Here is an 87316-nt window from a genome sequence, read left to right as displayed (position 1 = left end):
GCCGGCCCGGCCGCCCCGGCGGCCCCCGGCCCGGCATTGCCGAGCAGGAAGATTTCAGTTCATGTCCGGCAGGTCGAGCCAGCGGAACCAGCCGCGGTGCAGGACCAGCCAGGCGATCAGCCCGTAGCCGGCCTGTCCGGGGGTGCCGCCGTTGGCAGCGAGGTCGGTGCGCCACTGCTCATGGTTCAGCAGCGGCGTCAGGGTATCGACATAGACATGCTTGCGCCGCGTCGTGACATCCCCGAAAGCAGCGGAGAGATCCGCCAGCTTCCGGTTGCGCTCCGCATCGAGGCCCGGGGGAGGACCTACGACCAGGACCTTGATGCTCATCTGGGCAGCGCCGTCGAGGATGTTGGCCAGGTTCAGCCGACTGCGTGCCGTCGAGAGTTCCAGATCAAGGTCGCGGTCCGAAAGGCCGATGACCAGGCGGTTCTCGCAGCTCTCATCGAACCTGCGGCCGGCCTCCATCAGCCAGCGGTTTGCCAGTGCTTCGGTGCCTTCGCCGGGAGCAGCAAGGCTGTACGCCTCGAGCTGTGCGGTTTCCGGCGTCGTACGGGCGAGCACACGGCCCAGCCAGCCCAGCGCGCGGGGATCACCGTGTCCGGCGAGCAGTTCGTCACCGACCGCAGCGAGCCTGATTCTGCGTTGTTCCACGAGTTGCCTTTTCCATTTGACGGGATATCCAGAGAAAGGATTGCGTTAAAAGCCGGGTGGGGCACCACCGGTGCCCCACCCAAACCTAGCCTACTATCGGCGTTCGAAGGCCTTCTTGACCAGGATGTCCTGCTCAACTGCGTGGCGCTTGGCCGAGCCGGTTGCGGTCGATGCTGACGCCGGACGGGAAGCCAGCCGCAGCGGCCGGTCCAGTTCCTGCGGCAGGTTCAGACCGATAAACGGCCACGGACCCTGGTTGGCGGGCTCGTCCTGCGCCCACACAATCTCGGCATTCGGGTACTTCGCCACGGCTTCCTTGATCTCGTTGACCGGCAGCGGGTAAAGCTGCTCGACGCGGATGATCGCCGTCTTCTCGTCATTGGTCTTCTGGCGGTTGGCCAGCAGATCGTAGTAGAGACGGCCGGAGACCAGGAGCACCTTGTCGACGGCGTTCGCATCCAGTTCGGCATGCTCGCCGATGACCGGCTGGAAGGAACCCTGGGTGAACTCCTCCACCGAAGTCGCGGCGGCCTTCAGGCGCAGCAGCTGCTTCGGAGTGAAGATCACCAGCGGCTTGCGCGGCCGGCTGTACGCCTGGCGGCGCAGCAGGTGGAAGTGCGAGGCACCGGTGGTCGGGTTCGCCACGATCATGTTGTCCTCGGCACACAGCTGCAGGAAGCGCTCGATCCTGGCCGAAGAGTGGTCCGGGCCCTGGCCCTCATAGCCGTGCGGCAGCATCATGACGAGCGAGGAGCGCTGGCCCCACTTCTGCTCGGCCGAGGAAATGAACTCGTCAATGATGGTCTGCGCGCCGTTGACGAAGTCGCCGAACTGCGCTTCCCACAGGACGAGGGCATCGGGGCGTTCCACTGAGTAGCCGTATTCGAAGCCGAGGGCTGCGAATTCGGAAAGCAGGGAGTCGTAGATCCACAGCTTGGCCTGGTTCGGGTCCAGTTCTCCCAGCGGCATCCACTCGGCGCCGGTTGCCCGGTCGTGGAAGACAGCGTGGCGCTGGGTAAACGTGCCGCGGCGGGAGTCCTGTCCGGCCAGGCGGACGGGAACACCTTCCATCAGCAGCGAACCGAAGGCCGCAATTTCCGCGAAGCCCCAGTCGATGTTGCCCTCGCGGGACATCTGCTCGCGCTTTTCCAGCAGTGACTTCAGCTTCGGATGCACGGTGAAGCCCTCAGGGACCGCCACGTGCGCCTTGCCGATGTGCGCGAGGGTGTCCGCGGAGATCGCCGTGGTGGACGGCGCGACGACGGTGGAGCCTTCCTGCTGGGCAGCAGGGCGTTCCAGGTCGGAGACAGCCTCGGAATCCTTGGTGATGACCGGGATCGGCGAGGTCTGGGCGGCGTGCGTCTCGGCGAAGACCCGCTCCAGGCGGCTCTGGTAGTCGCGCAGCGCCTGCTCCGCTTCTTCCTGGCTGATGTCGCCGCGTCCAATCAGGGACTCGGTGTACAGCTTGCGCACGGAACGCTTCGCTTCGATCAGCGAGTACATCATCGGCTGCGTCATCGAGGGATCGTCGCCCTCATTGTGTCCGCGGCGGCGGTAGCAGACCATGTCGATGACGACGTCCTTGTTGAACCGCTGGCGGTAGTCGAAGGCCAGCTGGGCCATCCGGACAACCTGCTCCGGATCGTCGCCGTTCACGTGGAAGATCGGTGCCTGGACCATCTTGGCAACGTCCGTCGCGTAAACGGAGGAGCGTGAGGACGTCGGGGCGGTGGTGAAGCCGACCTGGTTGTTCACGATCACGTGGATGGTGCCGCCGGTGCGGTAGCCGCGCAGCTGGGAGAGGTTGAGCGTCTCCGCCACCACGCCCTGTCCGGCGAAGGCAGCATCACCGTGGATGAGGATCGGCAGGACGGGGAATTCATCCCCGCGGTCCAGCCGGTCCTGCTTGGCGCGGACGATTCCTTCGAGGACCGAGTCGCCGGCCTCGAGGTGCGACGGGTTGGCAGCCAGGTAGACCTTCGTCTGGTTGCCGTTGTCCGACGTGAACGTTCCCTCGGTGCCGAGGTGGTACTTCACGTCGCCGGAGCCCTGGACGGAGCGCGGATCCTGGGTGCCCTCGAATTCGCGGAAGACCTGGGCATAGGTCTTGCCGGCGATGTTGGTCAGCACGTTCAGGCGGCCGCGGTGGGCCATGCCGATTCCGACTTCTTCCATGCCTTCGTCTGCGGCACCGGAAATGATCGCGTCCAGCAGCGGAATCAGCGATTCGCCGCCTTCGAGGGAGAAGCGCTTCTGGCCGACGAACTTGGTCTGCAGGAACGTCTCGAACGCTTCAGCAGCGTTGAGCTTGCTGAGGATGCGCAGCTGCTCTTCGCGGGAAGGCTTGCTGTAGGGAGCCTCAAGGCGGTCCTGGAACCAGTTGCGCTCTTCCGGATCCTGGATGTGCATGTACTCGATGCCTGCCGTGCGGCAGTAGGCATCCCGCAGGACACCGAGGATCTTGCGCAGCTTCAGCATCGGCTTGCCGCCGAATCCGCCGGTGGGCCATTCGCGGTCCAGGTCCCAGAGGGTCAGGCCGTGGTTGAGGATGTCCAGGTCAGCGTGGCGGCGCTGGACGTACTCGAGCGGGTTGGTGTCCGCCATCAGGTGGCCGCGCACGCGGTAGGCGTGGATCAGCTGCTGGATGCGGGCAACCTTGTTGACCTGCTCATCCGGGTTGACCTGGATGTCGGGGCTCCAGCGAACCGGCTCGTACGGGATGCGCAGGGACTCGAAGACGTCGTCGTAGAAGTTCTGCTCGCCCAGCAGCAGCTGGTGGACGATGCGCAGGAACTCGCCGCTGCCGGCTCCCTGGATGACGCGGTGGTCATAGGTGGAGGTCAGCGTGATGACCTTTGAAATAGCGTTGCGGGCGAGGATCTTCTCATTCGCGCCCTGGAACTCCGCCGGGTACTCAAGGGCACCTGCACCGATGATGCAGGCCTGGCCCTTGGAGAGGCGGGGAACGGAATGAACCGTCCCGATGCCGCCCGGGTTTGTCAGGGAGATGGTCGTCCCCTTGTAATCGTCGGCGGTGAGCTTGCCGGCGCGCGTGCGCTTCACCAGGTCTTCGTAGGCGTGCCAGAACTCCGAGAAGTTCAGTGTCTCGGCCTTCTTGATGTTCGGGACCACCAGCAGGCGGGTGCCGTCCGGCTTCGGCATGTCGACGGCGAGGCCGAAGTTGATGTGCGCGGGCTGGACAGCAACGGGCTTGCCGTCCACCTCGTCGTAGTACACGTTCTGGGACGGGAACTGGGCCGCGGCACGGATGATGGCGTAACCGAGCAGGTGCGTGAAGGAGACCTTGCCGCCGCGGGCACGTTCCAGGTGGCTGTTGATGACAATGCGGTTGTCGATCAGCAGCTTGGCCGGTACGGCACGCACGGTGGTGGCTGTGGGGACACTCAGGCTGAGGTCCATGTTCGTGGCGATGGCCTTGGCCGGACCGCGCAGGACAGTAACGGTGTCCTCTTCGGTCTGGGTGCTGGGCTTCGTCTTGGGGAGCTGCGCCGGGATGGGGGCGGGCTTGGCGGCTGCTTCGGCAGACTTGGGCTCGTCCTGGGGAGCCGAGGCTTCCTTGGCTACGGGCGGCTTGCCGGACTGCTGCGTGGCTGCCGGCGATTCACCTGAGGCCTTGGGGGCCTGTGCCTCTGTCTGGACGACAGGAAGCTGGCGCGTTGCCGGATTCGTACCGAGTTCGCTGGGCGGGGTCGAGCCGTTGCCTGAGGCAGATCCGCCCTCAGCCTGCTTCCCGTCCTCCGTCTTGAAGGAGTCGAAAATGCTCCACCACTTCTTGTCGACCGAGTTCCTGTCCTTGAGGAACTGCTCGTACAATTCGTCGACAAGCCATTCGTTCCCGCCGAATTCCTCCGGCAGGCGGTGGTTGGGTTGGTCTGGCACTAGTTATACGCCTCTTCCATGAGTTGCCGTTTGCCCTGATGGCACCATGATCTGAGCGTTTCCGCCTCAAGACTTGCTGGTGCGGCCCGGTGCGCAGTGACCGAGACTTGGTTGCAAGTCTAGTTACAGATCGACGCAAGTGGCCAATCTCGGCGGCGTGTGGATGTGTGATGCATCACATCCACTGGTGGTGCAGCTGACGCGGCACGCGCTCCGCAGGTACCCCGGTGCCTCCGAAAGTGGATCTGGTGCCTGGAAGCGGAAGCTGTAAACTGGAAGGTCTATGGACAGCAACTCTAGGCGCCGGCCTGCCTCCACAGCTGCGGTTACCGCAGTTCGGATGCACAGAGCCGGCAACGCCCGCACACGATCCCCGCATTCTCCGGCCGCCTCATCGGAGCCTTCCAGTACGGCATCAGCCGACCATCCTCCGTCCGGCGGTTATCCGCCACAGTGCTCCGCGGAAGCCCAGTCACCAAGCTGCAAAGCGGGGGTGGCTTCCTAAATGGAGTGGTTATTCCTCCTTGCCGGCCTGCTGCTGATCTGCGGCACCGGCTTTTTCGTCGCCGTCGAGTTTTCCCTCGTGGCCCTCGACCAGCCCACTGTCAGGCGGGCAGTCGCCGACGGTGACACCGGTGCGGAGCCGCTGCTGCGCTGCCTGACCACACTTTCCACCCAGCTCTCAAGCTGCCAGCTTGGCATTACCCTGACGACGCTGCTCACCGGTTTTGTGATGGAGCCGTCCGTGGGACGGCTTCTCCAGGGGCCGCTCGCTGCCCTGGGCCTTCCGCCGGCGGCTGCACTGTCTGTTTCGGTGATTGCTGCCATGGTGCTGGCGACGCTGCTGTCGATGCTGCTGGGTGAACTGATTCCCAAGAACATGTCCATTGCCCTGCCGTTCAAGGTGGGGCGGGTGCTGGCACGGCCGCAGCTTGCTTTTACCTTTGTCTTTAAGCCGGCAATCCTGGTACTCAACGGCTTCTCCAACAAGGTCCTGAACCTGTTCGGCCTCGAAGCCAAGGAAGAGGTATCGGGGGCACGGACGCCGGCGGAGCTCTCCTCGATGGTCCGGCGTTCGGCTCAAATGGGAACCCTCGACCAGGGGACGGCCAACTTCCTGGCCCGCACCCTGTCCTTCTCCGAACGTACCGCCGCCGATGTGATGACTCCGCGCATCCGCCTGGAAACGATTGATTCAGAGCAGCCCGTTGCTGATGTGATCGAAGCGGCGCGCCGCACCGGGTATTCACGCTTTCCTATCCTGGGGGATTCACCGGATGACATCCGCGGCGTGGTGCACGTGAAGAAAGCGGTGGCGGTTCCCCGCCACAAGCGCTCGGAGCTTCCCGCCGCGGCCATCATGAGCGAGGTCCTGCGGGTGCCCGAGACGGTGCACCTGGACTCGCTGCTTTCCGAACTGCGCAGTGCCAACCTGCAGCTGGCTGTCGTGCTCGATGAGTACGGCGGAACCGCGGGTGTGGCAACGCTGGAGGACCTGGTCGAGGAAATCGTCGGAGAGGTCTCCGACGAGCATGACAAGCTGAAGCCCGGCGTACTGCAGAGTGCCTCCGGTTACTGGTATTTCCCGGGCATCATGCGCCCTGACGAGGTCTCGGAGCTCATTCCTTCGCTGGATGTTCCTGACGAGGCCGGGTACGAGACGGTGGGCGGCTACATCATGGCCGGTCTGGGGCGGATCGCCGAACCCGGCGATACCGTGCCTGTTCCGGGCGGGCTGCTGGAAGTCGAGCGGATGGACGGGCGGCGCATCGACCGTGTCTGCTTCATTCCTTCGCCGGAAGAAGACGAGGATGAAGGCCGCCCGGTCCACGGTGCGACGGCGGTTCCGGCACGCAGGGAAGGTGCCCGATGAACGATCTCGCAGGCATTTTCTGGCTCGTCATCCTGCTGCTGGGCAACGCGTTCTTCGTTGGCGCCGAGTTTGCGGTCATGTCGGCCCGCCGCAGCCAGATTGAACCGCTGGCCGAAGCCGGATCAAAACGGGCCAAGACCACGCTGTGGGCCATGGAGCACGTCTCCCTGATGCTCGCATGCGCCCAGCTGGGCATCACGGTGTGCTCCCTGCTGATCCTCTACGTCGCCGAACCGGCCATCCACCACCTGATGGCGGTGCCGCTGGAGGCTGTGGGCGTTCCGGTGGAAGTGGCCGACCTGGCCGGCTTCCTGGTGGCGCTGCTGTTCGTGACGTTCCTGCACGTGACCATTGGCGAGATGGTTCCGAAGAACATCTCAGTCTCCGTGGCCGACCGCGCCGCCCTGGCCCTGGCTCCGCCGCTGGTGATGGTCTCACGGGCGGTGCGTCCGGTGACTGCCAGCCTGAACTGGGTTGCCAACCACGCGCTGCGCCTGGTGGGCGTCACCCCCAAAGACGAGGTCACGTCCTCCTTCACCCTGCAGGAAGTGCAGTCGATCGTCCAGGAGTCCACCCGCCACGGGCTCGTGGCCGATGATTCCGGCGTGATCTCCGGGGCCCTGGAATTCTCCGGCCAGACCGCGGGTGAAGTAATGGTTCCGCTGGACGGCCTGGTCACGCTGCGCACCGACTGTACTCCGGCGGAGTTTGAAAAGGCGGTGGGCCGGACCGGTTTCTCCCGGTTCGTGCTGATGGACGACGCCGGGAACTTCACGGGGTACATGCACCTGAAGGACGTCATGGCCATCCCCGAGGAGGCTTACGAGCGCCCGATTACCGAGAACAAGGTCCGGACGCTGGCGAACCTCCGCCTGGACGACGGGATCGAGGATGCGCTTGCCGTCATGCAGCGCACCGGGTCGCATGTGGCCCGGGTCCTGGGGACGGACGGGCAGACGAAGGGTGTCCTCTTCCTCGAGGACATCATTGAACAGCTGGTCGGGGAGATCCGTGACGCCACGCAGGCGCAGGGCTCCCGCCGAACAGGGGAGAGCTTCAGCGGCTGACCCGAACTCAGATGCGAATGATTCGCGTTTGCGTTATGCTGGCAGCCTCCGGTATTCCCGGAGGCTGCACCATTACCTGAAACGGGGATACTGACTCTATGCGCCGCCTGCCCTTCCGCGTGGCCGGAACCATCGCCGCCACAGCCCTTGCGCTGTCAGCCTGCTCATCGGGTGACGGAGGGGGCCAGGACACCGACGAGGGAACTATCCGGGTGGTCGCGTCCACCAATGTCTACGGGAACATCCTGGAGTCGGTGGGCGGGAAATACGTCAGCGTTGAATCGATCATCAACCGCCCGTCCCAGGATCCCCACTCCTACGAGGCAACGGCACGGGACAAGCTCGCTGTATCCGGGGCAGGACTCATCGTCCTGAACGGCGGCGGATATGACAGCTTCATGGAAGTCCTCGTCGAGGACGAGGGCGTGCCTTCCGAGGACGTCCTGAACGCCGTCGAGATTTCCGGCCTGGAAGACGGCTCAGACCACACGCACGGCTCGGAGAACGCCGAAACCGGCTCCGGGTCCGCGGACGCGCATGACGGACACTCCCACGGCGGATTCAACGAACATGTCTGGTACGACCCGTCGGCAATGGCCCTGCTGGCAGAGGCGGCAGCCGAGCGGCTCGCCGAACTCGACCCGGCGAACGAAGCGGCTTTCCGCGGCAACGCGGCGGCGTTCAGCGACGGCATCGCGGAACTGGAAACACGCGTGGAAGCCCTCCGTGCCCCGGGCGGGGACCGGGACGTTGCCATGACCGAGCCGGTGCCCGAGTACCTGCTCGAAGACGCCGGACTGCACAACGTCACACCCGCGGATTTCACCGAAGCCGTGGAGGAAGGCTCCGATGTGCCTCCGGCAGTCCTGAAACAGATGCAGGACCTCGTGGCCTCCGGGGACATTGCGTTCCTGGCCTATAACGACCAGACATCCACGTCGCAGACGGAAGCCGTCCGCGCTGCGGCAGAAGACGCCGGCGTGCCCGTTCTCGATTTCTCCGAGACCCTGCCTGAGGGGCAGGACTATCTTGGCTGGATGAACTCGAACGTCGATGCACTTGAGGGCGTCCTGAAGTGACCCGCGCCGTCGTGCAGCTGCGGGGTGCCTCCATGGCCTTCGGCAGCCGCACGCTGTGGGAAGGCCTGGACCTGGACATCAACGCCGGAGAATTCTTGGCCGTCCTTGGCCCCAACGGCACCGGCAAGACCACGTTGCTGAAGGTGCTCCTCGGGTTGCAGCCGCTCAGTGCGGGGACTGTGAGGATTAACGGCCGGAAGGTCGAACGGGGAAGCAAGGACATCGGCTACATTCCGCAGCAGAAGTCCTTTGCTGCCGGCACGCCGCTGCGCGGCCGGGACCTGGTGGGAATGGGGGTCGACGGCGACAGATGGGGCGTGCGCCTGCGCCGCGCCCCGGTGCGCCGGCGGGTGGACGAACTCCTGGCCCAGGTAGGTGCCGGCAGCTATGCCGACCAGCCCGTGGGCATGCTGTCCGGCGGAGAATTGCAGCGCCTGCGCGCGGCACAGGCACTGGCTACGGACCCCGACCTGCTGCTCTGCGACGAGCCGCTGCTGTCCCTGGACCTCCACCACCAGCAGGCCATCAGCGCCCTCATCGATGCGCGCTGCCATGTCCACGACTCCGCCGTCGTCTTCGTGACGCACGAAATCAATCCGATCATCGACTACGTGGACCGGGTCCTGTACCTGGCGGGCGGTTCCTTCCGCACCGGAACCCCGGATGAAGTACTGCGCTCGGACGTGCTCTCGGATATGTACGGTTCCCATGTGGAGGTGCTGCGCAGCCACGGCCGGATCGTGGTGCTGGGCGTCCCGGACGCCACCACGCACCACCACGGCGACCCCGAAGGCGACCATGGACCTTTCTGACTTTTTCTCCACCGTTTTCGACTTCCGTGACTACGGGCAGCTGCTGCCGCTGGTATCCAACTCGCTGTGGGCTGCCGCCATCCTGGGCCTGGTCGGGGGAATGATCGGCGTCTTCGTGATGATGCGGGACCTGGCGTTCGCCGTCCACGGCATCGCCGAGCTGTCTTTTGCCGGAGCGGCGCTGGCACTGCTGCTGGGCGTCAACGTTGTCCTCGGATCGCTGGTCGGCTCCATCGCCGCAGCCCTGCTGCTGGCGCTGCTGGGGCTGCGGGCCCGGGACCGGAACTCCATCACCGGCGTCATCATGCCCTTTGGGCTGGGCCTGGGCATCCTGTTCCTGGCCCTGTATGAGGGCCGCTCAGCCAACAAGTTCGGCCTGCTGACCGGACAGATCGTCGCCGTGGACAGCGTCCAGCTGAACCTGCTGGCGATCTGCGCCGCCGTCGTCATTGTTGGCCTCCTGGTGGTGTGGCGGCCGCTGACGTTCGCCAGTGCCGATCCGGAACTCGCCGAGGCCCGCGGTGTCCCGGTGGGCGCGCTCTCGATCGTGTTTATGTTCCTGCTCGGCCTGTCCGTGGCGCTGTCGATCCAGGTGGTCGGTGCCCTGCTGGTGCTCTCGCTGCTGATCACCCCGGCGGCGGCAGCCCTGCTGGTGACATCTTCGCCGCGGCTGGTGGTGGCACTGAGCGTGATCTTTGCACTGGTTTCCGCGGTGGGCGGGATCCTGCTGGCGCTGGGCGGCCGGATTCCGATCAGCCCCTACGTCACCACGATTTCCTTCGCGATCTACCTGGTCTGCCGGGTCATCATGCAGGTCCGCGGCCGCAGCAGGCGCCTGCAGGCCAGCCCTGCCGCGTAGCGGAGGAACCCGTTACGCCTTAGCGGGAACAGTCGGGGCAGAGCCCAAAGACCTCAACGGTATGGGCAACGTCGGTGAAGCCGTGCTCCTTGCCGAGACGCGCTGCCCAGTTCTCCACTGCAGGAGCTTCCACTTCCACAGCCTTCCCGCACTTGCGGCACACCAGGTGGTGGTGATGGTGCGCAGCTTCGCACCGACGGTACAGGGCCTCGCCGTCGGCACCGCGGAGCACATCGACCTGTTCTTCATCCGCCAGGGACTGCAGGATCCGGTAGGTGGTGGCCAGTGAAACCTGCTCGCCGCGGTCCTGCAGTAGGCGGTGCAGTTCCTGCGTGCTGACGAAGTCGTCCAGGGAGTCCAGCGTCCGTCCCACGGCGAGGCGCTGCCGCGTAACCCGGGGCTCGGCCGGCCGCCGCGGAGGGGAGGGCTGCGCTGGCATGGAATCTCCTGCTCTGGTGGGTAAGTCGGACCTTCCCCAGATTATCAGCGCCATTGCCGCTTCGCTCCGGCTTCGTCCCGGCCGCTGCCGGAACCCGGCGGAGTATCGTGACCCTATGAAAATGACCAAGTACTCCCATTCCTGTGTCCGTTTCGAAAAAGAAGGCACCGTGCTGGTGCTGGATCCCGGCACCTTTTCAGAGGTGGATCAAGCCCTGGAGAGTGCTGATGCCATCCTGGTGACGCATGAACATGCGGACCACATCGACCGGGAGCGGGTGCTGCCCATCCTCGCAGCGGCCCCGAACCTCCACCTGTATGCACCGCCGGTGCTGGCCGGTTCCCTGCGGGCAGACGCAGCTGAGGACGTCCGAACCCGCATTCACGACGTCGAGCCCGGCACAGCTTTCACCATTGGCCCGATAGCCGTGCGTTCGTTCGGATTCCAGCATGCCCTGATTCATCCGCTGGTGCCCATGGTGGAAAACGTGGCGTATCTGATCGAGGACGGCATTTACCATCCCGGGGATTCCTTTACGGTCCCGCACGGACTGAAGGCCCGTACCCTGCTGGTGCCAATCCACGCCCCCTGGTCCAAGGTCGGCGAGGTGATCGATTTCGTCATTGCCTGCGGCGCAGAGACCGCTTACCCCATCCACGACGCGCTGCTGAACGGGAACGGACGCGGCGTGGTGGAGAAGCACCTGGAACGCTTCGGCCCCATGTACGGCACGCAGTACGTCAGCCTCGCAGCCGGAGAATCGGTGGACGTATGACGGAGGTGCTGATCAGCCCGCAAGAATTGTCAGACGTGCTCGAAAGCGGCGCACCGGTTCGGCTGCTGGACGTGCGCTGGGAGCTCGGCCGCACGGACGGCTACCTGCGCTACGCGGCCGGGCATCTCCCCGGGGCCGTCTACGTTGACCTGGACACCGAACTCTCCTCGCCTCCCGGACCCGGCGGCCGGCACCCGCTGCCCTCACCGTCGGTCTTTGCCGCGATGGCCAAGTGGTGGGGGATCAACGACGGCGACCTCGTGGTGGCGTATGACGCTTCCGGAGGCAGCGCCGCCGCCCGCGCCTGGTGGCTGCTGCGCCATGCCGGTTATCCGCACGCAAGGCTGCTGGACGGCGGCCTGCAGGCCTGGGCGGACGCCGGGGGAGAGCTGGTGAAGGGTCCCGTGACCCCGGAGCCCGGGAACGTCACCCTTTCCTGGGACCATATGCCCACAGCGGACATGGAGCGGGCCGGTGAAATCGCGTCGGTGGGCGTGCTGATCGATGCCCGTGCCCCCGAACGCTACCGCGGCGAGAGCGAGCCGATCGATCCCCGGGCGGGACACATTCCCGGTGCCGTCAACATCCCGGCCGCCGGCAACCTGGATCCGCGGGGCCGGTTCGCCGATCCTTCCGTCCTGCGCGGGCGATTTGAAGCTGCCGGAGTGGACGGCTCCAAACCCGTGGCAACCTACTGCGGCTCCGGCGTCTTCGCTGCGGCGGAGGTAGCCGCGCTTGCAGTGGCAGGCTTCGAGGCAGCCCTGTATCCCGGCTCATGGTCTGAATGGTCGTCCACCCCCGGCCGGCCGGTGGCGACCGGGGCTGAGGACGGGTAGCGTCAGAGCCATGTTTACCGGCCGTCCCGTTCCCCCGCCGCTGCCCGTGCAGCGCTCCGGCGGGCTGGTCCGGAAGTCACCTCAAGGAGAACGCATGAGCACACTATTCACCCGGATCATCGAGGGTGAGATCCCCGGCCGCTTCGTCTGGAAGGACGACGACGTGGTCGCGTTCCTCAGCATCGGCCCCCTCGCTGACGGCCACACCCTGGTGGTTCCGCGCCGGGAAGTGGACAAGTGGACGGACGCTCCCGCGGACCTGCTCGCCAGGCTGACGGCTGTGGCCCAGGAGATTGGCAAGGTCCAGGTGGAAGCCTTCGGCGCGGAACGTGCGGGCCTGACCATCGCCGGCTTCGAAATCGACCACCTGCACCTTCACGTCTGGCCGGCCAACTCGCTGGCGGATTTCGACTTCAGCCGGGCAGAAACCAATCCGGACCAGGACCGCATGGCTGCCAACGCGGAGAAGATCCGCGAGGGCCTGCGGGCCGCGGGCCACGGCCGGTTCGTCCCCGAGGCCTAGCGGGCATCCCGAAGGCCTAGGCCGGAGCCAAAGCCTGGTTCAGGGCGGTCCGGATCCGTTTCTCCGAAACGGACCGGGCCGTTCCCAGTTCCTGGGCAAAGAACGAAATCCTCAATTCTTCGATCATCCAGCGGACCTCCGCCAGTGCCGGGGGAGTGCCGCGCCCGGGCGCCAGGGCCGCTACGGCGTCGTCGTAATCGTCTTCGAGCCCCTGCACCACTGCCATATTCAGCGAATCCCGCTGGACATTCGTGGGCAGTTTTTCCAGCCGGCGCTCGATGCCCGCCAGGTACCGCGGAAGCTGGGCGAGCTGGGCATAACCGGTCCGGGCCACAAAGCCGGGATAGACCAATTGCTCCAGCTGGGCGCGGACATCATTCAGCGCCGAAATCAGCGCCAGTGAGGTGGTGCCCTTGAGCTGTTTCTGGATCCGGCGGGTAGCCGAGAGGACCTTCTCCACGATTGCGGTCACGGTGAAGACGGTGTCGATCAGTTCCGCCCGGACCTTCTCATAGAGCGCATCGAACTCTTCCCGGGACCAGGGCAGGTCCTCCGGCGTGAGCTTGTCAATCGCGGCCAAGGTGCAGTCCTGGATCAGAGCCGCCACCGAGCCGTGCGGGTTTTGGCTGAAGGTCAGCTTTTCCGCGTTGCTGAGGTGTTCAAGCACGTACTTGGCGGGACTGGGGACACGCAGGGCCAGCAGACGGATGACTCCGCCGCGCATCGCTGCGGCCTGTTCCGCTGCGCTTTGGTAAACACGCAGGCCGGCGGTGGTGCCTTCGTCGACGAGGGCGGGGTAGCCGGTGACGGTGTGGCCGGCCACCAGGGTGGCGACCTGCCGCTGGATCGTGCCGACGCTCCACTCAGTGAGGCCGGTTTCCTCCCGGAACGACGGCGTGACCTGCCCGTTCGATGCGGCATTCGGTCCCGCGGCGCGTGCAGGGCTGCCCTTGGCTTTCGGCGCCGGTTTTACCGTTCCCGGCGTTGCCCCGAGGGATTCGGCTATTGCCCGCCGGGTGGCAGGAGCCAGGGATTCCTGCAAAACGGCAAGATCCTTGCCTTCGTCCAGGACCCGGCCGGAGGAATCCACCACGGAAAAGCGCATGCGCAGGTGTTCCGGGATGGCGTCCCAGTTCCAGGAACCGGGCGGGATGATGTGTCCCTTGAGCCGGCGCAGGGCCAGTTCAAGCGACGGTTCCAGGGGATCCGACGCCGGGTCGAAGTCCGCTGCCAGGGCCGCTGCGGCAGCCCGGGCCACATCCGGGGCGGGGATGAAGTTCTTCCGTATGGACTTCGGCAGGGACTTGATCAGCGCCGTGATCAGTTCGGCCCGCAGACCGGGGATCTGCCAGCGGAACGGTTCCGGGTCCAGCTGGTTCAGGAACAGCACCGGGACCTCGACCGTCACGCCGTCGTTGGCACCCGGAACTCCGGGGGTGAACTCGTAGGAGAGCGGCAGGTCGAAGTCCGCGTAGCGGAAGGTCTTCGGGAACTCGGCTTCGTCCAGGCCGGCGGCGTCGTCGGTGCGCAGCGCGTCCGGATCGAAGTCCAGCAGCGCCGGATTCTCATGCCGGGCGTGCTTCCACCACTTGTCGAAGTGCCGTTCGGAGACCACCTCGGAACCGATGCGCTCGTCGTAGAACTCGAAGAGCGTCTCGTCATCCACCCGCAGGCCGCGGCGGCGGACCCGGGTCTCCAGTTCTTCGACTTCGGCGAGCAGGGCCTGGTTGCGGTGGAAAAACTTGTGGTGCGTTCGCCAGTCACCCTCCACCAGGGCATGCCGGATGAACATTTCGCGGGAGAGCACCGGATCGATGCGTCCGTAGTTCACGCTGCGGCGTGGAATCACCGGCACACCGTAGAGCGTGACCTTCTCATAGGCCATGACTGAGCCGTTGCGCTTGGACCAGTGCGGCTCGCTATAGGTGCGCTTGATGAGGTGCGGGGCCACTTCCTCCACCCACAGCGGATCAAACTTGGCGGCGATCCGGGCCCAGAGCCGGGAGGTTTCCACCAGCTCGGCGGCCATGACCCAGTCGGGGGACTTCTTGAACAGGGCTGATCCGGGGAAGACAGCGAACCGGGTACCCCGCGCACCGGCATACTCGCGCTTGCGCTGGTCGTAGAGGCCGATGTGGCTCAGCAGTCCGGCGAGCAGGGAAATGTGGACGTCTTTTTCTTTCCCGACCGGATCCACATCGCCGGGAGCAAGCGTGATCCCCAGCGGCTTGGCCAGCTGCCGCAGCTGGGCGAAGAGGTCCTGCCATTCCCGGATGCGCAGGAAGTTCAGGAACTCGTTTTTGCACAGCTTGCGGAACTGGGAGGAGGAGAGTTCCTTCTGCTTTTCCTGGACGTAGCGCCAGAGATTCAGGAAACCGGTGAAGTCCGAGTTCTCATCGATAAAGCGCTTGTGCAGTTCCGCGGCCTTCTGGGCCCGGGCGGGATCGTCCTTGGACGGCCGTTCACGCGGGTCCTGGATGGTCAGTGCCGCAGCCAGGACCATCACTTCGCGGACGCAGCCGCGCTGCCCGGCCTCCACGATCATGCGGCCCAGGCGCGGGTCGACGGGGAGCTGGGCCAGTTTGCGCCCGACGACGGTGATCCCGCCCTTGGGCTGCAGGGCACCGAGCTCGCGCAGCAGCAGCGCGCCGTCGTTCACGGCTTTGGCATCCGGCGGCTGGACGAACGGGAAGTCTGCAACGTCCTTGGGCCCCTCGGCCACACCCATGGCGGCCATCTGCAGGATGACGGCGGCAAGATTGGTGCGAAGGATCTCGGGGTCGGTGAATTCCGGCCGGGCGTCAAAGTCCTCTTCGGAATAGAGACGGATGGCGATGCCGTCCGAGACGCGCCCGCAGCGGCCCGAGCGCTGGTTCGCCGAAGCCTGGGAGATGCGCTCGATGGGCAGGCGCTGGACCTTGGTGCGGTGCGAGTAGCGTGAAATGCGGGCGGTGCCGGTGTCGATCACGTATTTGATGCCGGGGACCGTCAGCGAGGTCTCCGCAACGTTCGTGGCCAGGACTATGCGGCGCTGCTTGCCGGGGGAGAACACCCGGTGCTGTTCCGCCAGGGAGAGCCGGGCATAGAGCGGCAGGATTTCCGCGTTGGCGAGACGGGGGTTGCGGGTGACCGTTCCGCGCAGCGCGTCGGCGGCGTCCCGGATTTCCCGTTCGCCGGAGAAGAAGATGAGGATGTCCCCGGGGGCCTCACGGGAGAGTTCGTCAACGGCGTCGCAGACGGCGTCCAGCGGATCGCGGTCTTCTTCGAGTTCGTCCTCGTCGTCCGCTGCTCCGAGGGCGGGCTGGTTCAGCGGGCGGTAGCGGATCTCCACCGGGAAGGTCCGGCCGGATACTTCGATGATGGGGGCCGGTGTTCCGTCCGGGGACGCGAAGTGCTGGGCGAACCGTTCGGGATCGATGGTGGCGGAGGTAATGATGATCTTCAGGTCCGGGCGCTCGGGCAGCAGGCGCTTGAGGTAACCGAGGATGAAGTCGATGTTGAGGCTGCGCTCGTGCGCCTCGTCAATGATGATGGTGCTGTACTTCTTGAGCTTGCGGTCGTGCTGGATTTCCGCGAGGAGGATGCCGTCGGTCATCAGCTTGACCTTGGTATCCCGGCTGGTCTCCCCGGTGAACCTCACCTGGAAGCCCACTTCGGCGCCGATTTCTACGTCGAGCTCCTCAGCGATCCGTTCCGCGACAGTGCGGGCTGCGAGGCGCCGGGGCTGCGTGTGGCCGATCAGGCCCTTCTCCGCCAGGCCCAGTTCCAGGCACATCTTCGGAATCTGGGTGGTTTTTCCCGAGCCTGTGGCACCGGCGATCACGGTAACCTGGTTCGCCGCAACGGCGGCCATGATGTCATCCCGGCGCTCCGAGACTGGAAGCTGCGGGGGATAGGAAATTGTCAGTGCCATAGTTGGCACCAGTCTAGTGCGTGGGTGGAAGCGACTGCTTGCGGTGAACGGCGGGGCCGGGCTGCGAAGCGGGTGGAACCAGAGCCTCCTGCGCGTGAGGGAGGGCCCCGGCGGCGCGGGCAAGCAGCCCGGAGGCAGCGCGCGCCCGCTCCCGCATCTCCTCCGGAGCCAGGATTTCGAACTCCACTCCCATGCCTGCCATTCGAACCAGCGGCTGGTCCAGCGAGTCCCAGCCGCTGCGCAGCACGGTGTGTCCGGGGCCGTCGGCCTCCAGCACGGCAACCTCGGCGGGAACCTGTTCCGCCACCGACGCAAGCGGAGCCGCAATGCGGATCACGACGTCGTACTGGTAGGGGCTGCGGGTAATGGCAGACTGCACGTAAGCGGCGAGGTCCTTGGCGGGCAGGGGGCGGGGAGTGAAGCGCTCGCGGAGCACCGGCACCGACTGGCAGCGGTCCACCCGGAAGGTCCGCCAGTCATGGCGTTCGGTGCACCATGCCACCAGGTACCAGCGCCGTCCGGTGCTGACCAGCTTGTAGGGCTCCACGATGCGCCGTCCCTCAGCCGATTCGAGTGCCTGATACCGGAACGCCGCCGTGCGCCGCTCCGAGATCGCCGTCGAAAAGGCGGTCAGGATCTCCGGGTTCACTGCGGAGGCTGCCGCCGACGGACCGGCCAAAACACTCACCGACTGGCGCAGGGCGGAGAACTTGGGCCGCAGCCTGCCGGGGAGGACCTGTTCAAGCTTCACCAGGGCACGGATGGATGCTTCGCCAATGCCGGACACGGGTCCGGAAGCCACAGCGGTCAGGCCCAGGGCGACGGCGAGCGCTTCCTCGTCGTCGAGCAGCAGGGGAGGGAGCTGGGCTCCGGCGCCGAGCTGGTAGCCTCCGGCGATCCCGGGGGACGCTGAGATCGGATAACCGAGGCTGCGGAGCTTGCCGATGTCCCTCCGCACTGTGCGTTCCGTAACGGACATTCGATCGGCCAGAGCCGCGCCGGTCCATTCACGGCGCAGCTGCAGCAGGGAGAGCAGATGCAGCAGCCTTGCGGATGTCTCGAGCATGTTCCCAAAGCTACTCCGGGATGCGGACAGAAGCTGTCCTGGATGAAAACTAGTCTGGGTGCACTGACCTGACGAACCAGGACTCACCCAGCCGGGAGGAGCAGCCATGAGAGAGCACACCGAGACCCGTGGGACCTTCGGAAGGGGGATGGGCGGACGCACCGATGGCCACACTCGTCCTCCACATCCACAGGGAACTGATCCACCACCTGGCCGAAGTGGCCCTGCTGCGGGACCTGTATGCGCACCGGGGCCGGAACCCTGCGGCAGGGAGCGTGCAGGATGCTGCGGCCAGGGAAGGCGCCGGCGCCTAGTGCCGGGTCCAGCGGCGGGGCTGGTAGCGCTGGTCCAGGGACAGATCCCGGGGACCGGGCACATCCCAGAGGGCGTTGCCGTGCCACGGGCGGCCTGAGGACGCCGGCGGGAGATGACCACGGCCGTCAGTGTGGATGCCCCTCACCACGGCGGTGATGCTGAAGATGAGAAGCGCTATGACAGCTCCGGCCAGAAAGATTTCCATACCTCAAGGTTCATCCTGGCAGGGAGCAAAAATAAGTGGCAGAAACGACCATCACCGATAAGAAACTGCCATACTCGGGCCATGCTGAGATCTGTGGCAGCGATAGCTTTGGACAACGTGGGCTCCTTTGAACTGGGAATCCTTTCCGAAGTCTTTGGCCTTGACCGCTCGGGCCGCGGCACCGGGGTTCCGCGTTTCGATTTCCGGCTGGCCACGGACGTTCCCGGAGAAGTCCGGACATCATCGGGATACTCCATCAGGGTGGAAGCCGGGCTCGATGCCGTCCGGGACGCGGACCTGGTGGTGATGGCGCCTTTTGGCCGCTGGACACCTGAGCCGACGCCGGCGCCTGAACCGGTGCTCCAGGTACTGCGGGATGCCTGCGACCGCGGAGCATGGGTGCTCTCGGTCTGTACCGGTGCCTTTGCGCTCGCGGAAGCAGGGCTCCTGAACGGGAAGAAGGCAACCACGCACTGGCTGAACTCCCGCCAGCTTGCATCCCTTTATCCGCTGGTGGAGGTGGATGAGGACGTCCTGTACGTCCAGGCGGGAAACGTCGTCACCAGTGCGGGGACAGCAGCCGGTATCGACGCGGCGCTGCATCTGGTCCGGCTGGAGCTTGGAGCGAAGGCCGCCACGGCCATCGCCCGGGACATGGTGGTGCCGCCGCACCGCGATGGCGGACAGGCCCAGTACATTGACCGGCCGGTCTCCTCCAACGGCGTCGGCACCCTCGAAGGCCTCCTGGCCTGGATTGCCGCACACCTGGAACAGGAGCACTCGGTGACGGCGCTCGCCGCCAGGGAGCACATGTCCCCGCGCACCTTCGCGCGGCGGTTCAGATCGGAAACCGGCACGACCCCCGGCACCTGGATCAGTGCCCAGCGCGTCCAGCGCGCACAGGAACTGCTGGAAGACTCCGAACTGACCATCGAGGAGGTGGCCAGGGCGGCCGGGTTTGGGCAGGCAGTTCTGCTGAGGCACCATTTCAACCGCGAAGTCGGTATCAGCCCGGGTGCCTACCGGCGCGTCTTTCGTGGACGGGCTGACCGGCTGGGAAAGAGCAGCGGGAGCCGCTACGCCCTCCACCCGGCGCAGCCCGAATCCCGCGCGCAGTCCGCGCCTCGCACACAGCCCGCGCCTCGCACACAGCCCGCGTCTCGCACACAGCCCGCACCGCACTCGCAGGCCTCACGGTCCTAGGAGGCGTCCCGGGACCGTCCGGAAAACCGGCGGCTTTCAGCCTGTGGGTTGAACGATCCTCTCCCTACGGATGAAATCCGGGGGCCTGCGGAGTTTCCCGGGCGGCTGCGACCGCATGTGCTGGTAGTTTCCAAGGCATCTGCCGGAGCGCAGAGAGTGGCAGGCACACTGCCCCTCTCTGCCCGGACCGAACACGCAGCTGGCCCCACCCGGCAGCGCGCAACCGCAATGGAGTGTCTGCATGGGTGTCGTCCGACGCATAGTTTTCCCTGTCCTGTGGCTGGTGGTCTTCGCCGTTATTGCCGCAGCCCTGTTCAAGCTTGCCTTCCTCGACGGGATGCGTGCCGAAGCCCAGCCGCAGGTTCCCTCGGCCCAGCTGCAGACAGCAACTGTCCTGGCCGAACGTGCCGCAATCACGAATACCGTCGAGCTCCAAGGCTCCGTTGCCGCGGATCCCGTCATCCCGGTCCGCAGTACGGCCGACGGCGTGGTCGTCTTCCTCGACGCCGAAGCCGGCCGGCAGGTGGTGAAGGGCGAACGGTTGTTCCAGGTACGAAAGCCCCTGGAGGACCAGCCCGCTGCACCTCCCGCGTCCGACAGCGACGAACCCGTTGCTCCGCCGGCACCGCTCTACACTTTCGTGGACGTCATTGCACCGGCGGACGGGACCCTGAGCAGCTTCACCGTGCTCCTGAACCAGCAGGTCGCCGTCGGAACCGATATCGGCGCTATCGATCCGGGAACCTTCTCCGTGCAGGGCACCCTGAGCACTGACCAGCAGTTCCGGATCATGGACCGGCCAAACACCGCCGAGGTAACCATCAACGGCGGCCCGGCACCCTTCGCCTGCAGCGACGTCACCATGGGACGGACACCTCCTGCCGCCGAGGGCATCTCCACCCAGGCCCAGGCCCCCGGGGCCGGCTTCGGCCCGCCGGCTTCTCCGGAGGCGGGATCCGTGAGCTGCGCCGTGCCTGAAGGGGTGGCAGTGTTCGCAGGACTGGGCGCCTCCATTGCCATCACCGCCGGCCAGTCGCTCGACGCCGTCACCGTGCCCACCACCGCGGTCCAGGGACTGGTGCAAAACGGCATCGTCTGGGTCGTGGGCGAAGCGGGAAGCAGCGAAGAACGGCCCGTGGTCCTCGGCCTGACCGACGGCCAGGTTGTGGAAATCACCGAGGGCCTGAGCGAGGGCGAGGAAGTGCTGCTCTTCGTTCCCGGTGCCGAAGCACCCATGAACGAGGCAGGAATCATGTACGGTCCCGGAGTGATGGGCGGATGACCGGGGTTCCAGCCACACTCCTGGAAGCACCCGCCGGCACCGAAACCGGGCCGCTGGCCAGGTTGGAAGGTGTCACGCGCAGCGTTGCCCTGCCGGACGGAGAAAAGCTCACCATCCTGGACGGCGTCGACCTGCAGATCCACCCGGGCGAGCATATTTCGGTGGTGGGGCGCTCGGGATCGGGGAAATCAACCCTCCTGAACATCCTGGGGATGCTGGACCTTCCCACCTCCGGACGGATGGAGTTTGACGGTGTGCCGGTCGAATCCATGAGCGGCAATGCCAGGGCAGTTCGGCGTGGAAACGCCGTCGGCTTCATCTTTCAGCAGTTCAACCTCCTGCCCGAACGCACGGCACTGGAAAATGTCATGACGCCGTTGCTTTACGCCCGCGGCCGGACGTTCTGGCAGCGGGAACGGATAGCGGCCGGCATGCTGGAGCGGGTAGGCCTGGGGTCCCGGCTGCGGGACAAGCCGCAGAAGCTCTCCGGCGGAGAGCAGCAGCGGGTGGCTATCGCCCGGGCGCTGGTCCGCAGTCCGCGGCTGATCCTGGCAGACGAACCGACCGGTGCGCTGGACGTTGCCACCGGAGCGTCCGTGATGGCCCTGCTTTCGGACGTTGTGGCCGAATCAGGTGCTTCCCTGGTGACGATTACCCACGATCCGAACGTGGCCGCGCTGGCTGACCGGCACTACCTCCTTGACGCCGGACGCCTGCGCGCCGGGGAAGGGACCGAATCATGAGCCTGTCCGGAATGACCGCGGCGCTGGTGGAGGCCTGGACAGAGCTGCGGATCCACAAGGCACGGGTCCTGCTTGCCCTGGTTGGCGTAGCCCTGTCAGTGGCAGCGCTGACCGCCGTCGTCGCCCTGGCGGACATGGCCCGGGCGGCAATGGCCCAGGGCTCCGAAGCGCAAAGCGGCAGGCCGGCCACGCTGAGTGTCTCCGCGTATCCCAATGACGGGTCCCCGGCAGATGTCATGGCCCTCCGGGACGCCTATGACGCCACCGTGGAACGGTACGCCGTCAGCCACGCTTCGCTGTACCTGCCAACGGTCCTGCCGTTCCAGTTCCCCGACGGCGTTGCCCAGACCGAGACCGTGGTGGTGGACGCGGACTTCGGCACCATGCGCCGCGTCAACCTTTCCTCCGGTTCCTGGTTCACCGAGGCAGACTCCTCCCGGCTGGCTCCTGCCGTGATCATCAACGAAGCGTTCCACGCCCGGCTGGGCTATCCGGACCTTGCCGCCGATCCCGTGGTGGAGATTTGGAACGGAAAGCCGGTCAATGCGGTGATCACCGGCGTCCGGGTGAATTCGTGGGATGAGGAGCCTGCGGCGGCGTACATGCTGACCGATGCCTATGACCGGCTCGGGGCAGCGGAAAGCCTGATGGGCGCTGTGCCGATGCTGGAACTCTGGGTTCCGGAGGAGATCGCCGAGCCGCTGCAGCACGCCATCACGGCAGACCTGACGGCGCAGTTCCCGGGCATGCAGCCCAACGTGTACCGCAGCGACTATGCCGCCTGGGGCGATCCGTACGCCGTCATGACGCTGGTGGTAGGCGGCATAGCCGGCATGGTGATGCTTCTCGGGGCCGTGGGCCTGCTGAATATCTCCATGGTGACCGTCAGGCACAGGGTCCGGGAGATCGGCATCCGGCGCAGCTTCGGCGCCACCTCCGGCAGGATCTTCTTTGGCGTCCTGCTTGAGTCCGTGGTCGCAACGTTTGCGGCAGGTGTCGTCGGCGTGATGGCTGCCGTCGCGGTCGTTAAGCTTCCGATCGTGCAGGAGCAGATTGCGTTCGGAGTAACGGAGCTGCCCCCGTTCCCGGTCACGGCAGCGATTCTGGGGCTGGCGGCGGCTACCGCTGTCGGGACCCTGGCCGGCCTAATTCCCGCGCTGGTGGCGGTGCGGGTGAAGGTCATCGACGCCATCAGGTACTAGGAGTACCCGCGGAAACAAAAACCCCCGCTGCCGGTATGGCAGCGGGGGTTTTCCCTGCAATTTACGTGCCCTCGATAGGATTCGAACCTACGGCCTGTTGCTCCGGAGGCAACCGCTCTATCCCCTGAGCTACGAGGGCGGGACACCGGCGAACCGGTACGTCCTGCAGGGACTAAAGAAGCTTAGCAGGTTCTTGGCGGTGCCCGGAAACCGTTTCCTGATTCCCCGCCCGGACAGCTAATAGCCGAGGAAGGGGTCGGTGTGCACGCGGCGGACGCCGGCTGACCGGACCTCCCGGCGGACGTAGGCAACGGCCGACGGCGATCCGGCCAGGAACGCTGTCCGCTCGGCTGCGTCCGGCACGGCCTCGCGCAGGCGCGCCCCGTCCGGCAGCCCGGGTCCCAGCCACCTCCAGCCGGGAACCCCGGGATCCTCCGGTGTGCAGACCAGAACCCGCACGTCCATCTCCGCCAGTTCCCCGGCATACGCCAGCTCTGCCGCAGAGGATGCCGCGTAAACGAGGACGATGTCGCGTCCCGCGGCTTCCGCGGAGCGCAGCTGGCTGATGAACGGGGTAATCCCGATCCCGGAGGCAACCAGCAGCAGCTTGCTGGAGCTGTCACGGGGGAGTTGGAAGTCCCCGCCGACGGACGTTGCGGAGAGCCTGGCTCCGGGCTTCAGCGCCAGCAGCTTGGTCTTGAAGGAACTGCCCGGTTCGGAGACGCGAAGACCAAGGGACACGGTGGAGCCGTCTGCCGGATCAGAGGTGATGCTGAAAACACGCCGCAGTCCGCGTCCGTCCGGGTTGGGGTGCGGCAGGCTCAGCTCCAGGTACTGGCCGGCGCGGAAACGCAGCGGACGCGCCGGCTCGAAGACGAGCTCCCGTGAGGTGGGGGTGAGCTCCCGTGCCTCGCGCAGCTGCAGGCTGATGCCTCCGCGCTGGCCCACGGCGAAAGCCAGCAGGTTGCCGATCAGAAGTGCCAGCTCCGGCGACATGAACACCGGCCCCACGGAGAGCGGCGTCGCGAACAGGACACCGACGACGGCGGCTTCCGCGAGCCGCTGCCGGCGCAGCGGCGGCAGGGTCAGCGGCTCGGAAAGCATGAACCCGGCGAAGAACAGGATGGGATAGGACGTGAATGCCGTGGCCAGCCCTTCCAGGACCGGCTCGCCGGAAACCGCGAAGCGCGTACCCACAATCGCCGCGGCGACGAGGACGAACACCCCGGCCATGGGCAGCAGGCGGCTGCGGTAGAGCACCAGGAAGGCGGCAGGCAGGACCACGACGAGCATCAGCGGAGCAGCCACCCACCAGACGGGCACGTTCAAGCCGGTAAAACCAATAACGACGGCGCCGAGGGCGGCCGGGTTGAAGATGTGCCGGCGGCGCCAGACGAGGATGTATTTCGACGCCGTGGCGGCAAAGGCAGCCAGTGCGATAGTGCCAAGTTCGGGACCGTCAGTGGTCGGCCAGAAAAGGAAAAACAGCAGCAGGCCGGTGATGATGGCCGAGTCCGTCATCGGGAAGGTGCGGAACAGCAGCCCCATGACCCGGCTCGCCACCAGCGTGGAGACAACGGAAGTGACCAGCGTGGCCGCCAGTTCAGCGGGTGTGTAATGAAGTGCGCCGGTCAGGGAGAGCACAAATGACCACGCCGCCATGGCCAGCAGCAGTACCACCAGCATGCGGTACATGCTCATCTTGCCCAGCAGGCGCTGCAGCCGTGCGGTGGGCAGGCTCAGGGATACGGTCATGAAAAAAGGACTCCAGCCATAGCGGGTGAATACTGTGCCCGGCCGTCGGAGAACATCCGGACGTAGTCGAAGTCGAACTCTGCGGCGAGCAGTGAGGGGTCGGTCAGGAAGAGGGCCGTTGCCAGCCCGTCCGCAGTCATGGCGTCCGGGGCCAGGACCCAGGTTGCGGCCACCGCCTCCACGGGACGGCCGGTGGAGGCGTCGAGTACGTGGTGCAGGCCTTCTCCCCAGGTGCGGCGGCTGGCTGCCGACGCACAAAGAGAGCGCCCTGCAACTTCGACGACGCCAATGGCCTGCGTGGAATCGTAAGGGTGTTCCAGCGCCACGCGGACGCCCGGCGTTCCGGAATGGCGCATGTCCGATCCGGCATCTACCACTACCGAAGCATATCCGCGGAAGACCAGCAGCTCCCAGACAAGGTCCACGAGCTGTCCCTTGCCTGCCGCTCCCACATCGACTGTGGCGGGACGGTCCAGCACCAGTTCCACCCCGCCGGCCGGTCCGTGAACCGGGCGCCAGGACGCCGCGGAGCGCCAGGAGGGGGCAGCGACGGCGGGGCCCTGCGGCTGCAGCCGGTAGCCGGCGCCGTAGCCCAGCTGCTCCAATGATCCGCCGACCAGCGGATTGAGCCTGCCTCCGGTCAGTGCCTCGAGCCGGTCGAAGAGCTGGAACAGCGCGGCGGTGTAGCCGGGGAGGACCGCGGTTCCCGCCCCGCGGCCCAGCGTGCCCAGCACTGAATCCGGGCGGAAGCGGGACAGCGCCGCGTCATACTCTGCGATGAGCCCGGCCACGGCAGCCCGGGCTGCGGAGTCCACCGGCCTCTCCGTGGTGATGACCCACCGGGTGCCGATCGCCTCGAAACCGTACTCCTCGTTCACGGGATTCCTAGCTGCCGGCCTCAGCCTTGATCTGCTCCAGTGCCTTGTTGAAGCCCTGGCTGGTCAGCGAGGACCCGGCGACCTTGCCGACGTCCAGGCTGTCGATGGGTTTTCCGACAACCTCCTTCTGGATGCCGTCGGTGAATTCGGCCTGGTAGCGCTTGGACGTCGGATTATTGCCCGACGGCGAGACCTCCACGGCGGTCACGGTGCCGCCGGAGAGCGTCATCGTCACCGTGACTTCCTCCTGCTTGTTCGACGGCGGGATGTAGGAACCCGTCCCGGTGTACTCGCCGTCGGCGTAGGTAACAGAGCCGGAGGCAGGGCCCGTGGCTGTGCTGCCGGCAGTGGAAGAGGCAGAAGAGGCAGCGTCAGAAACAGGAGCCGGGGCGGCAGGCTCGTCCTGTGCGGTTCCGGACGAGCCGCAGCCTGCAGTACCCAGCAGCGCCACGCCGGCAACAGCGGTGAGGAGGGGTTTTTTGGCCTGCGATTTCACTGTCGGTCTCCTTTAGGAAGCGGAAGAATGTTCAACCTTTATTACAGCGCATGAATCCTGAGGGTTTCCTGTGGGAGCCCGCTTCGCCGAACCCCAACAGCCGCCGGGACCGGCCCAAATCCGCACAATAAGGGCCCGGAGCGCGTCCCCGCTATGCTTAACCGGTGACTCCTGAAGAACTTTCCTCTGCCGTAACCGCCTGCCTCAAAGACGCCATCGATGCGGGTGACTTCAGCATCGAGCTTCCCTCCGAGGTACGCGTGGAGCGCCCCAAGAACCGCGACCACGGCGACTGGGCCACGAACATCGCCCTCCAGCTCTCCAAGCAGGCCGGCATGAACCCCCGCCAGTTCGCGCAGATCCTCTCCTCCCGGCTGGAGAAGATCGACGGCGTCGCCAAGGTGGACATTGCCGGTCCCGGGTTCCTGAACATTACGCTCGACGCCGGTGCCGCCGGCGAGCTGGCCAAGGCCATCGTCGAAGCGGGCCCCGCCTACGGGCGTTCCGATGCGCTCTCCGGCACCAGGATCAACCTTGAGTTCGTTTCGGCAAACCCCACCGGACCGATCCACCTCGGCGGTACCCGCTGGGCCGCAGTCGGCGACGCGCTGGCCCGGGTCTTCCAGTCCCAGGGCGCAGAGGTCACCCGCGAGTACTACTTCAATGACCACGGAGCGCAGATCGACCGCTTCGCCCGGTCCCTGATGGCCTCTGCCAAGGGTGAGCCGGCTCCGGAGGACGGCTACGCCGGCGCGTACATCGAGGACATCACCGCACGCGTGCTTGCCGTCGAACCGAACATCCTCGACCTGCCCGAGGTTGAGGCGCAGGAGCGTTTCCGTGCCATCGGCGTGGATCTGATGTTCGGCGATATCAAGGAGTCGCTGCACAACTTCGGCGTCGATTTCGACGTCTACTTCCACGAAGACTCCCTTCACGAGGACGGGCACGTGGAAAAGCTGCTGGAGCAGCTCAAGGGTTCGAAGAACCTGTACGAGAAGGACGGCGCCTGGTGGCTGAACTCCACCGAGTTCGGCGACGACAAGGACCGGGTGGTCATCAAGTCCGACGGCAACGCTGCCTACATCGCCGGCGACATCGCCTACATCCAGAACAAGCGCGAGCGCGGCTTTGACCTGAACATCTACATGCTCGGTGCCGACCACCACGGCTACGTGGCACGGCTGAAGGCCGCTGCTGCTGCACTGGGCCACGACCCGGAATGCGTCGAGGTGCTGATCGGCCAGATGGTGAACCTGGTCAAGGACGGCAAGCCGGTCCGGATGTCCAAGCGCGCCGGCACGGTGGTGACGCTCGAGGACCTCGTGGACGCCGTCGGCGTGGACGCTGCCCGCTACACCCTGGCCCGGTTCTCTGCCGACTCCAACATCGACGTGGACCTGGACCTGCTCACCAAGCGCAGCAACGAGAACCCCGTGTTCTATGTGCAGTACGCCCACGCCCGGACGTACGCGCTGGCCCGGAACGCAGAGGCGGCAGGCGTGGACGATTCCGCCTTCGATGCGTCGCTGCTCACGCACCCGACGGAAGGCGCGCTGCTCGCAGCGCTGGGCCAGTACCCCGGCGTCGTTGCGCAGGCCAGTGTTTTCCGCGAACCGCACCGCGTGGCCCGCCACCTGGAGGTCATCGCCGGAACCTACCACCGCTGGTACGACGCGTGCCGGATTGCCCCGCAGAACGGCGAGGAGGTCACCGACGTCAACCGCACCCGACTGTGGCTGAACTTCGCTGCCCGCCAGGTTCTGGCTAACGGGCTGGACCTGCTGGGCGTTTCCGCGCCGGAACGGATGTAGGACCGGCCATGACCATTTCACCGCTGGCCCCTGCCTGGCTGAGCTGCCCGGAAGACCCCAACAAACTGCACGAGCCCATGTGGGCCCGGGATGTCCGCCGCAGCGAAGACGGCGAACTGGAAATCTCCGGGATCCCGGTGTCCGCGCTGGCCGACGAGTTCGGCACACCGCTGTTCGTCGTGTCCGAGGCGGATTTCCGGGCACGGGCCCGGGACTTCAAGGATTCCTTCGACGCAGCGTTCGCTGAACTGTGCGGGGGAGTGGACGTCTACTACGCGGGCAAGTCCTTCCTCTGCACCGAGATCGCCCGCTGGGTTGCGGACGAGGGCCTGCGGCTGGACACCTGCTCCGGCGGCGAACTGGCGGTGGCCGCACGCGCCGGCATTCCGGGCGCAAACCTGGGACTCCACGGCAACAACAAGTCCGACGCCGAACTGAACCGTGCCCTGGACATGGATCTGGGCCGGATCGTGGTGGATTCCCTGCCGGAACTGCACCGGCTGGGTGCCCTCGCGCAGGACCGCGGCGTCCGCGCCAACGTCATGCTGCGGCTGACCCCCGGGGTCCACGCCCACACGCACGAGTTCATCGCCACGGCCCATGAAGACCAGAAGTTCGGCCTGTCCATGGCCGCCGATCCGGAAACCGGGACCTCGCCCGCTGCCGACGCCGTCGCGCAGGCACTGGAGAATCCCGGTATCCGCCTGCTGGGCCTGCACAGCCACATCGGCTCGCAGATCTTCGACCCCGCCGGCTTTGAGCTGGCAGCGCGCCGCCTGCTTGACTTCATGGCGGAGGTCAAGGCGGCCCACGGCGTTGAGCTTCCGGAACTTGACCTGGGCGGCGGCTACGGCATCGCCTACACCGAAGCTGACACCCCGCGGCCCGCTGCCGAGATCGCGCAGGCGATGGCCGGCGTCGTGGGTTCCACCTGCGCGGAGCTTGGCTTGTCGGTTCCGCGGATTTCGATTGAGCCCGGGCGCGCGATCGTTGGGCCGACAACATTCACGCTGTACCGTGCCGGCACCATCAAGACGGTCCGGGTGGATACTGAAGACGGCGGCACTGCTGCCCGGCGGTACATCTCGGTGGACGGCGGGATGAGCGACAACGCCCGTCCGGTGCTCTACGACGCGGACTACTCCGCGGTGCTCGCGTCCCGCTCCTCGGAACATGACGCGGTTATGTCGCGCGTAGTTGGTAAACACTGCGAGAGCGGGGACATAGTAGTGAGGGATGTTTATCTGCCCTCGGACGTGGACCACGGCGACCTGCTGGCCGTTCCGGGCACGGGCGCCTACTGCTGGGCGCTGTCGAGCAACTACAACTACATTGCCCGCCCGCCCGTCGTCGCTGTCCGGGACGGAGCCGCACGGCTCATTATCCGCGGTGAAACCGAAGAAGACCTGCTGGCGCGGGATATGTCATGACCGGTATAGGAGAAGGCACAGCAATGAAGACCCTGAAAGTGGCCCTGTTGGGATGCGGCAACGTGGGATCCCAGGTGGCCCGGATCCTCATTGACGACGCCGCCGACCTCACCGCGCGGACGGGTGCCCGGCTGGAACTGGCCGGAATCGCCGTCCGCAACCCGGACGCTCCGCGTGACGTTGAGCTTCCCCGGGAGCTGTTCACCACCGACGCCGAGGCACTGGTGGAATCAGCGGACATCGTCATTGAACTGATGGGCGGGCTGGAGCCTGCCCGCACCCTGATCCTGCACGCTATCGGCCATGGCGCCTCGGTTGTCACCGGCAACAAGGCACTGCTGGCTGCCGACGGCGCTGCGCTGTATGAGAAGGCAGATGCCGCAGGTGTCCGGCTGGCCTACGAAGCCGCCGTTGCCGGCGCCATCCCGATCCTGGGCCCGATCCGCGACAGCCTCTCCGGCGACCGGATCACCCGCGTGCTCGGCATCGTCAACGGCACCACCAACTACATCCTCGACGCCATGGACAGCACCGGTGCGCAGTTTGCCGACGCCCTGGCCGAGGCACAGCGGCTGGGCTATGCCGAAGCCGATCCCACTGCCGATGTCGAAGGCCATGACGCCGCGGCCAAGGGCGCGATCCTGGCCTCCCTCGCCTTCCACACCACCTTCGAAATGGCCAACGTCTCCTGCGAAGGCATCACCGGTGTCACCGCTGAAGACATCGCCGCGGCCAAGGATGCCGGTTTTGTCATTAAGCTGCTGGCCATTGCCGAGAAGCTCGAGGCCGACGGCACCGAAGGCGTCAGCGTACGGGTACATCCCACGCTGCTGCCGCGCACGCATCCGCTGGCTGCCGTCCACGGCGCCTTCAACGCTGTCTTCGTTGAGGCCGAGAACGCCGGTGAACTGATGTTCTACGGCCAGGGTGCCGGCGGTACCCCCACCGCATCGGCCGTCATGGGCGACGTCGTCACCGTTGCGCGCCGCCTCGCCCTGGGCGGCCACATGGGAGTAGAAGCTGCATCCGGCCATTTCCCGGCTCTGCCGAAGGAACTGGTCACCACGAGCTACAGCATCGGCCTGGACGTCGCAGACGCTCCCGGCGTGCTGTCCGCCGTCGCGCAGGTCTTTGCTGACCACGGCGTGTCCATCGAAACCATGCGGCAGAAGAGCCACAGCGATGCAGCCAATGCGTCGGCTGAACTGCGCTTCGTCACCCACCGCGCACCCGAGGCCGCCCTCGCGGCCACCGTCGAGGCCATCAAGGGCCTGGACGTCATCAATTCCGTCACATCCGTCCTGCGGGTAGAAGGGGTCTAGAACCGTGGCTCATCAATGGCGCGGCGTTATCCGCGAATACGCCGACCGTCTGCCGGTAACCGAGAACACCGAAGTCATCACCCTCGGTGAAGGCGGTACACCGCTTGTCCACGCCAAGGCCCTGTCGGAACTGACCGGCAACGAGGTCTACCTCAAGGTCGAAGGCATGAACCCCACCGGCTCCTTCAAGGACCGCGGCATGACCATGGCCATGACCGCCGCCGTCGAAGCCGGTGCCAAGGCCGTGGTCTGTGCTTCCACCGGCAACACCAGTGCCTCTGCGGCTGCCTACGCCACCCAGGCGGGACTCACCTGCGCCGTGCTGGTGCCGGACGGCAAGATCTCGATGGGCAAGCTCAGCCAGGCCATCGCCCACGGTGCCGAGCTGCTGCAGGTCAACGGTAACTTTGACAACTGCCTTGAAGTGGCCCGGAAGCTGGCGGAGGCCTATCCGGTCTTCCTGGTCAACTCCGTGAACCCGGCCCGCATCGAAGGCCAGAAGACGGCCTCCTTCGAGGTAGTTGACTACCTCGGGGACGCTCCGGACTACCACCTGCTGCCCGTCGGAAACGCCGGCAACATCACCGCGTACTGGCGCGGCTACCGGGAATACGCGCAGCCGTGGACGAACAATGCAGGTGTGGAGCTTGCGCCCGTTGCCACCAAGACTCCGGTGATGTGGGGCTTCCAGGCCGAGGGCGCCTCCCCGCTGGTCAAGGGCCACCCGGTCACGGACCCGGACACGATCGCCACCGCCATCCGGATCGGCAACCCCGCGTCCTGGGACCAGGCGATTGCGGCCCGCGACGAATCCGGCGGCCTGATTGAAGCCGTTACGGATACCGAAATCCTTGAGGCCCACCGCTGGCTTTCCTCCCGCGAGGGCGTCTTCGTGGAACCTGCCTCCGCCGCCGGCGTGGCAGGCCTGCTCAAGAAGCACGCCGCGGGCGAAGCTCCGACGGGCAAGAAGATCGTCATTACGGTCACGGGCCACGGCCTGAAGGACCCGCAGTGGGCCCTGCGCACCGCCGACGGATCCGACGTCGAACCGACCAAGGTGGACTTCGACGTCGTCAGCGTTGCCGCTGCCCTGGGCCTCGAAGAGGCCGCCCCGTCTGCGGGCCGCTAGCAAAGGGTATGCACGTGGAGCTCACGACACCGGGCAGCGTTCCGGCGGTGCAGGTTGCCCCGGACCAGGACATCACCGTCCGCGTGCCCGCAACCAGTGCCAACCTCGGCCCGGGCTTTGACTCCCTGGGCATGGCGGTCGGCCTGTTCGACACCGTGCGGATCCGGACGAACGGCTCAGGCCGCGTCCGGGTCACGGTGCAGGGTGAAGGAGCCGCAGTGCTCCCGACGGACGAAACGCACCTCATTGCCCGCACGATCATTGAGACTGTGCACAATGCCGGCTACGCGGCGGGCGGATTCGACCTGGAGTGCGAGAACGTCATCCCGCATGGCCGCGGCCTGGGTTCCTCCGCGTCGGCAATAGTTTCCGGTGTGCTGGCGGGCAATGCCCTGCTGCCGGCAGATGCCCAGCTGGATCCTGCCGGACTCCTGCACTCCTGCTCCGCCCTCGAAGGCCACCCAGACAATGTGGCGCCCGCCCTCAGCGGCGGCCTGGCCGTCTCCTGGGAAGAGGAGGGCCGGTTCCGTTCCGTGCGCACTGAAGTCCACCCCGACATCATTCCCGTGGTGGCCATCCCGGCAACCGAGCTGTCCACGGAGAGCGCGCGGGGCCTGTTGCCCGCCAGCGTTCCGCATCGGGATGCCGCAGCGAATTCCGGCCGGGCGGCCCTGCTGATGCTGGCCATGACGGCAGACCCGTCGCTGCTGCCGGAGGCTACCGAAGATTTCCTGCACCAGTCCTACCGTGCAGCGGCCATGCAGCCGAGTGCCGCCCTGGTCGGCGCCCTGCGGAAAGCAGGGTTTGCGGCCGTCGTCTCCGGTGCAGGTCCGACGGTGCTGACGCTGGCGGCGGGAGCAGGCCAGGCCGCCGAGGCCGAAGCGTTTATTTCGGAGCACACAGCCGCACAAAACGGGCAGAATTGGCGCGTCCTGCGGCTTCGCGTTGACCGAGATGGTGCTACAGTGGAACTGCACCAGCGGTAATTACCGATTCGTGTTTTTCGTGTATAACCGTATTTGTGCTTCCACCGGCAAGGTCGTCCGTTTCTGTGGACCACCGAGGCTAGCTCCGCAACCGGATTGTTGACTGTAGTGCACAGGTATCAGCCCAGATGCTGCCAAAGCGCGCTTCATTCATAACGATTCAGGCGGCAGGGTAACGTCGGCCCGCGGAAACGCAATCATCGGTGTAGCCTTCCGGAGACTGCCAAGAAACGGTCAGTCGCTCGATCATCTGATCCTCGCGTTTTTCGTCAGCGCCGCTGCCGTAACTCCCGTGGACTCTCCAGCAAGGCACCAGCAGATTCACCGTTGCCGGGACTGGTCCCGCAACAGGTGAACCCTGAACCGCAAATATCCTTTTCGGTTCCAGGGCCATTCAACGCGGCCGGCATTGCGCCGGACCGCCCGACGAGGGGGAAGGATCCTTCGTGACAGATACCACCGACCTGACTGCAGGTGTGGACTCATCAGCATCCGCCGGTTCCAACGGTGAAACAACTTCCAAGAGCTCCGGGCTCGCCGGCCTGAAGCTTGCACAGCTGCAGGCACTGGCCGGACAACTGGGCATCACCGGAGGGTCCCGCATGCGCAAGGGCGATCTCGTGACCGCCATTTCGAACCACCAGCGCGGCGGCGCCGTAGCGGACCGTCCGGTCCGCGGATCCAAGTCCGAAGCGCCGCAGACGGATAAGGCGGGCGCAGACCGCCCTGTCAAGGACGCCGGAAACGGCGATTCCGCTCCGGCAGCAAAGGCCGAGGCCACGGACGGCGAGCAGCCGGCCGAGCGTCCGGCACGCACCCGCAACCGCAACCGCCGGGCAGCGAGCGACGGCGTCGTAACGCCCGCCGCCGGCGAGGCAACGGAAGCAGCCCAGCCCGAAGCGTCCGCACCGGTGCAGGAAACCCGTGAAGAAGGCCAGCGCGAGCGTGGCCGCAACCGCCGCAACCGCCGCAACGACGGCGAGGGCAGCGCCGAAGACGCAGCAGCCCCAGGCGCCGGCCAGGAAAATGCCGGCCAGGAAAACGGTGGCCAGGACAACGGCGGACAGGACAAGGCTGACTCCGGCGAGGACCGCTCAGAGCGCCAGGGCCGCAGCCGCAACCGCGGTGACCGGAACGAGAACCGCGGTGACCGCGGTGACCGGAACGAGAACCGCGCAGAGCGCGGTGACCGGAACGAAAACCGCGGCGAGCGCGGTGACCGGAACGAGAACCGCGCAGAGCGCGAGAACAACCGGAACGACCGCAGCGACAACCGCGGCGACCGCAACGACAACCGCGACTCCGACGGCGACGACAACAGCCGCAGCGGACGTAACCGCCGCAACCGCAACCGGAACGACCGCAACGACCGCAACGAGCGCAACGACCGGAATGACCGGTTCCGTGACCGCAACGAGCGCCGCCGCAACCGCGACCGGAACCCTGACGTGGACGACGTCGAAGTTACCGAAGATGACGTCCTGCTGCCCGTTGCAGGCATCCTGGATGTGCTGGAGAACTACGCGTTCGTCCGCACCTCCGGCTACCTCCCGGGCCCGAACGATGTCTACGTTTCCCTGGCACAGGTCAAGAAGTACAACCTGCGCAAGGGCGATGCCGTCGTTGGCGCCATCCGTGCCCCGCGTGACGGCGAGAACCAGGGCAACACTGCCCGCCAGAAGTTCAACGCACTGGTCCGCCTGACCTCCGTCAACGGCAAGCCGGCCGAGGACAACAAGGACCGCGTCGAATTCAACAAGCTGGTTCCGCTCTACCCCTCCGAGCGCCTGCGCCTGGAGACCTCGCCCAAGGTGATCGGCCCCCGCGTCATTGACCTGGTGGCTCCGATCGGCAAGGGCCAGCGCGGCCTGATCGTGTCCCCGCCCAAGGCCGGCAAGACGCTGATCCTGCAGGCGATTGCCAACGCAATCTCCATCAACAACCCCGAAGTGCACCTGATGATGGTCCTCGTGGACGAACGTCCCGAAGAGGTCACCGACATGCAGCGCACGGTCAAGGGCGAAGTCATTGCCTCGACCTTCGACCGTCCTGCCGATGACCACACCACGGTTGCTGAACTCGCCATCGAGCGGGCCAAGCGCCTCGTGGAAATGGGCAACGACGTCGTCGTCCTCCTGGACTCCATGACCCGCCTGGGCCGTGCCTACAACCTGGCCGCTCCGGCGTCGGGCCGTATCCTCTCCGGCGGTGTCGACTCTTCGGCACTGTACCCGCCGAAGCGCTTCTTCGGTGCAGCCCGCAACATCGAAAACGGCGGATCGCTGACCATCCTGGCCACCGCGCTCGTCGAGACCGGATCCAAGATGGACGAGGTCATCTTCGAAGAGTTCAAGGGTACCGGCAACATGGAACTGCGCCTTTCCCGCAACCTTGCGGACAAGCGCATCTTCCCCGCCGTTGACGTCAACGCCTCCGGCACCCGGCGCGAAGAGAACCTGCTTTCCGCTGAAGAGGTCAAGATCATGTGGCGCCTGCGCCGCGTTCTCTCCGGCCTCGACACCCAGCAGGCACTGGAACTGCTCACCGGCAAGATCAAGGAAACGCAGTCCAACGTCGAGTTCCTGATGCAGGTGCAGAAGACCACCCTGGGCAGCAAGAACGATTAGCTGCCTGACCCGGCCGCTCATGCCCCCGTCCTTTGAAAAGGACCGGGGGCCTGGGCGGCTTGGCAGTTAAGGGCTCGCCGGTTAACCGGCAGCTGCCCGCCCGGGCGAGAATGGTTCTAAGACAGCAACGGGATCCGCGTTTTCAGGCAGACCCCACGGTGCGAAGAAGGAATGGAAAACAATGTTTGAGTCCATACAGGGACTGCTGGATGAGCACGCTGAACTCCAGATGCGGCTCTCGGATCCCGCCGTGCACGCAGATCAGGGACTGGCACGCCGCCTGGGCAGGCGCTATGCGGAACTGAGCCGGATTGTGGACGCGTACAATACCTGGCACGGGCTGGAAGACGACCTCGCAGCCGCGCAGGAAATGGCCGGCGAGGACCCTGAATTCGCCGCCGAGGTTCCCGTCCTGAAGAACCAGCTGGCCGAGGCACAGGAGAAGCTGCGCCGCCTGCTGATTCCCCGTGACCCCAATGACGGCCGCGACGTCATCATTGAGGTCAAGGGCGGCGAAGGCGGCGACGAAGCCGCGCTCTTCGCCGGCGACCTGCTGCGCATGTACACGCGCTACGCGGAAACCCGCGGCTGGCGCACCGAGATCATCTCCGCCACCGAGTCGGACCTGGGCGGCTACAAGGACGTTTCCATGGCCATCAAGGGTTCCTCCAATGACCCGGCTGAGGGCGTCTACGCCCGCCTGAAGTACGAAGGCGGCGTGCACCGTGTCCAGCGCGTTCCGGTCACCGAATCCCAGGGCCGGATCCACACCTCTGCTGCCGGCGTGCTGGTGCTGCCGGAAGTGGACGAGCCCGAAGAAGTCGAGATCAACCAGAACGACCTGAAGATCGACGTTTACCGCTCCTCCGGTCCGGGCGGCCAGTCCGTCAACACCACCGACTCCGCCGTGCGGATCACCCACCTGCCAACCGGCATTGTGGTGGCCATGCAGAACGAGAAGTCCCAGCTGCAGAACCGTGAAGCGGCGATGCGCGTGCTGCGCTCCCGCATCCTGGCTCACGAGCAGGAGAAGATCGACGCCGCGAACTCGGACATCCGCAAGTCCCAGATCCGCACCATGGACCGCTCAGAGCGCATCCGCACGTACAACTACCCGGAAAACCGGATCGTTGACCACCGCACCGGCTACAAGGCCTACAACCTCGACACCGTCATGAACGGTGACCTGGAAGCCGTTGTCCAGGCTGCCATCGAAATGGATGAGCAGGCCCGCCTGGACGCCATCGGCGACGAAGCCTAGGACCACCGTGCCCGCTCCTTCACTGGACCAGGCGCTGCGCGCGGCGGCGGCGGAGCTGTCCGCCGCCGGCGTGCCCACCCCGCGCGTGGACGCTGAACTCCTGGCCGCGCATCTGCTCGGAGAGAGCCTGGGACGTGTCCGGGCCCTGGCTTACACGGACGCTCCGGCACCCGCCGGCTATGCCGAGCTGGTGGCCGAGCGTGCGCAGCGCATTCCGCTCCAGCACCTCACCGGCAAGGCGTACTTCCGGCGTCTGGAACTGGCCGTTGGCCCGGGCGTTTTCGTCCCGCGCCCGGAGACGGAGACGGTTGCCCAGCTGGCCATCGACCAGGCACTGCTGGTTTCCGGCGGAGCCAAAGTGGCGGACCTGGGAACCGGTTCCGGGGCCATAGCCGGTTCCGTGGCGGCGGAGGTCCCCGGGTCAGCGGTGTACGCCGTCGAGCTGAGTCCGCTGGCGCTGGCCTGGGCGCGCAAGAACCTCGAACCGCTGGGTGTCACAGTGCTTGAAGGAGACCTTCGAACGGCGCTGGCCGGACACGACGGGACGTTCGACGTCGTCGCCTCCAACCCGCCCTACATTCCCGCCGGTGCCGTCCCGAACGAGCCGGAGGCGGCCGAGCATGACCCGGCAATGGCACTCTACGGCGGGGGAGAGGACGGGCTGGAACTGCCTGCTGCTGCAGCGAAGACCGCCGCACGGCTTTTGCGTCCCGGCGGATACTTCGTCATGGAACACGCGGAAGTCCAGGCGGAAGTTATCGCAGCCCGCCTCACCTCGGACCCGGCGTGGGAAGACGTTACCTCCCACCGGGACCTCAATGACCGCCCGCGAGCCACCTCCGCCGTAAGGACAGCCCGCTGACCAACCGGCCGCATCATGAAAGAATAGTTCCGTGACCACCAGCTTTGATTGTTCAGACCCCGAAGGCCGGAGCGCCGGACTGGCACGCGCCCAGCAGGCCATAGCCGCCAAGCAGTGCATCGTCCTGCCCACGGACACCGTGTACGGTATCGGCGCAGACGCGTTCTCGCCGCAGGCGGTGGCAACTCTTCTGGCGGCCAAGGGCCGCGGCCGTTCCATGCCGCCGCCCGTGCTGGTTCCCCGCCTGCAGACCATGGACGGCCTGGCCGTGGACGTCAGCACCGAGGCCCGGGCCCTGGCTGAAGCGTTCTGGCCCGGCGGCCTGACCCTGATCTTCCACGCGCAGCCCTCCCTCACCTGGGACCTTGGCGACACCAAGGGAACAGTGGCACTGCGGATGCCCGACGACGAAGTGGCCCTGGACCTGCTGGCACTGACCGGGCCCATGGCGGTGTCTTCGGCGAACCGCACCGGAGCGCCCGCTGCCCAGACCGCGGCCGAGGCACAGGCACAGCTGGCCGAATCCGTCGAAGTCTACCTGGAAGCCGGTCCGCGTCCGCAGGAAGGCAGCGAAGGCATTCCGTCCACCATTGTTGATGCCACGGCCTCGCCGCTGCGGATAGTGCGCGCCGGTGCCATCAGCGTGGAGGAACTGCGCGCCGTCGTACCTTCGGTGCTGGATCTGGGCGAGGAACCCGCCCCCGAAGTTTCGGATGCCGGCCCCGAAGCTGAAGTAACCAGCCCGGCCTAGCGGGCCGGGTCCATCCGCTGCCGGGCGGTCCGGGCCTGGGTCAGCACCTGCACCACCTGCGGCGCGGGAACTTTCCCGGCGGCCTCAGCCCACCCCGGCTCCTGGCGCTGGCCAAACCACATCATCTCCAGCCGCCGCAGCGGGCCGTGGAACCGCTCCCGCAGGAGAGCCGAGACGGCGTAGCCGGCCTTGAGGGATGCCTTGCAGAACCATCGCGGCAGGCGTTTCGGCTCCCGGCCTCCGGCGGCACGAAGTACATCGGCAACCGTTGCGCCCTCCCAGGGCTGCAGGACGACCGGAGGCACTTCGCCGTCATACGAGGCGACGGCGGCGGTGAATTCAGTGAGCGCGTGGACTGAACTGACCGGAGTGGGTGCTTCCCCGCGGCCAGCTACCGAGGCCAGGGGAGTGGCAGCCACACGCACCAGTGTCAGCGTTGTCTGCCGCTCGGGTCCCTGCACCGATGTCGCACGGATGGTCACGACGCTGCAGTCTTTCTGAGACCGGGCGGCGAGGGCATCTTCACCGAGGGCCTTTGAGCGCGAGTAGGCGGAGAACGGCTGCACGTAGCTGCTTTCGTCAAGGAAAGCCCTGTGTCCCTGGACAGCCGCACTGCTCAGGTGGACAAAGCGGCGGACTCCTGCGGCGTCGGCCGCATCGGCAACCAGCACCGGAAGGAGTGCGTTCGCGCCGCGCAGCGCCGGTGAATCGGCACCGGAGGGGGTCGCCAGTCCGGCTGCATTGATGACGACGTCGGCGCCGGCCAGTGCACCTGCCAGGTCCAGGCGCTCGTTCTCGAGCCTGGTTGCTTCGGCCAGGATGCCGGCGGCGTCCGTGGACACGGCCGTGAGCCGCGGCGCCTTGACGTAGCGCACGGTGATTCCCCGCGCTGTCAGGGCGGACTGCAGGGCGGAGCCAATGAATCCGCTGGCCCCGAGGACAGCCCAAACAGGTTCGGAGGCAGGATCGGTGAGGGAGTCCGGGTTCAACGTGTTGGTGTCCTAGATCGCGGGTTGGTTGGGAGCGGCAGCGCCGCCGGACGCAGTCCCGGCCGGGAACGGTGCCATGGGCTGCCAGGTTCGATCGCGCAGAATGGTCCGTGATTCGCGCCATCCGCGCCATAACGTGCCCGCTCCTCGCAACCGGCGCTCGACGGCGAGCAGGCGGAGGATTTCCTTGGCTGCCGTCAGCGCGGTCCCGGCAGCAAACCCCGCCCGGTTGAACCTGCCATGGGCACGGAGGTAGCCGGCCGTATGGCCGCGGTTGCGCATGGCGCAGAAGCGGCTGAGGTCGCTTGAATCGTTGAGGTGCCGGATGCCCAGGTCGATCTGCTTTTGCGGACGGACCTTCTGCAGGACAAAATCATTGACGTAGACGACCTTGTGGCTGAGCGAGGCGAGCCAGCCGTAGATTTCGTCGTCGCCGTTAATGAAGAAGCGCGGATCCGGCAGGCCGATGGTCCGGACAACTCCGGCGCGGACCAGCATTCCCTCGAAGCAACCCACGTTCGTCGCAAAGACCGGACTGTTCCGGAAGACGTTTCCACGCACCGGAACGTGCACGCCCAGGAAGGGCAGGAAGCGGTGCTGCCAGAAGAACGGCCTGCCCGCCTCATCCAGCCGGCGGCCGTGGATGCAGTCGTACTCTTCTGTCCATTTGGACAGCGCTGAAACCGCTCCCGGAAGTACCACGACGTCGTCGTCCATGAGCCACAGCCACTGCGCGCCCAGCTCCATGGCCCGGTTGATCCCCGCAGCGAAACCGCCGGAACCTCCGGTGTTCTCCGCGAGGGTCACTACGGTCAGCGGGACCGGGAAACCGGGCTGCAGCTCAGTCAGGACGTCAGCGGTGCTGTCCGTGCTGGCATTGTCGACGACAACCACGGAACGCGGTGCCGGATCCAGGGATGCCACGGACGTGAGCAGGCCGCGGAGATAATCGGAGCGGTTGAAGGTCACAATGACCAGCGCCAGGTCCTCGATGCCGGGAGGGGAACCGGGCATGCTAGAAGCCTTGGTCCGAAGGAGGGCCAAACATGTTGCCGCGTACACCGCCGGCATAGGCACGGAGCCAGGCCCGGAATCCGCGCAGGTCGCGGGTGCGCGCAAAGTGAACCGGGTACCCGACGGCGTCTGCCGCCAGCGACCGGAGCCGCTTGTGCTTGAGCGTCAGGTGACCGCGGTTGCGGAAGAAATAGAAACGCTTGAATTCGGTGTCCGGCACGAGCACGTGCAGGCGACCGCCCAGGATTTCCTGTACTTCGGACCAGGCCGCCGGGTGGCTGAGCGCCACCGAGGTCAGCGTGCCGAACGGGATGCCGGCCTTGCGCAGGCGGATCATGAAGTCCGTCTCGTCGCCGCGGATGAACAGGCGCAGGTCCGGCAGTCCGACGCGGAAGAACACATCGCGGCGGATGAGTGCTCCGTTGAAGAAATGCCCGACGCCCGGCAGGAATCCGGCCTTGGCAACCTCCGCGCGGTCATGGGTCAGGCGGCCGTCGATCCGGAAGTGGAAGGACAGCGTGTCAGGCTGTCCGGGCGCCACCACCAGCGGCAGGATGACGTCGAGACCGCGCTCGTTGGCGGCGTCGAGCAGGGCCTGCAGGCATTCGGGATCCTCTGGATGGGCGTCGTCGTCCATGATCCAGATCCAGTCCGCACCGGAGGCCATGGCGGTGAGGATGGCAAGGGAGAATCCGCCTGCCCCGCCGAGGTTGGTTTCGGAGCGCACATAGGTGACATTGGCCGCAGAAGACTCGGCGATATCCTGTACCGGGCTTTTCCCGGAGTCCACCAGGGCGACCGAAGCCACCGGAGCCGTCTGCGCCGCGAGTGCCCCCAAAAGGGTCTTGACGTCATCGGGGCGGTCGAACGTCACCGCAGCAACGGCCACTGATTCCGGCAAGGTGTTCCTTTCAAGGCTCCGTCCGCAGCCACAGGCGTTGCCGGACGGAGATGGGACATGCAGTTAGTATGCTGAATAGATTCCAAGTCTATTACACGCCGAATCAACGTCCTTTCGTGTCTGCGGCACGGGGGACCCAGGAACCGAGACACGAACCGGGCGCAAACCCGTTGAGGACTATGAACGATTCAAGCAGGGACACAACCACCCCGGCCCGTGACGAGAAGCCCGCTCTCTGGCTCTGGTCGCAATACGTGCTGGATTCGCTGGCCTGGGTGGTGGCCATCGTCCTGGCGCTGGTCCTGCGCTACGAGCTGACTGTGGACCAGATCAGTTTCGGCGGCCTGGCAGTGTTCTGCGGCGTCGCCGTGGTGACGCAGCTGATCGTCGGATACTCCTTTGCCCTGTACAGGGGCCGCTACAGCTTCGGCAGTTTCCATGAAATGCGGCTGCTCGCCGTCGTCACCATCGTGGTCTCCGCCATCCTGGTGCTTGTCAGCGTCCTCTTTGGCCTGGCGATCGACATTCCCCGCAGCACGGGCGTCCTGGCGTTCCCGTTCGCCTGCCTCTTCATGGCAGCCATCCGCTACCTCAAGCGCATGTACGTCGAAAGCAAGGTGCGCCCGGGCGACGAAGCCCAGCGCACCCTGATTTACGGTGCCGGCTTCCTCGGCAATTCGCTGGTCACCCGGATGATGAACGATCCGGATTCCCCGTACTTCCCGGTGGGCCTGGTCGATGACGATCCCGCCAAGAAACACCTGCGGCTGGGCACAGTGCCGGTCATGGGCAAGCTCGCCGACCTGAAGGACCTGGTGCAGCGGACCAGGGCCACGGTGCTGATCATTGCAATCGCCGACGTCGATGCCGCCCAGGTGCGCCAGGTTACCGACAGTGCCGAGGGCCTGGATCTGCGGGTCATGGTCCTGCCGCCCCTGCGCGACATGCTGGCCAAGGGTTCGGGAGCAGGCCTGACGGACTTCCGCGAGGTCGCCGTTGAAGACCTGATCGGCCGCCGTCCGGTGGACATTCACGTTGATGAAGTAGCCGGTTACCTCACCGGCAAGAAGGTACTGGTCACCGGAGCGGGCGGCTCAATCGGTTCGGAACTCTGCCGGCAGATCACCGCGTTCGCCCCCGCAGAGCTGATCATGGTGGACCGGGACGAGACCGGCCTGCAGCTTACCCAGCTCTCGATCACCGGCCAGGGCCTGCTGAACGGCCGGGACACCGTGCTGGCGGATATCCGCGATGCCCGGGCACTGGACGAGATCTTCGACCAGCGCCGCCCCGACGTCGTTTTCCACGCGGCCGCGCTCAAGCACGTTTCACTGCTGGAGCAGTATCCGCTCGAGGCCTGGAAGACGAACGTGCTGGGCACCGCCAACGTGCTCCGTTCAGCGCACAAGGCGGGCGTAAGCCACTTCGTGAACATCTCCACGGACAAGGCAGCCAACCCAACCACGGTCCTGGGCCATTCCAAGCGGGTCGCGGAAAAGCTCACGGCTTGGATGGCCGGGCACAGCGGGCGCCGGTTCGTCTCTGTGCGCTTCGGCAACGTGATCGGCAGCCGCGGATCCATGCTGCCGCTCTTCACCGAGCAGATCCGCCAGGGCGGGCCCGTCACGGTCACCGACCCGGAAGTCACCCGGTTCTTTATGACCATCCCCGAAGCCTGCCAGCTGGTTATCCAGGCCGGCGCGATCGGCCGCGGGGGAGAGGTGCTCATCCTGGACATGGGCGAGCCTGTCAAGATCCTCGATGTTGCACAGCGGATGATCGCGATGTCCGGCAAGGACATCGAGATTGTCTTCACCGGCCTGCGCAAGGGCGAAAAGCTGCACGAGATCCTGGTCGGCACCGGGGAGGATGATTCCCGTCCGCTGCATCCAAAGATCTCTCACACCTCGGTGGCCGTCCTCGCTCCGGAAGATCTCAACGCCGAAGACTGGCTGCGCCGCTGCGGATTCGGTCCGGGGGAGTCCCCGGTGGCTGCGGACGGTGCCGGTGCACCGGCGGCCGCTATCTTCCCCCTCCCGGATACTGCCGCCCTGCGGCTGCAGGATCTTTCGGAAGGATCCGGGGCCGCCGGCCGCGAGGATCGGCGGACCGGCTGATGGCTCTGGCCGTACCCGTCGCTGTTTCCTTCCTGGCCAGCCTGCTGCTGCCGTTTGCCTTCATCCCGCTGCTCCGCCGCCTCGGCGTGGTGGACGTGCCCAATGAACGGTCCTCACACACCAAGGCAGTGATCCGCGGAGTCGGCGCCACGATTGCAGCCGGCGTCCTGCTTGGCCTCGGAACCGCGCTGCTGACGGGCTATGTTGCCGTCGACCGTTCCCTGGTGCTGATCCTCATCGGCGTCGTTGCCTCCGCCTCGCTGCTGGGCTGGGTCGAGGACTTCCGGGGCCTGTCCATCAAGACGCGCTTCACCGGGCAGCTGCTGATCGGCGCCGCGGCAACTGCTGCCCTGGCGGCAACGCTCGGGCAAAGCTACTGGTGGGTGCCCGCGGGAATGCTGGTCATCGCCGGCTACATCAACGTCGCAAATTTCATGGACGGCGTGAACGGCATCTCGGGCCTGCACGGAATGGCGGTGGGTATCCTGTACGCGGCCAGCGGAGCCCTGTCCGGGCAGGTCTGGCTCATCGCGGCGGGTGCCGTCATCGCCGCGGCCTTTGCGGCGTTCCTGCCCTGGAACCTCGGGCGTGGTTCAGTGTTCATGGGCGACGTCGGCAGCTACCTTCTCGGCGCTTCCATCGCCGGTACCGCTGTCGCCGCCCTGCTGGCCGGAGTGTACGTTGAGTACCTGCTCTTCCCGATCCTGATCTACCTCCTGGACACCTTCACCACCCTGATGCGCCGGATCCGGCGGGGTGAACGCTGGTATGCGGCCCACCGCCAGCATGTGTACCAGCGGCTGACCGATGCGGGCCTGAGCCACGTCCAGTCAGCGTCATTCGTTACTGCCTGCACTGTCCTCGTTGGGGCAACAGCCCTGGTGACGGGTGGCTCCGGCTGGGGGACCACTGCCGCCGGAACTGTCTTCGTGGCGGCTGTCGCTGCCCTGTACCTGGCGTCCCCCAAGCTGGTGGCTGCCATACGCGGCCGCACCAGTGCGTGACAACCGGCCGGCGCCGAAACGCACGTGTCACGACGCAGTTCTATGTACTGTAGAATTCAAACGTCGCTAAGAACGGTGACGCGTCATGCGCACCTGTTCCACCTTTCCCCCAGCACAAGGATGATCCTGCAGCCATGAGCCAAGCCAAAGGCGCACGCGGTATGCGGATCAGTGCTTCCGGGCCGGCAAACGCTCCCTGGTTAAGCATCCTCGCGACGTCGGTTCTGTGGACCGCAGTTCCAGCCGCTGCTGCGGCCGGTGCAGCCCTGATGGGCCCCGGAGCCAGCGGTGCCGCCAGCGTGGGCGCCGGCTGGGCCCTGATTGTCCTCTTCTTTGGAATCAGCCTGCTGGTCGGCCACGCGGTTGGACGGAAGAACCCCTCCGGCGCGATTGGAATGTTCGCAGTCACCTATGCCGTCAAAGTCGTCGGCTTCGCGGTGGCCCTGTGGGCGGTCGGGGTGCCCGAGTGGCTCGAGCGGCCGTGGTTCGCCTTCGCTGCCATGGGCACGGTGGTGATCTGGCAGATTGCGGAGATCCGCTCTTTCTCCCGGACCCGCCAGCTTATTTTTTCCGACGCGCCTGCCGGCGCAGACAATTCCCTGAAAGGAGCCTGAGGTGGCAGCTAAATCGAAGAAGAAAGCGTCCGGCCAGGTTCCAGCAGCATTTGAAGCACCGCTCAGCAAGCGCCGTGCGATCCTCCAATATGTCCTGTCCGGAATCATTGCCCTTGGTTTGATAGGGTGGGGGCTGGACAGTCTTCTGGAGACCCGCTGGATTCTATTTGCAGGTATTGCCCTGGGCGGGCTGAGCGGTTATTACGTAGCTGCCGCCCACGGGCTCACTTCCACTAAGCCGAAACCGCCCACGGGTGGAGAACGGCCGGATGAGGGTTAGACGAAGCCATGTCACACAACTTAGTAAACGGATGCATGCCACATGCCCCCGCCAATGAAATGCCCAACGATGGACAAAGCAGAGAGGAAACGCGTTGATCGCGCTTGCGCTTCCCGCCGCCAATGAAGAGGGGTTTGTTGCACCAACCCTCGATGAAATGCACCTCCCTGAGATCCTTCCCTGGGGTGCCGAGTACGGCGAGGGCTTTGGAAAGCAGATGCTGCTTATCCTCCTGTCCGTTGCCCTGATCAGCTGGTTCTTTATTGCTGCCGCGAAGAAGCGTCAGCTTGTTCCGGGACGCCTGCAGTTCCTGGGCGAGTTCAGCTACAACCTGGTCCGCAATTCGATCGGCCGCGACATCATCGGTGAGAAGGACTTCCGTCCCTTTGTTCCGCTGCTGTTCTCCCTCTTCTTCTTCATCCTGATCAACAACCTGTGGGGCAGCATTCCGCTGGCACAGCTGCCGACCACCTCACACGTGGGTACCGCCTATGCGCTGGCAGCGATCGTGTACTTCACCTGGATCATCCTGGGCATCAAGAGGCACGGCATTAAGTACTTCAAGTACGCCACCGTTCCTTCCGGCGTCCCGATCGCCATCCTGCCGCTGGTCGTCCTGATCGAAATCATCTCGACCTTCCTGGTCCGCCCCATCACGCACAGCCTCCGTCTTTTCGCGACGATGCTCTCCGGCCACCTGATCATCATGCTGGCTGCCTCGGGCACCGAGTTCCTGCTGCTGGAGGCCGAAGGCCTGCTGAAGCCGCTGGGCGCGCTGACCCTTGTTGGCGGCGTCGCAATGTTCTTGTTCGAAGTTTTGATCCAGTGCCTGCAGGCTTATGTCTTCACGCTGCTGACTGCGATCTACATCCAAGGCTCAGTAGCAGCCGCGGAGCACTAAACCTCCCCTCGCGGGGAACCCCCTGAACCAAACAACCTGCCTTCGGGCATCTTGAAAGGAATAACCAAAATGACTGGTGAAATCGACGGCTCCCTGAACCTCATCGGCTACGGCCTCTCCGCTATCGGCGGCGCAATCGGTGTTGGTCTGGTCTTCGCTGCTTACATCAACGGCGTTGCACGCCAGCCGGAAGCACAGCGCGTGCTTCAGCCGATCGCCTTCCTGGGCCTGGCCCTGACCGAAGCCCTCGCCATCCTTGGTCTGGTTTTCGCGTTCGTTCTCTAACTTCAGCGCGTATTTCCCACACCAAGTAGATAGGACGGATGAGAAATGAACGAGGCACTTATCCTCGCCGCCGCAGAAGGCGCTAATCCTCTGATCCCAAACATCTGGGAGATCCTGGTAACACTGCTTGGCTTCGCCGTGCTGATGTTCATCGTCGTCAAGTTCGTCGTCCCGATGTTCGAGAAGACGTATGCAGAGCGTACCGAGGCCATCGAAGGCGGACTTGCCAAGGCCGAGGCTGCACAGGCGGAAGCCAGTGCTGCCCTGGACGAGTACAAGCAGCAGCTGATTGACGCACGCACCGAAGCCAACCGGATCCGTGAGGAAGCGCGCTCTGAAGGCGCTCAGATTCTCGCCGACCTGAAGGCCAAGGCTGCTGCCGAGTCAGCACGCATCATGGAACAGTCCCAGGTTGCCATCGAGGCGGAGCGCCAGGCAGCAGTTGTCTCGCTCCGCAGCGAAGTCGGCACGCTGGCTACCGAGCTGGCATCAAAGATCGTTGGAGAGTCACTCTCCGACGATGCACGCTCGGCACGCGTAGTGGACCGTTTCCTGGATGAGCTGGAATCATCGCAGAACGCAGGTGCGGTTCAGTAATGGCAGGTATATCGAGCGAGTCTCTGGCAGCAGCCCAGGGTCAGCTGGAAGCTCGTCTTCCCACAGCTAACCTTGGCCTGGCAGAGGAACTCTTTGGAATTCTGGGCCTGCTGGACGGCCAGACCGGCCTGCTGCGGGCCCTGACGGATCCGGCTCGTGATGGCCATGAGAAGGCAGCCCTGGTCTCCAAACTGGTTGGCGGCAAGGTTTCGGCCGACGCCGAACAGATTGTTGCTTCTTTGGTTGATTCCCGCTGGCGCGCACCGCGCGACCTCGGGGATGCTCTGGAAACCCTGGCTGCAACGGTTGTCTCCGCGGTCGCGGAAAACAAGGGTCCCGGTACTGCCGGCCTTGAGGAACTTGAGGGCGACCTCTTCCGTTTCAACCAGACCGTGGCATCCAACCATGATGTGCAGCGTGCGCTGTCCAACCCGCGGGCAACCGCGGAGGCACGGGCAGAACTTGCACTGAAGCTGGTACCCGGCGCGTCCGACGCGGCCAAGGTACTGATCCGGCAGGCTGTCACGGCTCCGCGCGGACTCCGCCCCACTGCCCTTGTGACCCGGTTCCTGGAACTGGTCGCCGGACGGCAGCAGCGGTGGATCGCCGAAGTAGTGACCAGCCGTCCGCTGACGGAAGAGCAGTTTGCCCGGCTGCAGGCATCTTTGAACAGCCTGTACGGCCGTGAACTGAAGATCAACGCAGCCGTTGATCCCTCGATCGTCGGTGGTATCCGGGTTACGGTGGGCGATGAAGTCGTCGATTCCACCGTGGTGACCCGTATGTCGGAACTGCGCCGGAAGCTCGCCGTTTAGCCACCATCTGGCTGAAGCGGGCCAAGAGAAACATTAGAACCAATCGAAGGTCATCGGCACGAAGCGATGATCACAACATAGGAGAGCAGGGACTGCAGATGGCCGAATTGACCATCAACGCCGACGACGTCCGTAATGCGTTGAATGAATTTGCGGCGTCCTACGAACCCGGAAACGCAGAGCGCGTTGAAGTTGGCCGCGTAACCACCGCCAGCGACGGCATTGCCCGTGTGGAGGGCCTGCCCTCCGTGATGGCGAATGAGCTGCTTCGGTTCGAGGACGGAACGCTGGGCCTGGCCCAGAACCTCGACACCCGTGAAATCGGTGTCGTTGTCCTTGGCGATTTTGGCGGCATCGAAGAAGGCCAGGAAGTTCACCGCACCGGTGAAGTCCTGTCCGTCCCCGTTGGGGATGCCTTCCTGGGCCGCGTCGTCGATCCGCTGGGCGAGCCCCTGGATGACATGGGCCCGATCGAGGCTGAAGCACGCCGTGCACTGGAACTCCAGGCACCGGGTGTTACCCAGCGTAAGTCGGTTCACGAGCCGCTTCAGACCGGCCTCAAGGCTATCGACGCCATGATCCCGATCGGCCGGGGCCAGCGCCAGCTGATCATCGGTGACCGCAAGACCGGCAAGACGGCAATCGCCGTCGACACCATCCTGAACCAGAGGGCCAACTGGGCCTCCGGCGACGCCGAAAAGCAGGTGCGCTGCATCTACGTGGCCATCGGCCAGAAGGCGTCCACGATCGCTGAGATCAAGCGGACCCTCGAAGATGCAGGCGCCATGGAGTACACCACCATCGTGGCCTCCCCGGCATCCGACCCCGCAGGCTTCAAGTACCTGGCACCGTACGCCGGCTCGGCTATCGGCCAGCACTGGATGTACGGCGGCAAGCACGTCCTGATCATCTTTGATGATCTCTCGAAGCAGGCTGAAGCCTACCGCGCCGTGTCGCTGCTGCTGCGCCGCCCGCCGGGACGCGAAGCCTACCCGGGCGACGTCTTCTACTTGCACTCCCGCCTGCTGGAGCGTTGCGCCAAGCTCTCCGACGAGCTCGGTGCAGGCTCGATGACCGGCCTGCCGATCATCGAAACCAAGGCAAACGACGTCTCGGCCTACATCCCGACCAACGTCATTTCCATCACCGACGGCCAGATCTTCCTGCAGTCGGACCTCTTCAACGCCAACCAGCGCCCCGCAGTGGACGTCGGCATCTCCGTGTCCCGCGTTGGCGGTGCTGCACAGCAGAAGGCCATGAAGAAGGTCTCCGGCACGTTGAAGCTGGAACTCGCCCAGTACCGGGACATGCAGGCATTCGCCATGTTCGCCTCGGACCTGGATGCAGCCTCCCGCCAGCAGCTGACCCGCGGCGCCCGCCTCATGGAACTGCTGAAGCAGGGTCAGTACTCCCCGTACCCGGTTGAAGACCAGGTCGTTTCGATCTGGGCCGGCACCAACGGCTTCCTCGATGACGTTCCGGTGGAAGATGTCCGCCGCTTCGAAACCGAGTTCCTTGATCACGTGCGCCGGACCTCGAAGGTCATGACCGTTCTGTCTGAGACCAACAAGCTCGAAGACTCCACGGTTGATGAACTCAAGAGCCTCATCTCCGACTTCAAGCAGGGCTTCTTCGGCGAAGGCGACAACCGCATGGTTGCTGCCGGCCACGAAGAGGCATCGGCTCTGGACGAAGACGCAGTCGACCAGGAAAAGATCGTCAAGCAGAAGCGCTAACGGCTAACGGGTTCCGCGGCCGGCGACGGCCGCCGCGGAACTCTTGGCCATTGCCTTAGCCCTAGTTCAACGCTAGGAACCGAAAGGAAAAGTATGGGAGCCCAAATTCGGGTCTACCGCCAGAAGATCGCCTCGACTACGTCGATGCAGAAGATCTTCAAGGCGATGGAGCTGATTGCTGCCTCTCGGATTGGAAAGGCGCGCACCCGCGTCGCCGCGGCGCTGCCGTATTCCAATGCGATCACCCGTGCCGTTTCTGCTGTGGCGTCCCAGTCGGAAATTGATCACCCGCTGACGACCGAGCCGGAGCAGATCCGCCGGGCGGCAGTAGTTATCATGACCTCCGACCGCGGTCTTGCCGGGTCGTACTCCGCCGGAGTCCTGAAGCAGAGCGAATCGCTGAACGAATTGCTCCGCGAAGAGGGCAAGGAGATCAAGACCTACCTGGTGGGCCGCAAGGCCCAGGCGTACTACGACTTCCGCGACCGCGCTTACGAGCGTGTTTGGACCGGCGGTACGGATGCGCCCGAGTTCGAGACCGCCCGTGAAATCGGCAAAGCACTCCTCGATGACTTCAATACGGCCTATGAAGACGGCGGCGTGGACGAAATCCACATCGTGTTCACGCGCTTCAAGTCCATGGTTGTCCAGGAACCTGCGGTTATCCGTCTGCTGCCGCTGGAAGTAGTCGAAGAGGAAGCAGCGTCCGAGACGGACATCCTGCCCCTCTACGAATACGAGCCCGAACCGGAACAGGTTCTTGACGCATTGCTGCCGCGCTACATCGAGTCGCGCATCTTCGCAGCCATGCTCCAGGCCGCCGCTTCCGAGCTCGCAGCACGCCAGCGCGCCATGAAGTCCGCAGGGGACAACGCCTCCGACCTTATTAAGAAGTACACGCGACTTCGCAATAACGCCCGTCAGGCTGAAATCACCCAGGAACTTTCCGAGATCGTGGCAGGTGCGGACGCGCTCAGCGCTTCCTAGCCTCCCGGTTCGAAAAGTTCCACCAGAAAATACTTAGTCCACACGCCATCTAACTGAGTGAAGTGAGAGAGATGACTGCCCAAACTGCCGAGCACGGAGCAACCTCCGTAGCACCGGGCGCCACAGGCCGTATCGCCCGTGTCATTGGCCCGGTTGTCGACGTCGAATTCCCGGCTGACGCAATCCCCACCATCTACAACGCCCTCACCACCGAGCTGACGCTCAACGGTGAGACCAAAACCATCACGTTCGAGACCTCCCAGCACCTGGGTGACAACCTCGTCCGCGCCATCTCCCTGCAGGCTACCGACGGCCTGGTCCGCGGCGCAGCCGTGGTCGACACCGGTGCTCCCATCTCCGTGCCTGTTGGCGACGGCGTCAAGGGCCACATCTTCAACGTGCTCGGTGAGCCGCTGGACGTTGCGGAAGACCAGCTCGAAATCACGGAGCGCTGGCCGATCCACCGCAAGGCCCCGAACTTCGCGGACCTTGAGGGCTCGACTGAAATGCTGGAGACCGGCATCAAGGTCATCGACCTTCTCACCCCGTACATCAAGGGTGGAAAGATCGGCCTGTTCGGCGGTGCCGGTGTCGGCAAGACCGTTCTGATCCAGGAAATGATCACCCGTGTTGCCCGTAACTTCGGCGGCACCTCGGTGTTCGCCGGCGTCGGCGAGCGTACCCGTGAGGGCAACGACCTCTGGGTCGAAATGGAAGAAGCCAACGTCCTGAAGGACACGGCCCTTGTGTTCGGCCAGATGGATGAGCCGCCGGGAACGCGTCTGCGCGTGGCCCTGTCCGCACTGACCATGGCGGAGTACTTCCGCGATGTGCAGAACCAGGACGTGCTGCTCTTCATTGACAACATCTTCCGCTTCACCCAGGCCGGTTCGGAGGTGTCGACCCTTCTGGGCCGCATGCCTTCCGCCGTGGGCTACCAGCCCAACCTGGCTGACGAGATGGGTCTGCTGCAGGAGCGCATCACCTCGACGAAGGGCCACTCGATCACCTCGATGCAGGCCATCTACGTCCCGGCTGATGACTACACCGACCCGGCTCCGGCCACCACCTTCGCGCACCTGGATGCCACCACGGAACTTTCCCGTGAAATCGCGTCCCGTGGCCTGTACCCGGCCGTGGATCCGCTGACCTCGACGTCGCGCATCCTCGATCCGCAGTACGTCGGCCAGGAGCACTACGACACGGCTGTCCGCGTCAAGCAGATCCTCCAGAAGAACAAGGAACTGCAGGACATCATCGCCATCCTCGGCATCGACGAGCTCGGCGAAGAAGACAAGATCGTCGTCGCACGTGCACGCCGCATCCAGCAGTTCCTGTCGCAGAACACCTACACCGCCAAGCAGTTCACCGGCGTCGAGGGTTCGACGGTTTCCGTCAAGGACACCATCGAAGGCTTCAAGGCCATCTGCGACGGCGACGTAGACCACATCGCCGAGCAGGCCTTCTTCAACGTCGGCGGCATGGATGATGTCGAACGTCAGTGGGCGAAGATCCAAGAGCAGACCGGGAAGTAATCCCCATGGCTGACACTGCTGAACTCGAAGTCGAGATTGTTGCGGCTGACCACTTCGTGTGGTCCGGCGCAGCCAAGATGGTCAAGGCACGCACGTCCGACGGCGAAATCGGGATCCTTCCCGGCCACGCGCCGGTCCTTGCGATCCTGGCCGAGGGCGAGCTGGCCATCGAACCGGTGTCCGGCAGCCGCATCACGGTTGGGGTCGACGGCGGGTTCTTCTCCGTGGACAGCAACCGCGTGGTCATCGTCGCGGACAACGCGCAGCTGAACGACGCAGCCAACGCTGGGACCCGCTGACCCGCCCCAATGGACAGTACCTACGTGTTCATTGCGCTGGCAGCGTTCTTCGCTCTGCTGGTTTTGGCAACGGGACTCTTTTGGGTGCGCCGCACACAGCTGCGGCGCACCCTGGGTACCTTTGACGCCTCCATCTGCTTCCCGCCCGGCGGGTGGCGGATGGGGGTTTGTCGTTATACGGACACCCATGTGGAATGGCTGCGGCTGCTCTCGCTGAGCCCGCGTCCGCCCTACCGGTTCCTGCGCAGTTCGCTGGAGCTGAAGGGATGGCGCCAGCCCACCGAGGCGGAGCGCGCCCGGATCCAGCCCGGGGCGCTTGTTGTCACCTTCGAATACGAAGGCCAGGAGCTCCTCATTGCCATGAAGTATGACGTCTACACTGGCCTGTCCTCCTGGCTGGAGGCCGGTCCGGTGATAGGTATCGGCACCTGGCGCTAAGCGCGTAAGGCGCTGGGGATTTCTTCCCCTGCGCCTTTCCCGTATCCGCAGTGCGGCGGGCAGGGGTGCCTTCCCGCCCATACTATGGAGGGATGGAAGACGTCATTGTTGTCACCGGTCCATCTACCCTGAACGGTTCGGTGACGGTTCCCGGAGCCAAGAACAGTGTCCTGAAACTGATGGCTGCAACGCTTCTGGCACAGGGGCGCTCCACCATCACCAACGTGCCCAATATCCAGGATGTCTGGATCATGTCCGAACTGCTCCGCAGGCTCGGCTGCACGGTGGATTATGACGCCGATGCCGCCCGCGTTCACATCGACGTCCCGGCCGTACCGGGTCACCAGGCGGACTACGACCTGGTTCGTGCCATGCGCGCCTCGATCTCCGTCCTCGGACCGCTCGTAGCGCGGTGCCGCCGTGCCGAAGTTGCCTTGCCGGGCGGCGATGCCATCGGCTCCCGCGGGCTGGACATGCACCGGGCGGGACTGGAGGCCATGGGAACCTCCATTTCCATCGATCACGGCTACCTGATCGCGTCGGTTCCCTCAGGGCTCACCGGTGCCCGCCACATCCTGGACTTCCCCTCCGTGGGCGCCACGGAGAACATCATGATGGCCGCAACGCTGGCCGCCGGCACCACCGTCATCGACAACGCCGCCCGGGAGCCGGAAATCACGGACATCGCCGAGATGCTGGGCGCGATGGGTGCGAGAATCAGCGGCGTGGGCACCAATACCCTGGTGATTGAAGGCGTCGAGAAACTCTCCCCGGTAGAACACCGGGTTGTCCCGGACCGCATCGTTGCCGGCACCTGGGCGTTCGCCGCTGCGATTACGGGCGGGAGCATCGAGATCCGGCAGGCGGATCCACGTGCGTTGACGGTGGTGCTGGACAAGCTCGCGCAGGCCGGCTGCGTGGTGGAAACGACACAGGACGGTTTCTCCGTCAAAGGACCCTCGCGTCCGCAGCCCATCAATGTCTCGACGCTTCCCTACCCGGGGTTCCCCACCGACCTGCAGCCGTTCGTCGTCGCCCTTAATGCGGTTTCTTCCGGATCAGGAATGGTGACGGAAAATGTCTTCGAAGCACGCTGGGGCTTCACCTCGGAGCTGGCCCGGCTGGGCGCGGTTGTCCGGCTGGATGGACACCACGCCCTGATCCAGGGAGTCGCCAGGCTTTCAGGAGCGCCGGTGGAAGCCAATGACATCCGCGCCGGAGCGGCACTGGTGATTGCCGGGCTGGCTGCCGAGGGCACCACGGAGGTGCGGGGAGTGGACCACATCGACCGCGGGTACGAGCGTTTCATGGACAGCCTGCGTGCCCTGGGTGCGAACGTCCTGCGCCGTCGAAGCTAGCCGGGAGGCGAAGCCGCCGGGAAACGTGCGGACACAGCAAAGGCGGGGACCGAAGTCCCCGCCTTCAACCGGTACGACTAGAGGGCGGTTACGCCGGTAGCCTGGGGGCCCTTGGCGCCCTGGCCGATCTCGAACTGAACGCGCTGGTTCTCGTCGAGGGTCTTGAAGCCGTTGGACTGGATTTCCGAGTAGTGGACGAATACATCGCCGTCGGAATCATCCGGGGTAATGAAGCCGAAGCCCTTTTCCGCGTTAAACCATTTGACGGTTCCCTGTGCCATTTGTCTGTCTCCTTTATTACTGGAACTTAACCGGCACACCTCGTGCCTGGTTGTACCGAAGCGGGAAGTCCAGGTTCCCTGCCGACCGGCAGTTCCTACAGGAGCTTCACGCTCGCGACCGTCTTGCGAGCATGAATAACACCTACACAAAGACTGGTTATAGCGTTACATACCACTAAAGACCCGTCAACGGATTCGAAGAAAAAACTTAACGGAAAGTTCTGGCCGCTTTTGCACCCATTGCCGTGGCCTTTGAACGGCCGGCACCGGGATTATGAATGCCGCGGCACCGCAGCGCCAGGTGCACTAGAACAACCGGGATTCGCTGTCGTCGACACCGCGCATTTCGTCATAATCGAGCGTTAGGCATTCAATCCCGCGGTCGGCTGCCAAAACCCTGGCCTGGGGCTTGATCTGCTGTGCCGCAAAGACGCCGCGGACGGGTGCCAGCAGGGGATCCCGGTTAAGCAGCTCCAGATACCGGGTCAGCTGCTCCACGCCGTCGATATCGCCGCGGCGCTTGAGCTCGACAGCCACAGTTGCGCCGTCAGCATCGCGGGCCAGGATATCCACTGGACCGATTGCGGTCATGTATTCGCGCCGGATCAGGGAATAGCCGTCACCCAGCTTGGTGATCTGCTCGGCCAGCAGCCGCTGAAGGTCTGCCTCCACGCCGTCCTTGATCAGCCCGGGATCCGTTCCAAGGTCATGGGCAACGTCGGAGAGATGCTCGTAGACACTGATCACAAGCTTGTCGTCGGTCTTCGCACTCTGGACGTTCCAGACCTCCACGACACCGTTTTGGGCATCATCCTGGTCCGGCTGGGTGATCCGCAGGGTCGCGGGCGGACTCATCCAGTTCAGGGGCTTATAGGAACCGCCGTCGGAATGGATCAGGACAGAGCCGTCCGCCTTCACCATGAGCAGGCGGGTAGCCAGGGGCAGATGGGCACGGAGGCGGCCGACGTAGTCAACGGAGCAGCGGGCTATCACTAAACGCACAGTTGCACTTTACCGGCTCGGCTGCGGCAAGATGGACTCATGCCCCGCTCCAACCGCCCCCGACGGCAGCTGCCCGCCTCCAGCACCGCTGCCGGACGCAACGCACGGCGTAAATGGGCGGCAGCGGCACCGGAGGTGGACCTGGACCGTGCCCGGGTGGGCCTGCCGGAACGCGAGAGCGCGGCCGACGGCGAGTGGTCGGTGCGGCGGATCACTGCCCGGAACGCGGCCAAGGACTACCGCTGCCCGGGCTGCGGACAGGTCATTCCGCCAGGGATCGAGCACCTGGTGGTCTGGCAGGAGGACTCACTGTTTGGCCGGGAGACCGCCGTCGCAGACCGCCGGCACTGGCATGCACGCTGCTGGCGCATCCGCCCCGGATCCGGCCGGCGCCGCTAAGGAGCCGCAGCTAGCGCCGGTCCTGGCGCGCGATCACGACTTCCTTCATCAGGAGCAGGACCGCTGCTGCCGTGGGAATAGCGATCAGCGCACCGAGCACGCCCAGCAGGGTTCCGCCCGCTATCACCGCAATGACAGCGACCGCACCAGGGACGGCAACTGCCCGCTGCATCACGCGCGGGGAAACGAAGTACGCCTCAAACTGCAGATAGGCCATGTAGAGGATGGCGAAGACGACGGCGGTCTGCCAGCTGGCGGTCAGTGCGATGAGGGACACCAGGACAAGGGCGATGGGCGGCCCCACCAGGGGGATGAAGGCCAGGAGCGCCACCAGGAACGCCAGGAGCACCGAAAACGGCACCCCGGTAATGGTCATGATCACGAAGGCGTAGAGGGCATCCAGCAGTGCCACGAAGCCCTGCCCGATGACGTAGTTGCCCACACTGCCCGTGATTTCCTCGGAGAGGGCTTCCACCCTCCGCCGCCGGCTGCGCGGAGCCAGCCGATAGGCCCACTTCTTCATCGACGGCAGCGACGCCAGGAAGTACAGGGTGAGCACCAGGATAATCAGCGCGCCGAACAGGCCGTTGGCGATGACCGAGCCAACGCTCAGCACCCCGCCGAAGATCCCGCCCACGGCATCGGTGTTGGAGAAGAACTTCTCCACTTCATCGTCAATGCGGTCCCGGATCTGGAACTGCCGCTCCACCGTCACGAAGAACTGCGAGGACATAAAGCGGTCTACATAGCTCGGGGCGTTGTTGATGACCTCGGTGGTCTGGCTGACGATCGTGGGAATCAGTGTGGCAAAAAAGCCCGTGACCGCGCCGGCCAGGATGACGACGGTAATGGCGATGCCGGCCGGACGGGGGACACCCCGGGCGCTGAGCCAGCGGACTACCGGATCCAGTCCCAGCGCGATGAAGAGCGCGGCGCCGATCCAGACCAGCAGTTCGCCCACGTTGGTGACAATGAAGAACAGCAGCAGGGCAAACCCCACACCGGTCGTGAACATAAAGCCGAAGCGGATGGGATGCCGGTCCGGTCCCCCTTCACCCGTCACCGGGGGAGGAGCTCCTCCGAAGCGCCGCCGCTCGTCCGAAAGCCTGGCGTCCTCATCGACTTCCGGCTCGGGGAGCGGCTGCTCGGGCAGTTCCGCTTCCGGAGGAACATCGAACCGGTGCCGGGGCCGGGCTCCGGGGATGTGCGTCAGCAGCTGCCGGGCGCGGGAGCCTGCCGCAGCAAAGCGGCTGGAACGCGGAGGTGCGTCGTGTCCAGGCGCGGGGAGGGGCTCGTCGACGGGAACGTCCCTGTCATCGCTCATCCGCGCTGATCTCCCTTGGAAGTCCTTGGTTCTCCGGTCCTGTGCTGCGGCGTCAGATTATCAGTCCCGGGTGCCGGGCTTGCCCCACGGGCCCGGGCACTTCCGCCCCGCGGCCCCTAAATGTGCTCTTGGAAGGGATTTCGTTACCATAGGGTTATAAACCAGCCGCCATGACGGATATCCATGGGCCCTCACGCCCATCGCCGCTGCCTACAGGCGGGCGAGTGACCGTGACCGACGATAGGTAAGTTGTGCGAAACAAAATTGCAGTTCCGCTGATTGTGCTTGGTGTGCTGATGATGCTGGTCGGCATCGGCCAGCGCACGCTCTGGGCACCGCCGGACACCGTGACTGTCCAGGCCCCCGCAACGGAGGCGGACGCGCCTCTGGCCGTGCTGGACGCCGGACTCTTCGCCGACCGTTCCGGAGCGGAGATCACGGTACGGAGCGAGGACGGCATCTTCCTTGCGGTTGGACGCAGTGCCGACGTCGATGCCTGGGCGGACGGCGCGGCTGCAACACGGATTACGGGTGCCTCCGCGGAGGCCCTGTCAGCGGAAACCGGCGACGGCGAGGCCACGGTCCCCAACCCGGCCGGCTCTGATCTGTGGGTCAGCGAGGAAACCGGAGAGGGCGAACTCTCCTACCTGTGGACGGCACCGGCAGAGGGAGACTGGTCGGTGCTGATCGCCTCCGACGGCGAAGCACCTGCTCCGACGGACATCTCCGTCAGCTGGGCCAACGAGGAAGGAACACCCTTCGCCGTTCCGCTGATCGTCGGCGGCGCGCTGGTGGCCATCCTTGGGCTGGCCCTGGCGTTCATGGCCCGTTCCGGCAGCAAGGGCACTCCGCCGGCTCCCGGCAGCCGCCGCGCCACCCGGGAATCCGACACCGCATCCCACCGGATTGTTGCCCGGCGCGGACAGGACGCCGGGACCGCGCGCTCCGTCTCAGCCCAGCCCGCCGCTTCAGCCCTGCGAAAAGGCACCGCCGGGATGCTCTCCGCGGCCTTGGCTTCGGGCATCGCCCTGGCCTTGGTGCCGGGCGCTGCCACGGCGGCAACGGATGCGCCGGAGGAAGCTGCCTACCCGGTCGTCCTGGACGGACAGCTGGCACGCATCCTGGGTTCTGTCGCCGGGACAGTCCAGAAAGCGGACGCCGCCCGAGACCCGGCCGTGCTGAAGGAACGCGTTTCCTCCACAGCACTCTCGCTCCGCGAGGCCAACTACGCTGTGGCCGCCAAGGTGCCCGAAACAGGAGCGCCGCCGACGGTTGCCGCCTCGCCCCTGCTCACCGACCTGGTTTCCACTGGAACGGGCTTCCCGCGCACGGTCGTGGCAGTGACGCAGGGCGGCGACAATTCCGTGCCCCAGGCACTGGTGCTGGTCCAGTCCTCCGCACGTGAGAACTACAAGCTCGTTTCCGCGATCCAGATGCTGCCGGGTACTACGTTCCCTCAGGCGCCGTCGGACGGAACCGGGGTCAGCGCGGCTGAACCGGGCTCAGCGGACGGACTGGTGATGGCGCCGCAGGCCGCGGTCGATGCCCTGGCCGACGCCCTCACCGACCCTGAGGGCGGCAACAGTGCCACGTTTGCGCCGAACAGCTTCGCTGAGGCCGTGACGACGTTCCAGGCCGAGGTGACCGCCAACCCGGACAATGAGTTCGCCTCCATCACCTTTAGCCACACGCCCGTCCCTGAAGACACACGCTCCCTGCGCACCGGGGACGGCGGTGCCATCGTCTTTGGCTACATGTCCCACAGCTATTCGAGCGTTCCCCGTGAGGAGGGCGATTCGATCAACCTGGAGGGCACCATCTACGAGACCCTTACCGGTGAGAAGAACACCGACGCGGGAATCGACGTCAAGTACGGCGAGGCCGTCATGCTCTACGTGCCTCCGGCCGGGAGCCCGGACAAGGTTGAGGTCATCGGCGCCGCCCAGGAGCTGCTCTCGGCAACGCTGAAGTAACCCCTCGCGCGATCCGGCCCGGCGGCATGCGCCCCTCCGGACCGGACGGCTCAACAGGACCGCGGCTGCAACAGCTGCGGTCCTGCGCTGTCTGCGGATGTACTTGCTCCGGGACCCGGTCGCCGTACTAGGGTTGAGACCATGAGCACACCGAACCATCGTCCGGCACCGGCCCCGTCCATGAACCTCAGGGGAGCGGTGGACCTCTCCGCACTCAAGGCCAAGGCGAGTGCGCCGCCGCCCGCGGCGCAGCAGGGTGCCACGGGAGGCCAGAACACCTCCTACGTCGTGGAAGTCACGGAACAGACCTTCCCCCAGGTGGTGCAGCTTTCGGCTACGGTTCCGGTCATCATCAATCTGTACTCTTCCCGCAGCCCGGAGTCGGCTGAGGTTACGGCTGCGCTGGAACAGGAGGCGGCAGGCCGTGGCGGACGCATTCTGCTGGCGAATGTCGATGCGGATGCGCACCCGCAGATCGCCCAGGCGTTCCAGGCTGTCTCCGTGCCAACCGTAGCGGCGGTCGTGAAGGGGCAGCCCGTTCCGCTCTTTGACCGGGCCGTTCCTGCGGAGCAGATCCAGGCCCTCATCACCGAGCTGATGCAGGTGGCCGAAGCAAACGGCGTCACCGGTTCACTGGGGGAGCCCGGTGCTGCACCCGGGGAAGAGGAAGAAGCACCGCTCCCCCCGCTGCATCAGGAGGCCTACGACGCGATCGTGGCAGGGGATTACGACGGCGCTGCCGCCGCCTACCGCAAGGCCCTGGCAGAGCAGCCCGCCGACGCTGACGCAAAAGCGGGGCTGGCGCAGGTGGAGCTGATGCAGCGGCTCAAGGACGCCAAGGCCGAAGAGCTCCGTTCCGCTGCCGCCCAGGAACCGGACAACGTGGATGCCCAGCTTGCTGTCGCGGACCTGGATCTTTCCGGCGGACATGTGGAGGACGCGTTCAACCGGCTGATCCGGCTGATCAGCCGTACTTTCGGAGAGGACCGGGAACGGGTCCGGCTGCGCCTGCTGGATCTTTTCGAGATCACGGGCCCAGCCGATCCGCGGGTTAACAAGGCACGCTCCGCGCTGGCCCGCGCCCTGTTCTAGGAAGATCCGCGGGTAGCGTGCCCGTCATTGCCATGATCCCCTGCCGCGGGCCCGGGGTTCGGGCCTAAGCTGAAAAGTGCCGGAAGGACAGGGACAGGCGGAACGCTCCGCGGCTCCCGGCGGCTTCCAGGCATAAGGCACCGGACAGGCGAAGCGCCATGGCAGTTCGCCGTGACAGGGAGCAGGAACATGTGCACAGGCATCAGATTTTCTGACAACAGCGGCAACCTCTACCTCGCGCGAAATCTGGACTGGACGTTCGGTTACGGCGAGCGGGTTGTGCTGACGCCGACGGGGTACTCCACACGTTCCCCCTTCGGGGCGGTGCCGGAGATCCGGCACGCGGTCATTGGAATGGGCATCGTGGAGGAAGACACGCCGCTGTACTTCGACTGCGGCAACGACGCCGGCCTGGCCGTGGCCGGGCTCAACTTCCCGGGATACGCGGACTACGCTCCGGAAGCTGTTGAGGGGGCGGTGAACGTTGCCGCATTCGAGTTCCCCCTCTGGGTGGCTTCCCAGTTCGCCAGCGTTGACGAGGTCGAGGCCGCCCTCGGCTCTGTCGTCATCGTGGACCGGCCGATCAACGAGAAGTACCCGAGCTCCCTGCTGCACTGGATCATCGGTGACGGCAAGCGCGCCATCGTGGTGGAGTACACGAGCGACGGCATGCACGTCTTCGATGACGACGTCGACGTCCTGGCGAACCAGCCCGGCTTTTCGTGGCACCACGAGAACCTGCGGAACTACCTCAACGCGTCCCCTGACTATCCCGAAAAGGTTGTGCTCGCACGGGCTGACCTTTCCCCGTTCGGTTCGGGGTCCCTGATGCGCGGCATCCCCGGGGACTACTACTCGCCGTCCCGGTTCGTGAGGGCGGCCTACGTGAACGCGCACTATCCGCAGAAGGCGACCGAGGAAGAGAACGTCAGCCGTGCGTTCCACACCCTGCAGCAGGTCGCGATGGTGGAGGGCAGCGCAGCGATGGACTCGGGGCAGTTCGAGAAGACGATCTACACGGGGCTCTTCTCCGCCAGGACAAAGAGCTACTACTGGAACACTTACGAAGACCCGGCCATCCAATCCGCAGCCATGGCAGACCATGCAGCAGTCGGAACGGAACTCCAGGTGCTCTGACCCGGGACGAGGAGCCGGTGCGGCTGCGCAACGGCTCCTAGTCCGTGCGGCGGGGCCGGCACGGCGTCTTTGTTACTGGATTTCGTCCGCAGGATGGAGCACAGGCAGGGTTCCGGTTGCTAGGTTTTCTATATGAGCCAAACACCCGATGCCTCCGCAGTGCCCGACGGGAACCCGCAGTCCGCACCCGCCGTGCAGGCACCAGCCGAACCAACCCCCGTGCCCGCGCTAGCCATTCGCGGACTGGCCAAGCGGTTTGGGCAGAAAATTGCCGTCAACGGCATCAACCTTGATGTCCCCACAGGGTCGTTTTACGGACTCGTTGGGCCGAACGGCGCCGGAAAGACGACTGCACTCTCCATGGCAACCGGGCTGATGCGTCCGGACTACGGACAGGTATGGGTCCACGGGGTGGATGTCTGGGAGAAGCCGCTGGAAGCCAAGCGTCTCATGGGCGTGCTTCCCGACGGCGTGCGTCTTTTCGACCGGCTGACGGGCGAACAGCTGGTGACCTATGCCGGCCTGCTGCGCGGCATGGACCGCGACACCGTGGCTGAGCGCACCGCTGACCTTCTGCGCGCCCTGGACCTTTCGGCAGATGCAGGCACGCTGGTGGTGGACTACTCCGCCGGCATGACCAAGAAGATCGCCCTGGCCTCGGCGCTGATCCACGCACCGCGCCTGCTGGTCCTGGATGAACCTTTCGAAGCCGTTGATCCGGTCTCAGCCGCGAACATCCGCGACATCCTCGCAGACTACGTGTCCTCCGGCGGAACGGTGATTGTGTCCAGCCACGTGATGGACCTGGTGCAGCGCATGTGCGACCACGTTGCCGTGGTCGCCGCAGGCAACGTCCTGGCGGCCGGAACCGTGGATGAAGTCCGCGGCGGACAGAGCCTGGAAGACACCTTCGTGAGCCTGGTGGGCGGACGCAGCACATCGGAGGGCCTCTCATGGTTGCGCACCTCCTAAAGCTCAAGCTGATCCTGCTGCGCAACTCGCTCAAGCGCAGTCCCTGGCAGATTGTCGGAATCGCCTTTGGCGCGCTTTACGGCCTGAGCATCCTCGGGCTAATGCTGGGCGGCCTGTTCTTCCTCACCTACAACGACCCTGCGCTGGCACGGATCCTGGTGATCCTGGGCGGCTCTGCTGCCGTGCTGGGCTGGGCAGTGATCCCGGTCGTGGCCACCGGCGTGGACATGACGCTGGACCCGGCCCGCTTCGTGACCTTCGCGATTCCGATGCGCCAGATGATCCTGGGGCTGGCACTTGGGTCCCTCATCGGCATCCCCGGCATCATCACCCTGGGGTCCGCACTGATTCAGGCCGTGGCGTGGTGGCGGTACCCCGCTGCAGTGCTTGCCGGAGTGCCGGCGGCGGTGGTGGCGGTGTTCACCTGCGTGGTCATGGCCAGGCTCGGGGTGGCGGCTACGACGTCGCTGGCCTCCAGCCGCCGCTTCAAGGACGTATCAGGGCTCGTGGTCATCATCCCGCTGATGTTCCTTGGCCCGGTCATCGGCTTCACGGCCACTGCCGTCACTGTCGACGGAGACTTCCTGGGCAGGCTTGCTGACGTCCTGGCCTGGACGCCGCTGGGCAGCGCCTGGGCAGTTCCGGGCGACGTCGCCCTCGGCAGTGCGGGCACTGGCCTGCTCCGCCTGCTCATTTCGGTCCTCTTCCTTGCAGTGATTACCTGGGCCTGGAAAGCGCTGCTGGCCCGTGCGCTCGTCACTCCGGCCCACAACGCCACGGCGAGCCGCAGCGCCGGCAAGCTGGGTTTCTTCGCCCGTTTCCCGGCCACTCCCACCGGTGCAGTAGCCGCCCGGGCCCTGACGTACTGGGTCCGCGACCCGCGCTACAGTGCCTCCCTGATCATCGTCCCCGTGCTCGCCGTCGTCCTGATCTTTGCGGTGCAGACTGAAGGGCTCCCTCCGGTAGTCCTGGGCATCGGTCCGCTGGTGGCGTTCCTGCTCGCCTTTGGTATTTCCGCAGACATCTCCTACGACAACACCGCGTTCGCCCTGCATCTCTCCACCGGGGTCTCGGGGACAGCGGACCGGGCTGGCCGTGCCATTGCCTGTGCTGTTTTCGCCCTGCCGGCAACGCTTATCGCGGCAGTTGTTCCTCCGATCGTCCTTGGCCGGCCGGAGGACGTACCGGTACTGCTGGGACTCTGCATCGGCCTGCTGCTGAGCGGGCTGGGACTCTCCAGCGTCTTCTCCGCCCGGTACACCTACAACGTGCCGCTGCCGGGGGAGAACGCCTTCAAGACTCCTCCGGGTTCCGCAGGAAGGACCATGCTGGTCCAGTTCCTGTGGCTGGCCGTTCAGTTCGTCGTCGCCCTGCCGCTGCTGGTTCCGGCGGCGCTGTACGCCTTCGGGCTGGGAAGCGCCTGGGGCTGGGTGAGCCTTGCTGTGGGCGTGGTCTACGGATCGGCTGCCCTCGCGGCAGGCATCCGGATTGGCGGACGGTGGCTGGACAGGCGTGGTCCCGAGGTCCTGCTGGCTGTGACAGTCAACAAGTAGGAGCGGGGGCGCCGGGTACTAAGATAGGGGCATGACTCTGCCTCCTGATCCCTTCGAATCCGACCCCATGCGCCGGGCTGACAGCGGTTCTTCCACCGCCGTCATCGAGCGCGAAGAGCAGCGCGAGCTTGTTGAACCCGGTGACGCCGAGCGTTTCTCGCACTACGTGCGCAAGGAAAAGATCATGGAATCGGCCCTATCGGGCGAGCCGGTCATTGCCCTGTGCGGCAAGGTCTGGACTCCGGGCCGGGATCCCAAGAAGTTCCCGGTCTGCCCCGCCTGCAAGGAAATCTACGAAGGGCTGCGCCCGGGCAATGACGGCGGCGGGAAGAAGTAGCGCCCGCGTCCTCCCTGTTGGCCTTCCCAGCCGTCGCATCCTGGCACGGCAGTAAGTCCTGATGCCCTTATGAGTGACCCACTGCCCGCAGCGCGCCGCGAGGGCGCGATGTCTGCTGCTTTCCGGCCGCTGACCCTTGGCGTCATCGCCATTGTCACCTGCGTGGCGTTCGAAGCCATGGCGGTCACGACGGCGATGCCCGTGATCGGGGACGAGCTCGGCGCGGGCGCGGGCTACGGCCTCGCCTTCTCGATGTTCCTGACCGCCTCGCTGCTCGGCTCGGTCCTGGCAGGTTCCCGCTGCGACCTGGAAGGCCCGCGCCGGTCGCTGATCGCGGGCATGGCGCTGCTGGTCGCGGGGCTCGTGCTCTCCGCGGCGGCAGGCGAGTTCTGGCTGGTTACGGCCGGACGGGCAGTTTCCGGACTGGGCAGCGGCGCAATGGTTGTGGCCCTGTATGTGATCATCGGGCAGGTTTACCCGTCCAGGCTGCAGCCGGTGATTTTCGGGTGGGTGGCGACCGCCTGGATCCTGCCGTCCATGGTGGGACCCCTGGCAGCAGGAGTGCTGGCACAGTACGCCAGCTGGCGCTGGGTTTTCGCCGTCGTGATTCCCATTGTCCTGATCGCGGCCGCGCTCGTCTGGCCGCGTGTGCGCCATCTTGGCCCGCCGGAGAGCCCGGAACTTGACCGTGCCCTGGGCCGCAGGCGCGCGGTCTGGGGAGTGTTCCTGGCCGGAGGTGTCTTCGCGGCGCAGTGGGCCGGGAACGAGGCCGCTGCTGCGGGGTCCGTGCTGCTTGGAATCCTCACGGCCGCGGGTGTGCTGGCTGCAGTTGCAGCGCTTTCCGTGCTGCTTCCGCCAGGGACTCTGTGGCTGCGCCGGGGCCTGCCTTCGGTGGTGGCGACACGCGGATTGATCAACGCCGCCTTCGTGGCGGCGGAAGCCTTCATGCCGGTGATGCTCCTGGCCGTTTACGGCGTGAGCCCGGCCACTGCCGGAATTGCACTGACCGCCGGCGCGGTAGGCTGGGCCATTGGATCCTTCCTGCAGGCCCGGGTACCCGGAGACCGGCGCCACCTGCTCCTCGCGGGTGGTTCAGGCCTGCTGACGCTGTCTATAGGCGGTACCGGCCTGATGGCCGGGGCGCAGGCGCCCTTCTGGCTCCTGGTGACCGTCTGGTCGCTGGCGGGCGTGGCCATGGGTGCGGCGCTGTCCAGCACGTCCGTGCTGGTCCTGGACGCCTCCTCGGCTGCCGACCGGGGGCAGAACTCGGCGTCGCTGCAGCTTGCCGACCAGGTGGGTGCCGTAGCAGGTACCACGGTTGGAGGGGTGCTGCTCGCCGTCCTGGTGCAGCGCGGACCTGTGGGCCAGGAAACCGGTTATGCCCTGATGTGGCTGGTCCTCGCAGTCTTTGCGGTGATTGGAACAGCTGCGGGCATCCGCAGTGCAATTGTTAGACCAAGTACCGGAAAGGTGCCTTCCCAAGCGTGAGTCCCGATACCCTTTTCGGCGGCGGTGGACCGGCGCTGCCCCCTGCCTATCCCGAACGGGCAGCATGGGGAACAGCCCCGAAGCTGCGCCAGTGGCAGGCCGAAGCCCTGGAAAAATACTTCGCCAAGAATGACAACGATTTCCTGGCCGTGGCGACCCCCGGCGCAGGCAAGACCACCTTCGCCCTGCGTGTAGCCACCGAACTGGTGGAACGCGGCGTCGTGAACCGGATTACCGTCGTCGCGCCTACCGACCACCTCAAACGGCAGTGGGCGGATGCTGCCGCACGCGTCGGACTGGCGCTGGACCCCAATTTCAAGAACGCGGACGGACGGCACGGGCACGGCTTCATCGGCGTGGCCGTGACCTATGCGCAGGTGGCCAGCAAACCAATGCTGCACCGCGCCAAGACCGAAGCAGCCCGGACGCTGGTCATCCTGGATGAGATCCACCACGGCGGCGACGCGCTGTCCTGGGGCGACGGCATCCGTGAAGCGTTTGAACCGGCTGCCCGGCGGCTGTCGCTGACCGGTACGCCGTTCCGCTCCGACACCGCTCCCATTCCGTTCGTCGAGTACATCGAGGACGGCGCCGGAATCCGCCGCTCCAAAGCCGACTACACCTACGGCTACGGCCAGGCGCTGAAGGACCATGTGGTCCGCCCGGTGATGTTCATGGCGTATTCCGGCCAGATGCGGTGGCGCACCAGTGCCGGCGAGGAAATGGCTGCGTCGCTGGGCGAGGCAGCGGTGACCAAGGACATCACCGCCCACGCCTGGCGCACGGCGCTGAACCCGGCCGGTGAATGGATTCCGGCGGTCCTCGCTGCTGCTGACCGCCGGCTCAGCGAGGTGCGGCGCGCCGTGCCAGACGCCGGCGGCCTGGTCATTGCCACGGACCACGAAGACGCCCGCGCGTACGCCGGGCAGCTGAAGAAGATTACCGGTGAATCACCCACGGTGATCCTCTCCGACGACGCGAAGGCCTCCGAGAAGATCGAGGAATTCTCTGCAGGCACGCAGCGCTGGATGGTGGCGGTGCGCATGGTGTCCGAAGGCGTGGACGTGCCGCGTCTCGCCGTCGGAGTCTATGCGACGTCGACGTCGACGCCCCTGTTCTTCGCCCAGGCCGTGGGCCGTTTCGTGCGTGCCCGCAAGCGCGGAGAAACGGCGTCGGTGTTCCTGCCGTCGGTACCCACGCTGATGATCCTGGCGAATGAGATGGAAGTGGAGCGCGACCACGCGCTGGACCGTCCGGAGAACCATTCCGAGGAGGAAGGCTTCGGCCTGGATGACGCGCTGATGGAAGCGGCGAACCGGGAAGAGAAGGCTTCCGGGGAACTTCAGAAGCAGAAGTTCGAAGCGCTGGAATCGCAGGCTTCCTTTGACCGGGTTCTGTTCGACGGCGGCGAGTTCGGTACCGGAGGCGAACTGGGCAGCGAGGACGAGCAGGACTTCCTGGGCATCCCGGGACTGCTGGACGCGGAGCAGGTCACCATGCTGCTGCGCCAGCGGCAGCAGGAGCAGCTGTCCCGCCGCGGCAGGCGCAAGCCGGAGGAAAAGGTGCCGGAGGCGCTGCCATCGGTCGCCGACCACCGCCAGCTCACGGAACTGCGGGCCCAGCTGGCCAAGAACGTCTCGGCCTGGTCTGCCCGCTCCGGCATGCCTCACGGCATGGTGCACAGCGAACTCCGCCGGATCTGCGGCGGCCCCGCCGTCGCGCAGGCGAACGAGGAACAGCTGCAGAAGCGGCTGGAGAAGCTCCAGGACTGGTTCATCGGCCGCAAGTAGCCCCCTGATCCATCGAGATGACAGAAACTGCCCGTATCAGGCCTGATACGGGCAGTTTCTGCTATCTCGATAAAGGGGGAGGGGGAGGGGTTAGAGGTCCAGGAGTTCGACGCCGGCATCCTCGAGGTCATCGAGGGCCGCAAGCACATCGACCCGGTCCAGGCCGCGGCAGAGCTCGGGAATCACATACGTGTCGTAACCGGCGGCAACAGCATCCAGTGCGGTGGACTTAACGCAGTAGTCCGTAGCCAGCCCCACAATCACCACTTCGTCCACGCCGTTGTCCCGCAGCCAGTCGTCAAGGGACACGGTGTCGGTATCGGGTGCGGGTTCGGCGTCCGGCTCCCCGAGGGGAACTTCGACGTCGGGGGCCAGCACACCCTCAAAGCCGGAGTAAGCGGCTTCATACTGCCCCTTGCGGAAGTAGGCGTCGATGAACTCCGTATCCAGGTCCGGGTTCAGCGCTGCGCCGTGGGTTCCGGCCACGCAGTGCACCGGCCAGGTATCACGGAAGTTCGGGTTGTCCGAGAAGTGGCTGCCCGGCTCGATGTGCCAGTCCTGGGTCGCCACGACGGCGGAGTACCGGTCCCGTGAGCTCTCGATGTAGTCGCTGATCTCCACCGCGGCGTCGTTCCCTCCGGGAACGGCGAGACTACCGCCTTCGCAGAAGTCGTTCTGGACATCAACCACAATCAGTGCACGGGTCATCGGGTTTCCTCCTCGAATTCGGTCGGGATCACGGGTTCGCCGCGCTGCAGGCGGTAAGCCGCCGCGGGCAGTTCAAGCAGTGAAGCGTCATGGCGGGCACGGGCCCGTACCACAGCGTCCGGTCCGGTCCAGCCGTCCTTCAGGACGCCGTCGGACACAAAGGTTTCCAGCAGCTCGCGGTCGTTGCCGTCGTTGTCCGGACGGCTGCCCACGCCCACCACCTCGGCAGTGGCACGACCGCGCTCATTCAGCCGGCGGAGGGCGTATTTGTGCCCGCCGAGCGAAGCCTTGTTCTTGGCTGCCTTGGCCACGGAAACGAAGTTCCCGTCGGTTCCTTCGCGGCTGACGAGCTTGTAGACCAGGCCGGCGGTTGGGGCGCCGGAACCGGTGACCAGCGAGGTGCCCACGCCGTAGGCATCAACGGGAGCCGAGCCCAGTGCTGCAATCGCGTACTCGTCCAGGTCCGAGGTCACCATGATGCGGGTGGACGTGTTGCCCAGTTCGTCCAGCAGCTCGCGCACCCACTGGGCCTGGGCGACCAGGTCACCGGAGTCCAGCCGGACCCCGCCCAGTTTGTGGCCGGCGACGGCGACGGCGTTGCGCACGCCCTGCTCGACATCGTACGTATCCACGAGCAGGGAAGTGTTCAGTCCCAGCGAAGCGGTCTGCGCTTCGAAGGCCTGGACCTCGGAGTCATGCAGCAGGGTGAAGGAATGGGCGGCCGTTCCAACGGTCTTGATGCCGTAGCGCAGCCCGGCCTCAAGGTTGGAGGTGCTGTCGAATCCGGAAATGACGGCGGCCCGCGCGGCTGCGACCGCCGCTTCCTCATGGGTGCGCCGTGAGCCCATTTCGATGCAGGGCCGTCCGCCGGCAGCGCTGGTCATCCGCGAGGCAGCGGAGGCGATGGCGCTGTCATGGTTCAGGGTGGAGAGGATGAGGGTTTCCAGGATGCACGCTTCGCCGAAACTGGCCTCGACCTGCAGGATCGGGGAACCGGGAAAATAGACGTCGCCCTCGGCATAGCCGGTGATGGTGCCGGAGAAGCGGAAATCAGCCAGCCAGGCGATGGTGCGCTCATCGACCACACCCGTGGCGGCCAGGAAATCCAGCTGGGGTTCCTCGAAACGGAAGTCCTGGAGGGCTTCGAGCAGCCGTCCGGTCCCCGCGACGATCCCGTAGCGCCGGCCATCGGGGAGCTTGCGGGCAAAGGCCTCGAAAACGGACCGCCGTTCGGCGGTGCCCGCGTGCAGTGCGGCCTGCAGCATCGTGAGTTCGTAGTGGTCGGTGTACAGGGCGGCGTTGGGACGCTGCCACGCAGTGGGACTGTTCACACCAAAACTCTAACGCGTGGGGTTGGCCATGCGCCGCACGTTGCGCTGCGGATCGGCCGGGCACGGCAGCCAAACTACAATTGGCTCCATGAGCTTAGCCACCCTCCCGGGAACCGGGACCCAAACGGATACCTGGACGGCAGAACAAGCCATGGAGGACGTTCCTTGGGTGGTCATTGTCTGGAACGATCCGGTGAACCTCATGAGCTACGTGAGCTACGTCTTCCAGAGCTACTTCGGGTACTCCGAGGAAAAAGCGAACCAGCTGATGCTCCAGGTGCACAACGACGGGAAATCGGTGGTGGCCACCGGTCCGCGCGAAGAAGCTGAGCGCCACACCCTTGCCATGCACTCCTACGGACTCTGGGCCACGTTCCAGAAGGCCGACCAGCCCTAGGGCCGGCGAAACTAGCGGAAAGGTCATTTCTTGGCTACCGGATTCAAGCTCACCCGCAAGGGGATTACCGCCCACCTGGAACCGGGGGAGCGGACCCTGCTGCGCGGCCTGTTTTCCGACGTCATCACGATGCTGACCCCGGACACGCCGGCCCACACCGATCCCCTGGCGGCCATGGTCGGCATGGACAGCAGCGCCGAGGTGCCCCAGGACCCGGCCCTGCTGCGGCTGCTGCCCGACGCGGTCCAGGACAATGACGACGACGCCCTGGAGTTCCGGCGGCTGACCGAACGTTCGCTGCGGGAAGGGAAGATCGGGTCCCTTCGGGCAGCGTCCCTGGCCCTGGAATCGAACCAGATTCACCTGGATCCGGAACAGGCGCGGCATTTTGCGCAGGCACTGAATGACGTGCGGCTGGTGCTTGGAAGCAGGCTGGACCTGCGCACCGACCAGGACGCGGAGGCGCTGCACTCCATCACGGAACCCGGGGATGCCGAGGACGTGGAACAGTACCTGGCCCTTGTCTACAACTTCGTGACCTGGCTGCAGGAAACGCTGATGAAGGCACTCCTGGACACCCTGCCGGCCAGGTAAGTGTGACCAAGGCCACTGCTTTTCGCATGTCCCGGTGAGAAACCGGGGACTATTGTCGAAACATCATGAGCTCTGACCATCCGGGTACTTCGCCGCTGAAGGACGCCCTGCCGAAGACCACCGACGCGCCGATCGGCATTTTCGATTCGGGTGTTGGTGGTCTCACCGTTGCCCGGGCAGTGATCGACCAGCTGCCCAACGAGTCCATTCTTTACGTCGGGGACACGGCCCACGGTCCCTACGGCCCCCTGCCGATCGCCGATGTCCGGGCCTACGCGCTGGGCGTGATGGACGAACTGGTGGATGCGGGCGTGAAGCTGCTGGTGATTGCCTGCAACTCCGCCTCGGCCGCGGTCCTGCGCGACGCCCGTGAACGCTACACCCTCCGCTACGGCATTCCGGTCATCGAAGTCATCCAGCCGGCAGTGCGCCGTGCAGTGGCGGCCACCCGCTCCGGCAGGGTCGGAGTCATCGGCACTGCAGCAACAGTGGGCTCGCGTGCCTACGACGACACCTTCGCCGCGGCACCGCACCTGGAGGTTTCGTCGGTGCCCTGCCCGGCCTTCGTGGAGTTTGTCGAGGCAGGCGTCACCAGCGGCGAGGAACTCCTCCGGGCGGCTGAGGGCTATCTCGCTCCGCTCAAGGAACGGGAGGTGGACACCCTGGTGCTGGGCTGCACGCACTATCCGCTGCTCACCGGCGTCATCTCCTACGTGATGGGCGACGGCGTCACGCTGGTTTCCAGCGCCGAGGAAACGGCCAAGGACGTGTACCGGGCGCTGCTGACCCACGGCCTGCAGCGCGAATCGCCGGAGCCCCCCAGCCACCGTTTCGTCGCTACCGGCGATGCCGAATCTTTCGAACTCCTGGCCCGCCGGTTCCTTGGCCCGGAAGTGCTCCGGGTAGAGCACGCCGACTCTGTTGCCGCACGGTATCCGACCGGGGTGCTGGCACGGATCACTCCGGAGATGATCGCCGAGGCCCGTGCTGCCGCCGGGCGGCGCAGAACTGCCGGCGCTCTCCGGGACGGTGTGCTGTGAAACTGACGATCGTTGGCTGTTCCGGCTCTTTCCCCGGCCCCGCCTCGCCGGCGTCGTGCTATCTGGTGACGGCCAGCGACGGGACCCGCGACTGGCGCATCCTGCTCGACATGGGCAACGGCTCCCTCGGGACCCTGCAGCGCTACATGGACATCCGGGATATCGATGCGGTCCTCATTACCCACCTGCATCCGGACCACTTCATGGACCTGTGCGGCCTGCACGTAGCCGTGCACTGGGACCCCAACGGCTGGAACCGGGACCGGGTCAAGGTGTATGGGCCCTCCGCCACGGCTGACCGGATAGCGGTGGCCTACGGACTCGATCCGGAGCCGGGCATGCATGAGGATTTTGAGTTCCTGTCCTGGCAGGCCGGAGAACCGGTGGAAATCGGCCCGTTCAAGGTGACGCCGTTTCCGGTCGCCCACCCGGCCGAGGAAGCCTATGCACTTCGGGTGGAAGCTTCCGGGACGGCAGAGGACGGCTCCGAAACCCTGCGGACCCTGGCGTATTCAGGGGATACGGATTCCTGCCCCGGCCTGGAAGAAGCAGCAAGGAACACGGATGTGTTCCTGTGTGAGGCTGCCTTCCATGAGGGACGTGACGACGCGATCAGCGGAGTCCACCTCACCGGGAAACGGGCCGGAGCGGCAGCCACCGCAGCGGGCGCGCGCCGGCTGCTGCTGACCCATTTGCCGGTCTGGAACGACGCGAACACAGCGGTGCTGGAGGCCCGGGAAACCTACGACGGCGATCTCGCTGTTGCGGTCGCGGGCGTCTCCTACGACGTCGGCACACCCTTTGTGCCCCCGCTGGCCGTGGAGCGGCTGACTCCGCCGCTGGGGCACCCCTCGGAAGGGCGTCCGCTGAGCGGCCGATAGACTGGGGCCTATGACTACAGCTCCGAATTCTTCGCCTGTCCTGCGCGCCGACGGCCGCACACCCGACCAGCTCCGCAGCATCAGCATCACCCGCGGATGGTCCAACCAGGCAGAAGGGTCGGCGCTGATTGAGTTCGGCAACACCCGGGTGCTGTGCACCGCTTCACTGACGGCGGGAGTTCCGCGCTGGCTCAAGGGTGAAGGCAAGGGCTGGGTCACCGCCGAGTACGCCATGCTTCCCCGCGCCACCAACACCCGCAACGACCGTGAGTCCGTCAAGGGCAAGATCGGCGGCCGGACGCATGAGATCTCCCGGCTGATCGGCCGGTCGCTGCGCTCGGTGATCGACACCCGCGCCCTCGGCGAGAACACCGTGGTCCTGGACTGCGACGTCCTCCAGGCCGACGGCGGCACCCGCACCGCGGCTATCACCGGTGCGTACGTGGCGCTGGCGGACGCACTCGCCTGGGCCAAGGAGAACAAGCTCATTGCCCGCACGGCCGAGCCGCTGATTGACACTGTTGCCGCCATCTCGGTCGGCATCATCGACGGCGTGCCCATGCTGGACCTGCCGTATGTCGAAGATGTCCGTGCGGAGACCGACATGAACGTCGTGGTCACGGGCAGCGGAAAGTTCGTGGAAGTCCAGGGCACCGCCGAAGGCGCCCCCTTTGACCGTGCCGAACTCGACGCACTCCTGGACCTTGCCCTGCTCGGGACCTCCGAGCTGGCAGAGATCCAGCGGCGCACCCTCGCGGGCCAGTGAACGCCGCCGAACCCCGCCTGGTCCTGGCGACGCGCAACGCAGGCAAGCTCCGGGAACTGCGTGAGCTGCTGCGCGGACGGATTCCCGGACTCGACGTGGATACCCAGGTGATCGACGCCGCTGCGGCCGGTGTTCCGGATGTCCCTGAAACCGGCGTCACGTTTGAAGAAAACTCACTCCTGAAGGCGCGTGCCGTGGCTGCCGCAACCGGCCTGCCGGCCATCGCCGACGATTCCGGCCTCGCCGTCGACGTCCTCGGCGGGGCCCCCGGCATCTTCTCCGCCCGCTGGTCCGGTGTCCACGGCAATGATGCCGCGAACCTCGAGCTGCTGCTGGCGCAGCTGGCGGACATCGGGGAGGATCATCGGAGCGCAGCCTTCGTGTGTGCTGCGGCCCTCGCAGTCCCCGGCGGAGCCGAGATCGTGGAACGCGGCGTACTGCGCGGCACCCTGCTGGACGAGCCCCGCGGCAGCGGTGGATTCGGCTACGATCCGATCCTGAAGCCGCTGGGGGAGACGCGGAGCTGTGCCGAACTGAGCGCCGGCGAGAAGAACGCGATCAGCCACCGGGGCCAGGCGTTCCGCGCGTTGCTGCCGGCCATCGTCCGGGTCCTCGGCGAATCCCAGGAGACAGCACAGGCGTGATTTGCGCCATAGCTTTCCCCGGGTGATCTGTGCAGCGGCACACCGCGGACGGGCCGCAGCGTTCTTGGCCTGCGGGCGAGTAGGGCACAATTGGTTCCGATATGAGTATCCTGATCAGCGCCGCCACAGAACCCTCCAGCTCCGATTCGGCCCTGGGAGGGGTTGCCGAGTGGGCCGTAAGCATCATGGAAGCCATCGGCGCTCCCGGCGCGGGTCTTGCCATCGCCCTGGAGAACCTGTTTCCGCCGCTGCCGAGCGAAGTCATTCTGCCGCTGGCCGGTTTCGCTGCCAGCCAGGGAAACTTCTCCATTGTTGAGGCCCTGATCTGGACCACGCTTGGCTCGGTCCTGGGCGCCTGGGTGCTGTACGGGCTCGGCGCCTGGCTGGGCCGCGACCGCATGCGTGCCATCGTGGAAAAGGTTCCGCTGGTGGACATCGAGGACGTGGACAAGGTGGAGGCCTGGTTTATGAAGCACGGCTACAAGGCCGTGTTCTTCGGGCGGATGATTCCCATTTTCCGCTCCCTCATCTCCATCCCGGCCGGTATCGAGAAGATGCCCATGCTCAAGTTCCTGGGGCTGACACTGGCCGGCAGCCTTATCTGGAACAGCATCTTCGTGTATTCCGGTTACTTCCTGGGCGAAAGCTGGCACATCGTTGAGGAATACGCCGGGATCTTCCAGAAGATCGTGATCGCGGCGGTCCTGATCGCCGGCATCTGGTACATCACCTCCAAGATCCGCTCCTACCGCCGGAGGAAGGCCCAGCGCACGGCCGAAGATTCCTGACGTGGGCGTAGATTTCACCGCCATAGATTTTGAGACTGCGAACGGTTTCCGCGGATCTCCCTGCTCGGTCGGCCTGAGCAAAGTGCGGGACGGCCGGATCGTGGAGGAAACGTCCTGGCTGATGCGCCCGCCCGAGGGGCACGATTTCTTTGACCGTCGCAACACCGGCATCCACGGCATCGAGGCGTCGATGGTGGCGGGCAAACCCCGGTTCGGTGAGCTCTTTCCCGAGATCGGCGCCTTCATCGGCGAGGACCTGCTCGTGGCGCACAACGCCGCGTTCGACCTCGGCGTCATCCGCTCAGCGCTGGAAGTCTCCGGGCTGGCGGGGCCCGCCTATGACTATGCCTGCACCGTCATGCTGTCCCGGCGCACCTATTCGCTGCCCTCACATTCCCTGCCGTTCGTGGCGGAAGCTGCAGGGGTGCCGCTGAAGAACCACCACGACGCGGCAGCGGATGCCCGCGCCTGTGCCGGAATCCTCATCGATATCATCCGGCGCTCCGGCGCTTCGGGGACCGCAGAGTACTTCGCACTCCAGGGCAAAAAGCCCAACCATGCCCCCGCCTACCGTCCCGGCATCGATCCGGTCTCCAAGGCCACCCGCGACGCGCTGGAGCGCGGAACCGGTGCACCGTCGGCCGCGGGGTCCTTCACCGGCTGGCCGTCCGAGGGAGTGAATCCTCCGCCCAACCCGGACGCGTTTCCGGGCCATCCGCTCTTCGGACAGACCGTGGTGTTCACGGGGAACCTGGGCATGCCACGGCAGGACGCCAAGGACCGCGCGGCTGAGCTCGGTGCACGGCCGGCCAGCAACGTGACCCGTTCCACTACCGTTCTGGTGGTGGGCGACGGCTTCGAAGCAGGGGACCTGCGCAACGGCCGCGTCACGGGCAAGGCCCGGAGGGTGCTGGACCTGCATGAACGCGGCCAGCGCATCGAAGTGCTCTCCGAAGCCGAGTTCCTGCAGATGCTTGGCGGGACCTGGCCGGCGGCCAGCCAATAGGCCGCCGGGTCCCGGTTTAGCCTGCTGTAACCCGGATCAGCGCGTCGGCCATCTTTTCCACGGTTTCCCGTGCGTCGATAGCCTGGATCCAGTCCGCCGGAACCGCGGTGCGGCCGTGGAGGGTACCCATGATGTTGCCGGTCACCGAGGCAGTCGAATCGCTGTCGCCGCCGTGGTTGGCGGCCAGAATGACGGCCTTGCGGAACTGGGCTTCGGGTGTGCCTGCATCCGCGGATGCAAGGGCGCAGTAGACGCCAATGGCGAGGGCTTCTTCAGCAACCCAGCCTTCCCCCAGTGCCTGTGTCATGCGCTCCGGGGATGAGGCGGCCTCTCCGGCCAGCTCTTCCGCGGCAAGTGCGACGGCGGCCTCCAGCCGGGCGGCGAGTTCCGGAACACCGCTGGCAGCGGCGCGCTGTACGGCAGCCGCAGCGGCCCCGGCAAGCCCAGCCCCGTCGGGGAGCAGGTCATGGATCAGCGTGCTGAAGACTGCGGCGCTGTGGATCGCGGACGGATGACCATGCGTCAGGGCAGCGCCGTCGGAGCTGAACTTGTAGACCGTTTCTGCTTCGATCCAGGGAAGCAGGCCAAAGGGGGCCGAACGCATCACGGTGCCGCAGCCCTTGGAATCCGGATTGACCGGGCGCGTGCGCGTCCCCATCTCTCCGGTCATCAGCCCGGACAGGCAGGCATTGCCTGGAGCACGGCGATGATGGAGTACCTCCTGCGCATCGATCCAGCGTCCAGGCTGGTCCGGCGCATTCGCCGGCAAGGACTCGCCTTGGGTCTTGAGCCAGCGCAGGTAAGCCAACCACAGGCAGGCCGTCTCGTCGGCGGCCACGCCGTCGTTGGCCCATTCCAGCACCTCTACGAGCCCGTCCACGGTGTAGAGGGTCATCTGGGTGTCGTCCGAGATGGGGGAGGGGCGCTCCAACTGCTCAAAGCCGGTGAGTCCTCCGGCACCAAAACGGGACCGGACACCATTCATTGAATCGAACTCCACGGCATAGCCGAGGGCGTCTCCAACGGCTCCTCCCAGCAGGCAGCCCCTCACCTTGTCCTTGAACCGTGCGGAGTCGGAGGGTTGGGCTGCGGCGGGGTCCGGCGTCCCGGAACCGGCATCGGAAGATGGTTTCACCTTTCCAGCATAGGTCTCCCGCCGGGGCCCTTCCGTTCAGACGGTGCGAGTGTATGCTCAGTGCGCACCCAGCAGACTCACAGGAACCGGTGGAAGTCTGGGTGGTTTGCACCGTTCCGGGTTCTCCCCGGGCGCGTGAGCGCCGCTCGCGGCAACAACATATCTCCCACTGATAGGAACTTCTCCTCAATGACTGCTGAGCCACATTTCCCCGCCGGAGCCTCGGCTGCAGAGCCCGGGTCCGCCCGGATCACCCCCCTGCGTTCGTATGGGCTCGTCGGCCGCAGCATCGCTGAAGCGGCCGGTTCCTTCCTCCTGGTACTGGCAGGCCTGGGCGTTTCCTTCTTCAACCCTTCCGGCGGACTCTCGGCCCCCCTGGCCTTCGGACTCGTCCTCGCCGCGGCCATCATTGCTTTCGGCTACATCTCCGGAGGCCATTTCCTCCCGACCATCACCGTGGCAAGTGCGCTGGCCGGCAGGACCAGCTGGAAGTCCGTGCTGCCCTACATCGTGGCCCAGGTGGTGGGTGCGCTGCTCGCGGCCGTCATCCTCTGGGTTTCCATGACCGGGCACCCGCAGATTCCCGAGACTCAGCCGTTCTTCTCAGCCGTGGCGAACGGCTTCGCCGAGCACTCGGCAACACAATTCCCGCTTGCCGGAGCACTCCTGACAGAGGTCATCGCCGCGGCGCTCCTGACTGCCGTCTTCCTGGGCGGCGGCACGCGCCTGCCGTCGGCTGCAGCCGCCTTTGCCACCGGTGTCACCTACGCGGCGCTGCTGACGTTCCTGGTCCCCATCACCGGCGGATCCATCAACCCGGCCCGCTCTACGGCCACCGCGGTCTTCGCTGAAAGCTGGGCCCTGGGCGAGCTCTGGCTCTTCTGGGTGGCTCCGCTGCTCGGCGCCGCGATCACCGGCCTGATCTACCGCAGCCTCGATCTCTCTGCTTCCCCTGCAGCTCAGGTCGCGGAAGCCGAGCTGGACGACGCCGACGGCGGCACGGCTGCTGCCTCCGCGCCGGCACCGGAGACCGGCACGGCTTCCGCTGTGCAGGCCGACCCGGGGCGAGAGAACGAAGTGCGCGGCTTCTTTGAAAACGACGATGCCCGGGACAGCGACGGCGACCCGGACAACGGCACGGCAGATCCCCGCCGCTCCTAGGAGCGGCTGCACCGACGGTGACACTTCCGTTCCGGCAGGCGCCGGAACGGAAGTGTCACCGCCGGGCGGTAGTTTGGTTGGTATGCGAATCCTGCACACCTCAGACTGGCACCTGGGCCGCTCTTTCCACGGAGTCGGCATGCTGGAGGCCCAGCGGGAGTTCCTGGCCCAGCTGCTCGACACCGTCCGCACCTCGGCAGTGGACGCCGTCCTCATTTCCGGTGACGTGTACGACCGCGCTCTTCCCGGCGTCGACGTCGTCCGTCTCCTGGACCAGGCCCTTGCTGACATCACGGCAGCCGGCGCCCGCGTCATCCTCACGAGCGGGAACCATGATTCCGCCGCAAGGCTGGGCTTCGGCGGCAGGATCTTCGAGCAGGGCGGGGTGCATCTGCGCACCGGGATCGATGCGATCACGGCACCGGTCCTGCTGGGGGAAGGCACCCCCGTCGCCGTCTACGGCATTCCCTACCTGGAACCCCGGCTCGCTGCACCCGAACTCGGTCCGGACGTATCCCCGACCCACGCCGGCGTCCTGGGCGAAGCGGTTCGGCGGATCCGCGAAGATGTGGCCCGCAGGCAGGCATCCGGTGCACCGGTCCTGCCGCTCGTCATGGCACACACCTTCGCCAGCGGCGGGATCACCTCCGACAGTGAACGCGACCTCTCGGTGGGCGGTGTCGGTGCGGTACCCCTGGATCTGTTCAGCGGCTTCACCTACGCAGCCCTGGGACATCTGCACGGATGCCAGGAACTGGCCCCCAACGTCTGGTACAGCGGCTCGCCCCTTCCTTATTCCTTCTCCGAAGCGCGCCAGTCCAAGGGCGGGCTGCTGGTCGAGATCGACGACGCCGGCCTCACGGCAGTGACTCCCGTCCCGTGGAAAGCGCCGCGGAACCTCCGGATCCTGCGGGGGACCTTGGACGGACTCTTGGAAGATCCGGACCTGAGCACGGCCGAAGACGCCTGGTGCCAGGTCACCCTGACCGATGAGCAGCGGCCCGTCAAAGCCATGGAACGCATCCGGTCCCGCTTCCCCGGCACGCTCGTCCTCACCTTTGAGCCGCCGTCCGGCTCCCGCGGAGTCAATGAGAGCTACAGCAGGCGGCTGGCCCGGGCGACAGATGACCTGGACGTCTGCTGCGGATTCCTGGACCATGTCCGGTCCCGTGAGGCAGCGCCGGAGGAACGGGACCTCTTCGCCGAAGTCCTGGGCAAGGTCAACGCGGCGGAGGTTTCCAAGTGAGGATCCACCGGTTGGAGATGCAGGCGTTCGGCCCCTTTGCCGACCGCCAGTCCATCGACTTCGACGAACTGGGCGCCCAGGGACTGTTCCTGCTCAACGGCCCCACCGGCGCCGGCAAGACCAGCGTCCTCGACGCCATTTGCTTCGCCCTCTACGGTTCGGTTCCCGGAGCCAGGCAGGAAGCCCGCAAGCTGCGCAGCGACCACGCATCCCCGGGGACACCCCCTGAGGTTGTCCTTGACTTCAGCGCCGGGCCGCGCCGGTTCAAGGTGGTGCGCAATCCGCAGTGGGAGCGCCCGGCCAAACGGGCCGGCAGTGCGACCGGAACTGTTACTGAACAGGCGCGGACCCTGCTCAGCGAGTTCGTCAACGGTGAATGGACGCAGAAGACAGCCCGCAATGACGAGGCCGCCGCGGAGATCCAAAGCCTGCTCGGGATGAGCCGGGAGCAGTTCACCCGCGTGGTCATGCTGCCCCAGGGCGACTTTGCCGCCTTCCTGCGGGCCGATGCAGCGTCCCGCGCGGACCTGCTGCAGCGGCTGTTTGGCACGTGGCGTTTCGAGGAAATCGAGCGGCAGCTCAAGGAACAGACGGATGCCGCACGTTCCCGTCTCGCCGAGGCCCGGTCCGCCGGTGAACTCCTGCGGGCCCAGGCCCGCAACGAAATCATGCGCTGTGCCAAGCTGCTGGGAGAACCCGCGGAGGACGAAGACAGTCTGGAGCAGCCCCAGGAGGCCGAGCAGGACTCGGCGTGGCTGGAATCCGTGCGGAATACCCTCTCCGAACGCCTGAGCGCCCTGCGTGCAGAGCAGGAGGAAAGCAGTTCGGAGCTGGAGCGTGCAGAGGAGACCCTGCACCAGCTGCAGGCCCGGCGTGCCCGCGGCATGGCCCGGCTCCAGCTCGAGGCAGATGAAAGGGACCATGCCCGGCGGGAAGCCGCCATGGTTCCCCGGCGGCGGGCGCTCGCGGATCATGACCGTGCGGCCGCCCTCGCGGGTTACCTGGCGGCCTGCTCCTCCGCGGCACGAAGCTTCCGGGACGCCTCCGCTGCGGCCGGAGACTCGCTCGGGGAACTGCGGCAGGCTGCAGGCCGTGCCGGCTTTGCCGAGCTGGTTCCGTCCGGCGACGGCGGGGAATCTGACGCGGAGGAGCTGCCGGTTCCGGCGGCACTCGACGGATTGGACGATCACACGGGGGCGGAAATATCCGCCGCCGAAGTTCTCCTGGCCGAAGTGGAACGTGCTGCGGCTCTGCAGCACCAGGCTGCCGCAGAGCGTACCCGGGAGGAAACGCTTCGGACAGAAGCGGACGGTATCCAGAAGGCAGCGGCGGCGCTGCGCGGAGAGCAGGACGGGCTGCGTTCCGGCCTTCCCGCGCTGCGGACGGCGGCTGCAGCTGTTCAGGATTCCCGTGCCCGGATGGAGGAGGCTGCCAGGACCCAGGAAGTGATCGCGGCGTACCAGCGGGCCCTGGCCGCTTCCGGAGCGTCCGCCGAACACGCTGCAGACGCGCGGCAGCGCTACCAGGACCAGCGCGAACGGTGGCAGTGCCTGCTCCAGCTCCGCCTGGACCAGGCTGCCGCGGAGCTGGCCTCGGCACTTCAGGACGGCGAAGGTTGCCCGGTGTGCGGAAGCACCAGCCATCCGGAACCGGCTCCGTTGCCGGAAGACGGAGGTTTTGTCACCCGCGAGGAAGAAGCCGCTGCCCGGCAGGAGACCGAGGCCGCGGAAAAGGAATGGGACGCGGCACGCCTGGTGGCAGAGACCGACGCCGCCGCAGTCTCCAGCCTTCGGGGACAGGGAGGGGAGGCCAACGCCGACGAAGCCCGCCGCGCGGGCGAAGAGGCCGAGCGGGATTACCGGATCGCGCTGGAAGCCGCGCAGCGGCTTGCTGCTGACGAAGAACGCCTGCGCATCCTTGAGGACGAAATCGGGCAGCTCGACGGCCGGATATCGCTCCTGCTCCAAGACGCTGCCCAGGCCCAGGCACGGGCAGCCTCAGCTGAGGAAGAGGCCGCCGGCCTTCTGGACCGAGGGACGAATGCAGACCCGGCTGCCCTCACGGGGCGGGTGAAGGAACTGAAACGCGTGCGCCGTCTCTCCGGGACCGCCAGGTCTGCGCTGCAGGCTGCAGGCCACGCCGCGTCCGTCCAGAAGGACTCCAGCCGGGCACTTTCGGAAGCACTGGACGGAACAGGGTTCGCAGACGAGGCCGCTGTCAGGGCAGCCCTGCTGCCGGAGGCGGAGGCAGGTGAACTTCGCAGCCGGCTGGAGGAACTGGACCTGGAAAACGCACGGCTGGCCATGCGGCGCGAAAGCCAGGACGCAGCAGCGCTGGACGGCGACGGCGAGCCGGAGGCCATGCCGAACGAAGAGGATGTTGCCGAGGCCTCGGAAAGCGCCGAAGCCGTGCGGCAGGCCGTCACGGGCAAGGCCCTGCAGATTGGGCTTCTGGAAGGATCCGCCGCCGCCTTGGAAGACCTGGCGGGCAAACTGGCAGCTGCCGAAGAAGAGATACGGCCGCTGCAGGAACGGCATGACCTCCTCTCCTCGGTCACCGATACGGCCCGCGGCAACGGTGAGAACAGCTACCGCATGGCGCTGAGCACGTATGTACTCGCAGCACGCCTTGAACAGGTGGCTGCGGCGGCAACAGAGCGGCTGGCTGCGATGACGGCGGGCAGGTATTCGCTGGTGCACGACGATTCGCGTTCCGGAAACCGCCGGGCAGGACTCGGGCTGCACGTCATTGACGATTGGACGGGCATCCGCAGGGACACCTCCACGCTCTCTGGCGGTGAGTCCTTCATGGCTTCCCTGGCACTCGCGCTTGGCCTAGCCGACGTCGTCCAGCAGGAGGCGGGCGGAACGAGCATGGAGACATTGTTCGTGGACGAAGGCTTCGGGAGCCTCGATGAGGAAGCCCTCGAACAGGTGATGGACGCCCTGGAAGGGCTGCGCGACGGCGGGCGGGTGGTCGGACTGGTCAGCCACGTGGCGGAAATGAAACAGCGCATCGGCGCCCAGCTTCAGATCACCCGGGGACGCAACGGCTCGACGGTGCGGTTCCGGGCAGCTGAAACCCTTCCGGCGTGAGGCCCCGCTCCGGCGTTTGCCCAGAGCGAAGCCGCACGCCGGTGTGCAGGGGGCAAGGGTAAGATCGTTGTGTAGCCGGGTTGGGCGCATCGGGTGGAGGGACGATGCGCGTTTTAGCCTGAACTGAGCACACACCATGAGTCCTGAACCGTTTGCCCACGAGTACCCTGACGTGCACGCCCCCGCCAAACCGGCCCCGGACGCCAGCGTCCCGCCTGCGGTGACGAAACCCGCCACTGGCCGTTACTCCCGAATCTTCGAGATTGCCGGCTCCGCCTTTTTCTCGGTCGGCTTCCTGGCCCGCCTCCCGCTCGCCATGCTGACTATCGGCGCGCTCACCCTGGTCACGAGCATCACCGGCTCCTATGGGCAGGGAGGCTTCGCCGCCGGCGCGGTGGGACTGGGGTCTGCGCTTGGTGCGCCGCTGCTGGGCTACCTGGCGGACCGCATTGGCCAGCGCCCGTTGCTGCTGGGAACCGCGGTAGCTAATCCACTCATGATCCTTGCTGTCCTGTGGACTGCCTCGCAGCTTCCCGGCGGGGGACCGCTGGCTGCCGTGCTGGCCGCAGCATTCGCGATGGGGGCTTCCGCCGCCCAGGTGGGTCCGCTGGCCCGCGTCCGGTGGATGTCCCTGACTGCACGGGACCGCACCGGGCAGGAACTTGGGACTGCGCTGTCCTACGAGAGCATGGCCGATGAACTCAGCTTCGTCCTCGGCCCCGCCCTTGTGGGGCTGCTGGCTGCCTCGGTAGCGCCCTGGCTTCCGCTCGCCTTGGCCGCTGCACTTTCCGCGACCATGGTGACGGCCTTTGCCCTGCACCGGACGGTCGACGCTGTCCAGCCTTCACCCCGCCGCCGGCGCGCTGCCAACGGTGCCCGCGCCTCCAAGGACCGCAGCGAAGGCGTGTCCTGGGCGCTGCTTGCACTTCCTGTCCTGGGCATGGTGGCCATGGGCACCTTCTTCGGAGCGACGCAGGCATCCCTGACTGCGTTCGGAGGGAGTTTCGGCATCGCAGACGCGGCCGGTCTTCTCTACTCCGTGATGGGTATCAGTTCTGCTGCGGCGGCTTTGTCCGTGGCGTTCTGGCCGGAGAAATTCAGTCAGTCTGCGCGGTGGGTGATGTCTGCCTTCGCCATGACCGGTGCCGCAATGCTCCTGCTGCTGCCCGGCGGCGTACCCGAAATGCTCGTGGTGCTGTTCATTCTCGGTATTCCCGTGGGACCCACTATGGTCAGCATTTTCGGCATCGGTGCCCAGCTGGCACCCCGCCATCTCATGGGGACCGTCATGACGCTGCTGGCCAGCGGCACGGTAACCGGAACGGCCATCGGGTCCGCGCTGGCCGGCCCGCTGGCAGAGGATTACGGGCACGGAGCCGCATTCTGGGTCAGCGCAGGAGCAGCCGCAGCGCTCCTGGTCCTGGGGCTGGCGTCCTCGGTCGCGGTCCGTCGCGGAAAAAAAGAACCAGCGTAGCCGAACCGCAGTGCCGGAGCCGCATTCTTTGCTGCTGAGACGGGTACATTACCGCTGCGTATCGAATGTGCTTCCAATCACATCTTTTCCTTGACTGGGAGTGACGCATTTCATAGCGTCTATCTGTAGAACTACTGTTCAGCATGCGAACATTCGCTGCACCAGGTGGTTCTGCATCCCCGCGTCCGTTCATGCGGGGGTTTCCCATGTTTAAGGAGCGCTCCAAGTGAAACGTACTGTCCCCGTCATCCTCGCCGCGACGGCGGCCCTCGCCCTCAGCGCCTGCGGCGGCGGCTCCCTTTCCGGCGACGAAGGCACGGCGGCGGCCGAAGGGTCCGCGGGCCTGACCCCGCTGTCTGTCGGCGTGATCCCGATCGTTGACACGGCACCCATCTGGCTCGGCAAGGAGCAGGGTTTCTTCGAAGAGGAAGGGATTGACCTCGATATCCAGACCACCACGGGTGGCGCGGCAGCCGTTCCCGGCGTGGTCAGCGGAGATTTCCAGTTTGCCTTCGGCAATGTCGTCTCGGTGATGGTGGCCAATGACAAGGGCCTGGACCTGGAGTTCGTGTCCAACGGCAACTCGACCACGGGTGACACCAGCTCCGACTTCGGCGCCGTCGTTGTCGCCGCAGACTCGGACATCCAGACCGCGGCGGATCTCGCCGGCAAGACGGTGTCCGTGAACAACCTTGCCAACATCGGTGACACCACCATCCGCAAGGTCGTCGAGGACGCCGGCGGGGACCATGAGAGCATCAAGTTCGTCGAGATTCCCTTCCCGGAGGCTCCCGCCGCGCTTGAAGGCGGACAGGTTGACGCCGCCTGGATCCTGGATCCGTTCCTGACGCAGTCCGTTGACAACGGTGCCCGGGTCATCGCCTACAACTTCGCCGAAACCCACGAGAACCTGGACATTTCCGGCTACTTCACGTCCGCGCAGTACGTCGGGGAAAACCCGGAACTGGTCGAGAAGTTCACTGCGGCGATGAACAAGTCCCTGGAATACGCCCAGGAGAACCCGGACGCTGTCCGTGACATCGTCGGCACCTACACCAAGATCGACGACGAAATGCGTGCCAAGATGATCCTGCCGACCTTCCGGGCCGAGTTTGACCGCGAAGGCCTGACCGTGCTGGGTGAGGCCGCCGCAAGCTACGGCACGCTCTCCAAGGCTCCGGACCTGGATGCCATGCTGCCCGCACAGGACTAACACCGGACTCTCTGTCCGGCTTTACAGAACGAGACGTTATGAACATCTCCAAACGCCTCCCCACGGGGCCGTTGCTTGGGTTGGCGGGAATCCTTGGATTCCTGCTGACCTGGGAACTCATTCCCCGGCTGGGTGTGGTCAATCCCCGCTTCCTTCCTCCCGCCAGCGAAGTGCTGGTCGTGTTCTTCAGCAACTTTGGGCTCGGCGCTTTCTGGGCCGCCGTTGCTGACACAATGACCGGCTGGTTCCTGGGCCTGCTGATCGCGACGGTAGCCGCCGTCGTGCTTGGACTCATCATCGGTTCCAGCGATTTCCTGCGGAAGGCAACCAACTCCACCATCGAGTTTCTTCGCCCGATCCCCTCGGTGGCGCTGATCCCGCTGGCCGTGCTGCTGTTCGGCCTGAGCCTGGAATCCACCCTGCTCCTGGTGATCTACGCTTCCTTCTGGCAGGTCCTGATCCAGGTCCTGTACGGAGTGGCTGACGTAGATCCGGTGGCGAGCAACACGGCCAAGAGCTTCGGCCTGGGCACGTTTGCCCGCATCCGGTACGTGGTGTGGCCCACCACCCTGCCGTACCTGATGACCGGCATTCGGCTGGCTGCAGCCGTAGCGCTGATCCTGGCCATCACCGCGAGCCTGATCATCGGTTCCCCGGGCCTTGGCAAGGAAATCGCCAACGCCCAGTCCGGCGGTGCCATCGCGCAGATGTATGCACTGGTACTCACCACCGGTGTCCTGGGCATTCTCATCAACATGGGCATGCGGATCATTGAACGCCGCACGCTGTCCTGGCACAGTTCGGTGCGCGGGGAGGTCGTCGTATGAACATTCTCAAGAAGACCGGCTACATCGTCGGATTGCCCGCACTGCTCATCTTCATCTGGTGGATCAGCACGCAGGGCAGCACCAACTTCTTCGTTCCCAAGCCGGGAACCCTGGTGGACAAGTTTTTCACCGTGTGGATCGGGGACCGGCTGGTACAGGATGTCCTGCCCAGCGTCACCCGCCTGGTGATCGGTATCCTCCTTGCCATCGTCCTCGGGGCCGGCCTGGGGATCCTCATCGGCACCACCCGGTGGCTGCGGAGCCTGCTGGAACCCGTACTGGAGTTCTTCCGGGCGATTCCGCCGCCGGTGCTGATTCCGGTGCTGATGCTGCTGATCGGCGTCAACGACCAGATGAAGATTGCCGTCATCGTCTCGGGCTGCATCTGGCCGGTGCTGCTCAACACGATCGAAGGCGTCCGCGCCGTCGACGGCGTGCTCAGCGATTCCGCCCGGACCTTCCGGATCGGCGGACTTGCCCGGCTGCGGTACCTGGTTCTTCCCAGCGCCAGCCCGCAGATCATGGCCGGCATTCGCCAGTGCCTGTCCATCGGCCTGATCCTGATGGTGATTTCGGAGATGTTCGCATCATCGGAGGGTCTCGGCTTCACCATCGTCCAGTTCCAGCGGTCCTTTGCCATTCCCGAAATGTGGAGCGGCATTGTGGTCCTGGGCCTGATCGGCGTGGCCATGTCATTTATGTTCCAGTGGGCTGAACGCCGCATTCTCGGCTGGTACCACGGTTTGAGAGAGGTTGAACATGCAGAGTAACCCCACGGATGGCCAGGGCCAGCCGCTGCTTTCGGTCCGGGGCGTCCAGAAGATCTACAAGGTTGACGCCGGAGAGATTGAAGCTGTCCGGAACCTGACGTTTGACCTGCGCCCGGGAGAACTGGTCTGCCTTGTCGGCCCGTCCGGAAGCGGCAAGACGACGCTGCTGAAGATCATTGCGGGGCTCATGGCCCCGACGTCGGGCGAAGTGGTCCTGGAAGGCAAGAAAGTCACCGAGCCGCCCAAGGACATGGCCGTTGTCTTCCAGGAGTACGGGCGGAGCCTGTTCCCCTGGATGACGGTGCGGGGCAACGTCGAGCTTCCGCTGAAGAACGCGCGCATCCCCAAGGGTGAGCGCAACCAGCTGGTGGACAATGCACTGGAGGCCGTTGGACTGCACGACGTGCCCACGAGCTACCCCTGGCAGCTCTCCGGCGGCATGCAGCAGCGTGTGGCCATCGCCCGTGCCGTGGCGTACCAGCCCAAGGTCCTGCTCATGGACGAGCCGTTCGCCGCCGTCGACGCCCAGACCCGGGCCGACCTGGAGGACCTGGTCCGAAGCGTGTGGGAGAAGCTGGGAGTCACGATTCTCTTCGTCACCCACGACATCGATGAGTCTGTCTACCTCGGGGAACGGGTGGTGGTGCTCTCGAGCTCGCCGACCGTGGTCCAGGAAGACATCGTGATTGACCTTCCGGAGAAGCGGGACCAGCTGACCACCCGGTCGCTTCCGCGGTTCGTGGAGCTGCGCAACCACGTGTATGAGCAGATCCAGATCGCCAAGCGCAACAAGGGGGCCGAAGCCGTCCAGGCCACCGAGTCCAGGACCTCGGTGCCCCACGGGGCAGCAATGGTCGACGGCGGAGACCCGCCCGGCGTCGGGGGAGGCGACTTCTCCTAGCAGCGGGCTCAGCAGCCGTTGAATACACAGGGACGCGGGGGTGTTTGGCCACGCGGGGGGAACC

Annotated in this window: 78 protein-coding genes, 1 tRNA gene and 1 pseudogene; 61 read left to right on the top strand and 19 right to left on the bottom strand. The window is 65.7% G+C overall.

Features of this window, described 5'->3' with window-relative positions:
• Window positions 1-54: 54 nt before the first annotated feature.
• Entirely contained in the window at window positions 55-654 is a 600-nt protein-coding gene (locus tag TVB01_RS07475) for a GDSL-type esterase/lipase family protein (RefSeq protein ID WP_227894606.1), read from the bottom strand.
• A 93-nt stretch (window positions 655-747) separates the two neighbouring features.
• Window positions 748-4554: a multifunctional oxoglutarate decarboxylase/oxoglutarate dehydrogenase thiamine pyrophosphate-binding subunit/dihydrolipoyllysine-residue succinyltransferase subunit gene (locus TVB01_RS07470; protein ID WP_422455278.1), complete on the bottom strand. Its 3807-nt coding sequence runs from the start codon at window positions 4552-4554 to the stop codon at window positions 748-750.
• A gap of 505 nt (window positions 4555-5059) precedes the next feature.
• Between TVB01_RS07470 and TVB01_RS07465 the strand changes: the two genes are divergently transcribed.
• The 5 genes from TVB01_RS07465 to TVB01_RS07445 all read left to right on the top strand — a co-directional run bounded on the left by TVB01_RS07465 (window position 5060) and on the right by TVB01_RS07445 (window position 10244).
• On the top strand, window positions 5060-6427 hold the full coding sequence (locus tag TVB01_RS07465) for a hemolysin family protein (RefSeq protein ID WP_422455277.1): 1368 nt from the start codon (window positions 5060-5062) through the stop codon (window positions 6425-6427).
• Complete coding sequence (locus TVB01_RS07460) at window positions 6424-7494, top strand: hemolysin family protein (protein WP_422455276.1); 1071 nt, start codon at window positions 6424-6426, stop codon at window positions 7492-7494. The genes TVB01_RS07465 and TVB01_RS07460 overlap by 4 nt, the downstream gene beginning before the upstream one ends.
• 98 nt (window positions 7495-7592) lie before the next feature.
• Window positions 7593-8573 (top strand): metal ABC transporter solute-binding protein, Zn/Mn family, encoded by a 981-nt coding sequence (locus TVB01_RS07455; protein WP_422455275.1) that lies wholly within the window; start codon window positions 7593-7595, stop codon window positions 8571-8573.
• A gap of 32 nt (window positions 8574-8605) precedes the next feature.
• Window positions 8606-9385, top strand: a complete 780-nt coding sequence (locus TVB01_RS07450; RefSeq protein ID WP_422455280.1) for a metal ABC transporter ATP-binding protein — start codon at window positions 8606-8608, stop codon at window positions 9383-9385.
• Window positions 9372-10244 carry a metal ABC transporter permease gene (locus TVB01_RS07445; RefSeq protein ID WP_422455274.1) on the top strand — a complete coding sequence of 291 codons (873 nt, stop codon included), beginning with the start codon at window positions 9372-9374 and terminating at the stop codon, window positions 10242-10244. Before TVB01_RS07450 ends, TVB01_RS07445 begins: the two co-directional genes overlap by 14 nt.
• A 19-nt stretch (window positions 10245-10263) precedes the next feature.
• Here the strand turns inward: TVB01_RS07445 and TVB01_RS07440 are convergent, their stop codons facing one another.
• Window positions 10264-10683, bottom strand: coding sequence for a Fur family transcriptional regulator (locus TVB01_RS07440; RefSeq protein WP_422455273.1), 420 nt, complete (start codon window positions 10681-10683; stop codon window positions 10264-10266).
• Between the two features lie 115 nt (window positions 10684-10798).
• On the opposite strand from TVB01_RS07440, the gene TVB01_RS07435 reads away from it, so the two are divergent.
• From TVB01_RS07435 to TVB01_RS07425, 3 genes are all read left to right on the top strand, one after another.
• Window positions 10799-11458, top strand: a complete 660-nt coding sequence (locus TVB01_RS07435) for an MBL fold metallo-hydrolase (protein WP_422455272.1) — start codon at window positions 10799-10801, stop codon at window positions 11456-11458.
• A complete protein-coding gene (locus tag TVB01_RS07430) occupies window positions 11455-12294 on the top strand; it encodes a sulfurtransferase (RefSeq protein WP_422455271.1) in 840 nt (279 codons plus the stop codon). Before TVB01_RS07435 ends, TVB01_RS07430 begins: the two co-directional genes overlap by 4 nt.
• Window positions 12295-12388: 94 nt before the next feature.
• Window positions 12389-12817 (top strand): HIT family protein, encoded by a 429-nt coding sequence (locus TVB01_RS07425; RefSeq protein WP_422455270.1) that lies wholly within the window; start codon window positions 12389-12391, stop codon window positions 12815-12817.
• A gap of 16 nt (window positions 12818-12833) precedes the next feature.
• Here the strand turns inward: TVB01_RS07425 and hrpA are convergent, their stop codons facing one another.
• Together hrpA and TVB01_RS07415 are read right to left on the bottom strand one after the other, a co-directional pair.
• Window positions 12834-16730, bottom strand: a complete 3897-nt coding sequence (hrpA, locus tag TVB01_RS07420) for an ATP-dependent RNA helicase HrpA (protein WP_422455269.1) — start codon at window positions 16728-16730, stop codon at window positions 12834-12836.
• 13 nt (window positions 16731-16743) lie between these two features.
• Window positions 16744-17796 (bottom strand): helix-turn-helix transcriptional regulator, encoded by a 1053-nt coding sequence (locus TVB01_RS07415; protein ID WP_422455268.1) that lies wholly within the window; start codon window positions 17794-17796, stop codon window positions 16744-16746.
• A gap of 125 nt (window positions 17797-17921) precedes the next feature.
• Here TVB01_RS07415 and TVB01_RS07410 point away from each other — a divergent pair.
• A pseudogene (locus tag TVB01_RS07410) lies at window positions 17922-18110 on the top strand (hypothetical protein); the annotation flags it as partial.
• On the opposite strand, the gene TVB01_RS07405 reads toward TVB01_RS07410, so the two are convergent.
• On the bottom strand, window positions 18107-18316 hold the full coding sequence (locus TVB01_RS07405) for a hypothetical protein (protein WP_422455267.1): 210 nt from the start codon (window positions 18314-18316) through the stop codon (window positions 18107-18109). The pseudogene TVB01_RS07410 and the gene TVB01_RS07405 overlap by 4 nt on opposite strands.
• Before the next feature lie 81 nt (window positions 18317-18397).
• On the opposite strand from TVB01_RS07405, the gene TVB01_RS07400 reads away from it, so the two are divergent.
• From TVB01_RS07400 to TVB01_RS07385, 4 genes are all read left to right on the top strand, one after another.
• Complete coding sequence (locus tag TVB01_RS07400; protein ID WP_422455266.1) at window positions 18398-19519, top strand: GlxA family transcriptional regulator; 1122 nt, start codon at window positions 18398-18400, stop codon at window positions 19517-19519.
• 241 nt (window positions 19520-19760) lie between these two features.
• Window positions 19761-20801: a secretion protein HlyD gene (locus TVB01_RS07395; protein WP_422455265.1), complete on the top strand. Its 1041-nt coding sequence runs from the start codon at window positions 19761-19763 to the stop codon at window positions 20799-20801.
• On the top strand, window positions 20798-21544 hold the full coding sequence (locus TVB01_RS07390; protein ID WP_422455264.1) for an ABC transporter ATP-binding protein: 747 nt from the start codon (window positions 20798-20800) through the stop codon (window positions 21542-21544). Before TVB01_RS07395 ends, TVB01_RS07390 begins: the two co-directional genes overlap by 4 nt.
• Complete coding sequence (locus TVB01_RS07385; protein ID WP_422455263.1) at window positions 21541-22746, top strand: ABC transporter permease; 1206 nt, start codon at window positions 21541-21543, stop codon at window positions 22744-22746. Before TVB01_RS07390 ends, TVB01_RS07385 begins: the two co-directional genes overlap by 4 nt.
• Before the next feature lie 66 nt (window positions 22747-22812).
• On the opposite strand, the gene TVB01_RS07380 is transcribed toward TVB01_RS07385, so the two are convergent.
• The 4 genes from TVB01_RS07380 to TVB01_RS07365 form a co-directional block, all read right to left on the bottom strand.
• Window positions 22813-22885: transfer RNA gene (locus TVB01_RS07380), tRNA-Arg, on the bottom strand.
• Between the two features lie 98 nt (window positions 22886-22983).
• Complete coding sequence (locus tag TVB01_RS07375) at window positions 22984-24501, bottom strand: oxidoreductase (protein WP_422455262.1); 1518 nt, start codon at window positions 24499-24501, stop codon at window positions 22984-22986.
• A complete protein-coding gene (locus TVB01_RS07370) occupies window positions 24498-25379 on the bottom strand; it encodes an FAD:protein FMN transferase (RefSeq protein WP_422455261.1) in 882 nt (293 codons plus the stop codon). The genes TVB01_RS07375 and TVB01_RS07370 overlap by 4 nt, the downstream gene beginning before the upstream one ends.
• Window positions 25380-25386: 7 nt before the next feature.
• A complete protein-coding gene (locus tag TVB01_RS07365) occupies window positions 25387-25875 on the bottom strand; it encodes a hypothetical protein (protein WP_422455260.1) in 489 nt (162 codons plus the stop codon).
• A gap of 164 nt (window positions 25876-26039) precedes the next feature.
• On the opposite strand from TVB01_RS07365, the gene argS reads away from it, so the two are divergent.
• The 9 genes from argS (at window position 26040) to TVB01_RS07320 (ending at window position 38057) form a co-directional block, all read left to right on the top strand.
• Window positions 26040-27689 (top strand): arginine--tRNA ligase, encoded by a 1650-nt coding sequence (gene argS, locus TVB01_RS07360; protein ID WP_422455259.1) that lies wholly within the window; start codon window positions 26040-26042, stop codon window positions 27687-27689.
• An 8-nt stretch (window positions 27690-27697) separates the two neighbouring features.
• The gene (lysA, locus tag TVB01_RS07355; RefSeq protein ID WP_422455258.1) at window positions 27698-29119 is read left to right on the top strand and encodes a diaminopimelate decarboxylase; all 1422 of its coding nucleotides are present in this window, start codon (window positions 27698-27700) and stop codon (window positions 29117-29119) included.
• A 23-nt stretch (window positions 29120-29142) separates the two neighbouring features.
• Window positions 29143-30441: a homoserine dehydrogenase gene (locus TVB01_RS07350; RefSeq protein ID WP_422455257.1), complete on the top strand. Its 1299-nt coding sequence runs from the start codon at window positions 29143-29145 to the stop codon at window positions 30439-30441.
• A 4-nt stretch (window positions 30442-30445) separates the two neighbouring features.
• Window positions 30446-31570: a threonine synthase gene (gene thrC, locus TVB01_RS07345; protein WP_422455256.1), complete on the top strand. Its 1125-nt coding sequence runs from the start codon at window positions 30446-30448 to the stop codon at window positions 31568-31570.
• Between the two features lie 14 nt (window positions 31571-31584).
• Window positions 31585-32556, top strand: coding sequence for a homoserine kinase (thrB, locus tag TVB01_RS07340; protein ID WP_422455255.1), 972 nt, complete (start codon window positions 31585-31587; stop codon window positions 32554-32556).
• 446 nt (window positions 32557-33002) lie between these two features.
• Window positions 33003-35183, top strand: coding sequence for a transcription termination factor Rho (gene rho, locus TVB01_RS07335; RefSeq protein ID WP_422455254.1), 2181 nt, complete (start codon window positions 33003-33005; stop codon window positions 35181-35183).
• Between the two features lie 181 nt (window positions 35184-35364).
• The gene (prfA, locus tag TVB01_RS07330) at window positions 35365-36444 is read left to right on the top strand and encodes a peptide chain release factor 1 (RefSeq protein ID WP_422455253.1); all 1080 of its coding nucleotides are present in this window, start codon (window positions 35365-35367) and stop codon (window positions 36442-36444) included.
• Complete coding sequence (gene prmC / locus TVB01_RS07325) at window positions 36404-37306, top strand: peptide chain release factor N(5)-glutamine methyltransferase (RefSeq protein WP_422455252.1); 903 nt, start codon at window positions 36404-36406, stop codon at window positions 37304-37306. Before prfA ends, prmC begins: the two co-directional genes overlap by 41 nt.
• Window positions 37307-37337: 31 nt before the next feature.
• Window positions 37338-38057, top strand: a complete 720-nt coding sequence (locus TVB01_RS07320) for an L-threonylcarbamoyladenylate synthase (RefSeq protein WP_422455251.1) — start codon at window positions 37338-37340, stop codon at window positions 38055-38057.
• Here the strand turns inward: TVB01_RS07320 and TVB01_RS07315 are convergent.
• From TVB01_RS07315 to TVB01_RS07305, 3 genes are read right to left on the bottom strand one after another with little or no spacing between them, the layout of a single operon-like run.
• A complete protein-coding gene (locus tag TVB01_RS07315) occupies window positions 38054-39046 on the bottom strand; it encodes an NAD-dependent epimerase/dehydratase family protein (RefSeq protein WP_422455250.1) in 993 nt (330 codons plus the stop codon). The genes TVB01_RS07320 and TVB01_RS07315 overlap by 4 nt on opposite strands.
• A gap of 12 nt (window positions 39047-39058) precedes the next feature.
• Complete coding sequence (locus TVB01_RS07310) at window positions 39059-40060, bottom strand: glycosyltransferase (RefSeq protein WP_422455249.1); 1002 nt, start codon at window positions 40058-40060, stop codon at window positions 39059-39061.
• Window position 40061: 1 nt separating this feature from the next.
• Window positions 40062-40961, bottom strand: a complete 900-nt coding sequence (locus TVB01_RS07305; RefSeq protein WP_422455248.1) for a glycosyltransferase — start codon at window positions 40959-40961, stop codon at window positions 40062-40064.
• Window positions 40962-41140: 179 nt separating this feature from the next.
• On the opposite strand from TVB01_RS07305, the gene TVB01_RS07300 reads away from it, so the two are divergent.
• The 14 genes from TVB01_RS07300 (at window position 41141) to murA (ending at window position 53927) form a co-directional block, all read left to right on the top strand.
• Window positions 41141-43078, top strand: a complete 1938-nt coding sequence (locus TVB01_RS07300) for a polysaccharide biosynthesis protein (protein WP_422455247.1) — start codon at window positions 41141-41143, stop codon at window positions 43076-43078.
• Window positions 43078-44082, top strand: coding sequence for a UDP-phosphate glycosyltransferase (locus TVB01_RS07295; protein WP_422455246.1), 1005 nt, complete (start codon window positions 43078-43080; stop codon window positions 44080-44082). Before TVB01_RS07300 ends, TVB01_RS07295 begins: the two co-directional genes overlap by 1 nt.
• Window positions 44083-44216: 134 nt before the next feature.
• Window positions 44217-44696, top strand: coding sequence for a hypothetical protein (locus tag TVB01_RS07290; RefSeq protein ID WP_422455245.1), 480 nt, complete (start codon window positions 44217-44219; stop codon window positions 44694-44696).
• A 1-nt stretch (window position 44697) separates the two neighbouring features.
• Window positions 44698-44976, top strand: coding sequence for a hypothetical protein (locus tag TVB01_RS07285; protein ID WP_422455244.1), 279 nt, complete (start codon window positions 44698-44700; stop codon window positions 44974-44976).
• 94 nt (window positions 44977-45070) lie between these two features.
• The gene (gene atpB / locus TVB01_RS07280) at window positions 45071-45877 is read left to right on the top strand and encodes a F0F1 ATP synthase subunit A (RefSeq protein ID WP_422455243.1); all 807 of its coding nucleotides are present in this window, start codon (window positions 45071-45073) and stop codon (window positions 45875-45877) included.
• 69 nt (window positions 45878-45946) lie between these two features.
• Window positions 45947-46162: an ATP synthase F0 subunit C gene (atpE, locus tag TVB01_RS07275; RefSeq protein ID WP_422455242.1), complete on the top strand. Its 216-nt coding sequence runs from the start codon at window positions 45947-45949 to the stop codon at window positions 46160-46162.
• 45 nt (window positions 46163-46207) lie between these two features.
• Window positions 46208-46759 (top strand): F0F1 ATP synthase subunit B, encoded by a 552-nt coding sequence (locus TVB01_RS07270; protein ID WP_227894643.1) that lies wholly within the window; start codon window positions 46208-46210, stop codon window positions 46757-46759.
• The gene (locus TVB01_RS07265) at window positions 46759-47574 is read left to right on the top strand and encodes a F0F1 ATP synthase subunit delta (RefSeq protein ID WP_422455241.1); all 816 of its coding nucleotides are present in this window, start codon (window positions 46759-46761) and stop codon (window positions 47572-47574) included. The genes TVB01_RS07270 and TVB01_RS07265 overlap by 1 nt, the downstream gene beginning before the upstream one ends.
• Window positions 47575-47672: 98 nt before the next feature.
• Complete coding sequence (gene atpA, locus TVB01_RS07260) at window positions 47673-49310, top strand: F0F1 ATP synthase subunit alpha (protein WP_422455240.1); 1638 nt, start codon at window positions 47673-47675, stop codon at window positions 49308-49310.
• A gap of 93 nt (window positions 49311-49403) precedes the next feature.
• A complete protein-coding gene (locus TVB01_RS07255) occupies window positions 49404-50297 on the top strand; it encodes a F0F1 ATP synthase subunit gamma (RefSeq protein WP_227894646.1) in 894 nt (297 codons plus the stop codon).
• A gap of 71 nt (window positions 50298-50368) precedes the next feature.
• On the top strand, window positions 50369-51832 hold the full coding sequence (gene atpD, locus TVB01_RS07250) for a F0F1 ATP synthase subunit beta (protein ID WP_422455239.1): 1464 nt from the start codon (window positions 50369-50371) through the stop codon (window positions 51830-51832).
• Window positions 51833-51837: 5 nt separating this feature from the next.
• On the top strand, window positions 51838-52131 hold the full coding sequence (locus tag TVB01_RS07245) for a F0F1 ATP synthase subunit epsilon (RefSeq protein ID WP_422455238.1): 294 nt from the start codon (window positions 51838-51840) through the stop codon (window positions 52129-52131).
• 9 nt (window positions 52132-52140) lie between these two features.
• On the top strand, window positions 52141-52569 hold the full coding sequence (locus tag TVB01_RS07240; RefSeq protein ID WP_422455237.1) for a DUF2550 domain-containing protein: 429 nt from the start codon (window positions 52141-52143) through the stop codon (window positions 52567-52569).
• Window positions 52570-52661: 92 nt separating this feature from the next.
• Window positions 52662-53927, top strand: a complete 1266-nt coding sequence (murA, locus tag TVB01_RS07235) for a UDP-N-acetylglucosamine 1-carboxyvinyltransferase (protein ID WP_422455236.1) — start codon at window positions 52662-52664, stop codon at window positions 53925-53927.
• A 77-nt stretch (window positions 53928-54004) separates the two neighbouring features.
• Here the strand turns inward: murA and TVB01_RS07230 are convergent, their stop codons facing one another.
• Both TVB01_RS07230 and nucS read right to left on the bottom strand, forming a co-directional pair.
• On the bottom strand, window positions 54005-54208 hold the full coding sequence (locus TVB01_RS07230) for a cold-shock protein (RefSeq protein ID WP_055239636.1): 204 nt from the start codon (window positions 54206-54208) through the stop codon (window positions 54005-54007).
• A gap of 306 nt (window positions 54209-54514) precedes the next feature.
• Window positions 54515-55210 (bottom strand): endonuclease NucS, encoded by a 696-nt coding sequence (gene nucS / locus TVB01_RS07225; protein ID WP_422455235.1) that lies wholly within the window; start codon window positions 55208-55210, stop codon window positions 54515-54517.
• Between the two features lie 39 nt (window positions 55211-55249).
• Here nucS and TVB01_RS07220 point away from each other — a divergent pair, with 39 nt between their 5' ends.
• Window positions 55250-55609, top strand: coding sequence for a hypothetical protein (locus tag TVB01_RS07220; RefSeq protein ID WP_422455234.1), 360 nt, complete (start codon window positions 55250-55252; stop codon window positions 55607-55609).
• 10 nt (window positions 55610-55619) lie between these two features.
• Here TVB01_RS07220 and TVB01_RS07215 read toward each other — a convergent pair whose 3' ends face one another.
• Entirely contained in the window at window positions 55620-56933 is a 1314-nt protein-coding gene (locus TVB01_RS07215) for an AI-2E family transporter (RefSeq protein ID WP_422455233.1), read from the bottom strand.
• A gap of 251 nt (window positions 56934-57184) precedes the next feature.
• Here TVB01_RS07215 and TVB01_RS07210 point away from each other — a divergent pair, with 251 nt between their 5' ends.
• The 8 genes from TVB01_RS07210 to TVB01_RS07175 all read left to right on the top strand — a co-directional run bounded on the left by TVB01_RS07210 (window position 57185) and on the right by TVB01_RS07175 (window position 67275).
• Window positions 57185-58906 (top strand): hypothetical protein, encoded by a 1722-nt coding sequence (locus TVB01_RS07210; RefSeq protein WP_422455232.1) that lies wholly within the window; start codon window positions 57185-57187, stop codon window positions 58904-58906.
• Window positions 58907-59047: 141 nt separating this feature from the next.
• Window positions 59048-59998 carry a co-chaperone YbbN gene (locus TVB01_RS07205; protein ID WP_422455231.1) on the top strand — a complete coding sequence of 317 codons (951 nt, stop codon included), beginning with the start codon at window positions 59048-59050 and terminating at the stop codon, window positions 59996-59998.
• Window positions 59999-60187: 189 nt separating this feature from the next.
• Entirely contained in the window at window positions 60188-61135 is a 948-nt protein-coding gene (gene bsh / locus TVB01_RS07200; protein WP_422455230.1) for a choloylglycine hydrolase, read from the top strand.
• A 132-nt stretch (window positions 61136-61267) separates the two neighbouring features.
• Window positions 61268-62107, top strand: coding sequence for an ABC transporter ATP-binding protein (locus TVB01_RS07195; protein WP_422455229.1), 840 nt, complete (start codon window positions 61268-61270; stop codon window positions 62105-62107).
• On the top strand, window positions 62089-63660 hold the full coding sequence (locus tag TVB01_RS07190; RefSeq protein WP_422455228.1) for a transporter: 1572 nt from the start codon (window positions 62089-62091) through the stop codon (window positions 63658-63660). Before TVB01_RS07195 ends, TVB01_RS07190 begins: the two co-directional genes overlap by 19 nt.
• Window positions 63661-63691: 31 nt before the next feature.
• On the top strand, window positions 63692-63997 hold the full coding sequence (locus tag TVB01_RS07185; RefSeq protein ID WP_422455227.1) for a DUF3039 domain-containing protein: 306 nt from the start codon (window positions 63692-63694) through the stop codon (window positions 63995-63997).
• A 69-nt stretch (window positions 63998-64066) separates the two neighbouring features.
• Entirely contained in the window at window positions 64067-65485 is a 1419-nt protein-coding gene (locus TVB01_RS07180) for an MFS transporter (RefSeq protein WP_422455226.1), read from the top strand.
• A complete protein-coding gene (locus TVB01_RS07175) occupies window positions 65482-67275 on the top strand; it encodes a DEAD/DEAH box helicase (protein ID WP_422455225.1) in 1794 nt (597 codons plus the stop codon). Before TVB01_RS07180 ends, TVB01_RS07175 begins: the two co-directional genes overlap by 4 nt.
• A 90-nt stretch (window positions 67276-67365) precedes the next feature.
• Here TVB01_RS07175 and TVB01_RS07170 read toward each other — a convergent pair whose 3' ends face one another.
• Together TVB01_RS07170 and TVB01_RS07165 are read right to left on the bottom strand one after the other, a co-directional pair.
• Entirely contained in the window at window positions 67366-67983 is a 618-nt protein-coding gene (locus TVB01_RS07170; RefSeq protein WP_422455224.1) for a nicotinamidase, read from the bottom strand.
• Window positions 67980-69314, bottom strand: coding sequence for a nicotinate phosphoribosyltransferase (locus TVB01_RS07165; RefSeq protein ID WP_422455223.1), 1335 nt, complete (start codon window positions 69312-69314; stop codon window positions 67980-67982). The genes TVB01_RS07170 and TVB01_RS07165 overlap by 4 nt, the downstream gene beginning before the upstream one ends.
• Before the next feature lie 88 nt (window positions 69315-69402).
• Here TVB01_RS07165 and clpS point away from each other — a divergent pair, with 88 nt between their 5' ends.
• The 8 genes from clpS (at window position 69403) to TVB01_RS07125 (ending at window position 75430) form a co-directional block, all read left to right on the top strand.
• Window positions 69403-69711: an ATP-dependent Clp protease adapter ClpS gene (gene clpS / locus TVB01_RS07160; protein WP_422455222.1), complete on the top strand. Its 309-nt coding sequence runs from the start codon at window positions 69403-69405 to the stop codon at window positions 69709-69711.
• A 30-nt stretch (window positions 69712-69741) separates the two neighbouring features.
• Window positions 69742-70305 (top strand): DUF2017 domain-containing protein, encoded by a 564-nt coding sequence (locus TVB01_RS07155; RefSeq protein WP_422455221.1) that lies wholly within the window; start codon window positions 69742-69744, stop codon window positions 70303-70305.
• Between the two features lie 65 nt (window positions 70306-70370).
• Window positions 70371-71345: a glutamate racemase gene (gene murI / locus TVB01_RS07150; protein WP_422455220.1), complete on the top strand. Its 975-nt coding sequence runs from the start codon at window positions 70371-70373 to the stop codon at window positions 71343-71345.
• Window positions 71342-72226 (top strand): MBL fold metallo-hydrolase, encoded by an 885-nt coding sequence (locus tag TVB01_RS07145; protein ID WP_227894667.1) that lies wholly within the window; start codon window positions 71342-71344, stop codon window positions 72224-72226. The genes murI and TVB01_RS07145 overlap by 4 nt, the downstream gene beginning before the upstream one ends.
• 10 nt (window positions 72227-72236) lie before the next feature.
• Entirely contained in the window at window positions 72237-72992 is a 756-nt protein-coding gene (gene rph / locus TVB01_RS07140) for a ribonuclease PH (RefSeq protein WP_422455219.1), read from the top strand.
• Window positions 72989-73636, top strand: a complete 648-nt coding sequence (gene rdgB / locus TVB01_RS07135; RefSeq protein WP_422455218.1) for an RdgB/HAM1 family non-canonical purine NTP pyrophosphatase — start codon at window positions 72989-72991, stop codon at window positions 73634-73636. Before rph ends, rdgB begins: the two co-directional genes overlap by 4 nt.
• Window positions 73637-73737: 101 nt before the next feature.
• Window positions 73738-74424, top strand: a complete 687-nt coding sequence (locus tag TVB01_RS07130) for a DedA family protein (protein WP_422455217.1) — start codon at window positions 73738-73740, stop codon at window positions 74422-74424.
• 1 nt (window position 74425) lies between these two features.
• Window positions 74426-75430, top strand: a complete 1005-nt coding sequence (locus TVB01_RS07125; protein WP_422455216.1) for an exonuclease domain-containing protein — start codon at window positions 74426-74428, stop codon at window positions 75428-75430.
• Window positions 75431-75446: 16 nt separating this feature from the next.
• On the opposite strand, the gene TVB01_RS07120 is transcribed toward TVB01_RS07125, so the two are convergent.
• Window positions 75447-76481, bottom strand: a complete 1035-nt coding sequence (locus tag TVB01_RS07120; protein WP_422455279.1) for an ADP-ribosylglycohydrolase family protein — start codon at window positions 76479-76481, stop codon at window positions 75447-75449.
• Window positions 76482-76754: 273 nt separating this feature from the next.
• Here TVB01_RS07120 and TVB01_RS07115 point away from each other — a divergent pair, with 273 nt between their 5' ends.
• The 8 genes from TVB01_RS07115 to TVB01_RS07080 all read left to right on the top strand — a co-directional run bounded on the left by TVB01_RS07115 (window position 76755) and on the right by TVB01_RS07080 (window position 87252).
• On the top strand, window positions 76755-77726 hold the full coding sequence (locus TVB01_RS07115; protein ID WP_422455215.1) for an MIP/aquaporin family protein: 972 nt from the start codon (window positions 76755-76757) through the stop codon (window positions 77724-77726).
• Between the two features lie 82 nt (window positions 77727-77808).
• Window positions 77809-78972 carry an exonuclease SbcCD subunit D gene (locus TVB01_RS07110; protein WP_422455214.1) on the top strand — a complete coding sequence of 388 codons (1164 nt, stop codon included), beginning with the start codon at window positions 77809-77811 and terminating at the stop codon, window positions 78970-78972.
• A complete protein-coding gene (locus TVB01_RS07105) occupies window positions 78969-82067 on the top strand; it encodes an AAA family ATPase (protein WP_422455213.1) in 3099 nt (1032 codons plus the stop codon). Before TVB01_RS07110 ends, TVB01_RS07105 begins: the two co-directional genes overlap by 4 nt.
• A 136-nt stretch (window positions 82068-82203) precedes the next feature.
• Window positions 82204-83541 (top strand): MFS transporter, encoded by a 1338-nt coding sequence (locus tag TVB01_RS07100; RefSeq protein WP_422455212.1) that lies wholly within the window; start codon window positions 82204-82206, stop codon window positions 83539-83541.
• A 226-nt stretch (window positions 83542-83767) separates the two neighbouring features.
• On the top strand, window positions 83768-84754 hold the full coding sequence (locus TVB01_RS07095) for an ABC transporter substrate-binding protein (RefSeq protein WP_422455211.1): 987 nt from the start codon (window positions 83768-83770) through the stop codon (window positions 84752-84754).
• 38 nt (window positions 84755-84792) lie between these two features.
• Window positions 84793-85581, top strand: coding sequence for an ABC transporter permease (locus TVB01_RS07090; RefSeq protein ID WP_422455210.1), 789 nt, complete (start codon window positions 84793-84795; stop codon window positions 85579-85581).
• Complete coding sequence (locus TVB01_RS07085; RefSeq protein WP_422455209.1) at window positions 85578-86351, top strand: ABC transporter permease; 774 nt, start codon at window positions 85578-85580, stop codon at window positions 86349-86351. The genes TVB01_RS07090 and TVB01_RS07085 overlap by 4 nt, the downstream gene beginning before the upstream one ends.
• Window positions 86341-87252, top strand: coding sequence for an ABC transporter ATP-binding protein (locus tag TVB01_RS07080; RefSeq protein ID WP_422455208.1), 912 nt, complete (start codon window positions 86341-86343; stop codon window positions 87250-87252). The genes TVB01_RS07085 and TVB01_RS07080 overlap by 11 nt, the downstream gene beginning before the upstream one ends.
• Window positions 87253-87316: the final 64 nt, after the last annotated feature.

The organism is Arthrobacter sp. 7Tela_A1, from assembly GCF_049311065.1.
Lineage (GTDB): Bacteria > Actinomycetota > Actinomycetes > Actinomycetales > Micrococcaceae > Arthrobacter_B.
Note: the sequence above shows the minus strand (reverse complement) of the source record. Positions and strands in the feature narration are given on the sequence as shown.

Excerpts from the sequence above, each read along its gene's own strand:
- TVB01_RS07465 (WP_422455277.1), top strand. The coding sequence starts at position 5,060 with ATGGAGTGGTTATTCCTCCTTGCCGGCCTGCTGCTGATCTGCGGCACC.
- TVB01_RS07460 (WP_422455276.1), top strand. The coding sequence starts at position 6,424 with ATGAACGATCTCGCAGGCATTTTCTGGCTCGTCATCCTGCTGCTGGGC.
- TVB01_RS07455 (WP_422455275.1), top strand. The coding sequence starts at position 7,593 with ATGCGCCGCCTGCCCTTCCGCGTGGCCGGAACCATCGCCGCCACAGCC.
- TVB01_RS07450 (WP_422455280.1), top strand. The coding sequence starts at position 8,606 with ATGGCCTTCGGCAGCCGCACGCTGTGGGAAGGCCTGGACCTGGACATC.
- TVB01_RS07445 (WP_422455274.1), top strand. The coding sequence starts at position 9,372 with ATGGACCTTTCTGACTTTTTCTCCACCGTTTTCGACTTCCGTGACTAC.
- TVB01_RS07440 (WP_422455273.1), bottom strand. The coding sequence starts at position 10,683 with ATGCCAGCGCAGCCCTCCCCTCCGCGGCGGCCGGCCGAGCCCCGGGTT.
- TVB01_RS07435 (WP_422455272.1), top strand. The coding sequence starts at position 10,799 with ATGAAAATGACCAAGTACTCCCATTCCTGTGTCCGTTTCGAAAAAGAA.
- TVB01_RS07430 (WP_422455271.1), top strand. The coding sequence starts at position 11,455 with ATGACGGAGGTGCTGATCAGCCCGCAAGAATTGTCAGACGTGCTCGAA.
- TVB01_RS07425 (WP_422455270.1), top strand. The coding sequence starts at position 12,389 with ATGAGCACACTATTCACCCGGATCATCGAGGGTGAGATCCCCGGCCGC.
- hrpA (WP_422455269.1), bottom strand. The coding sequence starts at position 16,730 with ATGGCACTGACAATTTCCTATCCCCCGCAGCTTCCAGTCTCGGAGCGC.
- TVB01_RS07415 (WP_422455268.1), bottom strand. The coding sequence starts at position 17,796 with ATGCTCGAGACATCCGCAAGGCTGCTGCATCTGCTCTCCCTGCTGCAG.
- TVB01_RS07405 (WP_422455267.1), bottom strand. The coding sequence starts at position 18,316 with ATGGAAATCTTTCTGGCCGGAGCTGTCATAGCGCTTCTCATCTTCAGC.
- TVB01_RS07400 (WP_422455266.1), top strand. The coding sequence starts at position 18,398 with ATGCTGAGATCTGTGGCAGCGATAGCTTTGGACAACGTGGGCTCCTTT.
- TVB01_RS07395 (WP_422455265.1), top strand. The coding sequence starts at position 19,761 with ATGGGTGTCGTCCGACGCATAGTTTTCCCTGTCCTGTGGCTGGTGGTC.
- TVB01_RS07390 (WP_422455264.1), top strand. The coding sequence starts at position 20,798 with ATGACCGGGGTTCCAGCCACACTCCTGGAAGCACCCGCCGGCACCGAA.
- TVB01_RS07385 (WP_422455263.1), top strand. The coding sequence starts at position 21,541 with ATGAGCCTGTCCGGAATGACCGCGGCGCTGGTGGAGGCCTGGACAGAG.
- TVB01_RS07375 (WP_422455262.1), bottom strand. The coding sequence starts at position 24,501 with ATGACCGTATCCCTGAGCCTGCCCACCGCACGGCTGCAGCGCCTGCTG.
- lysA (WP_422455258.1), top strand. The coding sequence starts at position 27,698 with ATGACCATTTCACCGCTGGCCCCTGCCTGGCTGAGCTGCCCGGAAGAC.
- TVB01_RS07350 (WP_422455257.1), top strand. The coding sequence starts at position 29,143 with ATGAAGACCCTGAAAGTGGCCCTGTTGGGATGCGGCAACGTGGGATCC.
- prfA (WP_422455253.1), top strand. The coding sequence starts at position 35,365 with ATGTTTGAGTCCATACAGGGACTGCTGGATGAGCACGCTGAACTCCAG.
- prmC (WP_422455252.1), top strand. The coding sequence starts at position 36,404 with ATGAGCAGGCCCGCCTGGACGCCATCGGCGACGAAGCCTAGGACCACC.
- TVB01_RS07310 (WP_422455249.1), bottom strand. The coding sequence starts at position 40,060 with ATGCCCGGTTCCCCTCCCGGCATCGAGGACCTGGCGCTGGTCATTGTG.
- TVB01_RS07300 (WP_422455247.1), top strand. The coding sequence starts at position 41,141 with ATGAACGATTCAAGCAGGGACACAACCACCCCGGCCCGTGACGAGAAG.
- TVB01_RS07295 (WP_422455246.1), top strand. The coding sequence starts at position 43,078 with ATGGCTCTGGCCGTACCCGTCGCTGTTTCCTTCCTGGCCAGCCTGCTG.
- TVB01_RS07290 (WP_422455245.1), top strand. The coding sequence starts at position 44,217 with ATGAGCCAAGCCAAAGGCGCACGCGGTATGCGGATCAGTGCTTCCGGG.
- atpE (WP_422455242.1), top strand. The coding sequence starts at position 45,947 with ATGACTGGTGAAATCGACGGCTCCCTGAACCTCATCGGCTACGGCCTC.
- TVB01_RS07270 (WP_227894643.1), top strand. The coding sequence starts at position 46,208 with ATGAACGAGGCACTTATCCTCGCCGCCGCAGAAGGCGCTAATCCTCTG.
- TVB01_RS07265 (WP_422455241.1), top strand. The coding sequence starts at position 46,759 with ATGGCAGGTATATCGAGCGAGTCTCTGGCAGCAGCCCAGGGTCAGCTG.
- atpA (WP_422455240.1), top strand. The coding sequence starts at position 47,673 with ATGGCCGAATTGACCATCAACGCCGACGACGTCCGTAATGCGTTGAAT.
- TVB01_RS07255 (WP_227894646.1), top strand. The coding sequence starts at position 49,404 with ATGGGAGCCCAAATTCGGGTCTACCGCCAGAAGATCGCCTCGACTACG.
- atpD (WP_422455239.1), top strand. The coding sequence starts at position 50,369 with ATGACTGCCCAAACTGCCGAGCACGGAGCAACCTCCGTAGCACCGGGC.
- TVB01_RS07245 (WP_422455238.1), top strand. The coding sequence starts at position 51,838 with ATGGCTGACACTGCTGAACTCGAAGTCGAGATTGTTGCGGCTGACCAC.
- TVB01_RS07240 (WP_422455237.1), top strand. The coding sequence starts at position 52,141 with ATGGACAGTACCTACGTGTTCATTGCGCTGGCAGCGTTCTTCGCTCTG.
- murA (WP_422455236.1), top strand. The coding sequence starts at position 52,662 with ATGGAAGACGTCATTGTTGTCACCGGTCCATCTACCCTGAACGGTTCG.
- TVB01_RS07230 (WP_055239636.1), bottom strand. The coding sequence starts at position 54,208 with ATGGCACAGGGAACCGTCAAATGGTTTAACGCGGAAAAGGGCTTCGGC.
- TVB01_RS07220 (WP_422455234.1), top strand. The coding sequence starts at position 55,250 with ATGCCCCGCTCCAACCGCCCCCGACGGCAGCTGCCCGCCTCCAGCACC.
- TVB01_RS07215 (WP_422455233.1), bottom strand. The coding sequence starts at position 56,933 with ATGAGCGATGACAGGGACGTTCCCGTCGACGAGCCCCTCCCCGCGCCT.
- TVB01_RS07205 (WP_422455231.1), top strand. The coding sequence starts at position 59,048 with ATGAGCACACCGAACCATCGTCCGGCACCGGCCCCGTCCATGAACCTC.
- bsh (WP_422455230.1), top strand. The coding sequence starts at position 60,188 with ATGTGCACAGGCATCAGATTTTCTGACAACAGCGGCAACCTCTACCTC.
- TVB01_RS07195 (WP_422455229.1), top strand. The coding sequence starts at position 61,268 with ATGAGCCAAACACCCGATGCCTCCGCAGTGCCCGACGGGAACCCGCAG.
- TVB01_RS07190 (WP_422455228.1), top strand. The coding sequence starts at position 62,089 with ATGGTTGCGCACCTCCTAAAGCTCAAGCTGATCCTGCTGCGCAACTCG.
- TVB01_RS07185 (WP_422455227.1), top strand. The coding sequence starts at position 63,692 with ATGACTCTGCCTCCTGATCCCTTCGAATCCGACCCCATGCGCCGGGCT.
- TVB01_RS07180 (WP_422455226.1), top strand. The coding sequence starts at position 64,067 with ATGAGTGACCCACTGCCCGCAGCGCGCCGCGAGGGCGCGATGTCTGCT.
- TVB01_RS07170 (WP_422455224.1), bottom strand. The coding sequence starts at position 67,983 with ATGACCCGTGCACTGATTGTGGTTGATGTCCAGAACGACTTCTGCGAA.
- clpS (WP_422455222.1), top strand. The coding sequence starts at position 69,403 with ATGAGCTTAGCCACCCTCCCGGGAACCGGGACCCAAACGGATACCTGG.
- murI (WP_422455220.1), top strand. The coding sequence starts at position 70,371 with ATGAGCTCTGACCATCCGGGTACTTCGCCGCTGAAGGACGCCCTGCCG.
- rph (WP_422455219.1), top strand. The coding sequence starts at position 72,237 with ATGACTACAGCTCCGAATTCTTCGCCTGTCCTGCGCGCCGACGGCCGC.
- TVB01_RS07130 (WP_422455217.1), top strand. The coding sequence starts at position 73,738 with ATGAGTATCCTGATCAGCGCCGCCACAGAACCCTCCAGCTCCGATTCG.
- TVB01_RS07115 (WP_422455215.1), top strand. The coding sequence starts at position 76,755 with ATGACTGCTGAGCCACATTTCCCCGCCGGAGCCTCGGCTGCAGAGCCC.
- TVB01_RS07110 (WP_422455214.1), top strand. The coding sequence starts at position 77,809 with ATGCGAATCCTGCACACCTCAGACTGGCACCTGGGCCGCTCTTTCCAC.
- TVB01_RS07100 (WP_422455212.1), top strand. The coding sequence starts at position 82,204 with ATGAGTCCTGAACCGTTTGCCCACGAGTACCCTGACGTGCACGCCCCC.
- TVB01_RS07090 (WP_422455210.1), top strand. The coding sequence starts at position 84,793 with ATGAACATCTCCAAACGCCTCCCCACGGGGCCGTTGCTTGGGTTGGCG.
- TVB01_RS07085 (WP_422455209.1), top strand. The coding sequence starts at position 85,578 with ATGAACATTCTCAAGAAGACCGGCTACATCGTCGGATTGCCCGCACTG.
- TVB01_RS07080 (WP_422455208.1), top strand. The coding sequence starts at position 86,341 with ATGCAGAGTAACCCCACGGATGGCCAGGGCCAGCCGCTGCTTTCGGTC.